The organism is Chryseobacterium sp. WX (assembly GCF_029542485.1).
GTDB lineage: Bacteria > Bacteroidota > Bacteroidia > Flavobacteriales > Weeksellaceae > Chryseobacterium > Chryseobacterium cucumeris.
Map to the genome: position 1 here is coordinate 1326445 of NZ_CP120710.1, position 115343 is coordinate 1441787.

Genomic DNA, 115343 nt, shown 5'->3' on the forward strand with positions numbered 1-115343 from the left:
ACATTCAGGTTACAAAATGTTACAATTTTATATCATTTAATTAAAAAAATCTCAATTATATAAAAAAGACAGTCTGTAAAGGCTGTCTTTTTAGTGTAGATAAATTCCGAAATACCAGGTCCAGACGATCAGAATAATCTGCATGGGAATCCTTTGCGTGTAAAGGTATTTCATTCCCGGACCGGTGTAATCGGCTTTAAAAATATTAATCTTATTCCTGGAAGAATTGATATTGGCTATAAAAACCAGTATATAAAAAATGATCAGTAAAATTGCTGTCATCTCACGAATTGACAGGATCATCAATCCAATTCCTGCTGCAATTTCCAGAACTCCCGTAAAATATACCCAAAACATTCGGGCAGGAATAAAATCAGGAATCATCATCGCCATTCCCTTTTGAAATTTAAAATGAGAGAAACCTGTAAATATGATAAAAACAGCCATTCCCAGGTTTCCTGAAAATATAAAATCCGGCTTCCCCTGAAACAAAAAAGTCCCCAGCAAAGCCAGAATAAAAGTTGCGAAAAGTATTACGAGTAATTTCATTTATAGGTGGTAGATATTAGGTGGCAGGTAGCAGATATTAGTATTCAGGGTAAGAAACCAACTCTAAACCTTAAACATTAAACATTGAATTTCATCAAACTGAACCAAGGCTCACTCCTTCCGCAAGACTTTTCACAACCATTAATCCTTTTGTAAAGCCTGTATTCATATGATCCTGCCATTGTTTTTCTACCTGAACTTCGGCATGAAGTTTTGTTTTTCCTCCAAAGTCTATCAAAAAGTATTTCTCAAAACTTCCGTTCCATTCCATGACTTCTTTACTCTGGGTGTCTTCATTTCCCTCTTTATCCACCATTCCCAGATGTTTGAATACAATTTGGTTAGGTTCATCCATGCTGTCTATGGTTGAAACCATTCCTTCTCCCTGTGCATTCAGGAAATAAGTTTTCCCACCTACCTTCCAGTCTGATTTCATAACAGATCCTGCACCGAAATACTTAGTCCATTCACTATATGTTTCAGGACTCCAGAGGATGTCCCAGACTTTCTGAAGGGGAGCATCAATTACTGTTTCGTATGATAAGGTTTCCATTTGTTTCATTTTTTTTAATTGGTCACTACGAGCAAAGTGAAGCAATCTCAAAGCTCACAGATTTTTCTTTAATTCTAACTCAATTATTTACAGCTGATTTTCTGAAAGATGTTTAACCAGTGACATCGCTTTTGGAAACTTCTCTTCAAAAAATTCTTTAAATTCTGCCGGTGTCTGAATTTCTGTTTTCAGTAAAGTTCCTTCTTCATTTTCTTCAAGAAAGTAAGCTTCTGTAGCCTCTCCCCAATCCTGAGGGACTTCGATGCCTTCATAAATTTCTCCAAGGTGCAAAAATTTTATTTCCTCGTTGGGGATCATTTTTTCCACTCTGCTGTACATTCCGTTGTTTTTCGGATCAAGAAACTTGACAATATTATTTTCTTCAAGTGTTCCTTCATAAAAAGAACCTTCTGTAAATGCTGTTGTCCATTGTCTGTAGGTAATATCACCCCAAAGGACACTCCATACTTTTTCAGGTTCAGCATTGATCTCTATTTCGTATGATAATTTTTCCATATATTTTTTAAGGGATTAGGTGATGGATAATAGGTTGCAGGTGACTGCGTTGGTGGGTGAGTTTGATAGTCAGAGAGTAAGAGTGTTATTGTAACCACTTCTAGCTTCTCATTCTATCCTCCGACAAAATCACCTCCATTGATATGAATAATTTCTCCTGTAATATAACTTGCATCCTTTGAGGCAAGAAAAACATAAGCTGGTGCTACTTCAGAAGGTTGTCCCGCACGTTTCAGCGGAGTGTCTTTTCCAAAGGAGGAAAGGTCATCAAAAGCTTCTTTCACCAATGGAGTCCATATAGGTCCTGGTGCAATTCCGTTTACGAGAATTTCCTTTTCGGCAAGATTATCGGCAAGAGACCGGATAAAGGACAAAACAGCACCTTTTGTTGCCGCATAATCTATTAAGTGATCACTTCCGCGGTACGCTGTAACAGAGGTTGTACAAATGATCCGTCCTCCTTTTGGTATCATAGGAAGAAAATTTCTGGTGAATGAAATCATGGAAATGATATTGGTATCAAACGTTTCCTGAATCTGTTCATCAGAGATTTTTTCCAGACTGCTTTTTGAGGTATGAATTCCTGCATTATTAACAAGAATATCAATATTCTTCCACTCTGTTTTAATCTTGTCTGCGCATTTGGTTCTGAATGCTTTCCGGGTAAGATCTCCTTTGATCGGAAGACACTTCTGCCCTTCTTTTTCCACCAGTCTTTTGGTTTCGTTAGCATCATCGTCACTTTCTTTATAGATAATGGCGACATCTGCTCCTTCCCTGGCAAAATGAACGGCCACCGCCTGTCCTATGCCGCTGTCTCCTCCGGAAATAACCGCTTTTTTACCATGCAGCTTCCGGCTTCCCTGATAATCGTTCCGGATAATTTCCGGAAACACCCCTTCTTTAGGGACTTTTGACTTAGAGTCTGATTTGTTCTGTGTTTTCATATGCAAATCTTTTTCCTAAATCACATCAAACAATACGCCGAAAATATTTAAGAATTATAAGCATCTTCCAGATCCTGAATAATAATTTTCTGCATTTTCATCATCGCCTGAACAACTTTATAGGCTTTTTCCTGGTTAGAATCATTCATCAGCTGGATGAGTCTCTTAGGAACAATCTGCCAGCTTAATCCGTATTTATCTTTCAGCCAGCCGCACATACTTTCTCTGCCGCCATCGGCTGTAAAGGCATTCCAATATCTGTCGGTTTGCTCCTGATCATCAGTCATTACTACTAAAGATATTCCTTCATTGAAGTCAAATGGGTGATCATAGGAATTATCCATACAGAATACGCTGTAATTATCGATTGTAAAATGAGCATGCTGAACATTTTCTGCCGGTTCCGGAATGTTATGTCCTTCGCTCCCTGCTCCGTAGGTCAATATATTTCCGATGCTTGAATTGGGAAAAGTTTTCGTGTAAAGTTCCATTGCTTCTTTGGCTTTTCCGTTATTCTGATGGATAAACATCAAAGTCGGAATTATTTTCTGATCGCTTGCTTTTTCTCCCAGAAACAACTGCCATGTTACGCCATATTTATCCTGAACCCATCCGTATTTCGGGCTCCATGAGTAAGACCCCAGTTCCATCAAAGCTATTCCGCCATCCAGTAACTGATCCCAGTATTTTTGAACTTCGTCTTCTGTTTCACAGATTACCATAAAAGAGATAGAAGCATTTTTTTTGAATTGCGGGCCTCCATTCAGAAGCATAATTCTCTGTCCAAACAAATCAATATTCATGACAACAGGAGTATCTGCAGTGATTTCGCCTCCGAAAACCTTACAATAAAATTCGGCTGACTGCTTGGCGTCTCCATCATACCAGAGACATGGGAAAATATCGTTATTCATAATTTTAATTTTTAAAAGGGTGATGTATTTTTAACTTTCTATACAGCAAAAACAGATCTTATGCCTTTGCTTTTAAACGATACCAATCCGTTTTACTGCAATGACACTGCAAAATTTTTCAGTTGTATATATATTATGCTTCTTTAAAGCAGACCTGATTTTCTTTCATGTAATTCTTCAGTTTCATCATCGCATTTTTACCGAAACCATGCAGCTGCATGATTTCTTTTTCGGAATAATCTGAAAGTTTTTCCAAAGAATTTATTTTTTCTTTTTCTAAGGCTTTTCTAGCAGGTATTGCAATAACTCCGTGAAGGAATTGCTCTGCAGAGTCATAATTAAAAGCATACATAGAGTTTAAACTCTTTGACATGATAACTAGATTGATCATGGCTACAAAAAAATATTGTTAATGATTCTCAACATATTTGTGGAAGTTGTTGAGAATAGCATACCAGCCATCCCGCTGCATTTCCACAGAATTTTGTTTTTCCGGATCGAAAATTTCAATCACTTTCGTTGTATTCTCATCTATCTTATCAAATACAACTTCCACTTTTCGTCCGTCTTCAAGGTGATACCTAATGATCTCATGAGGAATAATCTCATCATATACGCCTTCAAAATCGAATCCGAAGCTTTTGTCTTTTGCTTCCATTCTGTTTTTGAATTTGCCTCCTACTACAAGGTTATTTTCAGAACTAGGACAGTGCCAGGTTTCATGGGCGAAATTCCATTTCGTAATGTGCTTGGGTTCATTGAAATAATTCCAAACCTTCTCCACCGGTGCTAAAATTGTGATGTCTATTTTAATTGGATCCATAGTTCTATATTTTTAAAAGTTTAAATAAAGAGCTGCCCAAAAATGAGCATCTCTTTATTATCATTAGTTAAATATAAGATTATTTTGCAGATTCTTCATTATAGTTCACCATCCAATGAACACCATACTTATCCTGAAAACATCCGAAGTAGTCTCCCCAGAACTGATCTTCAATAGGCATTTCCACGTTTCCGCCATCAGAAAGTTCTTTAAAAATCCTGTCTGCTTCGCTTTTTGAATCAGGGAAAATAGACACATAATTATTATTTCCTACGGTAAGAGTCTGCCCGAATGCCGGTACAATATCGGATGCCATTAACAGGTCTCCACCTACAGGCAAAGCGATGTGCATTACCCTGTTTTTTTCTTCTTCTGACAGGTTTTCGGTACCGGGAGCATTGCCCATTTTATGAATTCCACCAATGAATTCACCACCGAAAACACTTTTGTAAAAATTGAACGCTTCTTCAGCTGTTCCATCAAAATTCAGATACGGATTTAATTTAGCCATGATTTTTAATTTTAAAGTTATTATTATAAAATATTGTTTCTACTGTTGATCCATTAAGGATTAATTAATTTACTATGAATAAAAAAACGCTTAATGGTTTAAAAATTTTTCTACTTCCCTGACGGTAAAGTCTATTAAGTTGGCATCAATACTTCCATCAAAATCCGGCATCATATAAGTACCATGAGTTGCGGGAAGTATCAGTAACCGGGAGCCTTTCACCAACCGCCACATTTCGGCAGTATGTTCCGGCTTCATCACATCCTGATCGCCGCTGATAAATAATGCAGGTGATTTGATCGACCTCAGCACTTCATCATTCCAGTCCTGAAAACTCTGCATCCTTCTACAATCTTTCTCAAAAAGGTTTTCAAGCTTTGAGAAATCAGGATTGAGGCTTAAGAAATTAATTTTAAAAGGTTCCGGCATTGATTCAAAAGTTGCTTCCTGCATTCCTTCAAAAAAGCCGTCTATCATTCCGCTTCTTTTATAAAAAGCAGAGGCAACCACTAATTTCTCAACAATTCCGGGATGACGATGCCCAATCTGCATTACGGTACTTCCTCCATTACTGAATCCCCAGAATGAAGCTTTTTCAATGTTAAGTTCTGCCAAAAGTCCTGCAACATCGTCTGCATCCTGTTCAAATGTTTCCGGAATATCGCGGTGCTCACTTCTGCCATGATTTTGTAAATCGATTCCTATGAGCTGGAATTTATCTTCAAGCCTTGCGATGACTTCTTTAAAATCATAAAGCATTGAAGAGCCACCGCCATGGATTAAAACCACAGGTTTTCCTGATCCGTAGATCTCGTAATATAGTTGGATCCCGTTGACTTTTTTATAGCCTTTTTCTACTGGATTCATTATTAATATTTAAGATTTTCGTCCACATCATATTTCATTCCCGGATAATCCAAAATTCTGCGCATGAGACCTATCTGCCCGCAGAGGTAGTCTTCACGGCCGATGCACATTCCGACAAAATTGAGTTTTGTTTCTTTAATGAAAGGGATGTTCATTCCTATTTCAAATATTTCATCCAGCTCTTCATCGGTTACTTCATGAAGTTTTTGAAAGACTTTAGCTGAAATTGAATGAAAGTTTTCTTTCAGTTCAGCCAGGGTTGGATATTTTAAACTTTCATTCAATGCTTTTCCCTGGAAAAACAAATCATTGTAAGGGTCTTCTCCCTGAAGCCCAAGTACTGAACCTAATCCATAGCGCATGTTGACAAAGTTTCCTGCCATCCATACGATATGATTGGTTTTATTTTCAATTCTTTTCAAGGCGTCTTCTTCCGAAATGCCGTCCAAAACATTCATAAAGCTTTGGGAATGCATTCTGTAAGCCGGAATAACGAGCTCCATTTTTTTTGATTTTGGTGTGTTCATTTTTAATCAGAGATTAGAAGTTAGAAATTAGAGGTTAGTAGGTTGGAGAAACGCAAAGGCGCTAAGAGTTTTATAAACTATGCGTTTTTAAGTCGCAAGGATTTTATCTGCGATAAAATTGTACCTTCTGAAAAGGTAATACTCATATTTCAGCGATGCACCTGTCATTCCGAGCGAAGTAAGGAGTCTAAAAATAGCATGCTATTTTATAGCACCCGGTTTTCCTAAAATTCTGCGGAGATAACCCAGCTGCCCACTGTGATAGATTTCATGAAGGCTTAAGGTTGATATATCTTTAACCATTTCAGGTTTAAAACTCTTAAGTGTGTTGAGCTTTGCTTCCAGTTTATCCTGGGATTGCTTAAGATAGGATTTTAAATCTTCGAAACTAATCAATTTATCTTGATGATCTAAAGCAATTTCACCCCTGTTATAGAAAGAAAATCTTTCACTATCCCAGACAGAATCTTCTCCTAAAATATTCAGTAATGGATTTCTGATGTAAATTAAATGTCCAAGGATCCAGTTCATACAATTGGCTTCACCATTGGGAAAAATCATAGATTCTTCATGGGTAATACCATCGATATTCATCGTAATCACAAAATAGTTACTGGTTACCTGATTTTTTATGATTTCTATATCGTTTGATTGTGTTTCCATATGATATATTTTGTGGTGTTATGGATTATTCTGCAGGGATCTGAGAGACATCACCATGCACTACTTCCCACTGATGGCCGTTGATATCAGCAAAACTGCTTTGATACATCCATCCGTAATCTACAGGCTCACTGTATTTTGACCCTCCATTTTCGATCGCTGTTTTTACCATACCGTCTACTTCTTCCCGGCTGTTGACTCCGATGGCCAGAAGTACCTGTGTTGTATCTCCTTTAGCAAAAGGTCTGTTGGTAAAGGTTTGGAAAAACTCTTCTTTAAGAAACATGGTGTAGATATGATTTTCTTTCATGACTACGCATATTGCTTTCTCATCTGAAAACTGTTCATTGATAGAAAAGCCAAGCTTCGTCCAGAATTCTCTGGTTTTTTGAACGTCTTTTACAGGTAAATTGACGTAAATATCTGTAATATTCATTTTGTAAATTTTAGTGGTGATTGTTATCCAAAATTACCGGGATTCGGTAAGAATGTGCTTGCCATAGGGCAAGATTTATTTTTTTATTTGGATTAATTTATTCAGCAGGCATTTGAGACATATCTGCAAAAGTAATATTCCAGCCATGCCCATCCGGATCCCAGAAGGAGTTCTGATACATCCATCCGTAATCCTGGGGTTCTTCGTGCTGTCGTGCTCCGTTATCTACAGCAGTGTTTACTATTTTATCTACTTCTTCACGGCTGTTCAAACCTACCGCTACAAGAACCTGACTGGTATTTTCTTTGGCAACCGGTTTATTGGTGAAGGTCATAAAATAATCTTCCTGCAGAAACATCACATAGATGGTATCATTCAAAACAACGCAGGTTGCTTTATCATCAGAGAATTGTTCATTGATAGAAAAACCTACCTTAGTCCAGAATTCTTTGGTTTTCTGTACATCTTTTACCGGAAGGTTGACATAAATTTGGTTGACTTTCATTTTTCGTAATTTTAGTGTTAATCTGTAATCCAAAATTACCGAGGTGCAATGAAAATCTACTTGCCATAGGGCAAGATTTAAATTTTCTTAGGATGAGAGACGATTTCCTTACGGATACGGCTCAGAGAAGTATCTGTAACTCCCAGATAGGACGCTATTTGTTTCAAGGGGGCAAATTGTATGACTTTAGATTTTTGCTCCAGCAGATTAAGGTATCTTCTGGTGGCAGAAAGGGTAAACATTTCTACAGATCTTTGTTTGTAGGCAAAAAGCTCCTGAGACATCCACGATCTTCCCCATTCCCTGAGGTTGGGGATTTTATGGAACAACTCCTGGAAGGTATCATAATCCAGCCTCCAGCACTCGCAGTCTGTAATACAAACGATATTCTCCTGAGACGGAACCCGCTGAAACATTGACAAAACCTCAATAATGACTTCATTTTCTACAAAAAAGTGGGTTGTTACTTCATTTCCGTTGAAATCATTCACATAGGAACGCGCCAATCCGCTTTCAAGAATATAATATTCATTGGCTGTTTTTCCTTCCTCAAGAATGAAATCACCTTTCTGGAAAGATGTTTTTTCATGAGCCTGGAATATTTCAGCAAGCTCTTCAGGGAAAAAAAAGGGGAAATCATAGCAGGTTTCTAAAGCTTTATTGGTCATTTGGTGTCAATTTTTTAAGTCTTTAAAAGTAAAATTTTTAATTGAATTCAGAGCAAAAAACATTAAACAAAGCATTGAATATTTTTATCAAAAGGACATACTCTATTGAAATTAAATACATTTCAAAGCTTTTTGTTTTTAAACAGTTATTTGAAACATACTATCTCTGACCACCCCGTCAAAAATTCTTTGAATTTTCGCCACCCCTCCGGAGGATGGGAATGACTATCTCCCGATACAGTCATTGTAAGCTTTTTACAGGAAATATTTTTTCAAAACAGGGAAAGCTGTATTGATTTTGGAGCAGTGGGTTTCTGGGCATCGCCGAATACCGTTTTCCCACCAAAACGCCAGGAATTCTGCCTTTCTTCTTCAATCACCTGCTGAATATCAAAATCCGGAGTGAAATCTTTTTCTGCTTTTGCTATGATCTGATGAAGTTTATTTAAAGAATTCAGCTTATCAGAATTTCCAAGTTTGGATTTTTCAATCCCTTTTCTCAGAATGCTGATACTTTCGTCATACGTATTGATCGGAACAGGGAAAGGATGTCCGTCTTTACCACCATGAGCAAAGGAAAACCTTGCCGGATCTGCAAATCTTGACGGTGCTCCGTGAATCACTTCACTTACCAAAGCCAAAGACTGCATGGTTCTTGGACCTACTCCTTCCAGCATCAGCAGGTCTTCAAAATTCTGTGGCTGCTGTTCTCTGGTAACATACAGAAGGGCTCCGAGACGTTTCAGATCAACATCAGAAGCCCGAACATCATGATGAGCAGGTAGAATCAATCTGGCAAAATCTTTCATCACCTCAGCCGAATCGGTATGGGAAATATTCAGAATTCCTTTTCTGTTATCCGAGGCTTCGGTATCCGTAAGGTTAAGAATTCTCCCTCTTGAAATCCCATTAATTCCTGTGTGGGGCTGTTCTACAAAAGAGGTAATGTTTTCCGAGTGCCAGTGGTAACGTCTTGCTGTTCCGTCAGATTCATGCATCCCCTGCTGAATGACGCTCCAGTTTCCGTTGTCTGAAAGAATGAAATTGTGTAAATACAGCTGGTAACCATCCTGGATGGCCGTATTATCTACTTTTGCAGAAAGCTTGCTGGCTCTTACCAGTTCTGTTCCGTTCAGTCCGGTTTTATCTGCAATTTTAATAAGCTCTGATGGAGTTTCGCGGGAAAACTTCCCTTTTCCGCCACAGATATAAAGCCCCAGCGACTGAGAATTTGGGTTAACAGAACGTTTTAAAGCTCCCATTACGGAAGTGGTAATCCCTGAAGAATGCCAGTCCATTCCCATCACGGCTCCAAAACTCTGAAACCAGAATGGATCTGCCAACCGGCGTAGAACCTCATCTTTACCATAATCCATGAGAATGACTTCAATAATGGAAAGCCCAAGAACAGACATACGCTCATACAGCCATGGCGGTACTTTGCCATAGTGAAGGGGTAAATCTGCAGTTCCTGAACGTTTCATTCCGTTTTTAAAATGTAAAGGTAAGTTTTATTCCTCTACTATTTAATGATCCGGATCATTAATAATGCCCCATTATGGTAAAACATGTGGCCCTGGGAAACTGTTTTATTGGTGAGACAGTATATTGATCAGCTTTTCAAATGGATCTCTGACAAAAAACCTGCGAACTCCCCAGTCCTCATTAGTAAGTTCGTAAGTGACTTCAAAACCGGCCTTTTTCATCTTTTCATACACTTCATCCACATTATCCACTTCAATGGAAAGATCAGGAACTTCCGTATCGTTTCCACCCTGTTCAGCAAAGCTGATCTGAGCTTTGGCTTCTTCCTCATTACCCAATGTTTTAATCCAGCCATGATCCATCAAAACCTCCAGTCCCAGAATATCCTGATAAAACCGGCTGGCTTTGGAAATAGTATTCGTTTTAATATTGACTACGATTCTTTTTACCATGTTCAAATTTTTTAATTAAAAAAGCCTTGCAAAATCATATTCACAAGGCTTTTCTACAAAAATTATTTTATTATTTCAATGCTGCAAGAGCGGCATCGTAATTAGGTTCATTAGCAATTTCCGGAACCTGCTCTGTATAAACTACTTTATTGTTTTCGTCAGTAACGATTACGGCACGGCTCAGTAATCCTTTCATAGGAGAATCTGCGATGGTCACTTCATAATCGTCTCCGAAGCTGCTTCTGAAGTCTGAAAGTGTTTCTACATTATTCAATCCTTCTGCCGCGCAGAATCTTCCTAATGCAAATGGAAGGTCTTTAGAAACATTGATGATCACCGTATTATCAAGTTTTGAAGCTTCCTCATTGAATTTTCTGGAAGAAGCGGCACAGGTAGGGGTATCAATGCTTGGGAAAATATTGAATACTTTTTTCTTTCCGTCAAAATTTTGAAGTGTTTTTACATTTAATCCTGAATCTACCAATGCAAAGTCTTTTACAGTGGTTCCTACTGATGGTAATGCTCCTATTGTGTGTACTTCGTTTCCTTTTAAAGTGATTGTCGTTGACATAATATTTATTTTTTTATTTTTTCAAATGTAATCAAAAAAGAAAGTTTTTCCGGTTTTATTATGGTTAAATTAATCTTAAAGTGAAAATAAAAAACATCTTATTGATAATCAGTTTTATCAGACATAATTACTATATAACTACAGCCTCAAAAAAGCCTGATTTTAAGGACAAAAAGTTCAGCCTCTGAACATTATAAAATTATTTCTAAAATAAATATAACCGGAAGGTGAACATAAATTAAGCAGATATCAATATAAAGAGTCAAAAGCCTCTTTTTTTTTATGGAAATATCTTAAATAAAACAATGATATTTACTAAATTTGTGGGACTTAAAATTTCAAATAAAAAATAACAGTATAATGTCAGAAAAATCAAAAATCTATTACACACTTACTGATGAAGCTCCAATGCTGGCTACTCACTCGTTTTTACCTATCGTAAAAGCTTTTACAAAATCAGCAGATATCGAAATCGCAGTACCGGACATTTCTTTGGCAGGAAGAATTTTAGCCAACTTCCCTGAGTTTTTAAAAGACGACCAAAAGATCGGTGATGCTTTGGCAGAACTTGGAGAATTGGCAACAAAACCTGAAGCCAACATCATTAAGTTACCGAACATTTCTGCTTCTGTACCTCAATTGGATGCAGCGATTGCTGAATTACAAGGTAAAGGTTTCGCAGTTCCAAACTATCCTGCAGAGCCTAAAAATGACGAAGAAAAAGCAATCAAAGCTAAATATGCCAAAGTATTAGGAAGTGCTGTAAACCCAGTATTAAGAGAAGGAAACTCTGACAGACGTGCTCCAAAAGCTGTTAAAAACTATGCAAAAGCAAACCCTCACAGAATGGGTAACTGGGCATCTGACAGCAAAACTGACGTAGCTCACATGAACAATGGTGATTTCTACGGTACAGAAACTTCTACAACGTTAGAAAATGCCACCAAATACAGAATCGTATTCAAAGGAAACGACGGTTCTGAATCTGTATTAAAAGACTTCGCAGGTCTTCAGGCTGGTGAAGTAATTGACTCTTCTGTAATGAACCTTAATGCATTAAGAGCGTTCGTTCAGGAAGCTATCGAGGAAGCTAAGAAAAGAAATGTACTTCTTTCTGCTCACCTTAAAGCAACAATGATGAAAATCTCTGACCCAATCATTTTCGGGGCTATCGTTGAAACTTTCTTCAAAGAAGTATTTACAAAATATGCTGAGACTTTCAAGTCGTTAGATATCAATCCAAATAATGGTCTTGCGGATCTTTTTGAAAAAATCAAAGGAAATGCTCAGGAAGCTGACATTAAAGCTGATATTGAAAAAGCTCTTGCTGAAGGACCTAGAGTGGCAATGGTAAATTCTGACAAAGGAATTACCAACTTCCACGTACCTTCTGACATCATCGTCGATGCCTCTATGGCTGCCCTTGTAAGAGGAGGAGGTAAAATGTGGAACAAAGACGGAAATGAGGAAGATACCGTTTGTATCATTCCAGACCGTTCTTATGCTGGTTTCTATCAATCTGTGATTGATGATATGAAAGCGCACGGAAAATTAGACCCTACCACTATGGGATCTGTTCCAAACGTAGGTTTAATGGCTCAGAAAGCTGAAGAATATGGTTCTCACGATAAAACTTTCCAAGTAGCTGCTGACGGAACTGTAGAAGTTCAGGACGAAGCTGGAAACATTCTTCTTTCTCAGAAGGTAGAAAAAGATGATATCTTCAGAATGTGTCAGACTAAAGATGCTCCTATCCAGGACTGGGTAAAATTAGCTGTAAACAGATCAAGATTATCTGATACTCCTGCTATCTTCTGGTTAGACAAAGGAAGAGCTCACGACCGAGAAATCATCAAAAAAGTAGAGAAATATCTTGCTGATCATGATACAACAGGTCTTGACATCAGAATCCTTGATGTAAAAGATGCTATGACTGAAACGTTGAAAAGAGCAAGAGAAGGTAAAGATACAATCTCAGTTTCCGGAAACGTATTGAGAGATTATTTAACAGACCTTTTCCCAATTCTTGAGCTTGGTACTTCTGCAAAAATGCTTTCTATTGTACCATTGATGAACGGTGGTGGTTTATTTGAAACTGGTGCCGGAGGTTCTGCTCCAAAACACGTTGAGCAGTTCTTAGAAGAAGGATACTTAAGATGGGATTCTCTAGGTGAGTTCTTAGCGCTTCAGGCTTCTTTAGAGCACCTGGCACAAACTCAGGGAAATACGAAATCTCAGGTTCTGGCTGATGCATTGGATGAAGCTAACGCCAAATTCTTAGCGACAGATAAATCTCCTGCAAGAAAAGTAGGTCAGATCGATAACAGAGGTTCTCACTTCTATTTAGCAATGTACTGGGCTGAAGCACTAGCTAACCAGACTGCAGATGCTGAACTGGCAGCTCAGTTTGCTCCGGTTGCTCAGGCAATGCAGGAAAACGAAGAAGTAATCAATGCTGAATTAATTGGTGCTCAGGGTAAACCTCAGAACATTGAAGGATACTACAAAACTGACACATATAAAACGTATGCAGCAATGAGACCTAGTACGGTTTTAAATGAAATCATTGACGGAATTTAATTGTTCGTTTTGATATAAATGAAAGCTCCTTTTTAAGGAGCTTTTTTTTGTAACCACTCCGGAATTTAAAAACTGAACTATTTAAAAACCACCCCGTCAAAAATTCTTTGAATTTTTGACACCCCTCCAGAGGAGGGGAATAGTGAGTACATATATACTCATCAAGATCAACGCATCCCTAATTCTAATTCCTGCAATCTAACATCTGCCACCTTACCTGTCTTCCACAATTACTCTCCTATGCTCCCTGCCCCAGTTGATCATTTCCTGAATAATATTTCCAAAGGTTCGGCAGTATTCTGTAGGTTCGTATTCTATTAAAACAGGAGTTTCCGGGTAAACGGTGCGTTTTAGCAGTTTATTCAGTTCCATATCTTTCAGTTCTTTGGAAAGCATTCTGGTAGTAATTCCGGGAATACTTCGTTCAATTTCCCTGAAACGTCTGTTTCCGTTACAAAGTGAATTGATAACAGGAATACGCCATTTTCCTCCGATAAAATAAAGGGTATCCTGCAAGGCTCTAAGTTCTTCTGTCTGATCTCTTTCCATAGCTGCAAAGTTAAGTGATATCAAGAATGATACTGGTATACTCTGTGATACTGGTTACAAAAGTATACCATTTTGAAATAACTTTGTCAAAAAATTTTACAATGAAAAAATTAACCCATAAACTGGCTATCGTAACAGGAGGAAACAGCGGAATAGGATTCGCTGCAGCCAAAGAACTTATCTCAGAAGGAGCAACCGTAATCATTACCGGAAGACGAAAAGAAGCTGTAGAAAAAGCAGCTCAGGAACTTGGAGCAATCCCGTTCATAGCAGACCAGTCTAATCTTGATGATATTGATCTGTTGAAGAAAGAAGTAGAGAAAAAGTTCGGTAAAGCAGATATTCTGTTTATCAATGCAGGAATTACCGGAACTCTGACTCCTATTGAAAATATGGATGTTGAAAATTTCGATCAGGTGATGAATATTAATTTCAGAGGAGCTTATTTTACATTAAGCAAATTCATACCATTGTTAAATGATGGTGCTTCTGTCATCTTTTTATCTTCTATTGTTGCGTCTACCTATAAACCCAACAGTTCAGCTTATCAGGCAAGCAAAGCCGCGTTGAATTCTATTGCCAAAACGGCAGCAGCAGAATTGGCTCCAAGAAAAATCAGAGTGAATATGATAAGTCCGGGTCCGATAAAAACAGAAATCATGAGTAAAGCAGGCCTGGATGAAGAAACTTTGAAAAATATCCAAAACCATCTCATAGAACAGATTCCAATGAAGAAAATGGGAACCGCTGAAGAGATTGCCAAACTGGTTACCTATTTGTCAGATGATCAGATTTCAGGCTATGTCACCGGAACTGAAATTGTGATAGATGGTGGTATTACTTTATAAACAACAGATTTAATCAAATCCCGGTAATTGTGTTACCGGGATTTTTCTTGTAGATTTTCGGGGTTAAAAATTCCGGATTCACCTTTTGATTTGTCCAGCTCGGACAGTTTTCCGTTTCACAGCATGTACTACCCGCCTACTTTTGATCCAGAAAAATAAAACAATACGCATTATGGATACCGTAAAGAAAAAAAGAAATCCCATTGCCATCGTATTTCTGGCTATTCTAGGAATTTTCGGAGGGTTGCAGTTATTTAGCACACCTTTGGAAGGGAAACCGGTTACAGGAAAAATTGAAGCGCCAAGGGAAGTGATCAGTATTCTTGAAAACTCATGTTTCAGCTGTCATTCCAATCAGCAGAATTTAAGCTGGTATGATAAACTTGCTCCTGTTTCCTGGGCTGTAAACAAAGATATCAAAAGAGCCAGAGAAGTCTTGAACTTCTCAGAATGGGAAAAGTTATCTCCTGCAGAACATCAGGGAAAAATGTACGCTATCCTCAATATGATGCAAAGTGGTAAAATGCCTCTCCATGAGTACACCCTTCTGCATCCCTCAGCCAAGATTACAGCAAAAGATATTGAAACGATCAAAAAATATACCCTTTCATTATCCTCAGTACAACCTTCTATACAAAATAAAACTGTGCCCAATTCACCTTCTGCAGCTAAAACTGACCTAGCTCCAGCTCAATTTCCGGTTTCTCCCAATGGAGTTCAATATACTCCTGATTTTAAAAATTGGAAAGTCATCAGCATGAGTACTCTTTTTGACAATTCCATCCGTGTAATCTATGGAAATGACATCGCTGTAAAAGCGGTAGAAACTGAAGATTTTCATTCTTGGCCGGACGGAAGTATTGTAGTAAAATCTGTGTGGAAGCAACAGGAACTTCCAAATGGGGAAATCAGACCCGGGAAATTTATCAATGCGCAGTTTATGGTCAAAGATTCCAAGCAATATCAAGATACTGAGGGTTGGGGATTTGCGAAATTCTCAGGAGATGATCTCCATCCAACAGGAAAAACGGCTTCCTTCGCCAAAGAATCCTGCATTGCCTGCCACAGACAACTCGCAGAAAAAACAGGATACCTGTTTGATGTTCCCATGAAAGTAAATACCCAAAGACTAATTCAAAATTTACAGAAAAAATGAAAAATACAATCCTGATCTTATTGGTAAGCCTTGTTTCTCTTACCGCCTGCAGCAAAGAAAATAGTGATATGAATAATGGCCTTTCAAGGGTTGTCTTTGACCCGGGACCTCTCAAATTTATCTCTAATTCTTTAAGTCCTAAAAAAGAAACTATGTCTGCCTTATATGGGAACGAAAAAGCACTGGAATCTTTAACAAAAGAAATCCAGACCCCTGAAGCAGGTGCTGTGATGAAACTGGTAACCTGGAAGTATCATGATAATCCTCAATATATCGGAGGAACCATCACCGGAGAATTGATAAGTATTGAAACTGTTCAGGCTGATCATCTTGGAAAGGTTTCCTATGATATAAAAAATAGTCTACCACAAAACAGCTCACCCAATAAAGAAGAAAGAATACAGTATTTTATGAGTTATCGCCCTGTAAACAGGCCTTAATAAAAAACTACAGTTTCACTATTTATCATAATATTTTAAATAAAAAAGGTTAATTTAACCTTTTCAAATCAGCAGATTTCATGCAACAGCAAAAAATAAAAATCTCACAAGCTATTATCTGGATAAGCTCCATTTTCCTGGGTATTTTATCATCCGTACCTCAGTTGGCATCCCATCAATTCGACTGGAAAGAAGCCGTGGTCAACTCAGCTATTACGGCAGCATTTTCGGTGATCATGTGGTACATCAATATTTATATGCTGAACCGCACCACAAAACGCAGACAGCATATCTCGTATTCAAGATTGATGGTAGTACTCGCTTTTGGTATGGTAATTATGTTTGGCCTGGCCTGGATTCAGCAGCTGATTCTCTCCCATATTAATTTTGGTCCGGTGATGCTGATGATCGAGGTAAGAGGAATCCTGATCAATCTGGTGTGCTATATGTTCCTGAGCCTTCTTCAGAATAATTATACAGGACAACAGGTACAGCTTGAACTGGAAAAGGTAAAAAGTGACAATTTAGGAGCTCAATATGAATTGTTAAAACAGCAGATCAACCCTCATTTTCTTTTTAACAGTCTGAACACATTAAAACTGATGGCCGAAACCCGTGATGAAGAAACTGTTGATTTTATTGTAAAATTATCTGATTTTTATCGATTTACACTGGAAAGCAGAAAACTGGACCTCATCAGCGTTCAGGAAGAAATGAAAATAGTAGATTCTTATTTATTCCTTCAGAAAGCCCGTTTTGGAGAAGGAATTAAGTTCACCAACGAACTTGGAAAAGAAACCGCCCAAACCCTTATTCCTCCTTTTACGCTTCAGCTTTTGGTGGAGAACTGTATCAAACATAATATTGTTTCTCAAAGCAAACCTTTACATATTAAAATTTACACTGCTGATGATCATATTGTAATTGAAAATCCTATACAGCGAAAAGTGAATCCTGAAGATTCTTTGGGAGTTGGTCTTGACAATATTAAAATGCGTTACAAACATTTGCTGGAAAAGGATATTATGATTAACTCAGACGAAAAAAAGTTTCAGATAAAATTACCATTAATCCATGAATATAATCATTATTGAAGATGAATTCCGGGCTGCAAAATCCCTGCAGAATTTGATATCAGACTTAAAACCGGACTCAAAAATACTGGGTGTTTATGACAGTATTGAAACAAGTATTGAAGGCTTAAAGGACATTAAACCCGATCTTATTTTTATGGATATCCATCTTTCGGACGGACTTTCCTTTGAAATTTTCAAATCGGTGGAGATCACCTGTCCTGTGGTTTTTTGTACTGCTTTTGATCAATATATGCTGGATGCTTTTAAAAGTAAAGGCGTTGATTATGTTTTAAAACCATTTTCAAAAGAAGATATTGCCGAAGCCCTGCGAAAGGTTGATGAACTGAAAAAATTCTTCCAGAAAAATGATCTTCCGGACCTGGAGTCTCTGATACAGAAAATCAGACAGCCTGCTGCCGCAGGTAAGAGTAGTTTTCTGGTTTTTAAAAATCAGAAATACACCACCATTCCTACCGAAGACATTGCTTATTTTTACATTCATAATGAGATCACCCATCTGGTTACATTCACAAAGGAACAGTTTCCTGTTACCCAGCCTTTGGGACAAGTGGCAGAACAGGTGTCTGACAAGCAGTTTTTCAGAGTTAACAGACAATATCTTGTTAATTTTAAAGCCATTAAGGAGATGGAACATTATTTTCAGCGTAAAATACTGGTAAAACTCACTATTGAAACCCCTGAAAAACTTTTGATTAACAAAGAAAAGACCCATAGTTTTTTTACTTGGCTGGAGGATAGATAAAGCAGTAAGGAAGATGGAGGATGGATGCTGGAAGTACTTGAAGACAAAGTCTTATTTAAATAAATTATAGCCCTGATTGAGATGATCAGGGTTTTCTTTTGCTTTAATTTTTTTAAGATTCATTACTCGTATTTTTACTATCAAAAAATATAACCACCAATTCCTTTTTGCACTCCAAAAACTTCCTTCCTCTCTCTTCCGGCATACAGCCTTTAAATACTTCCCCCTGCAATTTCCGGATTCACCTCTTAATTTGTCCGGTTTACCCTTTTTTGCATTCTTTTGCCTTTGAAGAGTATCTACTTTTGAATCAAATTAAAAGACATGATACTAAAAAACTTAATCACAGTAAGCGCTTTCACCGCATTACTATTTGCTACCTCAGCATTTATCCATCAAAATAAAGAACAAAAGACATCACAATCTCAAGCTTCTGAGAATAACGGATTTGCTGTTTTGGAACTTTTTACTTCAGAAGGCTGCTCAAGCTGTCCTCCTGCTGATGAGCTGATGGGAAAAATTGAAAAAGAATATAAGGATGAACCTGTGTATCTACTCTCCTACCATGTTGATTACTGGAACCGCCTTGGGTGGAAAGACCGATTCAGTAGTTCTGAAAACTCTCAACGACAACAGCAGTACAGCCGAATATTGAATTCACAGGTTTATACTCCACAGCTTGTAGTCAACGGAAAAACAGAATTTGTAGGCTCTGATGAAAACAATATCAAAAATGCCATTCAGAAAGCCTTGTTTGCTTCTAAAAAAACAAATGTAGAATTATCTGCAACCGTTTCTCAGAATGCAGTTAATGTTCAGTATAAAGCCTCTTCCACCGATCCTCAGAATATACTTCTTATTAATTTCATAGAAAAACATTCTTCTACTCAGGTAGGAAAAGGTGAAAATGAGGGACGTCATCTTCATCATTGGCAAATTGTTCATAAGCAAAACCCAATCACTTTGACTAAGCAGCAGGAAGGAAGCACAACATTTAAACTTCCGGAAGGCTTTTCTCCGGAAAACTGGGAAGTCATCGCTTTTATTCAGAATAGGAGAACGGGAGAAATCTCAGGATCAGCAAAAACAGCTTTTAAATAAAATACTGTACAATTTAATTATCACTAAAAATTACAACAATGAAAACAAAAACAACAAAAATCATCTATTGGGCAGGAACTATTTTTATGTCATTATGGTTTGGAGCCAGCGGTTTCTTTGAACTGACAAAGAATCCGGTGGTATGGGATATTACTCAACAGCTAGGTTATCCGCCTCATTTTATTTATATATTGGGTATTTTTAAAATCTCCGGAGTTATAGTTCTTTTGCTTCCCAATAAATTATTGAGACTAAAAGAATGGGTGTTTGCAGGAATGTTCTTTGATATTCTTTTTGCTTTCTTTTCAAAAATTGCGGTCCTGGGTTTTCCGTCTACGGTAGATGCAATTGTTGCCTTTTCTGTGTTAACGGTAACTTACATCATGTTCAGAAAGCTTTATTCTCCTGAATTGGTATTTGGAGAAGCTTAATGATAAAACTCTAATTTTTTCTTATGTTTGAAACAGATCCTTCCGTTGCCTGGGAGGATCTGTTGTTTCAGTGAGGTGATGAATAAGTTTTGGCTGAAGGCGGATAGAGGAATACTGTTTTTGAAAGTGGACTAAAGTCCGCTGCTATTGATTGTATTGCATGTATGATGTATCATCCCGTTTTTGACCACCCCGTCAAAAATTCTTTGAATTTTTGCCACCCCTCCGGAGGAGGGGAATACTGAGCACATATGTATTAATCAATGTCGATATATCACTTATCCCTAATCCTCTTATCCTTTCACCTACAAACTGCTATCTGCTACCTATTAGCTAATTCATAAAACTTTCCGGAAACCATTCAAATGCTGTTGCTTTTTTCTTTGTGTATCCCAAACCCGGCCATGGTAAATGATAAGCAAATGCTCTGATCTTGGTATCTGCCAATTGTTGAAGGAGTTTTTTTCTTGATGCCGTTGCAATATCCAGATCGGTGTCACCGAAATAGCCCCATTCAGGATGTGGAAAAAGAATGACATCAGAATGAATCAAATCTGCGATATAGATCAGCTTTTCATTTTCTGAAGAGATGGTTGTAACCGTTAAACCGGGAGTGTGACCGGGAGCTAACTGGAAACTAAAATAGTCATATAATGGATGATTAAGGTCATAAAATTTCAGTTTAGGCTGAATCGTTTTCAAAATATTCTGAATTGCAGGAATAATCTGATTAAGAAATTCAGGTTGAGTTTTTAGCGCACTGTTGCTGAAGTCTTTGATGGAAGCTTTCATCCAGAAATCATGTTCTATCTTAGAAATAAAAATATCAGCATTGGGGAAAATAAACTGGTTTTGTTTATCCACGACTCCGCCAATGTGATCCGGATGGGCGTGAGAGATGAAGACATCAGTAACATCTTTCGCGGAAAATCCTGCTTTTTGAAGACTTTTTAATAGAAATCCGGTTCTTTCATCAGCAAAAATCCCCATTCCGGTATCGAATAAAATGAGTTTATTTTTTGTTTTAACTAATAGAATATTCATCGCCATATCGATATAATTTTCCGGTCTGAAATTGTTTTTAAGGATTGATTTCAATTCTGTAATATTTCCTCTGGGAGCGAATGAGTTAAGGTTTTCTTCATGAATATATCCGTCTGTTAGTACAAAAACTTCCAGTTCACCCAATTTTAATTTTTTAAAACCGGAAAGGTCATCTCCAGTTTTTTCAACAGTTGTTTTAGACTGTGCCATTAAACCGGAAAAAGGAATCATGCTTAATGTTCCTACCAATAATCCGTTCTTTAATAATTCCCTTCTGTTCATAGCTGAGTGTTTTTCATTTTAAAATTTAAAACAAAAAAAACTGAGCTCCTTCATTACCAGGAACTCAGTTTTTATCTAACATAGTCTTTAATTGTTCACCAGTTTCATTGAACCTTCATTGTATCTTTCTCCCACATTAGGGTATTTTTTCAGGATCGCATCAATGGTATCCAGATCTGATTGAGAAAGCTCAATATTAACAGCGGCAATGTTTTCTTCAAGATATTTGATTCGTTTTGTACCAGGAATCGGGATAATATCATCTCCCTGATTCAACACCCATGCTAAGGCAAGCTGGGTTCCTTTTACTCCTTTGGAAGCTGCCAACTCATTGATTTCGTTAGCCAGTTTGGTATTATTTTCAAGATACTCCTGCTGATAACGCGGTAATGATTTTCTAAAATCGTCATCGCCAAGATTCTGCGCTTCATAAATATTGGTAAAAAGTCCTCTTGCCAATGGGGAATAAGGGACTAAAGAAATCCCAAGCTCTCTGATGGTTGGTAAAATCTCTTTTTCAACATCTTTGGTAAGGATGGAATATTCTGACTGTAAGGCGGCAATAGGGTGAATTTTGTTCGCTTTTCTGATAGATTCTGCAGAAGCTTCAGATAATCCGATATATTTTACTTTTCCTGCTTTCACCAGCTCTGCCATAGCGCCTACTGTTTCTTCTACAGGAACATTGGGATCTATTCTGTGGGCATAATACAGGTCAATGGTATCAATCTTTAATCTTTGAAGACTTAAATCTACTGCCTGTCTGATCCATTCCGGAGAGCCGTCGAAATAAGTTCCCGGAGCACCGCTGTGGCTCGCTTTACCATCTTTAAACCTGAATCCGAATTTGGTTGCAATAAAAATCTTATCTCTGTTTGGCACTAAAACCTTGGAGATCAGTTTTTCATTTTCTCCATTAGCATACATATCTGCTGTATCCCAAAAGTTGACGCCTAAATCCAGCGCTCTGTGCAGGGTATTGATACTTTCCTGCTCGTCTGTAGGACCATAAGCAAAGCTCATTCCCATACATCCTAAACCGATTGCTGATAACTGTTCTTCTGTGTTTCCTAATTTTTTAAATTTCATGATAGGTATGATTTAATTTTACATGACAAAATTAGAACATCCGGAAACCAACCACGATATAGAATTCAAACTAAGAATTATAAAATTCAAACAACATCCATTCTTAAGGCATTGGGAGTAATTCCGGTTTGTTTTTTAAAATAATTGGTGAAATAAGCAGGTTCTTCAAAGCCTAATCCGTAGGCAATCTCGGAAATATTCCAATCCGTATGTTTCAGCAAGGCATTGGCTTCCTGAATAATCCTTGCGGTGATCTGCTGGCTGGTTGTTTTTCCTGTAATCTCTTTTACCGAACGGTTCAAAGAATTCACATGAATGGAAAGACTTTGAGCATAATCATTCGGGGTTTTTAATTTCAAAAAAGCCTCAGGGCTGTCGATAGGAAACTGTCTTTCCAATAGTTCCATAAACAAGGACGCCACTCTTTGGGAAGCATTCTGATAAGGTTCAAAGCTTTCTGCCGGCTGCATTCTCATTGTTTCATGTATCATCAGATGAAGATATGCTCTCAACATATCATACTTGTGGATATAATCTGACTGAATCTCCGTCATCATTTTGATATACATCTCAGAAAGTATCTTCTGCTGCTCTTCATCGACAAAGAAAACAGGTGTTCCTCCAATCTTGAACAGCGGAGAATCCTGAAGGTTTCCCATACGGCTTCCATTGTGGAGAAACTGATCGGTAAAAAGGCAGAACCAACCTTTCTGATCTTCATCATCAGCTTCCCAAGAATAAGGAATAATGGGATTGGAAAACAATAAGGCGGGGCGATCTACTTTGATCCATTTATCAGCATAGTGAAGTTTTCCTTTTCCAATGATGAGTGAAATCTTATAATAATCTCTCCTGCTGTAAGGAGTATGCGGAGAGCAATACTCCCGTGAAAAGACATTGAAGTGCCCCATTTTATTCACCCCAACACATTGAGATGCCAGATTAGGAGCATTCCTTTCATAAAAACCATTCAGTGATTCGTGTGATTCCATAAATCAAAGTTATAAAAATCAAACAAATTAAATCATAAAAATTATAGGATTAAAAAATTAAATGGCTGACAATGCTGCCAGCCATTTAAGAGTGAATATTGAGTTGATAATAATCTAATCCCAATCATCATGTCCGTGACCATGATGTTTATTTTGTTTTTTGTAATATTTTTCCTGATTTTTATAATACTTCTCCTGTTGTTTACGGTATTTTTTATAATCGTTTTTGTTTCTTCCGTAAACAATTACAGGATTCTGTCCTCTGTAGTACTTCTTTTTAAAGATGATATACTTTTCTCTACCCAGAATTCTTTCCAGCTCTGAATAACGGTCGTTTCTCCATCTTCCCGGTTCCACCACATACACTCTATTCCAGGTATCATAATCACGATATCTGTCATTTAACACATAAATCTGATTAGCCTGTGTTGTTGAAAGCACAAGATCAGTAATTACTCTTTGCCAGTTGATATCAGAGATACTCCTTCTGTAATCATTATAATAATCTGACTGGGCATAACTTAAGCTGAATGTCCCAACCAATAATGCTGTTAATATTAACTTTTTCATTTCATTCCACTTTAAAAATAATTACCAAGTGATAGTCAATTAAAGTGCCAATTATTAATTACAAATACTAATATTTGTTAAAAAAAACCACAAACAACTGATTATCTTTGAATTATTTTCTGTATTTTTTATTAAATTCTTAAACATTAATTATTTTAAGGTTATGATTATATCCTAAGAATTATTAAGTAACAACCCTATTACATATTAATAATCAACACATTGCAGATTTATAAAAACACATATTTAAGTTTCGTCTAAAAGCCGTAGAGAATTATATATCGTGTGGCGGGCTAAGCCCATTTCTATTGATCCTGGCATACAGATATTTAATGGTAATATCTTTTATCTTTTATCTTTTATCTTTTATCTTTTATCTTTTATCTTTTATCTTTTATCTTTTATCTTTTATCTTTTATCTTTTATCTTTTATCTTTTATCTTTTATCTTTTATCCACTTATGTTATAAAATTCGTTAAGATTCCCATAAATTATTATTTCATATAGTTTAATTTCGTAATTTTAATGAAGAGAATGTTTTTAAAGAAATTTTCTCAAATTATTTTTGATCAACCAAATCTTACATTGTTATGGAAAATATAAAGTTTCAGGTATCTCAATATCAGGATGAATTGCAGCTACTTATCGATGAGAAAAAGGCAGGTTATATGTCTATAGAGGTTGACGGAAGACTGCTTATTGTATATTATACGAAACTTGACGAAGAGCGTGAGGGAAAAGGATACGCTAAACTATTGCTGGATGAACTTGTACGCTACGCAGAAGAAAAAGATTTGCTTGTAGACCCGGAATGTGATTTTGTAAGACAACAGTTTGAAAATCATCCCGCAAGATATAAAGAAATCTGGCATGCCTGATCAGCTTTCCCACCAGGCTGTAAACTTTTGTTCTGACTGATTCAGATCTACCACCTCTCCGATCATCGGAGTGAGGATGTTCAGTTTTTTTTCTCTTCCAAGAGCCGTTATCTTTTGTAAAGGTTCATTCCACGGATGAAGTGCCAATGCAAATTTGGCAGCATGAACCGGGATAATTCGTTCTGCTTTAAGATCAATAGCAGCCTGAATAACATCTTCCGGCAATGTATGGATATACCTCCATGCCTCTCCATATTGTCCATTCTCAAGAACAGCATAATCGAAAGGGCCATATTGTTCGCCTATTGTTTTAAAATGAGAACCATAGCCACTATCTCCGCCTAAGAAAATTCTTTTTGTAGGTGTTATCAGAACATAGGAACTCCATAGCGTATCATTCTGCCTTACCCTTCTGCCGGAAAAATGTCTGGCAGGAGTAAAGACAATTTTTATATTATTTTCCAGGGCAACTTCTGTTCCCCATTCTTCTTCAATAAGTTTGCTCTCAGGATAGCCCCATCTTTCCAGATGTGCCCCTACTCCTAAAGGAATAATGGCCATTCCTGTTCTTTCTCCGATAGATTTTACAGTTGGGTAATCCAGGTGGTCAAAATGATCATGCGTTATCACAAGATAGTCAATATTCGGAATATCTTCAGGTTTAAAAATATCTGATCCTTTGAAAGCCTTATTAAAGTATTTAAAAGGTGATCCATAAAGACTTAGCACAGGATCTATTAAAAAGGAAACTCCATCTGTCTGCAGATAATAAGATGAATGTCCTAACCAAATCAATACATCCTTATTTTTATCAATATTTTTCAGATTGGTATGAAGAGATGGAATGGCTGTTAAAGGTTTCAACAACGGATCTTTTTTTCCTAAAAAGAAATCGTAGGTTACTTTCCACATCTTGTAGCCTTCAGTAATGGAAGGAGTATGACTGATATTCCTGAACTGTTTCTTTTTATAAAGTTTTGACTGTCTGATACGCTTCAGCCTCTTCCCTTTTGGCACTCCACCAAATGCCTTCATATTGATCACTATAAAAAAAGTTACCGTCAAAACAGCTATACACGTAATAATCCAGTAAATCATCTGTACGAAATAAATATCAAATGTATTGACTTTTGCTTTTAAATGAAAGTTTATTCCATTTTACTCCATTTTTTAACTAAATTTATCATGTATTTTTAAAAATTTATTACTCGTTTAGCTCGGGATTAATTTTAAACTTTCTATTTTAGCACCCTAAAAAACTCAGATACATTGAAAAATTATTCGGTAATATTTCTCCTCGTTATTTTTTCGTCTTGTGCCTCTATAAAAAAACACAACGAACAACGGGCCTCATGTATTCCACCGGAGCAACTTAAAGAAGATGTGGACTTTGCGTATTCAAAACTACAGCAAATGCACCCTCAATTATACTGGTATATTCCCAGGAAGGAACTGGAACGTAAATTTGACAGTCTTAAACAGACCCTCACCGAGCCTCTTACTCCTCTTCAGTTTTATTTCAAACTTCAACCTGTCATTGCAGGAATTCGGGAAGGACATCTCTCATTGAGAATTCCCAGAAAAAAATTTACCAAAAGTGAAATAAAAAGGCTGGAACATCAGAAAGGGATGTTCAGCCGTTTTGAATATTATATTTCAGGAGATCAGATGTATATTATTCAAAACAAAGATTCTATTGAACATATAAAACCGGGAACTGAAATTTTATCCATCAATAATATTCCTGTATCCGATTATATCAAGAAGTACAGAAGTCTGATCAGCAGTGATGGTGATAATACCACTTTCCACCCGTATTTTTTAAAAGATCTGTTCTTTAATTTTTATACTGCCGAAAATGGATTTGACAGCAAAGCTACTCTCGAAACCCTATACCAGGGAGAAAAAAAGACGTATACCTTAACCAGAGAAACAAAATCTGACGCTGATCTTGAAAAGGATAAGGAAATGCAGAAAAAGACCCCGGAAAAGAAACTGAACGACTATGTAGCTTCCAGTAATTCTTATAACAGAAGTTTTAAGTTTCTGGACAAAGACAGTACTATTGCTTATATTAAGGTGAAAAGCTTTTCAAGGGATTATTCGGATGAGTTTTATAAAAAGACTTTTGCCAAGATCAACCTTGCGAAATCTCCTTACCTCATCATAGATGTCCGAAATAATTATGGCGGCTCCTTGTATGAAATCAACAACCTGTATTCTTATTTAGCTGATGAGCCGTTTACGCTGATCAAACCTTCTCAGTTAACTTCAAGAAATGCCCCTCTGCGTACCAATTATTTCAGAAAAAGTACTCCTTTAGAGTATGCTCTTAAAAGTATCGCTTATCCGAGTTTTTTTCTTGCGCAGACTTTCAGTACCTATAAAAAGGATGGAAAAGTATTCTACAAGATGAAAGCTGACAAACCTACAAAACCCAAAAAGGATGCCTTCCATGGAAAAATTTTTGTACTGATTAACGGAGGAAGTTTCTCGGCATCGTCTATTATTACCGCCAAACTTAAAAATGATAAAAGAGCAACGCTTGTGGGAGAAGAAACAGGTGGTGCCAATGACGGAACTGTGGCCGGTTTTTATTCCTACCAAAAGCTTCCCAATTCTGAAATCAGATTTCCCATAGGATTACTTTTAGTACAACCTAATATCAGTTTTTCAGATTCACGGAAAGGTGTTGTTCCTGATGTGACTGTTACTGAAAACATGCAGGATATTATTGATAAAAAAGACCCACAGCTGGATTGGATAAAAAACGAAATTGCCAAAGAAAAAGAACATAAAGGACAGTAATGAATATAGTTTCGGCGGGCTTTCAGCCCGCCGAACTCTTTTTATCTTTTTAATTCTTCTAAAAGATCTTCAATATATTGGATGTATCTTCCATAATAGCGCTGATACCAGAACCTTCCAACAATATAAAGCAAAAATAAGCCTACGGTTACTGTACTAATTAACACTACTGCAATCTTCAGTTCACTCAAAGGTTTTGGCCACGGGATAAACTCCAGGACAATCAGGATTTCACATACCAGAAATGGGGCAAAACTGATATAGTATGAGAGGTAATACTGTTTGTTAAGATTGAGCTGCATCACGAGATCTTTCAAAGAATCATAAGTTTTAGGTGCAGGATTACTGATTTCATTATACAGTTTAAAAAACTTGCTGAAAAAGAAAACAGTAACAATAAGCATGGAGGCAATCAATACGGTTATGTACAACTGAAGTTTAAATGGTCTGCACACAGAGCACACCAGAAAAGCAAAGACAAAGATTCCTATCATCCACCAGAATTCAACACGCATATTTTTACGTATTTTTTCAAGGGGAAGATTCAGTTTATTTCTCTGTTCTATGGTTATTTCGGGAGTTTCCTCCACAATATCTTCGTTCCAGGTATTTTTCAATTCATCGATATTCATTGGATTACTGATTTTAATGTTGGTTGGTTTTTATTTGGCTTAAGATATCTTTAAGTTTATTTTTGGCCCGGTTCATTTTCACTCTTGCATTGCCCTCTGAAATCCCCATTTGTTCGGCAATCTGCTTTCCTGAAAAATCTTCCAGATAATAGAATATAAAAGCCTTGTCAATAGAATTAAGCTGATGGATAGCTTTATACATTTCAGTCAGGCGCTCTTCTTTACGATCATCATAATCTTCCTGGATAATGAGTTGGTTAGAAAAATCTTCATGAGAAATAAAGCTTCTTCTCTTTTCTTTTTTAAGGAAAATAATAGCGGTATTCAAAGCGATTCTGTACAGCCATGTAGAAAATTCACTTTCACCTCTGAAACCGGGAAATGCTTTCCAGAGCTGATAGGTAATCTCCTGAAAAAGATCATCACGATCGTCCTTATCAGTCATATACATCTTAGCAATCTTAAACAGGATTCCTTTATGCTGTTCAATTTTACTGATAAACTCTTGTTCTAATGAGGTCATAGCTTGTTACTCTATAGAGTTAGTTTTCGTTTAAAAAAATTGTTACAGATTTTTACAAAAGAAATAAAAAAACCTGACAGAAAATACCGCCAGGTCTCATTGTGTGTTTTTTAAGTTTTTTTACTATTTCCTCAGAATAGTATGAGTCGAAATAATTTTTTCTGATCTGGTCAGTTAGTAGAAAAAAAGTAAAAATGTTACATAAAAAAACAATAAGCTGATATTTTTGATATCAGCTTATTTATTTTAAGTATTCAATTCTTTTATTATTTAAAATCTAAGAAATCATCTTTTTCAAGATAATGGTTCAGAGCTGTGATAAGCTGAGAAGAGCTAATATCAGCACGCTGTCTTAAAGCAAGATCTACCACATCCTGAATATTTTCATCAGAACACATATAATGAAGTTTGTTATGAAAAACAAAATCAGGTAAGATTTCATTATCATGCTCACCAATATCCAAAGGATCTCCGATAAAAACTTTCATTTCGGGTTTAAACTCATCTGTTGAAGAATAGACTGCATAATTATATTCCGGGTCAAAGGATGCTTGCCTATCCTGTTTGCTCTTTACCAGTTCCAGAAATTCTTCTATAGAATACACCTGATTTTTAAAATCATCCATGTGACATTTTTTTACAACTCAATTTTCTAAAGATAGAAATTTTACAGAATACAGCGTAATTTCTAATTCAGTTTATTTAAAGCCCTCTGCAATGATCCGATATCCAGAAAATCAAGTTTTGCCCCTACTATGATAATGATCAAAAGAACAATTGTCAGAAATAAAATAATAAAAAAATACATAGATACAAACCATATGACGGTATTCAGGATGTTTCCTTTAATTCCCATTTTATTCATGAAAAATTTCTGTGAACGTTCAAACCATGTTTTTTTCTTTTCACGTTTTGGTCTTACTTCAATTCCATTCAGTTCATCTACCCAACGCACTACATCATCAATGTATCTTCCGTACATATAATAGATCCAGTATCTGATAATAAAAGCAATCAACAAAAGGGTAATCAGAAGACTGATCCCGAAAATAGCCAGGTTATATTCCCTGTCAAAATGAAAACTGATCTGGATCAGAGACAAAAGAAATCCAAGCGGGATATAAGAAATATAATATGAGATATAAATTTCTTTCGAGATGAGAAGCTGCGTTTTGAGCGTAAACAGATCATAATTTGTATTGGTACTGTTTTTTCTAAGCAGCTTATACAATTTCAGGAAGCGGGAATAAAAATAAACAATAATAGCAACGGTCAGGATCGTGACAAATACTGAAATCGTTTTAATATTAGAATCCTTAGAGGCGAAAGGAAAACCTGTTAACAGCAAAGGCAGTGTTACAATCATCAGCCAGAATTCAGTTTCCATATTCACTTTCAGCATCTGCAGCGGAGAATGTATTTCCTTCTGTTTTTCCAGAGAAATTTCAGGGGATTCCTGCCCTGTATCTTTATTCCAAAGTTCTTTAAAATTTTCTAAATCCATAGTGTTATTTTTAATAGGAATCTGTTCCCTGTCTGGTAATGATCTCTTTCAGCTTTTCTTTTGCTCTCTTCAGCTTTACCCGTGTATTCACTTCAGTAATTCCCAGCTGTACAGCAATCTCTTTTCCGGAAAAACCCTCTAAAAAAAAGAATATAAGGGCTTTATCAATGGGGCTTAGCTGATGGATAGCTTCATACATCCGCTTCATATTCATATCATCCGTATCATTATAAGGTTCCTGCCGGGCATTCAGCCCATCGACATTCTGATTCTGTATAAAACTACGTTTTTTTTCACTTCGCAGAAAAACAATTGCTGTGTTGAGTGCAGTTCTGTACAGCCATGTGGAGAAATCACTCCTCTTTTGAAAATCACCATATGATTTCCAGGCCTGGTAAATGATCTCCTGATAGAGGTCATTCTGGTCGTCCTTATTATCCATATACATTTTAGAGATCTTGAAAACAACACCTTTGTGCTTTTCAATTTTCTCTAAAAATTCTTTTTCGGGTGAAGACATGATTTACACACTGATCCTTAGATGATATTTCTAAAAAATACCATCTTATTATAACACAAAACTCTAATTTCCGGCATTAAGTTAAAAAAATCCTCAACAAACCAAGATGTTTATTGAGGATTTTTATTTTATGTTAAATACTGTTTCAGTCAGAATCAGAAAATATAATCTGTACTTAAAAAGTTAGAATCATGTTCTCTGACAATAGTATTCAGCAGCTCTTTGTTGGAATCTGTCAGTTTTGCCGCCACCAGAGACCGGATGGAGAATGAACGGAGTGCATCAAAAACAGAAAGTGTTCCTTCTGCACTGTCTTTTCTTCCTGTAAATGGAAAAACATCGGGGCCTCTTTGTGCCTGACAGTTGATATTGACACGGCTTACAAGATTTACAAAAGGATCAATCAGTCTTGCTACTTCATGAGGATCTTCACTGAAAATACTTACCTGCATTCCGTGGGAGGCATTCACCTGATATTCTATAGGCTCTTCTATATCTTCGAAGGGAACAACAGGAATCACAGGACCAAACTGTTCTTCATGATAAAGTTTCATCTCACTGTTTACAGGATATACAACTGCCGGGAAAACAAAAGATTCATCTGTATAGCCTCCATCTTTATTCAGTACAGCAGCTCCTTTCTGTAAAGCATCATCAATACATTCTTTCAGATAAGCCGGTTTATTGACCTCCGGAAGTGGAGTTACTTTCACCTCTTTTTCCCATGGCAGCCCAGCCTTCAAAGCAGAGACAGCAGCACTTAATTTTTCTGTAAACTCCAATGCCACTTCTTTCTGAACAAATATCAGTTTCAATGCTGTACAACGCTGCCCGTTGAAAGAAAGTGCTCCTAAAATACACTCACTTACTGCTACATCAAGATTCGCATTTTTAGTAACGATGGCTGCATTTTTAGCATCCAGACTCAGGATGGCTCTTAAACGGTTTACTTTCGGGTGTAATTTTTTTAATCCGTTCGCCACTTTACTGGAACCGATAAAAGCCAGAACGTTTACTTTCCCGCTTTCCATAATGGGAGTGATAATTTCTGAGCCTTTTCCATATAATGTATTCACCGTTCCTTTCGGGAAGGCTTCTTTGAAAGCGTTCAATAAAGGATAATGAGCAAGGACGCCATGTTTTGGAAGTTTAAACAGGATGGTATTTCCCATGATCAAAGCCGGAATCAATGTGGTAAAAATTTCATTGAGAGGATAATTGAAAGGTCCCATACTCAACACTACGCCAAGCGGAGCCCTTCTGATTTGTGCAATGGTTCCTTCTGCCTGTTGAAAGCGGGAAGATTCCCTGTCAAGATCTTTTAATGCATCAATGGTTTGGTTGATATAATCTACCGTACGGTCAAACTCTTTGGTAGAATCGGCCAGTGTCTTCCCGATTTCCCACATCAGTAGTCTGATAACCAGATCTCTCTGCTGGATCATCAGATATACGAATTTCTGCATGCATTTGATACGTCCTTCCACAGACATGGTAGGCCATTCACCAAGACCGTTATCATAGGCTTTTACACAAGCTTCGAGAACTTCCATCGCCTCGTTCGGACCAATATTCGGAATACTTCCCAGAAGTTTTCTTTCCAATCCGTTTTCTGTGGGGATGCATACCGGGGAATAAATTTCCGTGACATCTCCTTTCCACTCTACCAGTTCTCCATTTAAAAGATAAGCTCTCTGATGGATAACCGGAACTTTATATTCTTCCGGAATTTCGTTTTCTCCTTTAAAAATGTTGTGATGAAATGATGCTGTATTTTCTGAACTCATAAATCTTTCTATTTTTTTATGTGATAAGATTGAAATTGTTTCAAAAGTCAGACTATCTGACTTTTGTCATTCTGACGAAGGAAGAATCTTAATGATAATCTACTATATGAGATTCTTCATTACATTTTATTTCATTCAGAATGACACCTTTGAAACAACCCTGTTTAATAATATAAAGGTAAAAGTAAATTGTGTTGAAAAAAATAATCTGACAATAGATTCGATCTATTTGAATTAAAATTAATCTTAGCTCCTGAAAAAAGAATAATTTAGCTTAAAAATAAATTTCATGTTTTCAAAATTAGTTTGCGGCACACTGCTATTCTTCTCTGCGGTGGGCTTTGCTCAAAAATCTAAAGCGATCAATACAGTTTTAATGGGCGGGAAAGAAGTTCATACTTATGCCAAATTGCCGGCACTGAATAAACCGGCTCCTAAATTTACCCTTACCGATGTGAATATGAATGACCAGACCCTGGATTCCTTCAAAGGAAGATACGTTATTCTGAATATCTTTCCGAGTGTAGACACTGGTGTTTGTTCTGCTTCTGTACATCATTTCAATGAAGAGGCAGGAAACCTTCCCAATACCGTAGTCCTTTGTATTTCCAAAGATCTGCCGTTTGCCCAGAAAAGATTCTGTGGCGCGGAAGGCATCAAAAACGTAATCATGCTTTCCGATTTCCGTTCAGACTTTGGCTGGAACTATGGGGTGGAACTGGTAGATTCTCCAATGAAAGGGCTTCTGAGCAGAGCGGTTGTGGTAATAGATCCTTCAGGTAATATTATCTATGAAGAACAAGTGCCGGATATTGCTCAGGAACCGAACTATGAGGCGGCTATTGCGGTTGTGAAATAATAAATGGCTTAAAAAATAAAACTCAGCGAATTGCTGAGTTTTTTTTATGTTATAATTGTTTTGTTGGAAAAACGCTAAGGCGCAAAATGACATTAAAAACTTTCTGTTGTAAGGCGCAAGGATTTTATCGGAGATAAAATTTCACACCACCACTGTCATTGCGAACCGCAGGTGAAGCAATCTCAATATTCTCCCGCAGATTAGGCGGATTAAGCAGATAAATATGAAAAAGATCTGTGAGATCTGTGGGAAAATAAAGAGTCTTAATTTGTTTTATATTTTTTTCTTTTTGTAGTAATTACGATTACCCCATCTTTGGCTTTTTCGCCATACTTTACTACAGCAGAAGTTCCTTTCAGAACATTCATTGTTTTTATCAGATTAGGATCCAGTGCATTTATTGCCTCAAAATCACTTATTTTCCCATCTACAATATACATAGGTTTATAGACTGCTCCGCTTGAAGGAGCTCCACCAATACGTATATTGCTATTATCTTTAGGTGCCTTCCCAATTACTCCTGATAATTTGGATACAATTTCTTTATTTTCCTTTTCTTTGTCTTCTAATAAAGCACTGGCAGGCATTACTGCAACAGAACCAAGCAATTTTCTGTCGCTCCGAGTACTGAAAACAATCTCCTGTTCATCTTCAGTTTTTAAGGCATCACAGGTTTTATTTTGCTGTGCATTAGCACTTACAATCCCTCCTGTTGTCAGCATAAAGCCCACGGCAAACTTTACAAAAAGAGAATTAATATAAGAATAATGCAAATCCCTGTTGAGCTGTGATGGATTAAAAGCTCCACAGATTTCCTGCGAAGCATCAGCAAAAACATCTATAATCTCATCATCCGATGCTCTTCTGAAATCTCGCACGGTTTTGGAACAGACCGCACAAAATCTTCCTTTTTCATCTGTTGTCATGGCATTCCAATTTTCATGACAAGGTTTGGGTATGGTTATTTTCATAGGATTCTTTTCTTATAAAGATGCATTAGTGAAAGAATAGGTTGGAATTGCTATTAATTTTTTGGAAAATAATACCGTACCACTTGCTGAAAATATCAGATTCTCTTTCATCTTACAAAACACATCAAGATAAAAACTTTATGCCCTTGCGGTTCTCCAACAAAAAAACCAAAACTTATTTCTGTGGAGTTTCACCACTCTCTTTCTTCTCTGATGTAGAGTTTTTAGCAGCTTTCACCAACTCATTGGTATCACTGTACAGCAATTCCCAGCCCGATACTTCTTTCATCACCGTGAGCAGATTAAGATAAGTTTTCAATGTTTTTTCCAGATCTTTACGGATAGCACTCGCACTCGTCATTTGACGAAGATCGGCATTAGCTCCCGCCTGCTCTGCAAACATGATCTCAAAAGCATCCTGCTTAGCTTTCATCTCTGCAAAGGCTGCATCCAGAGAAAGAAGTGTAATCTTCTGTTTGTTTTCTGTAGTTTCTAATGCTTCTATAAGCTTCTTCATCTGAGCGGTTTGTGAAGAGTAACTGAGCCTGTCCAGGTTCAGCCCAAAAGTTTTGAATACTCTGTAGAGATCCTCTGCCAGCTGATAGTTGGCCGCAGAAGGTAGTTTACGATAGCCGTTCAGGAAAGATTTCAGATTGGCATAGGCGGTATCTCTTTCGTGATCGGCAGTAGCTACGTCTTTCCCTTTTCCGCTGTAGACCTGCTTTGTATAGACCTTGTCGTATTCTGTATAGGAAGACGCCAAAGCGCCTACAAGAGGATGATTATTAATAACAGGGTATTTTCCGGATTGGACATTAGAAAGAATTCTCTGAGCTAAAGTCGCAAGATCTTTAGTACTCAGCTGTGTGAGGGCAATTTTCATTTTTTTGTGTTTTTGGTTTTAAAAAATTAATAATCAAATATAGAAAAAAGTTGTTTTGTTACAAACATACCTGCAACAAACCTCCCGAGGTCTTGGGAGTTTTCCCCCAACTTGCAGGAGATTTTCCAAGTTCTTGGGAAGTTTCAAACAGACTTGTTTTTAATAAATGTAGGACTTGGGAGGAGTGTTTTGCTGTTGTTTTAGAGTTTTGGAGGGGGTTGGGGAGGTTACAAATGGGGATGTTTTGGAGCTCGGTGTTTTTGGTTACGGAAAACCGTAGATATATTTTATGTTAGATTTCTATATTTGAAGAAATACAATAATATATATGAAACTATATTCATTAAAAATTTCAGGATATAAAAGACTTAAAGAAGTAAATGTAACTTTTGGAGATGCAACATTTCTTATTGGACAAAATAATTGTGGTAAAAGTTCAATTATAAAAGCAATAGATATCTTATTAACTGCAAAAAAACAATTAACAACAGCTGATTTTCATTCAATAATAGATGATGAGACTAATGAAGTAAAAGTTGATACAAATATAATTACACTTGAAGCTGAATTTAGAAATCTTCCTGATGAAGCAAAAACATGGAGAGGATTTAAAGGCAGAATTTTTAGTTATGAGAAATCAGAAGATTCTGAGGAAACAGGCTTATCTGTTATCTATAAAAAAACATATGAATTAGGTAAAGATGTCATTATTGAATTTAAATCAAAAGTTAGAAAGATAAAGGATATTTATTCTGATTGTAAAAAGCCTCAAGATTACATTGATAATGGTCTGTCCCAGGAAGCTATTGAAGAATATTTCCCTGATTTACAATCCAATATCGGAAAAGGTAAAGCTGCATTAGAAAAATTAGACTTAATTGATGAGATTTGGGATATTGCTGAAGAAGAAACTTGGTTTCAAAATCCAGGTGGAATTCCTGGAAATGTACTTAAGATGTTACCAAGGTTTTTATTAATTCCTGTTGATGTTGGATTACATGAAATTCAAGGTTCTGGCAACGGAGTTCTTAGTACTACACTTGGAGAACTATTTCAAACTGTTAGAGAAAATTCTGAACATTTTAAAAACGCTCAAGTTCACCTAAATAATCTCGCAAAGGAATTGGATCCACAAGATGACGAATCTGAATTTGGAAAAATGATGAATGAATTAAACATCGTCTTATCAACCGTTTTTCCAGATTCTAAATTATATGCCACTACAAGTTTAAGTGATCCATCAAGTCTCAAACCTGTCTTCAATGTTGAAATGTCAAGTAATATAAAAACTTCTGTTGATAATCAAGGTACTGGAATGATAAGAGCAGCTGTTTTTGGTATGTTAAGATATAGACAATCATGGTTATCAAAAAAAGAAGATGATCATGCTCGTTCACTAATAGTCTGTTTTGAAGAACCTGAAACATATTTGCATCCAAGCGCTGCAAACCAAATGAGAGAAGCAATTTACGAATTAAGTTCTAATACCTCACAAATAATCGCATCAACACACTCACCATATATCATTGATTTATCACGTAAACCGAAGCAAATATTGAATAGACTTTATAATTGTGGTAACCATGTTGAATGCAATACTTTTAATGTTACTGAAAAATTTAAAGAACTTCAAACAGCTGATAAAACTTATGTAAAAATGATAATGAAAGTTGATAACTACGTATCAAGAATATTCTTTACTAAAAATGTAATAATTGTTGAGGGGGATACAGAAGATATCTTAATACGCGAAACGTTAAAACTTTTAGATAAAGCTAAATACTTTAAAATTTTATCTGACTTTGAAATTATTAAAGCTCGCGGAAAAGCCGCTATAATTGGCTTAATAAAATATTTAACTTCAATGGGAATAAAACCAATAGTAGTACATGATTTAGACTTAGCAGAACCAAATGCAGCAAAATATAATCAACCAATTGCAGACGCTCTAAATGGAAATGGAAGAATTGTTGTAATGGCAAATAGTGTTGAAGAAGAATTAGGCTATGAAGCTAATTCTGAAAAGCCATACAAAGCGTATAAAAAAACGTTGGAATGGGATAATAATTGGGATAATTTACCACTTAATTGGAAAACAAAGATGTCAGAAATTTTTGGTGAATACATCTAAATAAGTCTATCATTTTATTTTCAAATTATAAACTCAAATTCAGATATGGAGGGGTGAAATCCTAATAATATCATCAATAGCGTCGGGCTTTAGCCCGATATAAAAAAGAAAAATACAAAAGGCTTTAGCCAAAACTTAATTTTAAATTTCGGCTAAAGCCAATTCATATTATGCATAAAGAAAACGGACTTCCTTCAACTATGCTCAGGATAATAGCCCGTTCCTATTGATATTGAGATTCTTCATTCCATTGCATTTCACTCAGAATGACAGTTTTCCTTACAAATATTAGTTAAGATTCTACCAGCATTGCACCATCTTTTAAAATCAAATACTCCTGTCCTACTTCCTCAGAAATGTTTTTTAAATCCTGATCATCAAAAACCTGAGGGATATAGCATTTCTCATGGGCAAACAATCCGTAATGGATAGGCACCAGCTTTTTAGCATGCAGAAGATGAGCTGCAGCAAAGGCTTCTTTCAAATTTAGGGAAGCGGGAACAGGGCTATATTCTAATCCAATGATCTCAAAATTGACTACTACTCCGTTTACGGGTAAGAAAGCGTAATCGATATTGGGGTTTTCTTTTCCAAGCTTCCAGAACTGGTTGTGCCAGATGGTATCTCCTCCGTGAAAGATTTTAGTATCACCATCATCTACAATCCACGAAGACTGTATTTCTCCCACACCATCCATCGCAAATACCGGTTTGAAGGTGATATTGTTTTCTGTGAAGGTTTCATCAAGATCAAGAACGATCATTTCAACATCAGGTACAAGTTTTCTTACAATAGGCTCCAGTCCTGCGTAGATGATCAGTTTTCCGTCTTTCTTTAAGCATTTCCGGATCACTCCTTTATCAAAATGATCAAGGTGCATATGCGTAAACAGGATATAATCTGCCTGTACATGGTCTGAAAATTCTATGAGATTTTCTACAGCATCTCCCAAAACGGGTTTGTAATAAGAGAAATCTTCTACAGCATCTATTAAGATGGTTTTGTTATGTGAAGTGAGTTTTACACCTGCCCAGTTTAATTTTTGTATTTCCATATTCTTTTTTCAGCAAAGGAAGAAACTTACGGAAGGCCAGTCAATAAACAAAAGATAATAAATGAGGGCGTTTTTAAGGTTGGAAGATGGAGGATGGAAGTTGATTCTTTCTCTACAGTTTCTATTGCCTTTTCTTTGAATTAACAGTAAGGATTTTATAAACGTTCTATGTTAAAAAAACTCAGCAATATGATATAGTCTTAGTAACTTCTTTTATTATCTTCAAATTTCCAGCATCTTACAAAATTCTTTTTCTGATTCTGCTTAAAGAGATAGGTGTAATCCCGATATAAGAAGCCAGGTATTTCAGAGGAATATTTTGAATATAATGGGGTTTGTTCTTCAACAGATATTCATAAAGATCCTGTGGAGTGTTTTTCAGCAGGAGCATTTCCCTTTTCATTGCAGCGTTGAGCTTTCTGCTCAGATAATAGTTCTGTACGAAACGGCAGTGCGGATTGACAGCAAACAGTTTTTTCACCTCATCCAGGGTGATTTCCCAGGCCAGTCCTTTGTTGATGGACTCATAAACGGCATCAGAGCTTTTTTCTTCCACAGTAAAAATATCGCCGGGAAAGTAGAATTCTGCACAGATCTCGGTATCGATATCTGAGGTACTGTTGATGTAGTATTTACGGACAAGCCCATCTTCTACAAGATAGGCTTTGTTGTCAGTAAATATATTTTTCTTTGAAAATTCAACCTCAGCAAACTTCTCCCATACAGGATCACTATCCTCTACGTTCAGGTGTGAAAACAATTTTTTGTTGATGGTTGCCAATGTTGAATTTTTATATTACAATAAGTTTTCGTCTACAAGGTTCGGAAGTGTTACTTTTAAGTTTGGTTCTGCTTCCATCGCTCTTTTAATGGCAAAAACAGCGCCTTCATTTCTTGCCCAGCTTCTTCTTGAGATTCCGTTGTTTACATCCCAGAAAAGCATGGATTTTAATCTTCTGTCGGCATCATCACTTCCGTCAAGGAGCATTCCGAAACCTCCGTTGATCACTTCTCCCCAGCCTACTCCACCACCATTGTGAATGGAAACCCAGGTAGCTCCACGGAAACTGTCCCCAATCACGTTGTGAATGGCCATATCTGCTGTAAATCTTGATCCGTCATAGATATTGGAAGTCTCTCTGTAAGGAGAATCTGTTCCTGAAACATCATGATGATCTCTACCCAATACAACGGGTCCTATTTCCCCATTTTTAATGGCTTTGTTGAAAGCTTCAGCAATTTTCATTCTTCCTTCTGCGTCTGCATAAAGGATTCTTGCCTGAGAACCTACTACCAGTTTATTTTCCTGCGCTCCCTTGATCCATTGGATATTGTCTTTCATCTGCTGCTGGATTTCTTCAGGAGAGTTCTTAACCATTTCCTCTAATACTGCACAGGCAATATCATCTGTCTTCTGAAGATCTTCCGGATTTCCACTGGAACATACCCAACGGAACGGCCCAAAACCATAATCAAAACACATAGGTCCCATGATATCCTGTACATAACTCGGATATTTGAATTCTCTTCCTAATGTCGGATTTTCTGCCATTACATCAGCTCCGGCTCTGGAAGCTTCCAACAAAAAGGCATTTCCGTAATCAAAGAAATAAGTTCCTTTTTCTGTATGTTTATTGATGGCCGCAGCGTGTCTTCTCAACGTTTCCTGAACTTTTTCTTTGAACAACTCAGGGTTTTCAGCCATCATGGTATTGGATTCTTCAAAACTTTGTCCTACAGGATAATAACCACCCGCCCATGGATTGTGAAGGGAAGTCTGATCTGATCCGATATCGATTCTTAAATCTTCCTGATCAAATTTCTCCCAAACCTCTACAATATTTCCAAGGTAAGCCAAAGACACTGTTTCTTTGTTCGCCTGTGCTTCTCTTACTCTTTTTACCAATGCATCAAGATCTTCATGAATCTCATTTACCCATTTCTGATCGTGACGGATTTTCGTGATCTTAGGATTCACTTCTGCACATACAGTAACGCAACCAGCAATGTTCCCTGCTTTGGGCTGAGCTCCACTCATTCCTCCTAATCCTGAAGTAACGAAAAGTCCTCCTTTTGGTTCTTTCTTGATTTTTCTGAAAGCATTTAACACGGTAATCGTCGTTCCGTGAACAATCCCCTGAGGGCCAATATACATATAACTTCCTGCCGTCATTTGCCCATACTGAGTAACACCTAATGCATTGAATTTCTCCCAATCATCCGGTTTGGAATAGTTCGGGATCATCATACCATTCGTTACAACCACTCTTGGTGCATCTTTGTGAGATGGGAATAATCCCATCGGATGTCCTGAATACATCACCAGAGTTTGTTCATTACTCATTTCAGACAGATATTTCATGGTCAGCAGATACTGTGCCCAGTTGGAGAAAACTGCTCCGTTTCCACCATACGTAATCAGTTCGTGTGGATGCTGTGCTACTGCATAATCCAGGTTATTCTGAATCATCAGCATGATCGCTTTCGCCTGCTCAGATTTTCCGGGATAGTCTGTGATAGGCCTTGCCTTCATTTCATAATCCGGACGGAAACGGTACATATAAATCCTTCCGTAATCTTCAATTTCCTGCTTGAATTCAGGAATCAGTTCTGCATGAAACTTAGGTTCGAAATAACGTAAAGCATTCTTCAATGCCAGTTTTTTCTCTTCTTCCCCTAAAATTTCTTTACGCTTCGGAGCATGGTTGATATTGGTCTCGTATGGTTTGGGTTGCGGCAGCTGATTAGGAATCCCCTGCTGTATCTGTTCTTGAAATGTCATATTGCTATTTAAAGGTCTATGTTTTTAAACAATGTTTGAAGTTTTAAAGATATTCAAAATAGGAAATATAGGCAAGAGGGAAGTAAAGAATGGTTTAAGGTTTAAGGTTTAAGGTTTAAGCAAAATTATGAAAACTGTAAATCGACTATCATTTAATATTAAATACTATATTTGAATAAACACACCTCAATTCCCCTCCTTTGGAGGGGTGGATTTCAAAGTTAACAACTTTGGAAGACGGGGTGGTCAAAAACACAACAATGAAAGAAATTCTTACCGTCATCAACGGAATTCCTATCCGCAGGAATTTCGTTGAGAACCTGCCCTACAATCCCTATTTAAAAGCATTATTAAAAGAAAAACGTAAAGCCCGGATTTTGGGAGAAGTGATCTTCTGGAAAAAAGTCCGTGCAAAAAAATTCTATACCATTGATTTTGACAGACAAAGGATTATCGGAAATTATATCGTTGATTTTTATGTAAAAACGCTTGGCCTCATTATAGAAATAGACGGTTCAAGCCATGATGAAAAACAGATTTATGACGGGATAAGAGAAGAATATCTTGAATCTTTGGGGTTGTTGGTTTTCAGGATTAGTGATTTTGATGTGAGGAATAATCTGAGTCTGGTGATGAAGGAGTTGGAGGATTTTATTGTGCTGCATTACGGAACCACCCCGTCTTCAAAAATTTAAAGAATTTTCGAATCCACCCCTCCGAGGGAGGGGAATTGCCCTTACCCATATTAGTCGTTATTCAGCATAAAAAAACCTTACTGAAATTCAATAAGGCTGGTTTTTGTATCGTTAAAATTTAAGTTAAAACATCATCGTTTTCTTCTTCATGGTCATCTTCATTATCACTGAGACTCCAGTAGTTGTTTTCTTCATCTTCCTCTCCTATTTCTTCCATTTCATCATCATCCTCAGCTCCAGGGATATCTAAGCCTTTATCAATTTTATCTTCATCAAAGTCTTCATCCAGAATAGGATTTCCGTCGCCATCGAGCGAAATATGTTTTTCTCTCTTAAATATATCTTCATTAGGGCTATAATCCATCTGTTCTAACCTCTTGTTTTGCTCATTAATATTTTTCTCTGGTGCCATAGTATTTAAGATTTTAGGTTTATATCATCAGAACAAAAATAATTCCAAGTTATGATGATTGATGAGAATAAACGTCAGGATTTGCACAATTCGGCATTTTTTCATTTTTTGAAAAAGCGATAATATTTCCTGCAGCCAGTTTGGCCATTCCATTTCGGGCTTCTAAAGTCGCAGAACCGATATGCGGCAGAATACAGACACTTGAAAGTCCCAGAATAGGATCATCTGCAGACATTGGTTCCGGATTGGTAACATCCAGACCTGCTCCCCAGATTTTTTTGTCAACGAGTGCCTGATACAGATCTTTTTGATTGTGAAAACCTCCTCTGGCTGTATTGATGAAAATCGAGTCTGGCTTCATTTGTTCAAATATTGAATAATTAAACAATTCTTTCTGTTCAGGGGTAAAATTAGCATGTACACTCAATACATCTGAGTTTCTGATCAATTCTTCAAAAGAAACATAAGCTGCCCCCAGCTCTTTTTCTGCTTCTTCATTCTCATGACGGTTGTGGTAAATGATGTTCATACCAAAAGCCTTTTTTGATTTCTCAGCCATTTCATACCCGATTCGGCCCAATCCAAAAATCCCCAGTGTTTTTCCATATAATTCCTGGCCCAGGGCGTGTAGAGGATCAAATGTTCCCCAGTTATCATCTTTTACTTTCTGAAAATTATAGCTTGCTCTTCTGGCAACAGACTGCATCAGTAAAAAAGCAACATCTGAAGTAGCTCTGCTCAAAACATCAGGAGTATTCCCTATCGGAATATTTCTTTGCGTAGCTTCTTTAATGTCAACGTGATCAAATCCTACAGAATATAAGGCAATGGCTTTGACATTCGGGCAGGCATCAAAAAAATTCTTATCATATTTGAAATCTCCGCCCACACTGAGTATGGTGTCAGTGTTTTTACAGTAATGAATCCATTCTTCGTAAGAAAGGGTTTCCTTTTCCGGAAATATAAGTTCCAGACCGGCCTCATTCAGCATTTCAATTCCTGTTTCGGGAATTCTTTTATTGATAAAAACTTTCATTGTACTGTTGTTTAATGATTTTAAATAAAAAAACCTCACTCTCAAAAAGTAAGGTTATTGAACTTTAATATTAAAAAAATTATTTCTTTTCATCTGAATGTTTAATTCAAAATCTATGTATATTCTGTGATCGTGATTGTATACTGAGGGTTTTAATTCCATCAATTTTCATTCCGAAACGGAGTTAAAAGATTTTAAATTTTGATTAAATCCAAATGATTTTTTTTGAAAAAACGAATAAAAGTGAGCTTCTACTGATAAGATGTTTCTCACAAAGAACTGGTGTTTGAGACCACTAAGTCTACCAAATCTATTCTACTGATTTGTATTTCCAAGCATCGGAACAAATTTATAAGCTCCAAATTCTTCTTTTTCAAATTCTGTTGGACCTATTTTTGTAAATCGGTATAAAACCTGCTCATCCGTTGGACCTAATGGAATCACCATTATTCCTCCGACATTCAGTTGTTTTAAAAGCTCTGTGGGTAATGTAGAAGCGCCACATGTAACGATAATTTTATCAAAAGGAGCAAAAGTAGGAAGTCCTGCAAAACCATCCCCAAAGCTTTGGAATTTTGGAAACAGATGAAGTTCCCTGAGTTTCTTTTTGGAAAAATCAAACAGGTCTTTCTGTCTTTCCACCGTATAGACATGAGCTTTCATCGCCATTAACACTGCGGTCTGGTATCCGCATCCTGTTCCAATTTCCAACACTTTTTCACCCGGTTTTACCTTCAGTAATTCAGACTGTTCCGCTACCGTGGAAGGATGGGAAATGGTCTGATGAGCCAGAATAGGAAATGCTCTGTCTTCATAGGCAAAATCTTCAAAAATACTTTCGATAAAAAGGTGTCTCGGAACTTCACTCATCGCCGAAAGTACATTTTCATCCGAAATACCAATTCTGTTTCGAAGGTAATCTACTAAAATCTTTCTTTTTCCTTTATGTACAAACGAATCCTGCATTTGACAAAAGTAAGAAATTAGAAATTAGATTTCAGAAATTGAAGCAAAGAATTATCCACAAAAATAAAGCAATCATTTTTTGATTGCTTGGTTTTTATTTCTTAATTCCACTTTATCGGATAAGGTCCGTAAAAATCACTAAAAGTATTATCAGCACATCTTTTTCTCACAAAAAAGTTATAATTCACTGTTTTACTTAATCCTACATAAATAGCTTTTTGACCTGCAAACACCAAATCTCCACTTGCGGGAGGAGCAGAACTTGTTGTCAAAACCGTTTCATATGCAGAAACCCCATCATTTTCCCAGGATACTGTAGCATCAAAAATAGAAGAATTCGCAGAAGAGGTTGTTTTTGAATAGGTTGCATACTCTGGCTTTACACAGGTAGTTGTAGTGCCAGCCAATACGGTAACAGGTCCTGCCCAATGGCTGCGCCCATTAGCTGTTCCACAATTTTTTCTCACATAAAGGTCATATTTATTATCTTTATAGAGAGGAAGATTATAAAAATACTTGTTGGTGACCACTGTAGTTCCCTTTCCCAAAGTGAACCCCTGCTCCCCATACTGTATTTCAAAATATCCTTCTCCCTGGCTGATAAAGCTCCAGGAAAGCTTGTTATTTCCTTTTTCAAATATCAGATTTGTTGGTGTTCCGCATTGAGCCTGCGGATCATATGGACTATCTCCTATACATCCTGCAGTACATAATCCAGAAATGATTACAATCGAAATTATTCTCTTCATAGCTATTTTTCTGACCGTGAATTTAGTATAATTTCTTTAATGAATGAAGACGTTCATTCCTGACTATCACCAAGTGAAAAGTCATGTATTTTATAAATGTACATTCACTATCTTTACAAAAATTTAATACAGCTATGTTAAAAGCAGGTTTGGTAGGTGCCGGACACTTGGGAAAAATACATTTAAAACTTCTTAATCAGTCAGATAGATATGAATTTGTAGGTTTCCATGATAAAGATATTGAAAACGGGAAGAAATTAGAAGCCGAATTCGGATATAAATATTTTGAAAATTTTGATGAATTGCTTGAGCAGATTGACATGCTTGATATTGTCACTCCAACTGTTTATCATTATGATTATGCTTTAAAAGCTATTAAAAAAGGTCTTCATTTCTTTATTGAAAAGCCGGTAACCCAAACTCTTGAGCAGGCAGAAGAAATTCTTCGTTTGTGCCAGGAAAAAGGAATCAAAGCACAGGTAGGACACGTTGAGAGATACAACCCAGCGTTTATTGCTACCAAGGAATATATCAGTACTCCGATGTTTATTGAAATCCACAGGCTGGCAGAGTTTAATCCCCGTGGTACAGATGTTTCTGTGGTATTGGATCTTATGATTCACGATCTTGATATCTTATTAAGCATTGCGAAATCCAAAGTGAAAAATATCCACGCAAGTGGTGTTTGTGTAGTCAGCAAAACTCCGGATATTGCCAACGCAAGAATAGAGTTCGAGAACGGATGTGTGGCCAACCTTACGACTTCCAGAATTTCTATGAAGGCAATGAGAAAGAGCAGATTCTTCCAGAAAGATGCTTATATTTCCGTTGACTTCCTTGAGAAAAAGGCTGAAGTGATCAGAATGAAAGATGCTCCTGAAAACCCTACTCCATTTGATATGATCATTGAAAATGCAGAGGGAGAAAAGAACCAGATTCTGTTTGAATATCCGAATATCCAGCCTAACAATGCTATTCTGGACGAATTAAATTCTTTCGCTGATGCGATTACTGGCGACAAAAATGTAGAAGTTTCTCTTGAAGATGGAACTGAAGCATTGAAAGTGGCTTTAGAGATTATGAAACTGATCAGTTAACATGAAAATAAAGTCTGCACTATTTTTGGCAGCAATCACAATGCTATCTTGTCATCAGAAAAAAAATGGTTACGAGATAGATTGTGATGATCAAAAAAAGCAGGCACAAAATGATTTCAATTATAAAAATTATATCTGGACCAATTTCTCTGGCTTAGGCTATGATTATCTGGGTGAAAAGGAATTTATAGAGCTTCTGAATCAGAATCATATAAAAACACAGCAAATTCCCATATCTTGTGTAAGGTTTCCGAATGATCAGTATGAAAACTGCCGGGAAATCGAGATGAACAGACTTATTTTAAAAAGATTCGGAAAGAAATTTATAGACTCATTGCGCTTTACCGCAAAGCAACTGTTTATAAAAAATCATCCCGATGAAATATTTTCATATGAAGAATGTGATGATATTTCGCGCTATCCTAACTCTACCGCAGACAATCAGTTTGAAAAACTACAAACTGATTATCTAAAAAAATTTCCTACTCCCCAAGGATATAAATCAAAAAAGGAAAAGTTTTATTCCTACACTTCAGCTTCTTTTATTATTACTAAAAACGGAAAAATTAAGGATTTATCAGTAAAAAGTGAATTTCAAAACAAAAAAAACAATATATTTGAAAAACAATTCAATAAACAATTGAAAGATTTTGTTTTACACACGCAATGGATTCCTGGCAGAATAAATGGTCTGAATGTAGATTCTTACTATGATGCCACCATTCATTATGACTAATTTCTAAAAAATTCCTATTATTTAAATCATTGAAACTACTATGAAAAGAGCCATTCTATTATCCGCACTTTTATTGTCTCAATTTGGGACATCACAATTACTGAAGACTTCAGGACAAAAAATCGTTAATGATAAAGGTGAAAATATTCAATTGAAAGGCCTTGGGCTCGGCGGTTGGATGCTACAGGAAGGATATATGCTGAAAACTGCTGATTTTGCAGGCCCTCAGTATAAGATTAAGGAGAAAATTGCAGAATTGATTGGTGAAGACGGAATGAATGAGTTCTACAAAGCTTACCTGAAAAATGGAATCACAAAGCAGGATATCGACTTTTTAGCCAAAGCAGGATTCAATTCTATAAGGTTGCCGATGCATTACAACCTTTACACCCTTCCTATTGAAAAAGAACCTGCAAAAGGAAAAGATACATGGCTGGATGAAGGTTTTAGAATGACTGACGACCTTCTTCAATGGTGCACCGATAATAAAATATACCTTATTCTGGATCTTCATGCTGCACCGGGAGGTCAGGGAAATGATGCGAACATCTCTGATAATGACAAATCCAAGCCTTCACTTTGGGCTAATGAAGAAAACCAGAGAAAAACGATTGCGCTTTGGAAAAAACTAGCTGAGCGGTATAAAGATAATCCATGGATTGGAGGGTATGACCTGATTAACGAACCCAATATCAATTTCACCGGGAAAAACCCGAATGGCACAGATGAAATGTCTAACGCTCCACTTTGGAAGCTTCAGAAAGACATCACTGCAGCTATTAGAGAAGTTGATAAAAAACATATTATTTTTATTGAAGGAAACGGATGGGGAAACAATTATAACGGGCTTCCTGCGATCTGGGATAATAATATGGCCTTCAGTTTTCATAAATACTGGAATTACAATGATGATCAAACCATTCAATTCGCGCTGGATCTCAGAGAGAAACACAATATGCCAATATGGCTTGGGGAAACTGGTGAGAATTCCAATGTATGGTTTACCGAGCTGATTCAGCTTTTGGGCAAGCATAATATAGGATACGCCTTCTGGCCGATGAAAAAGATTGATAATATCGCGGGAATTACCAATGTAAAAATCACGCCTGAATATGAAAAGCTGTTGGATTACTGGAAAAACGGAGGTGAAAAGCCTTCTAAAGAATATGCCAAAAAAGCTTTACTACAGATTGCCGACAATTATAAACTGAACAATACGGAAATTAAAAGAGATGTAATTGATGCGATGTTCAGACAGATTACAGATGCTTCTACAAAACCTTTCAGAAATCACCAGGCTCCGGGAAGAATATTTGCTTCAGAATATGATTTGGGAAGAATGGGGGCTGCGTATCTGGATAAGGATTTTATTAATCTCTGGGTAAGTGATCCGGCTAAAAGATCGGAATGGAACTCCGGACAGCAGATGAGAAATGACGGGGTAGATATATATAAATGTAATGATAAAGTTACCAATCAGTATTATGTAGGAAAAACAGAAACCGGAGAATGGCTTCAGTACACAGTTCAGTCCAAAGGAGACAAAAGTTATTCGATGGATATCAGATATTCTGCGGCCAACGATTCTAAAATAAGAATTGAAACGGCTTCAGGAAAAGTTTTAGCTACAGTATCATTGGCATCGACAGGTGGAAATGAAAACTGGAAAACGGTATCAGCAAAAAACATCAGCCTTCAGAAAGGGGAAAACAAGATCAGAATTGTCTTTGAAAATGATGGTGTTAATCTGAATTATTTTGAATTAAAATAGTAATAATTGTCTTAAATTGCAGCTCTCTTCCGGTCTTCAGAAGAGGGCTTTTTTAATGATCATATTATGAAAAAAACAGCATTCTTTTTTCTTCTGATTTCAGCATTTACCTTTGCCCAGACTTCTTTATTAGAACAGAAAATAAACTCAATCCTTAAGAACAAAAAAGCTACTGTGGCCGTTTCTGTCCTAGGTTTTGAAAATGGTTTTACATACAATAAAAACGCAGACAAAAAGCTGCCAATGCAAAGTGTATTCAAGTTTCACATTGCCGCAACGGTTCTGAATGCCATAGACCAGGGAAAGCTTTCTCTGGATCAGAAAATCAAACTGGATCAGTCAAATTTACTAGAGAATACGTGGTCGCCGCTTCGTGATCAATATGCAGGAAAAGATGTTGAAGTTCCGTTAAGTGAAGTGATTGAATATACCGTTGCCAAAAGTGATAATAACGGCTGTGATATTCTTCTCAGATTATTGGGAGGAACTCAGACTGTTCAAAAATTCATGGATTCCAAAGGAGTAAAAGGTTTTCAGATCAAATATAATGAAGAGGATATGCATAAAGACTGGAATGTTCAATATGAAAATTACAGCACGACAAAATCAGCAGTCGATGTCCTTAAAAAATTCTATGACGGGAAAATACTTTCCAAAAAATCTACAGATTATCTGATGAAAGTACTATGGTCTACTTCCACAGGATTGAATAAAATGGTGGAACAACTTCCCAAAAACACTCCCGTGGCAAGAAAAACGGGAGCTTCCGGGAAAAATAAAGCAGGTTTGACAGGTGCGGAAAATGAAATAGGAATCATTACTTTACCGAATGGAAAACATTATGCATTAGCCGTATTTGTCAGTAATTCAACGGAAACGGATGCAGTCAACTGCAGGATGATTTCAGATATTTCCAGGGAGGTTTGGGAATATTTTAATAAGTAAAATTTTAAGCTTATTTTTAAAGCGATTTAACATGAAAAAAATAATAATACCAACGGCTCTGTTTGCTTTCACGCTCTTTTACGCACAGAAGAATCAGAATTATTTAGAGATCAGCTACGGAAGTGTATGCTGTGGCCCTGCCTCTGATAAGCCTGTGATGAGCTTTCTGAAAGAATTTAAGAACAAAAGCCAGATCAAAAGCCTGGAAGTCCTGATCCAAAAAGGGATGGGAAGAGAAGGCGAATATACATTGTATGTTGGCACCGATTTTCTTACAAAGAATCAGAAAAAACGATTGATAAGAGGTTTAACGGCTACTGTTTCCAATCAGAATAACAGTAAAAAAAGCCAGAGTGTAGGAAATGTTACCTTTGACTCTACAGCTGTTGTCACACAATCGGATCTTACAGACGCAAAAAATTTAACTATCTATAAAAAATAAAGGAAAAATGATTAAAAACATTGTAGTTATCGGAGCGGGAACCATGGGGAATGGTATTGCACATACTTTCGCACAAAGCGGTTTTAAAGTAAATCTTGTAGATGTATCCCAGGAAGCTTTGGACAGAGGTTTAAAAACCATTACTACGAATCTTGACAGAATCATTGCAAAAGGAAACCTTACAGAGGAGCAAAAAGCTGAAACTTTAGGTAACATCACTACTTTTACAGCATTGAATGATGCTGCAGGTTCTGCAGATCTTATTGTAGAGGCAGCTACAGAAAACCTGGATCTTAAATTAAAGATCTTTGGTCAGATGGATGAACTGGCTCCTGCCAACTGTATCCTTGCAACTAATACTTCTTCTATTTCTATCACAAAAATTGCTGCGGCTACCAAAAGAGCTGATAAAGTAATCGGAATGCACTTTATGAATCCGGTTCCTATCATGAAACTGGTAGAAATTATCAAGGGATACTCTACTTCCAAAGAGACTTTTGATGCCATTTATGAAATGAGTAAAACTTTGGGTAAAGTTCCTGTAGAGGTAAATGATTATCCAGGTTTTGTGGCCAACAGAATTCTAATGCCAATGATCAATGAGTCTATCGAAACCCTTTATAACGGAGTGGCTGGTGTAGAAGAAATTGATACGGTAATGAAACTGGGAATGGCTCATCCAATGGGTCCGCTTCAGCTGGCAGACTTTATTGGTCTTGATGTATGCCTTGCTATTCTGAACGTTATGTATGACGGTTTCAAAAATCCTAAGTACGCTCCGAACCCACTGCTTGTGAATATGGTGACAGCCGGAAAACTGGGTGTAAAATCAGGAGAAGGGTTCTACGATTATTCTGAAAGCAAAAAAGCTGAAAAAGTTTCAAAAATGTTTTTGAAGTCATCTTAAATCAATAATTTTAATTATCTTTGAGAAAGTTAAAACATTAAAAAAATGAAATTACCAAAGTTTTTATTAGCAGATAATTCGGAATTTCCAGAGGATCTATTCGTGGTTCATACAGAATATCCAAGATTTATCTTAAACGTTGAGGAAGAAGAAGTTGAGTGGTTAGATGATCTTGAAGGTGATGATGAAGAAACGATGGCAGACGAGGCTACTAAAGTAGTAGAAGCAGCATTCAAATGGTGCGATGAAGAGTTGGCTAAGTACGACGAAGAAGAGGAAGATTAATAACACTCTAAACATAAAAAAGGAACTCAATTGAGTTCCTTTTGTTTTTTTATTCTGATTTAGTGAATTTTAATAGCAAAAGATTGTCTTTGTACAATTCTAAAGTATTTCCGGAAACCACATATTTGTTAGCTTTTCCCATCATATCCATAAAGTTCTGCTCTACTCCGATGTTGCTGCACATCATTTTCGTAGATCCCATCTGTCCCGCTGCAAAACTTCCTGTAGACGGATCTATTGTAGCTGTTCCGAAATAGTTGTTACATCCTGCATTTCCAGTGATCTTTTCTCCTTCAATATTTAATGTCGGAACTTTACCTTTTACCGTTTCAGCCAGTGTCCATTTTGTGCTGGCAAGAGCAGGCTGAGCTTTTCCTACTTTAGATGCAGACGGGCTTGTCATGGATCCACATGAAGCCAATACTGCCGCTGTACATATACTTAAAAAAAGATTTTTCATTTTTTTCTTTTTGAATTAACCCAAATTTACGGAAATTATATTATTTAAACGGGTTGCCGTGAATTTTATTATTCTTTAACATTTGATATTTTGAATATTTTTCAGAATTATTTTTATGCTCTTGATGATCAAAAAAGGATTGAAAACCTTAATACATAAGAACTTCATGTGCACTAAAGTTGTAACATTGCCTTTATCATTCCGGAGAAATCTCTATTACAATTAGCTTATAAAGAGTTCTGAGACTCCTACGGAGTGACAAAGGCTGTGGATAGAGTGTTTTTATACAAAATTTCCATTTTAAACACGAATAACACTAATATTTTCACTAATATCACTAATGCAATTCAATAGGAACGGGCTTTAGCCCGTTTTTCTATTCACAAAAATTCATTTGGCTTTAGCCCAAGCCTAACAACAACGCAATAAAACAAAAAAACGGACTTAAACAAGTCCGTTTCTATTATGTTGAAATATGTATTTTCAATGATTAAGATCTCAACTCAGCGTTGAATTCTTTCTGGAAAGCTTTGATCAGAGAATCCATTACCTCTGTAATCTCTTTTTCTTCCAGTGTTTTTTCTTCGTTTAACAGTTCGAAGCTCATTGCATAAGACTTCTTACCTTCAGGAAGATTTTTACCTTCATACACATCGAACAGATTAATGTTTTTAATGAATGGAGATTTGTTCTTCTTAGCCGTCTGATATAGATCCTGATAGTTTACCGTTTTATCAATCAATAAAGCTAAGTCTCTTCTGATTTTGTTGAACTTCGGAATATCTTTGAATTTCAATTCATTTTTAGAACGCAATTCCTGAGCTAATTCCAATTCAATTTCTGCATAGAAACATTCCTGATCAATATCAAAGTCTTTCAATAAAGCAGGCGCTACTTTTCCGATTCTTACCAATGCTTTACCATCCGCTTCATATACCAATGCATCAGAGAATCTGTCATCAGTTAGAGCTACTTCTTTGTAATCTAAAGCCAATCTTTCCAATAAAACTTTTACATACGCTTTAAGGTTATAGAAGCTTACCGCAGATTTTGGCTGAAGCCAGTTTTCTGCAACATCTCTTCCGGAAACAAGTAATGCCAGTTGTTTTCTTTCTTCGTATTTATCTTTTTTGTGATAAATTTTTCCTAATTCGAAGAACTTGATATCCTGATTTTTTCTGTTGATGTTATATACTGTATTCTGAAGAAGTCCTTCCAATAAAGACTTTCTCATGAATGCCAGATCACCGCTTAAAGGGTTCAATAGTTTTACAGCATCTGTTTCGTCTTTTACAGAAGTTAAAGAGTTGTTCATTACTTCATTGAAACCAAGGCCTTGTAAAGTTCTTGCCCAGCTGTTTTCCAGTTCGTCCTGATCGTTAGCGCTTAGCTTAACAGGAGTAAACGAAATCTTCTGTGGAGCATCAATTTTATTGTATCCATAGATTCTTAAAATCTCTTCAATCACGTCAATTTCTCTTGTTACATCTGCTCTGTACGCAGGAACGGAGATTTCGAAACCGTTTGGAATTTCATTTAAAACCTGAATTTCCAATGCTTTTAAGATTTCCTTTACTTTTTCTCTGTGGATTTTTGTTCCTAAAATTTGCTCAATTTTAGAGAATCTAAGGATCACATAATTGTCCTCTATTTTCTTAGGATATTCTTCCAATAAGTCTCCTACCAATTTACCTTCAGCAATTTCCTGAATCATTTTAATAGCGTGAGTAATGGCTGTTCTGGTAAGATTCGGGTCTACTCCTCTCTCAAATCTGAAAGAAGCATCTGTATTCAAACTATGCGCTTTTGCTCCTTTTCTCACTGCAATCGGGTTGAAGTAAGCACTTTCAAGGAATATTGTTTTTGTAGTATCAGATACTCCTGAGTTTTCACCACCGAATACTCCGGCAATACACATCGGCTTATCTTTACCGTCTTTGATCATGATTTCAGAACCATTTAATGTTCTTTCAACACCATCTAAAGTCGTGAATTTCGTTCCCGGTTTTACTACACCTACTTTCACTTTTTTATCTGCAATTTTATCTGCATCAAACGCGTGAAGCGGCTGTCCGTATCCATGAAGAATATAGTTGGTAATATCTACAACGTTATTAATCGGGCTTAATCCGATCGCTCTTAGTCTGTCTTTCAACCAGGACGGTGATTCTGCTACCTTTACGTCTTCAATCACAGCACCGATATATCTTGGACACAATTCTGCATCTTCAATTTCCAGTTTGAAATCATGAGTTCCTTCGCTATTCAAAACTTCAGAAGCTACTTTATTAAATTGTGACTTCAATTGGTTCGTAGAAAGATAAGCGTGTAAATCTCTTGCAACACCATAGTGAGACATGGCATCTGTTCTGTTCGGTGTTAAACCGATTTCAAAAACCTCATCATTGGTCAACTCAAAATAGTCTGCAAAGTTTTTCCCTACTTCATATTTTGTTTCATCCAGCACCATAATTCCTCCATGATCTTCGCTAAGGCCTAGTTCGTCTTCTGCACAGATCATTCCCTGAGAAACCTCTCCTCTGATTTTTGCTTCTTTAATTTCAAAAAAGTTTCCGGTCTTGTCATAGATTTTTGTTCCAACAACGGCTACAGGAACAGTCTGTCCTGCTTCAACATTCGGAGCTCCGCAAACAATGTTCAACACTTTTCCGTTTCCTACCTCTACTGTTGTCTTCTTCAGTTTGTCAGCATTAGGATGTTTTTCGCAGGTAAGTACTTTACCTACAACAATTCCTTCCAGGCTGCCTCTTACACTTTCAAATTTATCTATCCCTTCAACCTCAAGACCTATATCTGTAAGGAATTCACCGATTCTTTCAGTTTTTGATTCCGTTTTTACAAAGTCCTTCAGCCAGTTGTTTGATATTTTCATTTGTTAATCTATCTACTTATTTAATTCGTCAGATGTGTCCTATGGTTTCATCTGCTCTATTTTGAAACTTTTATTTGAAATCCCACCATTTTCATGGATGATTTTTCGAGCTACAAATGTCGTGTTTTTTTGAGAAATAGAGAAATTTAGAAGCGATTTTAAGATAATAAATTTTCGTTAATCTTTGTGCTGCTGATTCATGAAACTATTGGTCCAATGGTCTCACCAGCTTCTTCAGGCTATCAGAAAATAATACCAACCCTCCGGCCATCATGATAATATCCTTCAATACGAGACGTCCTGCTCCTGACAGATAGGGAAAACCATACTGGGGAGTTGCATAATCTCCCCCCAGATTCGGTACATATACTTCAGGAGTGGTGACCAGAAATGACAGGGTAACCAATGACATTAAAAATGTTAAAGCACCTCCAATTGTTCCAATTTTAGGAAACCAAATCCCCAGTAATACCATAACTCCTATTACAACGATCATTGTCCCTAAACCGTGGGAAAAGGCATATGTTCCGTTTTCCTGATGCCAGTTAATATTTTTCTGAACCACTTTTCCTTCAGGATTTTTATACAAAGTGTATTCTGCAACCCGTTTTTTATCTTCCTTAATAACTTTATGGTCTGCATTTTTGTAGAAAAAACTCATCAAAGGGCTGTTGGCAACGAAAGGAACAATTCCATCTGCTTCATAATGAAAGGCTTTCAAGCCTCCAATCCAAGCCATAACGATGAAAATTGAGATTCTAAGAAAATTGAAAAAGTACGTATCCCATTGTAATAATTGGTGATAAAGTCTGCTGTTTTTCATGTGATTTATTTTTTACCAAAGGTATTCACATGCACAGAGCGCCAACATAGACATTTCGGGACATTACATGGACATTTTTGCCACCACAGAAATTCCTACTTTTTCTCTGTAATTTTTAGGTGAGCAGCCAACGGATTTTTTAAAGTACCTGCTGAAATAAAATTCATCAGCAAATCCTAACTCTGAAGCAATTTCCTTGACAGACCGATAGGTTAAATGAAGCAGTTTCTTAGATTCAAGAATGATTCTCTCATTGATAAGCTGTGTGGGTGTTTTGGCAAATTCTTTTTTTACCGCTTTGCTTAATGTACTATTGGTAATGTTCAGTTTATCGCTGTAAAATGACAGTTCTTTTTCTGTTTTAAAATATGTTTCCAGCAGTTTCTGAAATTCTGCAGCATTTTTATTGGGAAGCTTTTCATTAGAAATTATGCTGTTTTCAATACTGCTTTTCTGTTTGCTTCCGATAGCAAGAATGAGCTGAATATAGGTCTTGATAATGGATTCAGAAAACGGATGCTTTTCACTTTCTTCTTTTTTGATATGATTAAAAAGCTCAAGAATATAATTGAAGTTTTCTTCTGACAGCTCAACCCCGGGATTCAGATAAATATTATTGAAAAGAAGCCCGTTGCAGGCCACTTCTTCTTTATGATATTCTATACAGTAATAATCTCCATGAAAGAAAAGCACATGGATGTTTTCCTCCGATTCAGAAACCAATTTCATCTTCTGATAAGGGGAAAGAAACAAAATATTGTGTCCGCCGTAAGAATAATTAATATCATCCACAGAGAAAACACCCGAACCTTTCCATAGAAACACGCTGTAATTTTCAGTTGTGAACTCTGCAGAAAAATCTGAGGTTTGGTAAGACTGTATTTTTATTTCCATGATGAGTTGATTTAAACACTAATGACGCTAATGATTCGCAAATAACACTATTTAATATTCTTTTAAATACGTCTTTCTCTTATTATACTTTTGCCTTGAAGCAAAAGTATACAAAAGTTCAAGACGGGAATCATCCGCTAAAAATTTGAATGTACTCCTAAAATTTCCAAACTCGCATGGATCATCTGGTTCTTCTTCGGTTCAATAGTATATCCCATGCTCAGACAATGGAAATTTTTTGGCGGATTACATTTAAATTTTCTTAACGCTCCTGATTCCTAAGTCGATTAGACCCTATTTACAACTATAAGTCAGAGACCAGACTACAAAAAAAAGCCGGAAAATTCCGGCTTTTTATTTGTATACTAAATCAATATTACAATCCGATTACCGGCATTGATAACATTAAGATATTTTCATTTTCTTCAAGACCATCAAGAGGTTCAATGATTCCTGGTCTGTTTGGCTGAGACATTTTCATGGTAATATCATCAGATCCTAAAATCGTAAGCATTTCAGTTAAGAATTTGGAACTGAATCCGATATTGATATCTTCTCCGTTGTAGTCGCAAGGAATCTGCATGTCTGCTTTGTTAGCATATTCAGTATCTTCTGCATGAAGGTGAAGAATATTTCCGGAAAGCTTGAATCTTACCTGGTTGGTAGATTTGTTAGACATGATAGACGCTCTTTTGATTGCTCCCAGCAACAGGTTTCTGTTGATGGTCAATACATTTGGATTTTCTTTTGGAATTACCGCTGTATAGTTCGGATATTTACCATCAATCAGTCTACAGATCCAGATATGCTTACCAAAAGTAAATTTAGCCATATTCTCATTGAAGTCGATGGTAACGTCTTCATTGGAACTTGCCAGGATATTTTTGAAAATGTTAAGAGGCTTTTTAGGCATGATAAACTCCATCGGCTCAGCATTCATCAGGTCTGCTCTTTTGTACACCACCAATCTGTGGGAGTCTGTAGAAACGAAATTGGTTTCATTTTCTCCAAACTGGAAAAGCACTCCTGTCATTACCGGACGAAGAGAGTCGTTACTTGTAGCAAATAGTGTGTTTGTCAACGCTTCAGACAAAACTCCTGCCGGCATTGTTACACTTTGGGAAGCGTCGAATTCCGGTAATTCAGGATAGTCATCAGCATTGTCTAATGCTACTGCGAAATTATCTTTTTCATCTAAAATCTCAAGCTGGCTTCCGGTACCTTCGGCATTGTCTTTTACAACAAATGTCAGAGGCTGTTCACCATATGTCTTGATAAAATCCTGAAAAATTTTAGCAGGAACAGCAAATTTACCTGTATCATCAGACTTTACTTCCAGGGAAGTAACAAGAGTTGTCTCGCCGTCAGATGCTGTAATGGTAACATTATTTCCGTCTAATTCAAAAAGATAGTTTTCTAAAATCGGTCTCGATTGAGAGCTTGATATTACGCCACTTACAGTTTGCAAAGCCTTCTGCAGTTCACCACTTGAAATAATAAATTTCATAGATTTATAAAATAAGTTTCTACAAATATAATAAATACATACAACAAAGAAAAGAATAATATGGAGGAGTTTTTAACAAAGATCCTTAATTTGTTTTGAGCCTTGACATTATGCATATATTTCTTCGAAGAATCATTTTTTATCAAAATACAAAGGCTATCTTTGTCTGAAAAGTTCAGAATTATGGAAAAACCTCCTATTCATAAAAGTTTTCTCAATGCTTTCCGGGGTGTTTTTATGATGATTAAAACAGAAAGAAATTTCCAGATTGAACTCATCGCATTTTTTGTCAATCTCTTCCTTATTTTTTATTTCAACCTGAGCAGCACAGACACCGCTTTGGTTCTTATTGCCTCATTCGCTGTTTTAAGTGCTGAAATTTTTAATACCGCTATTGAAAAGATCTGTGATATCATTCAACCTGATTTCGACAAAAGAATTGGCTTTATTAAGGACATTGCTGCCGGAGCTGTATTGTTGACAGCTATTGCAGCGGTGATTGTCGGAGTCTTGGTGTATGGGAAATATATTTTCAGTTAAAATTGGGGAATTGTTGACAAATATTGTTTGACCACCCCGTCAAAAATTCTTTGAATTTTTGACACCCCTCCGAAGGAGGGGAATATCACGTCTTCAGTTCAAAGGTTGTGAAGGCAGGTTTTTTCACTTTTTGTTATTTTACAGCGATGTAAATATCTACTTCGGCATCTGAAGGATTTTGTGCTTTTTCTCCATACACTTCAAAATCGGCGGTAAATGTTCTGTTCAAACCCATTTCCCAGATTTTTATCCATTCGTTGATAACCAACCCTTTTGAAAGGTCTCCTTTTGGGACAAATTTCAGATATTCTCCACCATCAAAAGAATAGCCAACCATTCCTTCCGGGATGTTATCAAGGTTTTCGACTTTACATCCGAGAACCGTTGTATAAGGTTTTGTATGGTCTTTTTCGTAATCTGTATAGATGGAATAAATGGTATTGTCTATTTTATTTGGAATTGAATTGACAATATTCTCGCTGATCATTTTCTCCCATAATACCGGAATATCTTTTCCTGCCTGTCCATTTTCATTGGTTGTTCTTACAGAGATCCCGATCACCTTAAAAGGTTCTATTTTTACGTTATTCATTTATTGATTTTTTGTTAGCACAAAGATAAAAACAGGTTGTGACAAGGGTATGTCAGCAGTTTTTTTAAGTTTGGGCTGAAGCCAGTGAATTTATTTTTATAGGATAAGTGGGCTAAAGCCCACTTCTATTGAATATTAAATTGGTCATATTAGCGAAATCTTCGAGAGAACATTCAAGCTTAGATTTCTTGCTTTGCCCGGAATGACAAAGAGACCGTTGGAATTTCATAGGAGATAGTGAGATTGCTTCGCGTTGCTTGCAATGACTATTTCCCGACATAGATAAACCCTTCTTTTCCAGATTTAAAAACGGTTTTGATTCTTTTGTAATCATCCACTTCGTATTCATCTGCCTGAAGAATTTCTTCTTCTGTCACCTCAAAAAGTACTCCTTCTACCTGATCATTATCATTCCCTGAAAATTCAAGTACAGGATGGTATTTCTGACCGCTTTTCCGAAGTACTTCAGGATCTGTAATTTCAAGCATACTTAATCTATAGCCTGATAAGATATCTTTTTCACCTTGTAAAATTCTTCCAAAAGTTTCAAGCTGTACCTGCTCTTTCTGCAGGGTTCCATAAGAAAATAAATTAGGCATTACAGATACTTTTCAATGATTGGAATTGCGATTTCGGCCATCATTCCATAGCCTTTTTCATTAGGATGCACACCGTCTGCAGAAAGCAGAATTTCTTTATCATCCAGGAAAGCAGAATAAAAATCTATATATCCCAATGAGTCTTCTGCTGCAATATTTTTCAAAATTTGATTGTAAACAACCACATCTTCATTGATTCTTTTCTTCCCGGAGCTGACTACTACTCCATCTATTTTTTGAGAGAAAGGAAGAATGCTTACAAGATAAATGGTATTCGAAAACTGCCTGGCATGTGCGACAGCTTCTTTGATATTGGTTTTAAATTTTTCAGGATCTACAATTTGTACTCCATCTTTTACCGCAAGATCATTGGCTCCATAGCTTAGAAAAACGATATTTCCATCAGCAGAATTTCTTGCAGCCAATTCATGAGGAATTCTTTTGAGCAATCCTTCTGTGGTTTCTCCTCCTATTCCGAGATTGAACAGGATCAGTTCATCTCCATTTCCTTCATGAAATTTCTGCAGGGCATATCTTTTCAGAATATCTACCCAGCCGCCAAAAACTCCGTCATATTCTCCGTAGGTAATGCTGTCACCGAAGAACAGCCCGTACATAATTTTCTTCATTGAACTTTATTGTTTCCTGTTTTGTTGAAGTAAAAGTATTAAGAAAAAATCGTTTAAGGGAAATAATTCTCCTCAATTTTGTGTGATTTTTAACGCAAAAGACGCTCATGGTTTAACTTTTTATGTTTTCGTTCGCAAGGGCGTTTCACTTAGCTATAGACCAATTTGTACCCTGGTTGAATAAACTTATTTGAACCATTAAGATTTTTGAAGGAATAAAGAATTATTAAGGCAACAGCTAAAGCTATTATGAAGCAGAATTTCCTATTCATCGGCGATGAATCTTAACTTTTCTTACAATCTTTATTCTTAATAGTTAAATTTTTGACGCAAAGGTTTTATTGTGAGTATGTTTATCCAAGGAAGCAAAGAATGAATCAACAAGTTGATTGGATGAAGCTGATATAACAAAATTACTTATTACTCATTACATCATTCTAATGTCAGCGTAATATTCGTATGTGATTCTATAATTTCCACCAGTATTTCAAAAAGCGTCTGCCCTTTCCCTTCAGTCAATTCATTTAATTTCTGTTGAATGAGTTCTGTGTTGAAAGGTTTTCCCTGTCTGATCTTGTTTTCATAGAATTCACGGGTAGCCTTAAAGCCTAAGTCTTCTTTTGACTTTTCTGCTTCTTTCCAGATGATTTCAATTTTTTCTTTGCCTTCAATCACTCCGAAACCTCCGTAGAGAATATCATCAAAGCCATCTAGTGTTCCTACTTTCCAATCTGTATCCTTCATGAGAACGTTGGAAGCTTCTTCGTAGAAACCTCCTAAAGACGAAAAATGACCGCCATGGATGACGATCATTTTTCTTGTATTATTATTTGAAGTATTCAACACCGTTTTTGAATATGTTGTGATAATTCGCGGTTGGTATATTCTTCATGAGACCGTCTGCAAAACGCTCCGGATGGCCCATTCTTCCATAGATCTTTCCACATGGGCTGGTAATTCCTTCAATTCCGAATAATGAATTATTAGGGTTGAATGGCATTCCGTGGGCAATGTTTCCATCAAGATCAATGTACTGAGTTGCAATCTGCCCGTTTTTATACAATTTCTTAATCTCTTCTTCTGAAGCCATGAAACGTCCTTCTCCGTGGGAAATCGGAATAGTGAAAGTTTGTCCTTTCATTCCTTTTAACCAAGGGCTTTCGTCATTCACTACTTGTACTGTAACCATCTGAGAGATATGTCTTCTGATAGCATTATGAGCTAATGTTGGAGAGTTTTCATCCAGATCTTTGATTCTTCCGTAAGGTAACAATCCTGATTTCACCAATGCCTGGAATCCGTTACAGATCCCGATAATCATTCCATCTCTGTCTAATAATTCGTGTACTGCATTTTTCATTTTTTCGTTTTTCAGAACGTTAACGATGAATTTTGCAGAACCATCCGGTTCATCACCCGCAGAGAAACCTCCTGAGAATGCCAGAATCTGAGATGTTCTGATCTCTTCTACCCATGCATCAATGCTTTCATCCAATAACTGGTGATTGATATTGATTAAAGGCAAGCTGCTAACTACGGCACCTTCTTTCTGGAATGCATTCAGCGTGTCGTACTCACAGTTGGTTCCCGGGAATACCGGAGCAAAAACTTTAGGCTGCGCAATCCCGTGTTTTTTGATGATGATATTTCTTGGATGGATTGAGTTTGATTTTTCATCAATTTCAACCGTAATCTTTTCTTTTTCTACTGTCGGGAAAAGGTTCTCGAAAGTATTGGTATTAGCAGCTACAAGATCTGTGATGTTTGATTCAATACCATTGATTTTTACAGCACCTGAGTCTTTTACTTCTCCGATCAATTGAAGAGCTGCTGAGCTTAATTCTTCTTTAGCTTCAATGATTAAGCTACCGATATTTTTAGCTAATAAAACAGCTTCATCAGCATTGATTTCAGCTCCTAATCTGTTACCGAAGCTCATTTTTGCTAAAGCTACTGCCAAACCTCCTTCTTTTACTGTTTTCACAGAAACAATTTTTCCTGCTTTGATGTTTTCAAAAATGAATTCAAAAACTTCTTTTAAAGCATTATAGTTTGGTAGTCCGTTTTCCTGAGCAATATGATTGAAGAAATATAATTTGTTTCCTGCGTTTTTCAATTCAGGAGAAATGATATTTTCTTTGTCTCCGTTAGCACATGCAAAAGAAATCAGGGTTGGCGGAACATTCAGATCCTGATACGTTCCGCTCATGGAATCTTTTCCTCCGATCGCTGCAAGACCTAAATTGATCTGTGCATCGTAAGCTCCTAAAAGTGAAGCCAAAGGTTTACCCCATTTTTCAGGGTTCTGTCCCAATTTTTCAAAATATTCCTGGAAGCTTAGTCGGATGTTTTTATAATCGCCTCCCATCGCTACAATCTTCGCTACACTCTCTACTACGGCGTAAGATGATCCTAACAGGGAGTTTTGTTTTGAGATTTCAGCATCGAATCCCCAGCTTGCCAGAGAAACGGTTTTTATATCTTTTGCTCCTAAGATCGGCAGTGTCTGTACACTTCCTTCCATCGGGGTCTGCTGGTATTTTCCACCTAAAGGCATTGCTACTGTAGTGGCTCCAATTGAAGAGTCGAACATTTCAAGCAGTCCTTTCTGGGAAGCTACATTTTTATCTTTTAAGATGTTCAGGAAGTTTTCTGCTGTGAAAGCTTTTGTTTCTTCTTTTACTTCTTCAAGGTGAGTGATTTTCACTTCCTGAGATTTTGAACATCCGTTGGTATCTAAGAAAGCTCTTGAAAGGTCTACAATTTTATCTCCTTTCCAGAACATCTGCATTCTTCCTGAATCTGTCACTTTTGCTACTTCTACCGCAACAATGTTTTCAGCTTCACAGAATTTAATGAATTTTTCTTTATCCTGAGGATCAACTACCACTGCCATTCTTTCCTGAGATTCGGAAATAGCCAGCTCGGTTCCGTTTAATCCTTCGTATTTTAATGGTAATACGTCAAGATTTACTTCTAAAGAGTCTGCAATTTCACCAATTGCCACAGAAACTCCTCCCGCTCCGAAGTCGTTTGATTTTTTGATCAGCTTTGTTACCTCAGGATTTCTGAATAATCTCTGAATTTTACGCTCTTCTACAGCATTTCCTTTCTGAACTTCAGAACTCATCGTGTGGATAGAAGTCTCGTCCTGCTCTTTCGAACTTCCGCTTGCTCCTCCTACTCCGTCACGACCTGTTGCTCCTCCTAAGATAATGATTGAATCACCGTTTTCAGGCTTCTCACGTCTTACCCAATCTACAGGAACAGCTCCGGTAACGAAACCAACTTCCATTCTTTTAGCTTTATAGCCTTCGTCATAGATTTCAGAAACCATGGTAGTGGCAAGACCAATCTGGTTACCATATGAAGAATATCCGTTAGCAGCCTGCTTTGTAATGATTTTCTGAGGAAGTTTTCCTGGTAATGTCTTGTCAACAGATTCCAAGACATCTGCAGCACCCGTTAATCTCATGGCCTGGAAAACAAAAGATCTTCCGGATAACGGGTCTCTGATTGCCCCTCCTAAACAAGTAGAAGCACCTCCGAAAGGTTCAATTTCCGTAGGGTGATTGTGCGTTTCGTTTTTGAATAATAAATACCAAGGTTCTTTTTTACCGTCATATTCTGCTTCGATCTGAATGGTACATGCATTGATCTCATCAGAAATAACAAGGTTATCAAGATTCCCTGTTTTATGGAAATATTTACCGCATACTGTTGCCAAGTCCATTAAGGAAATTGGCTTCAGCTCACGGCCTAAGAATTTTCTTTTCTCGATATAATCATTGAAAATAGTTTCCAATGTGTGTTTGAACTGACCTTCAAACTGAATATCTGACAATTCTGTTTCGAATGTCGTGTGACGACAGTGGTCACTCCAATAGGTGTCTAATACTTTTAATTCTGTTTCCGTAGGATTTCTTTCTTCAGTTTTGAAGTATTCCTGAATGAATTTCAGGTCATCCAATCCTAATGCAAAGCCATGGCTGTTATAGAAGTTCTCAAGTTCTGCATCATTGAAATTGATGAAGTTTTCGTGGATGATTACTTTTGATGGGATTTCCTCTGCAGGAATATCCAGAATAGATAAGTCCTTTTCCTGAGATTCTACCTTGTTGATCAGAAGGTCTTTGATTTTAACCAAATCCGCTTCAGAAACTCCTTCAAATTCGATCAGCTTACCACTTCTTACTTTTGATTTTTCATTTTCAGTCAGCAAAGCGATACACTGCTGTGCAGAATCTGCTCTCTGATCATACTGTCCCGGCAAAAATTCCATTCCGAAATGAATAGCCTTTGCAGGGTTTTCTGTGTGTAAAATATCAGTAACAGGGTCTACGAAAGTGTTGTTTACCACTTTTTCAAATTCTCCGTCGTTCAGGTTGAAAATATCATATACATTGTATACTTTCACACTTTGAACTGCCGGGACAACCGCTTTTACTTCATCAAAAATTTTTGGACTTTCAACATCGAAAATTCCTCTTTTTTCTACGAAAATTCTTTTGTTATTAGACATTAGATGTCAGATTTTTAATATTAGATTTATTTTTTATTTTCAAATTTATTTCTTGCTATCTCTATTGAACGATGCAATTTTTCAAGCAAAACTTTTTCTGAAGGTAAGATAAGTAAATATTCTGCTACTTTTATATTATCCCCTTCCAGATTCATGAGTTCTATATGTTCGGAATTTTTCCCGGAACAAAGGATTAAACCAATGGGAGGGTTTTCACCTTCTACTTTTTCATATTTATTAAGGTATGAGAGATAAAGCTCCATCTGCCCTTTATGGCTGGCTTCAAATTCACCTAATTTCAGTTCGATAACGACTAAAGATTTTAGTTTCCTATGATAGAAAAGCAAATCTAGGTAGTAGTCTCTATTATCTATTGTGATTCTTTTTTGTCTTGAAAGAAATGCAAAATCACTTCCCAACTCAGAAATGAATTTTTGAAGTTCCACGATAATGGCTTCTTCTAAATCTTTTTCAGAAAATGTATCTTTCAATTCCAAAAAATCAAGAAAATAGGGATCTTTAAAAACCAAATCAGGGTTTAAAATATTATTTTCAGACCATTTTTTCAGTTCTTTATCTATTATTTCCTCAGGCTTTTTGCTTATTGCTGTTCGTTCAAAAAGCAGAGAATTGATTTTCTCTCTTAAGACTCTGACACTCCAATTTTCAATTTTACAAACTTCAAGATAAAAGTTTCTTTTAGTATCTTGTGAAATAGGAATGAGAAGCAGAAAGTGAGTCCATGATAATTGTCGCATCGCTGATGCGACAATATTAAAATCACTAAAAACAGACGCAAACTGCATCATTTTTCGGATATTTTTTTCAGAAAATGAATTTCCAAATTCTAACGTAAGTTGTTGAGAGATTTGTACAATAACTTCTTTACCATACTCTGCTCTCTTATTATCTAAAACATCTTCATTTATTCTTTTTCCTATCTCCCAGTACAAAACCACCATTGCCGAGTTTACCTGAGCAGCGACCTGACTTCTTGTCTTGTCTACCAGCTCCTTAAGATCGGTCATTAATTGTTGATGATTTTGATTCTGTAACATTATTAAAAATTAGATGTCAGATTTTTAATATTAGATTTATTTTTCTTTTTACTTTTACTGAGTTAAAGTTTCTTTCTTTAAACCCATCTATATTGGAAATTTTTGAAAGAGATTTTCCCTCCAATCATTATTCTGTACAAATTTAAAGGAATAAGTCATATGTTCTTCAAATTTGAACTGCCGAATTTCCAATTTTATATTATTTATTGATAAATTTATTCGGATTATCCTTATGTTCTTTCTGAAAGTGCTCAGCATTATTTAATTCTTCTTTCAGCCAGTTTTCAAAAGGAACTTTCATTTCATTAAAATCCTCAATGGCATAAAATGTTTTTCCATCTTCTGAAACCAGGAATTTGAAACGGTACAGCATATCCAAGTCCTTTTTCCTGTAATTATAGGTATTCACCTGATAATAAGGAAAGTTTTCTTTTGGTCTTTCTACGATTTCAAAAAAAAGATTCTTTTCTTTTTCAGACAGTTTACTGTAAAAATTTACATAATAAAGATCTGACAATTTTTTCTTCTGTTTTTCAAAGAACTGAAGGATATTCTTCTCCTTTTCATTATACTGAAACTGATTAGGATAATATTTACCATCTATTTCAACATCCTGATCTGTTGGTTTTGTTAATGGCTGAACTGTTTCTCCTTTGACATTCATTACTCCCCATTTACCACCTACAACAGACCTGTGTTCATCATTTGTTTTTTCCCAGTCACAGCCGTCACAAAATGCAGCATAACCGTAATTGAAGGGGAATGCAAAATCATGCTCAGCTTCAATGACAATTTTTCCATTTCGGTCTGCAAATCCTACTTTACCATTTTTAACCAATCTTCTCAGTCCTTCAGAGAAATAATCTGCTCCATTGTCATAAAGGAAAGGCTGATACAGGAATTTCCCATTTCTGTCATACACATAGCCCCATGCATTTTTCTCCGGTTTTTCGCCTTCTTTACTTCCATCAAAAAGAATGGTTTCTCCTTCTACAGGATCTCCATCTTTTAGGAATGAAAATACTTTGAACTGTGCAGGAACAATTATTTTTCCTGCTTTATCTTTTACTCCTACTAAAGAATCTTTGGATTTGAAATAATGTAAATCTTCTTTAGTCTGAGAAAAAGAAATGATTGGTGTTAATATAATGGTTAGTAGTAGTTTTTTCATATTAGTTGGAGTGGGAAATAAAATATGCAGCCGAAAAGACTGCATATTGTTTTATACTTTAAGATCAGCTTCCAATCCTATTAAGTCTTTGTTTTGGTCTATAATCGGCTGTACCTCGTTCTTGACGAATTCTTCCGTCTGGATCGGCGCGAAACCAATAAAGTTTTTAGGATCTAAAACTTCTTTCAGTTTTGATTTGTCTAGTTTTAAAGAATCATCATTTAAGATTCTTTCGATAAGGTCGTTTTCTTTTCCTTCTTCTTTCACTTTCTTTGAAGCTTCCATAGAGTGAACTCTGATCACCTCGTGGATTTCCTGACGGTCACCACCTGCTTTTACTTCTTCCATGATGATATATTCTGTCGCCATGAAAGGAAGCTCTTCCATAATGTGCTTGTTGATTCTGTTTGGATATACTACAATTCCGTTCAGAATGTTGTTCCAGATCAAAAGAATCGCATCCACGGCTAAAAACGCCTGAGGAATGGTTAATCTCTTGTTGGCAGAGTCATCCAATGTTCTTTCAAACCATTGTGTAGAGGCCACCATTGCAGAACTTGTCGTCAGAGACATTACATATTTTGCCAATGCTCCGATTCTTTCGCTTCTCATTGGATTACGCTTGTAAGCCATCGCCGATGAACCAATCTGGTTTTTCTCGAATGGTTCTTCAATTTCCTTAAGGTTTTGAAGTAGACGTAAATCGTTTGTGAATTTATGCGCAGATTGTGCAATATTTCCTAATAAAGCAACTACTTTCGCATCAATTTTTCTATCGTAAGTCTGTCCGGAAACTCCGAAAACTTTATCGAAGCCAAATCTTTTTGAAAGTTCTTTATCTAGGTGTTTTACTTTTGAATAATCACCGTTGAAAAGCTCAAGGAAACTGGCAGCTGTTCCTGTTGTTCCTTTTACTCCTCTGAAACGAAGGGTTTCAAGGAAGAAATCCAGTTCTTCGATGTCAAGAACCAAACTCTGTAACCAAAGCGTAGCTCTTTTCCCAACTGTTGTCAGCTGAGCCGGCTGGAAGTGTGTAAACCCTAAAGTTGGAAGGTCTTTATACTGAATAGCAAAGTCTGCTAAGTTCTTCATTACGTTAACCAACTTTTTCTTTAAGATTAAAAGTCCGTCACGGATCTGAATTAAGTCTGTATTGTCTCCTACAAAAGCTGAAGTAGCTCCCAGGTGGATAATTCCTTTTGCTGAAGGCGCCACATCCCCATAAGCGTGAACGTGAGCCATTACATCATGACGGAATTTTTTTTCATACTCTGCTGCTTTCTCATAATCGATGTTTTCAGCATTAGCTTTTAACTCAGCGATCTGCTCGTCTGTAATTTCAAGTCCAAGGTCTTTTTCGATTTCAGCAAGAGCTATCCAAAGCTTTCTCCAATTCTGGAATTTGTTATTGTGTGAGAAGTTAAATAACATTTCTTCACTGGAGTAGCGCTCTTCCAATGGATTTTTGTAGGAATTCATTCGTTCTTTTACTTTTTAGATGTACAAAAATACGGTTTTTCAGTGAGAGTTGAAAATCCAGTTTGGATGATTTTCATTCATTATTTTTACTTATACTTTTGCCTTGAAATCGAAGATTCGAAGTAGTCAAACAAAAGTATACAAAAGTTCAAGACGGGAATCATCCGCTAAAAATTTAAATGTACTCCTAAAATTTCCAAACTCGCATGGATCATCCGGTTCCGCTTCGGTTCCGAGCAAGTCCCATGCTCAGACAGTGGAAATTTTTTAATGGATTACATTGAAATTTTCTTGACGCTCCTGATTCCTAGGTCAGATATTAACACAATAATCTACCTTTAGCATTGAATTGTTATCATCATAAAAGCCAGAAAAGTTCCTAAAATGACTATAACTATTCCTAATATGTTCAGTGCTAATATTATAAATTCACTTCTTAAGTTTTTGAAAAATGTTGCAGCTGCAGGAAAGATAAAAACATTTGAAATCATTAACAGGGTAGAAAAATTTAAGCCTCCTTCAAAGAGACGAAAACCATTTCTTATTATGTATATATTTACCAGTAATATTATAACATTCAAAAAAATGATACCAACAGCAAGAATATAATTTGTTCTGGATCGCACGAAAGTTCTGTAATTAAGACTGCAAAATAACATTTTTTTCATTTATACTTTTGTCTTGAAACAAAAGTATACAAAAGTTCAAGACTGGAATCATCCGCTAAAAATTGGAATGTACTCCTAAAATTTCCAAACTCGCATGGATCATTCGGTTCTGCTTCGGTTCTGAACAAGTCCCATGCTCAGACAGTGGAAATTTTTTAACGGATTACATTCAAATTTTCTTAACGCTACTGATTCCTAAGTCAATTGGTGGAGAGCATATAACAAACAGGCTATCCCATTTTTGAGACAGCCTGTTTGTTTTTACTATTTTTAATTTAGTTAATCGATAATAAGTCCGCATGGTGACCCTACCGGAATACATTTTCTTTCCAATGAGCACCAGAAGTATCCTGCAAGACACATTGGGATACCTCCCTGAACTGTTTTCAATTCTCTTTTTGAAAGTTTTCTTAAATTTTTCATAGTAACGTTTTTTTGATTTTTCTCCTACTCTACATGCTTTTCGGATTGCGCTTTAATTTGGTAATACCAATATACAGATTTTTGGAATACAAAAACATAACCTGTTCATTTTATATAATTTACAAAGACAGTTGTTTATTAACTTTTGATGATCATTATATATATCAATAGAGCTTCTTAAGACAAAATAAATCAAAACCTCCGCTGTTGCGGAGGTTTCATTTTATTTGTGGAGGTTTGTTATAGATTTTTAAAATCCTGAAGTCCATAAAAGATCATTTAATTCTACCGTGTCAATAATAAAATCGTCTGGATATTCTTTAAATCCAGGTTGCTTTTTTAATTGCTCAATAACTTTTTCAACTTTTCTCAAATCTGAAAAAACACCTATTATTCTTTCATCATCCAAAAAAGGGTTAATAGTATACACATGGCTAATATTGTAAACAAGTTTTAAATTTTGTATTAAACAAGCTTCTTCACTTATTATATCTATCTCAGGTAAATAATCTCTCCCTATCTCACCTACTTCTGTATTAAATCCTGTCTCCCAATGTATTTTATCTAATTCTTTTTTTTTAATTATAAAACCATCTGGATAATCTTTAAATCCAGAAAACTTAGATACAACATCTATAGTTTTTTCTAATTCTTTTAAATTATCAAAAAAACCTAAAAGTTTACAATCTGTATGTGATTCATCTGTATAGACATGTTCTAAACTATATAAGAAATATTTCATCAAAAATTTATTTTTTAGGTTTAGGTTTTTCAAAGCCTCTATCTCCCCATTTTTTTATTTTGTTAAAGTCGGAACCTGGACCTTTACTCGCTTTTCCTTTATTCCAAACTCCTTTTCCATATTGTTGATCCAATACCCTCTCTGCAAAAGTTTTACCATCTTCATCCACATAAGGAGCTTCTCCTTGTTCTTTCACCCACGAAGGGACATCCTTGGCTGCTTCTTTTCCAGTTTTACCACTAACAGGAACTTTTTTTTCTTTTGGAACATCAACCCCATTCACATCTTTATCCTTATCCGCTGCATCTTCCGCTTTCAGATTCCTCACTCCTGCACCAGGATCTGCAATAGTTGTATAGCCTGTACTTGGTGTGGCAAAGTAATCATATGTCCACCAAACTCCTGCTCCTATCAACATCAACCCACCAATAACATCTCCAGGACCAGGCACAGGAGAATCTGCCTGAGAAACAATGAATGCTGACATTGCCAAACTTCCCGGACCAAAACTTTTATCTGCTGCTTTCCCGGTAAGGGTAATTTCCTGTATTGATGTTTCTGTCTGACCACTTGGAAGTATATTTATCGCAGACACACCACTTGGGCAATTCGGAGGACATTTTCCTTCCTCTCCTTCCATTCCTGTAGGATCATTAAATTGTACCGGATTATTCCAAACATAGCTATAAGCTTCATGAGTATATTGACTTCTAGGATCTACTGTTCCAAACCGCCCTATATCTGGCATATAAAATCTCGCTCCATAATCATACATTCCAGTCTCTTGGAGTTCCTTACTATTATATTTGTACTTATAACTTGGATTTCCTGTTAATACATTATATCCCTCATGCTTCAGTCCAAAAGGATAATAATTACTTTCTTCAATGATCTCTAATCCTGCTCCATTTTTAGCATAGCTTACTCTAACATTTCCAAGGTGGTCAGTATAATTGTACACGTACTTTCCAGTTTCAACATTAAAATATCCTTCTGCTGTTGGGAAAAATTTTAATATCGAATTGGTATACTGGAAGCCATCCAGATAATCGGTTGTTTCTGTTCCAAAAACATTTCTTACTTTCACTCCGTCTGCTCTGTAAATATAATCCGTTACTTTGGAGTTCTGGGTAATCTTTCGTGGTAAATTTAGATAATTATATTGGATGGAGGAAATTCCTTTATCCAATTGAGTAGTCATATTTCCATTGACATCATAAGTAATGGTGCTTCCTGTACTTCCTGATGCTAACGGATATCCGCTGATGGCATTTCCGGTTCCAATTTCTTTAAGGTAAGATAATTTATTACTTTGTTCCCCGTTTTCATAATGGTATTCCAGATTGTCCATTACTTCAGGGGCGGTATATCCCGGAAGCTGTCTTCCTCTTCTCAAAAGCGTTTTTATATTTCCGTTAAGATCGTACGTCAGCTGCTCATGATATTCTCCTCTTTCCAAATTCATGGCATCCCAGAAACGTCCTTCTTTAAGTCGGTTAAGAGCATCGTATTCGTAGGAGTAATTTCTCAGTACCGCATCATTTTGGGTAATCCATGACATCTGGGAAATATTTCCATTATATCTTGCTGAACCTGAAAACTGATTGTTAGGGTTGTTATAACGCAATTCATACGCAAAAAGTTTATTCTGCAGATTGGAAGGATCATTCACTTTGGTCATCCAGCCTCTGATATTGTAGGCGTACTTTATACTTTGCAGTGGGCTGCCAGTGGTATTTCCCACGTTTTTCGTCTGCAGCTGCCCCAGATCATTGTAAAGATTTTCTGCCAGAAGCTCCTGAGCCCCTCCATTTACCTGGCTCCAGTGTCTTACTAATCTTTCCTGATGATCATATTCAAAGGTTTCTTTGATATTTACTTTGGTATCGTTTGCTGATCTTTTGTGTTCAATAAGACTATACTGCGGTACGCCGGAAAATTTCAGGAAGCTTTCAGTCTTCGTGTATCCTCCGAGATGGTTCAAAGAATGCGTTGCGATTGACCTTCCTTTCTTATCATAATAGGTATAAACTTTTGTCCAGCCGTCATTTTCAACATTCTTAGTATAAGAAGCCGTTGGAAGACTTTTTGTACTCACTTCTGAGTTCTGTGTGGTCTGAGGTAATACATCCTGTCCTAAGACTGCACTTACTGCCGGAGCTCCCTGAGGATAGGTATCATAATAATTGACAGTCAAAAGCTTATCAACTGTTGTAGGATAAGACACATTTCCATATTCGATACTGGTTCCATTCAGCGTAAAGCTTCCTCCACGGGTTTCATAAGTATCAGCAGATTGGTTATCAATGGTATTCTGTATGGTATTTCTTGGATTCGTATCTCTTGTAATCCCTGTATACACTACTCTTCCGAAACGGTCATATTTGGTAAACAACCATGACTGGGCAGTTGAAAAATTCGTAATCCCATTTTTGAGCACAGTATCTCTGGAGAGAATAATCTGATCTTTTTTATTGTAAACCATCTGTTCCCAGCCTTTTCCAGGAAGTTTCTTTTCTACCAGTCTTTTTTTGCCATCATATTTATACTGATAACAAAGATGTTCCAATGCTGAAGCGGAAACGGTTGACCCGACAGAAGCTAAAGGCGGTATCACAAATGCCAGCTGGTCATATTCATTATAAACATAATACGTATCTGCATTTTCTGAAGCACTGATAACCTTTCTAACCAACAGTGTTTGCCCCTGACCATTTTTAAATTCTATGGTTTTATTATTGTCTTCATCGGTTACCGTATTTTTATACAGCTGTGCGTCCCCATAGCTTCCGGATAATACAAGCTGAGAAGAAGTAGCTCCATCCACCCATGCGGTAACAGTGGTAAATTTTTTAACTTCACCTGCTGTGTTTGCTTCATATCCAAAAACAACAGGTTTGTTCTGCCAGTCAGTTCCCGGATTTTTTTGGTTTAAAACCCTGTCAAGCGGAGAATCCTCTAATGTTTTGTGAGTAAGAGGATAGGAATCATTAATGCCGTTAGACTGATAGTAGCTGTTAGCACTTCCTTCTACCCCTGTTTGAATATTACCGCTTAATGAAGCCATAGGTACCGGAAGCCAGCTATCAACCTGTCTTCCATAATTGTCATAAGGAATATGGGTTACCAGGTCTTTTCCTGTAGGAGTGGATTTAATACTCACAGTCTGTTTCGGTCTTCCAAGGCCATCAAAAAACTGAACACTCTGTATCTGTTGAAGAGATCCGTCTGAAACAGCAGTAGGGACTAAATACTGTCTGGTATAGACATAATTTTCCGTAGTTGGAAGACTAGACGAATAATTGACTGTAATTGGAGTATAAGTTTCTCCATTGCCAGATGATGATCCTCCGATGTAAGCCCGGAAAGTTCCATTGACAGAACTGAACTTAAACCCCGGAAGCATACGTATACTTTGCGGGTCTGCTACTTCAGTATTGGGAGCAGGAGGAGCGGTTAAAACCACCTGTCCGAAGTTTTGAAGACTCAACAGCAACCCAATGCTTAGATATATTTTCTTATACATTTCTCTATATTAATGGGTTGTATTAGATTTCATCATAAGGAATTGCTCTTTCAATTGCTTAATTTCGGAAACAACGTTTTTAAGATCTGAATTCTCTCCTTCTAATTTTTGTATTTTTTCCTGCTGATCCTTTAACTGTCTTTCCTGTTTAATAGCATAAAGGGTAAGCTCTTCGATTTTCTGTAATAATTTGATCTGAAATTCACCAACGTTTACTCCTTCTTTTTCCATCACTTTGGCAGAAGCAATTTCAGGAAGGTGCTTTTTCTCTTTAATATGTTTGGCTACTTCTTCCAGATTGGGAAGGTCGTAGTTTTCTTCAAATACAAAGTCAGCCGTTGGAGTTAAGGTTACTTTAACTTCTTTTGCTTCTAATTTACCATTTAAACCCATATTACCATAAAAAACAGTTTTTTTATCCGCTGGATAAAAACTAACAATATTATTATTGTAATCTTTTCCTATATAAAAATAATCTATATTGTCTTTAGGTCCTACCGCACCGAATTGTCCCATATTATTTGAAACAGAAGTATCAACAAATCCATATCCTCTGGACCAGTATGTATCATAAGATCTAATTGCTGCACCAGATACAGGTGCATTTTCTGAAATTAAAAACCTATTTTGAATATCTAATGTTGCTTTAGGGGTGCTTGCTCCGATTCCAACATTTCCATTATAAAGGATTGAAAATCTTTCAGCCATGCTTGTTGCACTGGTATTATCATTAAGTAAAATAGAAAATTTCGACCCATATATATTCCCTGTTTCTTCAGTAGCAGTGATTCTTGCCTTAGGAGAGTTAGAGTAACCGGCAAATTCTAATGCTGGATATTTAGGACTGGCAGAGGTACCGCTCCATCCTGCTGTTGAAATTGTTATCTTACCTCCGTTTTGGTTACCCACTTCCAGATTAGCATGAGGATCGGCAACTCCGATTCCTACGTTAGAAGATGTAGGGGTAGAGGTCTGATTGACAATACCTGACGAGGTATATAGCTGTGCAAAAGATAATTGAGCGCCTAAAATTCCTGCAATGATTATTATTTTTTTCATAATTTATGTTTTTTTATTGTTTATAGTTATATTTAAATTCTTTTAATAAGTTGCCTGTCTGGCTGCTTTCTCTGATTTCTTTAAGCCTATTTGCTGAATCATAAATGTACACTTCCCTAATTCCCGACGGAGGCGTGATGCTACGAACGCCAATTAATGGATCATAAGTGTATGTTGTGATCTGATAGTTTGGCAGACTATTTCTAAATGTATTCAGTACAGATAAAAATGAGGTTTCATCATTATTAGCCACAGCAGAGGCATCTGTATTAGAAGCATTAACAATGGAATCTATTAATGACTGCTGGATATCTGTTAATTTGGCTCCTTCAATCTTTGCAATGGGTTGGGTTAGGTTGTAACCCCAGATGATTACTGTGGAAACACCTGATTTTGTAGTGTACTGCTGTAAGTTTCCTTTGTTGTCATATTTATCATAAGTCACTTCAGTAGAAACAGCATTTTGTAAATCAGTAGAAAGTATAGTATATGGTAATACTAAGCCAGAAGTTTTCAGATCTGCTTCTGACTGACTGGCTGGATAAAGTGTAGTAGTTTTTGATAAAGTTTTATTTATTATACCTACTGTTTTACTACTTACAGTCTCCAAAGGAATACCAATCATATTTTTTGAAATCATCAGCTGGTTTCCCTTTTCATGGGCATACTCAAATTGAGTACGTTGGCTTACATCTGAAAAATCTACATTTACAACTGTTGGGTTAGTATGTCTGTAACTGCTGTCGTAAGTATAACTGGTAATTTGGCTAATATCATTATTATCAAAATAATCACTGGTTGTCATCGTTTTCTTTTTTACCCAGGCTGATGATATTTCAAAACGGTCTACAGTAAAGGTGTAATTACGTCCTAAACAAGTTCCATTAGCATCATGTACAGCACAAGCCATAGACTTTACTCCTATATAATAAGGTCTTATTGTAAGACTCGGGAACCCTGCACTGTAATCATTTGAAAGATTATTGAAATGCTTATCAAATTCGTAGGTATATGAATCTTTTTTTACAAGTTTATGCTGAGAATTATAATATTTTCTATCTGTTAATATACCACGGGCAAACTGATTATTAGCATAGGTAAAAATTGGACTTCTTGCATTCTTAGGATTGGTATGAGACAGATTCATATATTCATCTGTTATTTCATAGCTTTCTGTACTATTATTTACATTCCTATTTCTTGTAATGACCTTATCATAAATCGTCGGTTTTCCGTTAATGGTACTAATATTAAAGTTTCCGGAATTACTAATAACCATTTGCTCACAGGTATACCCAAACTCCTGATCCTCTGCTACCTCCTGAATATAGGAATATTCAATATCATCTGCCATATATCTTCCTGTAGACTTATTGTTTTCATCCCTGTAAATAAACTCTGTTTCGTGAGTCAATTGATCTGCATCATTTTTTGTTATTTTTTGGACCCTTATTCCTCCAACAGATTTATTATACTGTTTAACTTCTGAAATTTTTTCATACCATTGTGCATTCAGAGTAGCATAGTGACTGCTACTAACATTTCCCACCTTTCTGATTCTGATTTTATAGGAGGGTTTTATATTTTCAACAAATTCATATTCTTTGTTGATAAGAAATGTTCTGAGAACAGTATTGGTATTATCCAACAGTTCCCCTACAAAATGTGGTCCTTCCGGCAAAGAACCTATCGGGCCTTCATCAGGGTTAGCTGTACTTTGAAAAGTAATTCTGAAATCTACTGTATTTCCATTTGTATTCACGTTAAATATGCCACCTAATGGTTCAAGGTTTGATATAAGAAAATCTTTTTTCCCTATTTGTGTTTCAGTACCTTCAAAATAAAAATCGTCCAGTTCATACTGCAGTCCCATTTTTCCACCCGTAGGATATTGTATTTCTTTTAAGCTTCCAGAAACAGCATAATTAATATCAGGATTTTTATCATCTCCAAATCCATAAATTTTATCCCCATATGCAACAAAAGGAATTCCGTGATTAGCCAATTTGCCATTATAAAAACCAACGAAATCTGTTTGATCTGATAATCTATTAGGTAATGGATTATTCTCATAATATTGGAGTTTATATTTTGAATTATCTTTTAGGTTTACCACTTCTTTTAACTTCAGCCTTTTCATCAGGTAGGGGATTTCAGAATCATAACCAGGAGCCAATGGAGAATCTGTACTTGTAAAATAATCTGTTACCAGACTATAATCTGATATCAATGCCTGCTGAGGATTTCTGACTTCTATTTTATTTAAAGAAAGTCCGTTATTAATATCCTCACGATTACCATAAATAAATTTCACTTGATTTCCTTCAAATTCAATGCTCTGCAATACACTTTCGGAAAGCACATTTGTCTTTGTGACAAACTCTTCATAGGTTGTACCGTTCTGGTATACACAAGCCCTTGGAATTTTAAGCCCTTTGTAAAAGTTATTCAAATAACTATAGCTACTTGCCTGATAATTAAATTTTATTTCTTTTCCTGTTGGTAAAAGAATTCTTGTAATGATAAAATCTGTATTACTGAAGTCATTAGGAGTAGGAGTACCGCCACCTACAGTTTGTGTTTGATTTCCTACTTTGAAGAAATACTTTACACCCTGATCATCAGTGAAAACAAATGAATCTTCTATTTTTACAGTACTATAGGGAATCTGAATAATTTTTCCTGAACTATCATAATAAAATTCTCCAGCTACGTTTCCCAAAGAGAAGGAATAAATATCAGGCTGAGTATCAAGTGTTGAAAACTCTTCTTTGATACTTTTTGCTAAATCGTAATCGTTAATATTGCTCTGAACAGGATTGAAACTATCCGGATTTATATACTGGATTTTACCTTTATCTTCACGCCCTAAAACCTGTTTGGAAAGCGATATTCCACCTACTGATAGAGACCAGCCAAGACCTACCTTTGAAGCTATTTCTTTAACTTTTACTCCTGATGCATGATATTTCAAAGAAATCGGAAGGGTAAAATCTCCTACTTTTATGGTATATATTGGGATATCAATTCCAACAGTCCCAGTATGTGTAGATGTCGGAATATCTGTGTGTTTTGATAGCTGGCTGGCATCAGGTGACTTTATTGTTAAATTATACTTACTTTCCTTTGCATCTACAGATTGTGAGTAGCCAAGAGCATATCCACAGATAATAAGAGAAGCTGCAATTATCTTTTTCATCTTTTTTATTTCTTAATCAATTTAGCATTCGCCGTTTTATTGGTATCAGTTTTTATAGTGATCAAATAAGCTCCCTGCACCAAAGCCTGGGTATTGATCTTAGTTACTTTATTCTTGGTTTTTATACTTTGAAGCTGTCTTCCACTCATATCATACAACAGAATATTAGCATCTTTAAAATCAAAACCAATTTCTACATACCCGTAATCTGATACTGGATTTGGATAGATCTTGATATCATATTTTTCAATCAGCTGGTCAACCTGTTTATCTCCCAGCTTCACTATTTTCCAGTTTTCTTTACCCAGCTCTTCTGCGCTGGTTCCGGCCAGAATAATAGAACCGTCTCTGTTCAGCTTTAAATCGGAAAGTCTTTCTTCCTTCTTTCGTGATTCTCCTTTCACATGCTTTCTCCACTGTTCATTTCCGTCTTGGTCAAGATAGAGCATCCAGAAGGTTTCGTCATTGGTTTCTACTCTTCCTTCTGCCTGAGTGTAACCTCCCAATAAAATTCCTTTGGAAGATTTGTCATCTGCTGAATGAAGAACGCTCATTCCCATCAGGATATCACGGTTCTTGAAATTGAAGGATTTTTGCCACTGCTCATCGCCTCTTTCATTTAAAGAAATCAGCCAAAGGTCTGTTCCTTCTTCCAGACCTACCGTTTTATTACCTGATCTTTCTGATCTGGATTCTCCGCCAATAATAAAACCATTTGAAGTTAATGCCAGCGTTCTGATATGATCATCTCCTTTACCTCCAAAGTTCTTTTCCCATTCTACTTTTCCGTTTTTGTCCAGCTTGACAATCCAGTAGTCGCCTTCACCGAAATTGTCGCTCTGCTTTGAGGTTGCAGATAACAGGTTATAGGTTGCAGGTTTATCAGTCGAAGTATTAGTGTTGATCTTTGATTGCTGATTATTCGTTTTAACAGATGAACTTCTCGAATAAATTCCTAATAAAGCTCCTCCATCTCTCGTTGGAATCATCTTTTCTACTTCGTCTAAACCTTTTCCACCTAAAATCAATTGTGATAATTCTTTTCCGTCTTTGTCTAATCGGGTAATTAAAACATCTTTGGAACCATAGCCTTTTGATGAGTTTTGGACATTTCCGGCAACAAAAAATCCTAAATCTGTCGTTTGAATCACAGCTCTGGCTTCTTCATCGGAAGAACTTCCTAAAGTTTTCTGCCATAGCTCATCTCCAAATTCATTGATTCTGATCAGCCATATATCTGAACCGCCTTTTGAATCCTCTTTTTTATCCAATCCTTTTCCGGAATAAGATGTTCCGGCTAGTAAAAAACCTCCATCCTGAGTAGTAACTGTTGCAGATAAATAGTCATGGTTTTGTCCTGAGAAATATTTCTCCCAGACTTCTTGACCCTGCTGATTGAGTTTTACCAAATGAAAATCGTAACCATAGTTTTGCTTTTGGCTGCTGGCTGCTTGCGGTTGGCTTTTAGACTGTATAGAGCTTCCTGTAATTAGATACTGCTGATCAATGGTTGTAGTGACCTGGCTTAGAAAATCTTGGGTAGAAGATTGGATGTCTTTCTGCCACAACACTTCCTGGGCAGATACACCCAGGGCTGTGCATAAAGTAAATGCACCGAAATAGAATTTTTTCATCCTATGTTTTTTTGAGTTAGTAATTAGTTTCTTAAAACTTCGCGAATTTAACACTTTTTAAGATATGGAAATGATTTTTGTGTGGTATCCTGTAAATCATACTATTTTTAATTAGATTCTCTCTATTTATACCAGTTTTTATTTTATTATGGTGTAAAAATATCTACCCACAACGTCAAAATATGTCGTATTAAATCGAATTAATTTTAATTATTGACATAAAAAAACCACTCTTTCGAGTGGTTTGTTATTTCTGGTTTTATTTTACTGATAAATGACTTCATCATTCTTCTTGATCTGGTAACTCTTTTTATAGGGAGTTAAAACATAGCTGTCTTTCACATGAGTGCCGCTTTTCCAGATTTTTGCTTTTCCCTGCTTATCCAAAATAATGCTTTTTGCAGCTCCATCCGGAATGAATACTTCGGCTTTAGTCATGCTTTTATTAAAAATAACTGCCGTCATTGAAGTATAGCTTTTGTCTGAATTTACTTCTTTGAGTTTTATTTTCTGATTGAAAGTCTGTATACAATTATTTCGTAATTGGGAATAGGTATATCCCGCAGAGCCAATACAACCGTGAACATCTCTGTCACCTCCGAGAACAGGAGTACTTTTTTGCGCAAAAACGAATGATCCAAGGAACATGGTACTGAGTAAAATTATTTTTTTCATAGGTAAAATATTTGTTTTTTTGACTGGTTACAATATCCCAGAAATGTGATATTAATTAATTTCTCTAAGGTACAAAAAAACCACTCTTTCGAGCGGTTTTTTTTAACCGGATCTTACTGATAGATCACGATATTATCCTTTTTAAGCTGATATCCGTGCTTTTTGTGAGGAACCAATACATAACCATCCTTTTTCCATGCTTTGGCTTTACCTCCTGCTCTGGTAAGGATAATGCTTCTTTCACCGGCATCTTTTACAAAAACCTCAGCTTGTTTCATGTCTTTACTGAAAATAACTGCAGCTATTGAAGTATAGCTGTCTTTCGGAGCTACTTCTGTTAACTTGATTTTCTGCTCAAACGTTCTTATACAGTCTTTCTTAATTTGAGAATAAGTATATCCTGCAGAACCAATACATCCGTGTGCATCTTTGTCTCCACCTTTTATTGTTCCTTTTTGTGCAAACAGTAAAGAACCCAGGAACATTGTGCTTAATAAAATTGTTTTTTTCATGTCGATTTGTATACTAATAATTACCCGAGGTATTATTAAAAATCGTGCCAAAAAAAACATCATAACACAATCCGGTGAATTACTTTTCCGGATATTACTTAGTCCAGTTAATCTTTGAATGCTGAACATTGTCAGAACTGGTTCCGATCATAATATCAAATTCTCCTGATTCCCAGTCATATTTCAGATCTCCGTTATAGAATTTCAGGCTTTCAGTAGTAATATCGAAAGTTACTTTTTTAGATTCTCCTTTTTTCAAAAATATTTTCTGGAAACCTTTCAGTTCTTTTACCGGTCTTGTAATACTTCCCACCATATCTCTGATATACAATTGAACAACCTCAGCTCCGTCATAATTTCCCGTATTCGTTACAGTAACGGATGCCTGAACGGTCTGATTTCCTTTTGCAGTCGTAGTGGAAACTGCCATATCAGAATAATTGAATTTCGTATAGCTCAATCCATATCCGAAAGCATATAAAGGCGTATTACATTCGTCCATATAGTTTGAACGGAATCTTTCATAAGTACATTTGTCTACTTTATCCTGACTCAGCGGGCGACCTGTATTTTTAGCATTATAATAGATTGGCACTTGTCCAAGGCTTCTTGGGAAAGTCATTGGAAGTTTTCCCGACGGGTTTACTTTTCCGAAAAGAACATCTGCAATGGCATTTCCTGCTTCAGATCCTGCAAACCATGCATTCAATATAGAATCCGGAGTATCTTTTACATTGGTTAAAGCTAAAGGACGTCCTGTGAAAAGAACCATTGCAATTGGTTTTCCCGTCTTCTTTAACTCGTTTAGCAGATCAACCTGAGACTGAGGAATGGTAATTTCTGTTCTTGAAGAAGATTCTCCGCTCATTTCAGCAGATTCTCCGATAGCCAGAACAATCACATCTGCTTTGTTGGCTACCTCTACAGCTTCTTTTAACAATTCTTCTTTCGAGCGGTTGTCTCTGTCTGTTTTTTTACCATGAGCTGCATAGATTTCTTCTAATTTGGCATCGTAATCTATATTGGCTCCTTTTGCTGATAAAAACTTAACTTCTTTTCCATAGTTTGACTGTAATCCCTGCATCAAAGAAACTGAAGCAGCATGTTTTGTCGCAACACTCCATGTTCCGGCCATATTCATTGAGTTATTCACCAATGGGCCGATTACAGCCACTGTTCCTGATTTCTTTAAAGGCAATACCTGATTGTCATTTTTCAATAACACCATGGATTGAGCAGCTGTATTTCTTGCTATATTACGGTTTTCCATATTATAGACTTCTTTTGCCGCTAACTTCGCATCTCCATGTTTGTATGGATTATCAAATAAACCAAGATCATATTTTGCTTCAAGAATTCTCCTTGCTGCCATATCAATTTCAGCTTGCGTAACTTTTCCTTCCTGAAGGGATTTTTTTAATGTTGTTAAAAAACCTTCTCCCACCATATCCATATCAACCCCAGCTTTTAAAGCCAAAGCAGATACCTGCTGAAGATCTCCCATACCGTGGTCTACCATTTCATTGATACCGGTATAGTCTGTTACTACGAAGCCTTTGAACTTCCATAAATTTCTTAATACTTCAGTCTGAAGCCATCTGTTACCTGTCGCAGGTACTCCGTCCACTTCATTGAAAGAGGCCATTACAGAAGCCACACCAGCATCCACTGCTGCTTTATAAGGAGGAAAATACTCATTAAACATTCTTACATGGCTCATGTCAACCGTATTGTAATCTCTTCCGGATTCACCTGCCCCATATAAAGCAAAATGTTTTACGCATGCTAAAATATTGGTTCCATTCGCAAGGTCTTTCCCCTGATAGCCATACACCATATTTTTAGAAATTTCACTTCCCAAATAAGGATCTTCTCCTGAACCCTCTGATACCCTTCCCCATCTTGGTTCACGGGAAATATCTACCATGGGAGAGAATGTCCAGTTGATCCCGTCGGAAGCAGCTTCTCTCGCAGCTACTTTTGCAGACTGCTGGATAAGGTTCATGTCCCATGAAGCGGCTAACCCTAAAGGAATCGGGAAAGTAGTTTCATAGCCATGAATAACATCCATTCCGAAAATCATAGGAATCTTCAGACGGCTTTTTTCTACTGCCACTTTCTGAACTGCCTTGATCTTATCTGCTCCTTTTATATTGAATAATCCGCCGACTAATCCCTGCTCTACTTTCTTTCCGATATCAGAGCTCTGTGCCTGTCCTGTAGTGAAATCTCCGGAAGTCGGAAGGTTCATCTGCCCAATTTTTTCATCCAATGTCATTTTAGATAAAAGATTGTCTACAAAAGCTTTCTTCTTAGCCTGATACTGAGCTGTCTGGTAAGACTGAACGGGCTTCGTTACCATTTCCTGTGCGGAAAATACAGGTGCCAATGCTAAAGTGGCGATTACAATTAACTTTTTCATAAATCTATCTTCTTAAATTATTGTTTTATATTTTTTGCTTTAATTTGATGGGATTATTTTTCAATCATTGGTGTCCTGGATTACTTTTCTTTCTTTTTGGACAGCATCCATTCATACAAAGCGGGATTTGAGTATGCCGAATCCCATGAGTTATGATTATCATTCGGGAAGATAACCAATTCTGCTGAAGGGTTTACAGGATGCAGCTTCTGATAAAAATTAAAAGCATTCGCAGGTAGTACAATATCGTCCATTCCGCCATGGAAAATTTTCATGTTCAGATCTTTAAACCGATGAATATTAGCGGTCATGACCTGATCTGTAGGGGCACACACTGAAGCCACTGCAGCAAACATTTCCGGATGCTCCATGGCCAGCTTTAAGGTTCCCCATCCTCCCATAGAAAGTCCTGTAAGATAAATACGGGAAGCATCAATTTTATATTTCTTCTGAATTTCCTTGATCAGATGATATACGGTAACCGTATCCCACCAAGTTCCTTCCGGGCATTGAGGCGCCAGAACCGCTACAGGTTCTTTGATCAGATTTTTATAGGTAAATGGACTGTGAGCCTTTACCAGGTCAAGATTAGTTCCCCGTTCTCCTGAACCATGAAGGAAAACTATTAATGGTACAGTTCCTTTAACATTTTGTGGGTAATCCAGAATGTAAGACATTTTCTCCTGTCTTTTAATTTCTTTATTGAGTTCCGCTTTTATCTCCTGTGCACTCATTGGTAATGAAAACGGCAGTAATAAAAGAGGAATATGTTTCAGTTTTAGTTTCATATTGTTATTTAGGTTTTGGTTAAAGCCAGCAGATTTGGATTTTTTTTATTTAAGGAACCCTTCGACTAAGCTCGGGACAATGGCCGTTCCTTTTGAATTATTTTATTCCATATTTAGCTGACCGGAAGCTTAGTTTTTTTAATCCCTGCTGAATTTCCGGGGCATTCATAAATAACTTCCACAGGAATCCTGATCTGTAATTTTCAATCATGGGTGCTATCGTTCCCTGATCTATCGCCAGATATCTTGGGGTAAACCAATTATTATAATTAATGGAGGTCGCATCATAAGGTCCTGCAGATCCTATGAATTCAGGTTTTTGGGTATACATGAATCTCAGGAAAGCCATTGATTCTTTTGGTGTATAGGGAAAACTACTCAAGGCAGCTGTAGGAGTAATCACTCCATTATCATTGCCAGGCATGTGAGCGGTGTATCCAGTGCTTCCATCTTCATTTCTTGTATATCCGGCTGTAAGCCCCCAATAGTTGGGACCATACCCTTTCCATTGTTTTGGATTTTCGACACAATATTGATAGTCGATAAGGGTTTGATTTTTATTGACGTCAAAGTAATTTTTGACAAGTTTATCGGATAATCCAGTCGGATCAAGCCCGATATATGAATATTGTGCCCAGAAAAGCGGGCCGCCGTATTCTTCGGCATAGTTGTGTTTTACATACAGAGGTAGTCCGTATTTTGTTTTATCTGTAAGATAAGTTCCGTTTCTGGTCCAGCCTTTATAATAGGTTTCTGCATCAATGGAATAAGTAGGTGAAGAGGCTGCTAAAATATAAGTGATCAGGCATTCATTATATCCTTCAAGAGGAAAATTCATTTCCCATTGGTAATCCGGTGACCAGTGCCAGTATAAAACTTTCTCACCTCCTTTGGTATACCAGTTCCATTGGATTCCTTTCCACAGTTCATCACATTTTGCTGCCAGTTTTTTTTCTTCTGCATTTCCGTTTTTAAAGTATTCACGGACCATCAGTATTCCTGAGGTAAGGAAAGCGGTTTCCACAAGGTCACCACCATTATCTTTTTTCCCGAAAGGCACTGTTTTTCCGGTTTCCCCATTGATCCAATGTGACCATGCTCCTTTATGGCGGTCTGCTTTAGCCAAGAAATCCATAATATGACTAAGCCTTTTCACCGCTTCTTTTCTTGGAACAAATCCTCTTTCTACTCCTACCAGAATAGTTGCCAACCCAAATCCTGAGCCTCCTGTTGTGATCACGTGCTTATCATTATCCGGATAGATATCATCTTCATGGTAACGTTCTCTTCCCAGCATTGAGTTAGGTTCTGCATAGTCCCAGAAGTATTTTAAAGCATCTTTCTGCACTCTGTCCATCAGTTGTTCATCCGTGATATTGCTTTTTACTGCTTCAGTTTTTCCAGCTTCCTGTTTGGCAACGGGCGCATTTTTACAGGAATACACAAAGAATAATGAAGTAATAGCTATTGATAATACGTTCCTTTTCATGAGCTCTCTTTTTTAGGGTTTCTTACTAAAAGAAGAGGAGAACTTTCATTCTCCTCTAAAGTTTTTATTGATTAAATTTAATAGCCGGGGTTTTGTGCTGACAATCCACCTGCTTCCATTATAAAGTCTTGTGGAAGTGGGAATAGTTCATGTTTTCCAACGATGAATTTTTTACCACCATCAGCCGCCATGGCTGCCTGGGCTTGTCCGGTTCTTACAAGATCAAACCATCTGTCATGTTCGAAAGCAAGCTCTAATCTTCTTTGTTTCCAGATATCCAATCTTACGTCTGCCTGAGAAGAAGCAGGAGTGTTTCCGATGTTAGCTCTGTTTCTTACCTGATTCAGGAAAGGAATAGCTGCAGATGTTTGTCCGAGCTCATTCATTGCTTCAGCTCTGATTAATAGTACTTCGGCATATCTCAGATAACGAATGTTTACGTCTGTTGAAGCCTGATCTCTATAATTGGAAGAATAAGCTTTATAATTATAGAATTTATTTTCTGTATTTGGACCTACATAATATCCATCATATAAAGTCATATCTCTATGGATAATCGTAGCATCTCTTCTGGAATCTGTTGCAGAGTAGGCGTCATATAATCCTTGGGTAGGCGTTGCAAATCCCCAGCCCCAGCCTGTAGTACCTCTGGCTCCCTGAACCTGGCTGTACTGCTGGATTGCTCTTCCTGCTGTTCCTCCACTACCATTAATTTCGAAGATAGATTCAGCATTATTTTCTCCGGAAACTTTATAAATATCCTGGAAATTAGTTGTCAATGAATAACCTGTCACCAAATTAGTCTCATCTACTGCCAACTGCCATTTCTTCTGATATAAATACACCTTAGCTAAAAGTGCATGGGCAGCACCTTTTGTAGCTCTTTGTCCCCCCGTTCCAGAAGGCAAAACTGCTGCTGCATCTTTAAGGTCTTTTTCTATAAATGCATAAATCTCTTCTTTGCTTTTTCTAGTTAGTGTCATTTGCTTGTCGGCTTCAACTCCTGTAACGGGAACATGATCTACTAACGGAACACCTCCAAAAGATCTAACTAAAGTAAAGTACATAAATGCTCTCAAAAACTTTGCCTCTCCCGCTAATCTCTCACGTAATTGCGGGTCTACTTTATCCAACTGAGGAAGATATTTCAACGCCTGATTACATCTATTAATACCTTGATAATTAGAAGCAAACAATTCTTTAAATGACGGTGTTGATGCTGTAAATGTCAAAGCATCTAAAATATCTTTATCTGAACCTGAATCACTTGCACTTGAACCTTTATCCGCATCATCAGAGACAATTGATGTAACCCCGATCCATGCAAATGTACTCATATTCCAGTCTAAAAACTTAGCATAAATAGCTGTAACTAAACTATTGGCTCCTGCATCATTATTGTATATTTCACCCAATGCGCTTTCAGGAATTGCTTCCGTAGGTGACACGTCGATAAAGTCATTACTACAACTTTGGTTAACAGCTCCTAAAATCAAAAATGCCGCTGCTATGATATATTTTTTGTTCATTTTTTTAAAAATTTAGGTTAACACCAAATACAAAAGATCTTAATGTAGGGTAAGCATCTAATTCTACCCCCGCACGTTTGTAAGGATCTCCTTCTGCAGTAGGATCCGCAGGATTATATCCTGATAATTCTGAGGAATATCCTGAGTATTTCTGGAAAACAAAAGGATTAATTGCACTTACATAAAGCTTAATTGATTTCATATAATCCGTTACATTTTTAAATGTATATCCTACTGAAATATTATTGATTCTGAAATAATCTCCGCTTTCCAAATAGAATGTAGATGCAATTGGAATATTTGCAGGATTTACAGGATTTGCTGCATTAGTGTTTGTAGGAGTCCAAAAATCATTCGCTACAGAAGCTTCGACATTTTCTCCACCATTCCTTTGTGCTTTTTTACCGTTATACACTTTGAATCCGAAAGCTCCATAACCACTTAGGGCAAAATCCCAATTTTTATAGGACATTGAAACATTAACACCTAATGTTGACTTTGGTATGTAAGAGTCAAAGAATCTTCTGTCTCCAGGATCTGCACTTCCTGTAATTCCGTTACCATTCAAGTCTTTAAACTTCAGGTTACCATTTGCATCATAACCATCAGCTTCCCATAAATAGAAACTTCCTAATGCATAACCAACTGCATTAGCGTTAAAAAGTTTTGTATCTTGTCCGTTTCCAAGATTTCCTCCAACAATTTGAGAAACAGGCTTAGAAAGATTAATGCTGGCAAGTTTGTTCTTATTGTAAGAATAATTGGCACCAATTGAATAGGTAAAATCCTCGCCTACTTTATCAGCCCAGTTTAGGCTTACCTCAGCACCTTTATTAACAACACTTCCCATATGAGAATAATTCAAATCAGAAATTCCAGTTGCCATATATGGAACAACTCCCAAAATAAGATTTTTGGTTTTTCTGTTATAAATATCAAACGTACCTGTCAATCTTTTATTCAGGATTCCAAAATCTAATCCTAAAGAGGATTCTTCTGTAACTTCCCATCCTAAGTCCGGATCGTAACCTTTATTAACAGTAACTCCATTGCTTACTGGTGAACTTCCAAACGCATAATTATAAGTTGCTCCCATTGAAAGTGGTAGATAATTCAAAGGAACATTCTGGTTTCCGATTTTACCCCATCCACCTCTAAGCTTCAAAAGGTCAAAGAAACCATCTTTCATGAAGTTTTCTTCGGAAATAATCCAACCTGCACCAAATGATGGGAATGTACCCCACTTATTACCAGCAGCAAACTGAGAAGAACCGTCTCTTCTGATCGTTCCACTTAATAAGTAACGATTCATAAATTTATATTGGAATCTTCCGAAATAGGAAATTGTAGTATTTCTGTTTCCTTTTATTGATTCAAGAGCTTTTGTATCACTATCACTATACAGGTTACCATAGTAATCAACTCCGCTAAGATTCCAGTAATCTTTTGCAATAGGAACATCTTTCCTGTTAATAATTAAAGTCTCAAGCCCATTCTTTACTGAAGCTTCTGTACCTACAACAACTTCAATATCATGGTTTTCAATTTTCTTTGTATAGGTTAAATAATTATTAAGTAACCAGTTGAAATAGTTCTGACTTTTATTGGTTAACCTTGTTAATGGTGACGTAGCTGAGTATTGGTTTTCCGTTCTCATAGGATCACTATCTAACCAGAAAGATTTTGAATTTACGAAATTATAGTATTTATAGTTACCATATTCTCCACTAAATTGAGAGGTAAATTTTAAATCTTTGTAGATATCTATATCCAATTTTAATCCACCTTGTAATAAGAAATTTCTACCTCTTTGATTGTCATAAGCAAGCTGCATCACCGGGTTGCCTACGTTATTAAATCGTCCTCCTTCATAATCGATATTCCCGTTGGTCTTATTATAAATAGGCTGACCATATTTTCCATTCGGATAATATACAGGGACTAATGGTGATTGTTTATAAGCATTTGTAAAAGCACCATACGATTTAGGAGTATCATTAGTAAATGTTGCACTTAAAGTCTGCGCCAATCTGATTCCTTTGGTAATTCTGAACTCGTTATTGGTTCTTACTGTAGTCCTGTTATAATTTGTTCCTTTAAGGATAGACTGCTCATCATAATTACTTAAACTTAAAAAGTACTTTGCAGCTTCTGAAGATCCTGAAATTGATAAGTTATGCTGGTTGTAAATTCCCGTTCTTGTAATTTCTTTAAACCAATCTGTATTATAGGGTTGATTAGGATTCAAATAATTACTTGCTTTACCAGCATTATTATAATTTGCAAATTCAGACCCGTTAGCCATTTTAATGGTTTTTAAAGGAGTTCTAAATCCAACTAATCCATCATAGGAAACGCTTAATTTTCCTCTACCTGACTTTGTCGTAATGATAATTACTCCATTAGCAGCTCTGTTACCATAGATAGCCAATGCTGCAGCATCTTTCAATACATCATAAGTCAGAATATCATTAGAGTTAATATTGTTGATGTTATCAGTAAACATCCCATCAACTACATATAAAGGTGTTCTTCCCCCCAGTACTGTACCAAGTCCTCTGATCATCACTGTCGGAGTAGATCCTGGTGCATCGGAAGCTATTACCTGTACCCCGGCTGCTTTACCCTGAATGGCTTGTGATGCATTCAACACTTTAGTTTTAGTTACTTCTTCCGCACTGATAGAACTAATAGAAGTAGTGTTGTCTACTTTTTTACGGCTACCATATCCAATCATAACGACTTCGTCGATTTTCTGGACTTTAGCAGAATCCTGCGTAACCTGTGCATTCACATTCATCCCGAAGTATAGAACGGCAATGAGACCTGAATACTTTAAATTACTTTGTTTCATATAGTTTCAATTTTATTCAAATAAATTCAAATTTGTACCTGTCTCTAAATAGTGGAGTTATTTAAAATCTCAAAAAAAGACATTAGCCAAAAATATAAAAAATATCCAACACTGTTAAACTATCTTAAATATTTAAAAATTTCCACCTTTTATTAAATGAAAAACACTAAAAAATTAAATTTTATAATCCTTTATTTAAAATCAAGATACTTTATTCATCATATCTCTAAATGAAATTTTATTTTTTTTGACACAATATTCACCAAAACATGTACTCAATTTAATATTTTGTTAAATACAGAATAGTAATTACCTTTGGTGCAGTTTTTGACAAAAGCATCTTAGAAATACATAATAAAAGATCAATGAAAAAATATATCATTGCAGCCGCTCTTCTGATCGGGACCGGTGCTGTTATTAGCACCAGTGTACAATCCTGCACTTCACTGGCCACATCAGACATGGGGCTTTCTATTATAAAAAGAATTCTGCTCAATGGTATTGATAAAGGAATGGGTATCTACGGGAATAAAGAAGCGTTCCTGCAGAATAATATGGTTGATAAAGCTCTTCCCAAAGAATTGAGAGATATCAATTCTACGCTGGAGAAAATTGCACCCTCACTGGTCGCCAAAGAAAGAGATTATATAGCACAGGCTGCAGCTTATACCGTGAACACCTCGAAACCCATTTTGCAGGATGCAGTCAACAGTCTTAATGCTCAGGATGTAACGCGAATTATGCAGGGAACAACCGCTACACAGATTCTGAAGGAAAAAACATCCCAACAGCTTATTGCTGCCATTGCTCCTAAAGTAGATGAAAAACTGAATGAATATGGGATTGTAAAAACCATCAATACAGCGTTATCAGGAAGTAATTTTCTGGGCAGCCTTTTAGGGGGAAATAACAACACTGTCAATTCAGGAGGACTGAGTAAACTTGCTTCTGAACAGCTGGTAAATGGATTATTCAACATCATCGAAGATTATGAACACCAGAACTCCAAGTCTCTGCTGGGACCATTTGGAAAATAGGAAATTTTTCGTTATATTTATATTATATTAACAATTGCAGATGGATATATTACAAGGAAATCAACACGCAAGCCCTGAAGACTTTTATCAGTCTTTGAGGGAGAAACTGGAGGATCATCATGATTTTCCGGAGGACTATTTATTTAAATTTATTATTCCTACAGATCAGGCAAAACTTACTGAAATTTACAGAGTTTTTGATGGTATTAAATTTACACTGGGAAACCGCGAAAGCAAAAATGGAAAATACACAGCCTGCAATATCAATGCATTTGTTCTGGATGCCAATCAGGTAGTGAATATTTATAAAGAAGTAGCAAAAATAGAAGGCGTTATTCTATTATAAAAACAAAGGCCGTTTCATCATGTTGAAGCGGTTTTTTTATTATTAATACATAAAAACAGAATATGATGAATATCCAACTGATCCTGTTTAATATCATTGTAGCAACCTCTGCTACAAACTGTATGCACAAAAATAACAGCGAAAATAATACCCAAAATATCTCTTCTGCAGTTCAGCAACAAAAGATTCAACAGATCCGGTTAACAGAAAGGACAAGAGGATTCAGCAGAGATATTGTTTTCACTCCTTCCTCAAAAGAATCCAATATTAACGAAGAAATCACTACTACTAAAATATCTCCCGCAGAATGGCAGATGGTTTCCAGATTAGCTCAAACTATTGATTTATCGAAGATATCAGATCTTAAAGCTCCTACAGAGGGCAGGCATTCTGACAGGGCAATGATAGCATCCATTATCATTACCGCTGGCGGAAAAGAGTATACTTCCTCAGAATTTGATTCCGGACGTCCTCCAAAAGAACTGGAAGCTTTATATAAGGCGATAAATGGCCCGGTTACTACAAAAACCCCATAACATAAAAGATCCGCCCTTTAACAGATCGGATCTTTTTTATTTATTAAGTTTCATCTATTTTTCAATAAAGAACTTTACATTTTCAATAGGTCTTCCCAGCATTGCTACTGAACCTTTTACCAGAATGGGTCTTTGTATTAAAGATGGGTTTTCGGAAAGAATCTTTATCCATTCCTCTTCTGAATAGTTTTTATCTGCATAGTTCTCAACGTAAAGCTTATCGGTTTTACGGATAATATGAAAAACACTCTGATTCAGTTTCTTCAGCACCGTTCTTATTTCAAGAGGACTTAATGGATCATCAACTATATCAATGATCTCAAAAGGCACTCCGTTTTCGTCAAGATACTCCAGTACAGCATTTGACTTTGAACAGTTTGCGTTATGTAAAACTTTAACTACCATGATACATTATTCAAAAATTAAACTTGATCTTAACAAATTTAAAAAGATTTACCCTGAGTTTGTCTTAATGTTCTGATAAAAATATGTTAAAACAATCCGTGCAGTTCTGCTTCAATCTTCTCCAGAATAAACCCGAAATCTTCAGGTTTTTCGACGAAATCAAGATCATCCACTTCTACAATCAGCAATTTTCCTTCTGTATAGTTGGAGATCCATTTTTCATATTTCTGGTTTAGTTTTGAAAGATATTCAATACTGATGGATGCTTCATACTCACGCCCTCTTTTGTAGATTTTTTTAACCAGGTTAGGAACATCAGATTTCAGATAGATTAAAAGATCCGGAGCAGATACGAAAGACTTCATCAGATCAAATACTGATGAATAATTATTGAAGTCCCTGTCTGAAAGAAGGTTCATATCATTCAGGTTTTCCGCAAAAATATGGGCATCTTCATAGATCGTACGATCCTGAATAATGTTTTTCCCGCTTTCTCTGATCTCTTTTACCTGACGGAATCTGCTCCCCAGGAAATAAACCTGCAGTGCGAAACTCCACTTGCTCATGTCTGAATAAAAATCTTCCAGATAAGGATTATGATCTACATCTTCAAATTGTGCATCCCATCCGTAATGCTTGGAAAGCATCGTTGTCAAAGTTGTTTTACCTGCTCCGATGTTTCCTGTAACTGCAATATGCATAATATTCTTTTTCCTTGTATTTACCGATTAGTTGATAAGTTTTTCGACAGCCTCAGTCTGAACCTGGGAAATATCTTCAATCAATTTCTGTAAAGTATTGTCTGAAGGTTTCTCTGCTGTATTCTCAACTGGTTTTTCTTCCATCTTTTCTACTGGTTTTTCTGTAGATGGCGGAGGAAATTCCGGCTGAGCTTCGAGCTGTTTTTGCTGTTGGGCTTTCTTTACTTTTTCAAGGCTGTAAAGATAGAGTTTGTTCCCTTTGATTGCAAAATAAGAGAGGATGTTTTTATCCACAATTTGTGCTTCCTGATCTTCAAAAATGGTTGTCATCCCTTTTTCAGGGACATATTGTGAAATGAAATTACTGGCAACCACCAGGATCATATCATTCTCTCTTCGAAAACGTTTTCCGTTTTCCAAAGGGGCTTCGAAAAGTTTTTCAAATTTCAGGCTGTAAATCCTGATATGTTTTCTTGTTAAGATATAGACCTTATTTTCATAGACCAGCATATCCATTAAATCTTCAAAACTGATATCAAAAGGATATGAGTTGATGGTGGTATCATTTCTGAAATTATATTGTATCAGACGTTTTGTACTGTCGTCCAAAAGCCACAGCTGCTGCAGATCTTCGGCATAAGCCATTCTGATAAAACCAAATTTCTGTTTAAAATCCAATCTTTGAATCTCATTCATATTCTGGTCTACAAATTTCATTTCCTGGGCATTTTCAGAAAACAAAGGTACATTCAGAGGATTTTGAACGTTCTGAACTTTATAGGGTACAGTAAGCATCATTTTTCCGATCTGTTTTCCTAAAGAATCGTATTTGGTAAAACTGAAATCTTTGTTTTTATAGATATAGAGATTTCCGTAGTCATCGGCAAGCATATCTTTAGCTTCCTTTAGTTTCAATGTATCCAAAGGAAGAATATTCTGCGCTGAAGCTATACAGAAAAGAAAAAAAAATAGTATGTTTAAAAACTTCACTCTGTTTTTTTAATGGGGTCAATTTACTGAAAAATAACTTCACTCAAAAGATGGTTTTATTTCAATAGAATCTTCATTGAGGTGAATCAAAATTGAGACCATCTTCTTGATGAAAAAACTGCTCTACAATAGATATAATTAGTTTATTGAAAAGCGGCTTCATAAATTTTCTCCCAGTTTTTACCTGTCACGAGCATATTATCCCCTTTAAAAGCAATTCCGTTTAAGACATGCTCGCTGTCTCCCTCATCATTTTCCTTTGTCAATTGTGTAAAATCAAGTTTACCTATGACTTCTCCGTTTGCAGGATTAATTTTTAGAATGACAGGTTGATGCCAAACATTAGCATAGATAAATCCCTTGTGATATTCAAGCTCGTTGAGCTGATTATAAACGGTAGAATAACCGCCAACTGCAATTGTTTTCACTACTTTTGAAGGATTATTAACATCCAGAAAATAAAGATTCTTTGAACCATCCGTAGCGATCAGGTTTTTCCCATCATAGGTCAGTCCCCAACCTTCTCCAATTACACCAGGCAATGGAAATTCGGATAATTTTTTCAAAGTATTTTTATCATAAATAAAACCGATTTTATTCTGATAGGTCAGTTGATACACCTTATCTTCTACAATCGTACAACCTTCAGAGAAAATATCAGCGGGCTGCTTAGCCATAATTTTGGGAACTGAAGATCCTAGAGTATATTTTATAAGCTGAGAAGATCCCTTCATTCCATCACTTTCATACACTGTATTTCCTTCTACCACAAAACCTTCAATAAAGTTTTTGGGATCATGAGGATAATCGGCAACTATTTTATAGGGAATATTCTGCTCAGGAGTTTTAGTAAATACATTAATCGTAGCATCCTGGTTTAAAGTTTCACCGCGATTAGTTTTAATCACAAAGACTACTTTATTATCACCCAATGTAAAAAATTGAGGATTAATTCTTAAGTCTTTTGTTTCTTTATCCCCAAAGCTGATGGTTATACTTTCCGTATTTTCAGTCACTTCTTTGGGAAGATCAAGTTTATCACCGAAATGATAGCCTTTTTCTTCTTTTGAGTTATTGTAATCCGCCAGAGAATCCAGCATTTTTTCCTTGTTGCTGCAAGAGACAAGGAATAAAGCGGCTGCCAAAGCAATATGGATATTTCGCTTCATGAAGGTATTAATCATTTTCCAAAAGTACTAAAATTTAATCCTCAAAACGAAAATAACGCTCCCAAGGGAACGCTATTTTTATTTTTTATCAATAGAATCAGATTATTTGATCTGAACTTCGTAAATCTTTGGCCAGTTCTTTCCTGTTACCAGCATATTATCTCCTTTGAAGGCAATTCCGTTCAGTACATCATCACTTCCTTTGGTATTCTGTTTTGCAATTTCTGTAAAATCAAAAGTTCCCACTACTTCTCCATTTGTTGGATTAATCTTTAAAATGATCGGCTTCTGCCATACATTGGCATAGATAAATCCATTGTGGTATTCCAGCTCGTTCAACTGATCATATGCCTGAGAACTTCCTGCAACAGCAATATATTTGATCAGTTTTGAAGGATCATTTACATCAAGGAAATATAACAGCTTACTTCCATCAGAAGCAATCAGGCTTTTCCCGTCATATGTTAATCCCCAACCTTCACCCAATACATTAGGATAAGCAAATTCTGAAAGCAGCTTTAATGAACTTTTATCATAAACATATCCTTTTTTGCTTTGCCATGTCAATTGATATACTTTGTCTCCTACGATGGTACTTCCTTCAGAAAAGTCTTCCTGAGCCTGTTTTGTAGAAGCCAGCGGAGTGGTTGTTCCCAGCGTATATTTTAAAATCTGTGAAGATCCGTTCTGCCCGTCACTTTCATAAATGGTATTTCCTTCAATCTGGAAACCCTGTACAAAGTTTTTAGGATTGTGAGGATATTCCGCTACAATCTGATAAGGAATATTTTTTTCAGGATTTTTTGCAAATACATTGATGGTAGCATCCTGATTTAGCACTTCACCTCCTTTTGTTTTAATATTGAATGTAACAGCATTGTCTCCTAAGGTGAAAAATTTAGGATCAATTGTTAAATCTGTTGTTTCTTTATCTCCAAAGCTGATTGTTACGCTTTCTGCATTTTCCGTTACCTCTTTCGGAAGCTCAAGCTTATCTCCGAAATGGTATCCCTTCGCCTCCATTGAAGTATTATAAGTGTTTAATGTATTAAGAATTTCTTTATCCTTATTACAAGACGCCAATAATAAAATCGCTGCGAAACCCGCTATTATACTTTTTTTCATTGAATTTCTAAATATTTCTCCAAAAATAGCAAATTTTATTCCGTATTGCCAATATTATCTGCGGGTTCACCAAATTGTAATATGTATCCATTGTTGTCATATATTGCAAACTCTCTCATTCCCCACTCAAAAGTTTCGATTTCATAGCAGACTTTGGCTTTTGTTTTAAGGTCTTCCCAAAGATCATCCACCTGATTTACATTGAAGTAAAATGATCCTGAAAACCCGATGGAAAGATTGTTTTCATGTTCATTAGGCTGGGAGAGCATAATGTATATATCATTTTTACGAAGAGAAGCCCATTGCCAGTCGTCATTTCTACCCATCAGGGTAAATCCGAGAACATTCATATAAAATGTAATTGTTTCATCCAGATTTTCTGTCCAGAAAACAGGGCGAAGTGCGGTAAACTGTGTCATGATTCCTGCAATTTAAAGGTATTTTTATGGATTTTCATATTCAGAGAAACCCATGTTTCCTGATCAATCCTGGCTTCGCTTTTAACATATGGATCAAAAGCAAAACCTACTTTTTTGTAACATTCTATAGCTCCGGTATTCCAGTCGTACACGTTCAGCTCTGCTGTTTCTTTATCAAAATGATTAAACCCATATTTCAAAAGCTCTTGCATAACCTTCTTTCCATAGCCTTTTCCTCTGTTATTTTCATCCCAGATCAGAATTCTTCCCAGCAGGAATGTCTTCTCTTTTAGAAATATCTGGGCATGCCCGATTGTATTTCCGGTCTGATCTGTAATTTTAAAAAGAGTTCTGTTTTCATCAGATAAGTCCTTTTCCAGCTGTTCTTCTGTGAGAGGGAAACGGTATACGGGCCCGGCAAACTGAAGAAGCATCCTTTCGTCTTTTATCTTTGAAATCATTTGTGGAGCATCTTCTATCGTAAAAGGATGTAATGTGATCATGATCTATTTTTCTAAATATTCTTTTAAACTCTGTCCCAAAATCGTGTTCCAGCCTTCTGTAAAGTTTTCTCTTGAAAAGCCTTCTCCTAACTCTTTAAAGTTTTCAATATCTTCATGGGTTAGCTTTACCACAGTTTGTCCGCCCTCAGGCAACAATTCCCAGGTTACGATGGTCTTCAGGGCTGAAAAATCAGGATAGGACCATGTGTGCTTTAATTTTTCATTGGGTATTACTTCTAAAATCAGTGCGTGGTGATGGTATTTATTCTCACCTCCCGGTTCATAGAAGTTGAATTCCTTACCTGTTTCCAAAACAAAATCCTGGATATCAAAATACCAGGATTTCATTTCATTTTTATCGGTTAATGCTTTCCAGACTTTTTCAGCCGGAGCATTTGTGGTGTACTGAACAGTGATGGGTGTACTCATATTATAGGTTTAATATGTTTAAATGTACACATTTTACCTATAATCTTTAACCACAAAAGTCACAAAGTTTTATCTACTAAATTATTAAGTTTAAATTTCTACTCATGAGAAGTACACGTAAGCCTTCAAAATTTCAGAATTTTCCTTTTGTGAACTTTTTATTGCTGCAAGTTCATTTTAACTTTTATCCTTTTGTGACTTTTGTGGCTTATTTTGTAATTATCCATGTGAAAAACCTGTGATTTTGGCTTCGTCAAAATCCAGCTGCATTTCAATGGTTCTCATCACGTGATCATCAAATATCTTTTCTCTTTTCATTCTGTGCAATTCATTCCTCTGCGCCTGAATGATCTGTCGGAGGACATCTTTATTTTCATTGATAGCGGTTACATAATCTCCTGTGGAAGCCATACACTGTGCTTTATCCGCCATCAGCATCATTTCATTTTCCAACTTGTGCTTTTGATGACGAACCAGACTGTTGGTTACAGCTAGTTCAGAAAAGTCATTATCAAGTTTGTGCAAAGCTGTTTCCTTCAGTTTGCGCATAAGGATTACTTCCTGTTTTTCTTCCGGTAATTCACTTCCTGCATCCTGAATATTTAATAATTTCAAGATGGGAGCCAACAATAAACCTTGCCCTACCAAGGTAATCAATATGATCACAAAAGTGACAAATAAAATAATATTCCTGTGCGGAAACGCTTCTCCGTTTGGTAAAAAAGCAGGAATTGACAAGGCTGCAGCCAGTGAAACCACTCCTCTCATTGCTGCAAAACTGATGATAAACGGCTCTCTCCAATCCGGTTTGGGAACTTTTAATCTTAATTCTTTAGAGCAGACTCTTGGGAAATACATTAATGCGTAACTATACAAAATTCTTGTTCCGATAATCGCTCCACCAATCACTACACTGTAGAAAATACCTTCTGAAATGGTATATTCTTTCATTCCTTCCACTACAATCGGAAGTTCCAGACCAATCAGGATAAAGATGATGGTATTCATCAGAAATATCAAAACACTCCAAACATTTCCGGACTGTATTCTGGAGGTATGACTTAAATAGCAATGTGAATTATAGGACATCAGCAGACCTCCGGCAACCACTGCCAATACTCCAGAAAAATGAAAATGTTCTGCTCCCACATACATAATGTAAGGAACGATAAGGGTAATAATGGTATCGATATTGGAATTGGTCGGGATAACTTTTAATAAAGCTCCAAACAGAAACCCAACCGCCACTCCTACCGCAATTCCACCGATGGCCATGGTAAAGAAATCCTGAACGGCATCTCTCCAGATAAACTGTCCTGAAATAACGGCGGCCAGAGCAAATTTAAATACAATTAAACTGGAGGCATCATTGATCAAACTCTCGCCTTCCAGAATATTGGTGATCTTTTTAGGTATTTTCATATGCTTCAATACCGAAGTAGCTGCAACAGCATCCGGCGGAGAATTTACTCCTCCCAGCAAGAAGCCCATAGCTACAGTAAGCCCTGGAATAATGGAAGATGAAAGATAAGCAACGACTATGGATGTTAAAAACACCAGTCCGAAGGCCATCGAAAAAATCTGTTTTCTCCATTTATGAAAATCCTGCCATGAAGTAAACCATGCGGCCTCAAACAAAATAGGCGGAAGGAAAATCAGAAAGACAAGATCAGGTTCTATTTCAATACGCGGCATGCCCGGCACAAAGCTTATCAGCAATCCTGCAATAACAAGGAAAATAGGATAAGCAACTTTTAATTTCTGGCCGATCATTACCAATATCATCACAGACAGCAGTACTGCAATGGATATTATAACATAGCTGTGAATCATTTTTAAGTAAGTTTTTTTTAAGTTTAAGTGTTATTTTTATGGGATATCAAATATTTATTATTACCCAAACCTTATAGGTTTTAGATATATTTGAAGTCTGTCATTAATCTATATCTAAGATCATAAAAGGTTAATCTAAAGCACAATATTATTCTTCGGAGCAATGGCAGGCGGAAGATCAGATTCATCCAGCATATCTCTCATATCAATTTCAATGGTACGGCTGATCTGAGTGATAGGAACATCATTGGGACTTCCTTCAAAAGGATTTACCGAAGCCTCCCCCACGCTGTCCAAGGTATGGAAGCACCATGTTACCAGTAAAGAAAATGGAATATTGAACCACAATGTCCAGCCTTCTACCATGGTTCCTTCACCTAATTTATCGAACTCTTTCAATAATCCGAAAGGCACAAAAACAATGAATAAAAGCAAAAGATACGTGGTGATGGAAGAGAAATTTCTTGGATAGGGAAAATTTTTAATTCTTTCTGCCTTTCCCTGATTATCGGTAAACTTCACCAATTGCTGGTTGATCTGTGTCCATTGAAAATCATTGATTTCTCCTTTTTCATACGCTTCGGACAAATCCTTACTTTGCATTGCCATCAATTGAGTCGCTCTGTTCTTTTTGCTCAAAATATACTGAAGTTCAGATTCTGAAAGGTATTTCTTCAATTCTTCATCCAGTGTGGCCAGTCTCTCGGGAATGTCATATTTTTTAGCATATTCATCAAACTGATCTGTTCCCATATTTTCCCATGCTCTCGGTTCACGGAGCTGAAATCTCAATGCAGTAAGCCATGCATAATGCCGAAGAAACATTTCTTTTACTTTACCGGGATCTTTTGAGAACAATGCATCTCTCAGAATATATCCAAAGCTGCGGCTGTCATTAATAATCGCTCCGTAAATCTGTCTTGCTTCCCAAAGTCTGCTATAGCTGGCATTGTTTTTAAATCCAACGATAAAGGCAACCGCTGTTCCCATAATGGCAATTGGCTGCCAGGGAACAGAAAGAAACTTCCAGCCTAAAAAGTACAGGACTGTAGGAATGGCTGATAGTACAACCAAAGCGTAAATACTTCTTCTGGTCCAGATAATGAACTCGCGGGCTCCGAATCTTTTTCCTGAATGCATAAGTGTTTATTTTATAATGTTTATGATGATCTATTTTCAGATAATGGTTTTCCTCACAGCATTCAGTAACAGTTTTATTAGTTCTTAGTGAATGGGATATTATTATAAAAACCAATCTGAATCTGTCCCCGGTTTCTGTTCTCTTGAATCTGGTTCATATACCCTGCTTCAATCCTCATATTTTTGTTGATGACATATCCTAAAGCTCCATACACTCTGTTCCTGTCGAAAACCGGACTATCGAAGTGCAGAAAAATTTCGTTGTATACTGATGCGTAAAGGGTTTTCGGCAGCATCTCTTTTTGAGTAATCGGAATATTGACTCCCAGCATATAACGGAATCTCATTCTGAAATCATCTTCCAGAAAGCGTTCTTCCAAACGATAACGGTGCTGAATATAGAAACGTCCGAATTTCTGCTTAGTAATATACTGCTGGAAGATTCGGTGTTCAATATTTTCTTTTTTTTCACCGTTTACGTAAGGCTGGCTGAGAATGAAACCGTATCCTAATAAAACATTGTTATTGTTCTCTGTAAGATCATACCCGATTCCTGTACGGATCAGTAACTGTTCCAGGTCTCCAACGGCGTCGAAATTACGGTACTGAATTTCATTGTGCCAGTTCAGTTTCTTGCTGATCTTATTATTTCCAAAATACATATACCATGCTCCAAGATCATTTTTTTGAGCAAATGTCAAAATGGATCCCAAACCTAATACAGTGAATGCCAACTTCGTAAAAACCTTTCTCATGTTTGTCAATTACTATTATCTATCGTTTTTAACAAAATTAATATTTTAAATCAATAATAGCAAACAATATTTTATAAGTTAATGGAAAGAAGTACGGATGCAATGGTCTGCATCCGTTTTTTTGTAAAAGATTATCCTGGAACCTGTTCGGTCAGAACATCACTTTCATTCTGGTCAAAATAAGTACAGGTCATCGCCTGTAGATCCATCGTCCAACCTTTGATTCCGTTTTCGGCACAGTCTTTACAGAAAGTCATATAATCTGTTCCTCCCTGTTGATGAAGTTTCAGTCTTATTTTAAAATTTTCAAGATTTAAAGTATCCGAAATAGCAAGAGGCTCATACTTTTTTCCTGTATGAACAGATTGATTTTCGTGATTGAAGTATTCTGTGTTTCCATCCTGAACGTACGCCTTATAGTGAGAAACCCCCAACGTTTTTATATTCTGAATATATTTAGGAAAATCGGCTCCGCTTTTTACTTTCTGGTGCTCTGCTTTGATGTTTTCAATTGTAAATTTCATTCTTTTGTATTTTCTGTTTTAACTATAAATTATTGTTTTTCATAAACAATCCATTGTGTTCTGTTTATCAAAACAAAAGCTAATTTAATCAGAAAATATAAATTTCAATTAATTTTTAATGAAAACAGCTGTATGACTATTTATTCGAACCTATCTTTTAAATAGTTCATATCTGCAATTTTACTTTCTATGGCATATACCACTAAGCCTGCAGTATTTTTGGCTCCTGTTTTAAGCAGAAGGCTGTTTCGATGACCTTCAACGGTTCTGGAGCTTATAAAAAGCTGATCCGCAATCTCAGAAGTGTTGTACTGTTTGCAGATGAGTTCCAATACCTCTTTTTCTCTTTTGGAAATATGATTGGCATCAAAAATACTGGAAACCTTTTTCTTAGGTTCTGTAAGGTTTTGATGTAAGGCTTCCATTACCTCGTTATTATAAAAGAAACCTTTGCTGTGTACTTCCCGGATTGCCGTGAGCAATTCTGCAGGGCTTGAGTTTTTTTTAAGAAAGGAGCAGGCCCCGGACTGTATCATATTGACAATAAATGCTTTCGTGTTATAGCTCGTTAAGGCAATAATTTTAATCTGGGGATATTTGATATGGATTTGTTTGGTTGCCTCTACTCCGTTAATTTCAGGCATATTGAGATCCATCAGGATTATATCGGGCAGTTCTTCCAGGGTTACAAGCTCATCCAGCAGCTCTTTCCCATTGCTGAAATCACTTACCAGTTCAATATCTTTTTCTCTCTGTATCAACAATGAAATTCCCTGACGAAAGAGCGCTTCATCGTCTACAATTATGACACGAATTATATCCTTTTCCATTTTATAACGATTTAAAATGTAAATTCTACGGTAATTCCTTTATTGTTTTCACTTTCAATTTTCAGTGTTCCATTGATCAGTTCTACACGGCTTCTGATATTTCTTAAGCCTAATCCTTCTTTCAAAGTATTTTCATTCAGATTAAATCCTTTACCATCATCTTTATAGAGACAGGTATTTTTTCCGTCTTTCCCAAAAAATTCTATATCAATATGCGTACTTTCTCCGTGTTTTATGGAATTGTTAATGAGCTCCTGAAGTATTCTAAAGATATGTAAATTTTTTTCTTCTTCTGCTTTTGCAAAGTATAAACTGTTGGAATAAGTAACCTGCAGGGTTTTGGACAGGTTAATTTCTGAGCACAATGCATCTATTGCAGCATGGAGTCCAAATTTTTCTAAAATCGGAGGAAGGAGATCATGCGAGATCTGCCTGGCACTTTCTGCTGTTTTGTTGACCAGATGTATAATTTTATTTTTCAGATCGTTGTATTCTTCTCTTGTCAGATTATCAAAATCCAGGAGATGGATATTTAAAGAAACCACACTGAGTTTTGAGCTGATATCGTCATGCAGATCCTGAGCAATGCGCAGCCTTTCTTTTTCCTGAGCACTGATGATAGCATGGGTAAGATCTTTCTCATATCTCACCTCCAGTTCTTTTTTCTGAATAAGGTTTCTTGTTATCTTCTTATTCGAAAAATAATAAAATATGATCAGGGTGACGGCCAGTAAGGTAAATGCCAGAAAGGTATAAACGATAGTGGAAATAATTGTATTCTCATTCATTTTGTAAAATCATAACAGTAATTACACATTTTTTTTGCGGGAAGACAGATAATCTATCAGAATAAAAATCTGATACACAATAAACATAACAACATTGAAAACCCAGATCTCTTTATGCAGTTTTCTATTCATCACCGTATAGAGGTTTCCGGACAAAAATATGACAGTACTGCTTATCAGATAAAGTAAAAGTCCCAGGCTTATATAATTGTATTTCTTTTGGGTATCCAGTATATTATATAAATGAAATAATGCCAGAATTATGATTGAATAAGATGTGACAAAAATTTCAAAAAGATTAAAAACATAATACTTTTCGGGGTATATGATATACTGTATAACAAGAACTACGGGAATGATAATTAAAAGTGTACGTGCTGTTTTTTTCTGGTATTTTTCCGTTACAATTTCATGGAAGAATAACCCCAGTAACAAAAACTGACCTATCAGATAATAATGTGAGAAAAACAGATTATTGATCTTCTGTGAGTTCAATACATAGAAAACAATTTCACATAGTAATATCCAGGCCAGATAGCTGATGAAGTATGTATAGGCTTTTCCTCCTCCGGAAAAGCCTATACAGTATACTGCCAGATTAATCAGCAGAATGCCTTTTCCTATTAACGACAATATTTCAATCCAGTGATCCAATGATCTCCAGTTTTCAGATTACAGGTTCCACCATTTTGCAGCAGAACATACGCTTGGACAAGGTGTGGTCATATCATAGACATAATCTCCATTGTCATAGTTTACAATATCATTGTTATCTGCATCTACTCCTACCAGAAGAAATTTAAATTCGCCTTCATCGGTAATGGCATTATAACCCCGATATCTCGCAAATCCTTTGTCGTCAATAAAAATATCATGAACATCCTTTGCCGGAATAAGATGAGCCCGGATAGATGTTCCATCGATAATTTTTGTATTCTGCCAATTGCTGATCCATTTTTTAGCATCATCTAATGAGACTGCATGTTTAGGTAATTCCATAGTTTTTCTCGTTTTAAATTATATAATAGGTTTAGAATAAGTTACTTCAGCTACACATTACAAGTTATGAAAAAAACTAACCATACTGTGAAATACATTCATTTTAATTAACATAATATTCTTTTTTCAAAATTATAATAATAAAAACCAACGAAATTGCGTATTTCTACCTGTTTTTCAATTCGGTTTTTAATACGCTGTTGTCACTTTGTATTTCTCGGTTACTTTGTGGTATCCTTTACAGAAAAAAACTCATGAGCACATCAACAGTACGGGAAGCTTATGATCTTCTTTAAACATTAAAAAATCTGTATCATGAAAAAAATTATCTTTTTTGGAATCTTTGCTTTCTTAAGCAATATTACAATGACCAGTGCACAGACAACTACTGTGACTTTTGAAACTTCATCTGGCGGCAGCACAAGCTTTACCAGCAACGGATATACTTTCAATATCGTATCACAGGCCGGAACTTTCAGAATTCAGGGCAATTATCCAAACACCGGCTGGAACGGAACAGCTAATGATAATGTCTATATCGACAATACAGGAACAACCAATATCAGCTCTCCCTCTTTCAGTGTTAAAAGCAATTCTGCATTCACGGTGTCAAAGTTTTGGGTATTTTTAAGCAATACTGCTTTAAACCAGTCTACCTCATCAGGAACACTTATTATTACGGGAAAATTAGGGGGAGTTACAAAGTTCACCACCACAAAAACATCCGGATTTAACACTACATTTAATGCAACTACGGGAACGACAGGCATCAACAACGGATTTACCCTGATTGATCTTTCCACCCTAAATAATCAGAATAACAGTAATACTACCATTGATGAAATCCAGCTGCAATCCACCGGAGGATATGTCTATATGTGCCTTGATGCATTTACATGGACAAAAATTTCCACACTGGGAACTTCAGAAAATTCACTCAAAGGCAAAGAGAATATTTATCCGAATCCAACTACCGGTATCTTCTATATGGATGATCTAAGGAAAAACGAAAAAGTTTCATTATACGACCAGTCTGGAAAACTGATGAAATCTGCAGCAGCTGAAAAAGATAAAAATCAGTTTGATATAAGTGAACTCCCTGAAGGAATTTACCTCATCACAACAGCATCAGGAAGCTACAAAATCATTAAAAAGAAATAAAGCAATTCCTTATAAATTACTTACAGCCAATCATTAAAAAAACCGACAGCTATCTGTCGGTTTTTGAATATTTTGAACTCCAATATGAATCTTATGGGTGCTGCTGCATTTTAGCTGGATCGTCATAATTTACCATCCAGTTGATTCCGAATTTATCGCTGAACATTCCGAAATAAGCTCCCCAGAAGGTATCAGCCATTGACATTGTTACCTGTCCGCCTGCAGAAAGACCACTGAATAATTTGTCTGCTTCTTCTTTAGATTCTGCGTTCACAGAAATAGAGAAGTTGTTTCCTGCCTTGAAGTTGGAAGACCACTCTCCTCCTGTATCGCTTCCCATCAAAATCGTTTCTTTAGAGATCGGAAGAGAGACGTGCATGATTTTGTTTTTATCTTCTTCAGGTGTTTCTTTTCCTTCCATTGGCGGCATCTCTCCAAATGTTCCGATGTAAGGATATTCTCCCCCGAAAACAGATTTATAAAAATCGAATGCTTCTCTGCAGTTTCCGTTGAATGTCAGGTAAACGTTTACTGTTGCCATAATTGTTTTGTTTTTTTAAGTTGAGTTTGTTTTATTGAGGTTTTTCAGATAAGGTTTTTAATCTTGAAAGCCCTTTCTGATAATCTTTTCCAAGAGCATCCTCCATATTCATAAACAGCTTCATCAAGGTAAACGGATAAGGAATCTCAGAAGTAAATCCCCATGTTGCCTTGCTACCGTTTCCTTCCGGAACTACTGTTACGTAAGCATTTGCTTCGCTTTCATAAGGGGTAAGAAATCTGATTGCCGTATCTATTCTTTTACCAGCTTCATCTACTTTTTCCAATTCCTGGCAGCCTTTTCCTGCCTGTTTATTTTTACTGTCCCAGCAAACTTTTTCTCCGTGCTGCCCGGTTGTTCCCGTCCACTCTTTTTTCATACCCGGATCAAGATCATTCCATGGACTCCATTGATCCATTGCTTTAAGGGTATTGGTATTCTGCCATACTTTTTCCACAGGTGCATTAATCGAAATCGATTTTTCATATTGACAGTCACCAGGAATAAAAGCAGCCCAAATCAGCAAAATGATTAGTAATGTGGCTAATAGTAAAAAAATACGTTTAAATGTTCTCATCATCAATGTGTTTTTAATTATTATCTGTGTTGATCTATAAGAATCATATTTCCATCCGGATCTTTCAGATAGATATGTTCCGGCCCGGAGGTGGTTTCATCGGCTTCTCTACCGATTTCTACTCCGTTTTCTTTTAATCTTTTCTGAATTTCACGCACATCATCAAAAGATTCCAGATTCTGTGCATTTTCGTCCCATCCCGGATTGAAGGTAAGCATATTTCCATCAAACATTGCCTGAAAAAGGCCTATCAGTGTAGAACCGTTTTTCATGATCAGATAGTTTTGTGCTTCTGTTCCTGCCATAGTTGTAAACCCAAGCTTCTCATAAAAGTCTTTTGATTTCTGAAGATCTTTTACGCTTAAGCTAATTGAAAATGCGCCTAGTTTCATAATGTTTGTAAGTTTTTAAAGTAAGCCCCGAGGTCTGGGGTATTGTTAAGTCGAAGATAATGAGGTTGTTTTACTGATTTTTAAGATGGGTCTTAAATTCAATGGTTCCGTCATAACTTTTCCAATCGCCTGTAAGTTCGATGTGCTGCTCTTCAATTTTCTCTGTCTTTCTGTTCCATTTGAAATTGTAGACAAACTTCCCTTTGAAAAGTCCGGAATGTTTTCCTTTATTCTCTTCAGCCAGCTCATATTCTCCGTATACTGTTCCCTGTTTTTTGGAATCTTTATATTTTGAAATGGTAATTTTCCCTTCAAATTTTGCATAACTGGTATCCACAAGAGAATATCCTGAAACGAAATATTCCTGATCATTCTTTTTATTCTGTTCAGAAATATTGATCTTCAGTTTCAGTTCCTGGCCTTTATTTCCAATGGTTCCTATATAAGGTTTACTATTGTTCAGCCATGTATTTGAGATATCCGGCATCTGTCCTAATACAAAATTAGCCGTCAGAATGAGGAGTAATAAAATTTTTTTCATAATGTGTGTTTTAAACGCCAAATTGTGCAAGATGGTGATTCAGATGTTTGGCAAACATATTATTCCACTCCTGGGAATTCAGTTTTCCGAAAGAAAAAGATTCTTTACCATCGAAAGCGTCCGCTCCTAGCTGCTGCGTTTTTTGAATGAACCCTATCAGCCTTGTTTTTTCTTCATGAAAATTCTTTCTGGTGGTAATCAAAAACTGTGGAGCGGTAGGTGAATCTCTTGGATATGCTTTTTCTCCCACTACTTTAGGTTTTACAAAAGTTTTTAATATAAATTTTGCAATCGCTCCCGGTTTTTTGTGTTTTTCCGGTTCATAGATCATTTCATAGGTAATACAGCAGTGTGCCAGCATTTGGTCTACTGTCATTTTCCCCCACAAACCGTGAGTATCTTCTACCAATTTGTTGATCCTATCTATATAGTTTTGAGCATCTTTTGCATCAAATACATTTTCCATATAATTTCTATTTTACTATGGACAAATATATCAGTTTTTTTGTTTGATTTTATTGTTGAATGAAAAAATTGAGGGGTGCTTGTTATGAGATACTAGTTACGGGGTACGGGATTCGAGTTCGAAAGTTTTTCGGCTATTTTTTCGGTTATTTTTTACGTATTTTTCCCTGCTCTTTAATTTGTCGGGTATAGATACTGATCATCTGCCAGCCTATATACTACAAAAGTAACCAGCAAACCAGCATCATATCAACCTCTAACTTAAAAATCAGCAACAAATTAACCAAAAACTACTCTATCTCTTCCCGAGAAGTATCCTCAATTGTAATTTCCTGTGGTGCAGATTTTTTGAAAATAAACCATAGTTTGATCTTTAAAGCAATCCAGCCGATAACAGCATATATTACTAAAAGGATACTTAGATGTTTCAGATACGGGAAGGTAAGTTCTACCGAACCCTTTTGAATCAATAAGATCTTGAAAGCCTGTAAAAAGGGAGTTAACGGAATAATATTCGCGATAAACTGTACAAAAGCAGGCATTGCATTCAAAGGCCATGTAAAACCACTGATAATAAAGGCCGGTGAAGCGATAACCATAAGAATCTGTGTCGCCTTCAAGGCATCCGGAATCAGAATACTGATGAATACTCCCAAAAATGAAGCCGATCCCACAAATACCGCTGTGAGGAGAATAAAATTGAGTATTCCTTCCGGCATCGGAACATGGAAAATCATGTGCATAAAGTAATAAATACCTACAATAAGAACAGAAAACACCCAGATCGGAATGACTTTAATCAACATGGTCGGGAAGGCCCATTTTTTCATTTTCAAATATTCTTTCACAAAAGATCCTCTTTCGAATTCTGCAGCAAAACTCACTGCCATTGCTAATAAAATAACCTGCTGTAACACTACTGCCAGCATTGCAGGCCACATAAAGATCAGATAGTTTCCGGTTGTATTGAAAAGGGTTATATAATTGGCTTTGAAAGGTTCGTATTGTGTTGCAGCTTTTACAGCGGGCATTCCTGCTTTCTGAAGAGCTTTGATGGAAACTCCAGCAGAAAATGTTCCTATGGTCAGCTGAAGCGCTTTCGATGCGAAATTTGCTGTTAAAACGTTCCCTGTATTGATATAAACATTCAGTTCCGGATATTTTTTCTGCAGCATATCTCCTTCAAATCTTGAGGGAATAATTACTACCGCAGCAGCCTCATGCCGGATCACCTCATCTTTAATACTGAGAGGTTCCTGCAGATATCTGATAATTTTGATGCTTTTATTATCATCCAGCATTTCCGTCAGTTGGTTGGATAACGGTGTATTGTCTCTATCTACAACCAAAACAGGAGTATTTTCAACTTTTCCGCTTTTGTAGACAAACCCCAGCAAGGTGGCATAGAAAACCGGTGCCAAAAAGAACACCGTCCTTAAGGTAGAATTGCCGATAAAAAGTTTGAACTCTCGTTTTAAAAGACGGAAAAATTCTTTCATCTGTATATTTTTATAAGTGGAAGAACGAAATGAAATTTTACAGAAGCTTCATCTGTCCTTTTCAATTTATTTCAGGATTACATTGGCATTGACTAAAATATTTTTAGCCTTATTCATGTCTTTGGGTTTTACTTTGATCTCATAGATCGCATCCTGCAACTGATAATCCGGGTAAGCCGTGGTGATATCTGCATACTTTGTCAGCTGTTTGATATACACGATAGTTCCTGTCAGGTTTTCTTTGTTATAGACTACCTGCATGGTAACCTCCTGCCCTTTTTTGTACTTTGAAATAGCACTTTCAGGAATGGTAAATCTGAAATACGTACTCTCCGGAATATATCCGTTGAACAGAGCAAAACCAGCAGTTGCCAATTCACCCGTATTTAAGCTGATGGTCTCAATTTCCATATCATTGGTGGCAATGATATATCTTTCGGAATAGGCTACATTTGCTTCCTGTAAAGCGCCTTTAGCCTGTGATGCCTGTCCGGCCGCCATTTCTACTTTTTCGAAACGGGTTCCTCTTTTCACATCATCCAGTTCTGCCACTACAGCATCATATTGTGCCTTTGCGCCCTGTAATTTTGCGTAGATTTCGTCATGGGCCTGTGGAGACATTAAACTATCGCGGAACATATTATTGGCTCTTCTGTATGATTTCTGAGCAAATTCATATTGTTCCTTCAATCCCTTATATTTGGCCTGAAGCTGTCTCATCTGATCGGCTGTCGCTCCGTTTTTTGCCATCTGTTCCTGAGCCGTAGCCGCACTTACTGCTCCTTGCGCCTGTGCAATTTTTGCAGAAACTTCCGGTACATCAAGCTGAGCCAGAGTATCTCCTTTTTTCACAGTCTGACCTTCAGAAACATATATTTTCAGAATCCTTCCGGTAACTTTAGGGGCAAAAGAGATCACATCCTTTTTGGTCTTTCCTTCCGGATCTTTGATTTTCTCGTTTTTTTTGTCACAGCTCCCCAATAAAAACAGAGCAGCGAAGAGTATAGATATATTTTTATGCATCATTTAAATTTTTAAGGGATTAAATAAAATTTGGTGATATCCAGTTCCTGGGTAGATCTCATCAGTTCTATTCCCGCTCTTCTCTGGTTGAAAATGGCATTCTGATATTCGAGTTCCGCAACTTCAAGATCATTTTCGGCATCAATAAGCTGTGAAGATTTGCTCATTCCGTATCTGAATTCTTTTTCTGCCTGTACGAGTGCATTTTTAGCCAGCTCTTTTTCTTTGGCTTTCAGGGTAATCTGCGCAGAAGCGATATCATAATTGGTTTGATTATTGGCAAGATTCAATGTCAGCTTTTTCAAAGCATCTTCTTTCTGATTTTGCAATACTTCTTTTCCGACTTTGGCAGTTTCTTCAGCATGTTTTCCTTCTTTACCATCAAAGATTTCCCATTTAAAACCAACCCCTGCAGTAATCAATGGAAATACATTGATATTATTGGGTCTCCAATCCAGCTTTTTCCCTTCATATCCAAGAATTGGCACAGCAGGGATTACATTTTCCGAAGATTTTATTCTGTTCCCGTACAATCCGATATAATAGGCGGAAGCCATCAGCTGTACTTTAGGAATCATCCACGTTCTTTCTGCTTTTATTTTATAGTCTGCCGCACTGATTCCATGTTCCAGAGCTCTAATTTCAGCTCTCTGCTCAATTCCTTTTTCTGCAGCCAGCAATTCTACAGGAGATAATACAGGATCAATCATTCTGAGCCTTTCTCTTTGAATCCCTGTCAAAATATAAAGCTGGGTAAGAAGAAGTTCTTTTTTCCCTTCATATTCTACCATTTTAGCATCCAGAGTAGCCTGGGCGAGTTCAATTTTTTTATGGTCATAAGGCGTTATCAAACCATAGCCAAGCGCTTTATCAGCTGTTTTTCGGTTGATATCCAATCTTTTTTTACTTTCATCCAGAACCTTTTTAGACTGATGAATCAATGCTAACTGATCATAGGCTTTGGAAATGGTGGCAATCACCTCATCTTTTGTTTTTTCCAGAAGGATATCTTCAGACTTTTTCTTTTCTTCCACCGCTTTTTTCATGTACTTCACCTTTCCTCCTGAATACAGCAGCATTTTGGCATCTGCCTTGGCAATACCTGAAAATCCGGATACATTGAAATTATTGTTGAAAGTCCCTTCGGGAATATTGATAAAGGGAGCGAGATTGAATTCCGGGGACGTCAGTCTTGCTGTTCCGTTAAGATAACCGGCCTGACCGCTCAATTCCAGGGTTGGAAGAAAGATATCCTTCAGTTTGTGCTCGTCAAGATCGGTAAGCTTATTTTGGGTAATCTGCATTTTAAGGTTCGAGTCCCGAACCATAGCACTATCCAGAAGTTCTTTAAAATCCGGCGCAGACTGTGCCCAGCCAAAAGCGGGGAAAGCAAAAAAACTAAACGTAAAAATCAATAAATTGTTTTTCATGGTTTATGTTTATAACAAATATAATGCAAAAAAAGATAAAATACTTAAAGATAATTCAACAAGGTAGTGAATTTAAAGTAAGTTTAAAATATGTTTAAGTTTAAAACCTTATAAAATAAAGTTTTGTCGGAGTCGTTTAAATGTTAATTAAATACTAGAAAACCTGAAAAAAATTTTAACTCTACTTTTTCTGCATTATTTTTACGACACTTTTTTCAGGAAACAAAGGAAGAAAAGAACATTCTCTGGAAAAAATCATTCTGAATTTGGAATTTGGATTCCTTCACAATGACAAACTGGATGGATAGGCTTGTATAATAAATTTCTTAATCTATAAAATCTGTGAAAAACAATATTTAATAGGAACGGGCTTTAGCCCGTTTAATAAAAAACAAAACTTCAATAGCTTTGAATTCGTTCGCAAGGGAGTTTCACTTAGAGCAAAGACATGACGAATTATTTTACCCTGAAAAAAACGAAAACTCCCCACATCGCTGTGAGGAGTTTTCTGTATCATTATAATAAGCTGATTTATTTTTGAACTGCTTTTTTCATGGCAGCATCAGGGCGTAAAATTCTGTAACGAACTTCAATGTCTTTCGGTACGTAGAATACCAATGGAAGTTTACTGTTATACCTTACAATTTCAGGTTTTAAAGTCACAAACTTTTTAGTCTGTTTTTTATCCAGGCAGCCCATCAGTGTTCCTGCCGTTTCCCCTTTAGATTCTACTTCATAATAGTTGTATCCCCATCCCTGAAGGTCCTGAGTTTTCATTTCTCCCATTAAGAAATAGTTATTACAGTCTAACATCTTTTCAGCACCTACAAAAAGCTCAACTTTTAAATCGTTTTCATTTTTTGCTACGGGAAGCTGAATATATACTTGCTTATAACCTTCTTTTGCTTTTGGGAACATTTCAATCTGTAGTTTTTCAAACTTTTCTGCTTTCTTTTGTGCGAAAGCATTTACTCCAACCATTAATACTAATCCTGTGATTAAAGTTTTAGAAAATTTCATCTTTTAATAATTTTTTTAATTGCTACTATCTTAATTCCAAAAACCATTCCAAATTAAACAATTGTTTGGTTTTCGATTTAATTCTATTTTTATTAAAAATCTAGAAATAAAAAACTGTAGTAAAAAAAAATTACTACAGTCTTCTATGTTCATCAGTTACTCTGAAATTGTTACATTACTTCCTTTTGTATGGGCATTCATCTGCGGTGCGTAATAATTCTGCATCGTTGTAATTCCGTTGGAGAATTTTCCGGATGCATTGGCTACTACATCATATTCAAATACATATTTTCCTTTCGGCATATACTGAATATAGAAATTGGTAGAAGCATCTTTGGTCGACTGATAGTAGCCCAGATTATTTTTCCATTGATATCCGGATAATACATCTACAGGCTCAAATCCTGCTGCACGCATATCTTTAATATGAATAAACTCCATCGCTCTGTCTGTATTCAGAATCATCCTTACAGTTACCTTATCACCTACTTTCAACGGGGTTTCAGAAGAAATTTTCTGAAGCTCTTCTCCGTTTACCGTTTTCACTTTTTTATAAAGCTCTTTCGTTACAGAAATATAATTTTCAGAAGATTTAATTTTATCAAGATCCTCATAATACTGCCAGAACAATCCTCCCTGCACAATTCCGGGACCAGGTTTTGTAACCGTTACGGTGGCTAAATTTTTATCTATAGCTTCCGGTTTCACGGTTGATTTTACATAACCAGTTGCCTGTGTCTGAGGAGCCAGTTCTTTTCCACCCCAAACAATCGTTGCTTTATCACTTTCTGTACCCGTCCATGATTTTCCTGAATTCAAAATGGTAAAGATCACCTCAGCTGTTCCTCTTGAGCTTCCCCATGAGTTGACTTCTTTTTGGGTTACCAGCCAGATCTTCATATCTTCAATAAAAGATTGATCATTAGCTTTCAATTTGTTGAAGGCTTCCAGTGCTCCGGCATGGTTAACTACTTTGGAACCAAACCATCCCCAGTCATTCAGGTTTTGTTTCCAGTAGACCCCTTGTGTTTTGGTATCTGTGGAAGTTTCTTTAAGGTAAGTCATTAACTTATCTGACACCTCTTTCAGACCATAATCGTTCATCAATAATGCCGCGCGGTGAAGCCCGAAGAATGTAAAGTCGTTGATCTTAGCTGTCTTTGCTTTTTGCTTTACCAGCATTTTCAGGGTAGCTCCTTTTCCTTTTAAAGGATATTGCTGCTCCCAATAGTTTCTGGTATCAAGATAATCGATCGCCCAGTTGTTCCAGACATTGTCTTTTTTCACATCATAATATTTGGCCACTTCATTGTCTACATACTGAATCAATTTTGCTACAAGAACTTTCTGATCAGCACTTTGATAGTCTTTCACGTTATCTTTTAACCAGGAATTGATTTTTCCTAAGTTTTTAAGGATATACAATGACGTTCCGTAAGAACTTGGATAGCCGGGATACCATGAGAATCCACCGTCAGGATTTTGTAGTTTTTTGAAATCATCCCAATCCTGATTAATGGAGTTTTTCATCGTGTTGACATCAAACAGCAATGCCAGCTTTTGCATCTGCTCGCCTTCATTTTTGCTTTCCAATACCCAAGGAGTTTCTTCAAGCAGCAACTGTTTCAACTCCTGATTTTTTTCCAGATTTGATTGTAATAGTCCTTTGTTCTGATATTCTTCAAAAACTGTTTTCATTTTCGGATTGGCTTTGAAAATTTCTGAAGCCAAAACATCTGCAAACCATTTGTTAAAGATTACGTCTGCAGAGTTATTCTGATCATTTTTCAGACCTGGAAGGGCAAACATGATCTCCCAGATCGGATTGGTTGTCAGTTCCAACGTATTGGAAACATTGGAAGCCGTTGTGGATGTATTATTTTTAAGATTATCTAATACAAATGTTTTGGTTTCGCCTTCTTTCACAAAAACCGGAACAGCATCCGTCACAAGCATTCTGTTAGGCAATACAGCAATAACTTGCTGCTCACCGTCAGAATACCGACCTGCTTTAGCCACCACTTTGAAAATAACAGAAGAAACATCATCCGGAACCTTTAATTTCCATGTTAACGCACTGCTTCCGTTTTCATTAAGATTGAAGTTTTGTACTCCGGAAGTGATTCCAAACTTCGAAGAAATATTTTCATTGGTAAAGGCATCCAGAATCTGTAATTCGGCAGAACCATTCAATTTT

The 115343-nt window shown here is 36.5% G+C and carries 115 protein-coding genes (1 of these 115 running past the window's edge); 25 read left to right on the forward strand and 90 right to left on the reverse strand.

The features are described 5' to 3' along the window. Positions 1-90: 90 nt before the first annotated feature. The 17 genes from PZ898_RS05990 to tpx (PZ898_RS06070) form a co-directional block, all read right to left on the reverse strand. A complete protein-coding gene (locus PZ898_RS05990; protein ID WP_062675260.1) occupies positions 91-549 on the reverse strand; it encodes a hypothetical protein in 459 nt (152 codons plus the stop codon). A 94-nt stretch (positions 550-643) separates the two neighbouring features. Next, positions 644-1102: an SRPBCC domain-containing protein gene (locus PZ898_RS05995; protein WP_062675261.1), complete on the reverse strand. Its 459-nt coding sequence runs from the start codon at positions 1100-1102 to the stop codon at positions 644-646. 87 nt (positions 1103-1189) lie between these two features. Further along, positions 1190-1618: a hypothetical protein gene (locus PZ898_RS06000; protein ID WP_062675262.1), complete on the reverse strand. Its 429-nt coding sequence runs from the start codon at positions 1616-1618 to the stop codon at positions 1190-1192. A 113-nt stretch (positions 1619-1731) separates the two neighbouring features. Then, positions 1732-2565, reverse strand: coding sequence for an SDR family oxidoreductase (locus tag PZ898_RS06005; RefSeq protein WP_277695030.1), 834 nt, complete (start codon positions 2563-2565; stop codon positions 1732-1734). A 47-nt stretch (positions 2566-2612) separates the two neighbouring features. Continuing rightward, positions 2613-3479 (reverse strand): VOC family protein, encoded by an 867-nt coding sequence (locus tag PZ898_RS06010; RefSeq protein ID WP_120231584.1) that lies wholly within the window; start codon positions 3477-3479, stop codon positions 2613-2615. Between the two features lie 133 nt (positions 3480-3612). After that, positions 3613-3852: a hypothetical protein gene (locus PZ898_RS06015; protein ID WP_228432187.1), complete on the reverse strand. Its 240-nt coding sequence runs from the start codon at positions 3850-3852 to the stop codon at positions 3613-3615. Between the two features lie 36 nt (positions 3853-3888). Then, on the reverse strand, positions 3889-4302 hold the full coding sequence (locus PZ898_RS06020; RefSeq protein ID WP_062675265.1) for an SRPBCC family protein: 414 nt from the start codon (positions 4300-4302) through the stop codon (positions 3889-3891). A 79-nt stretch (positions 4303-4381) separates the two neighbouring features. Continuing rightward, positions 4382-4813 carry a VOC family protein gene (locus PZ898_RS06025; RefSeq protein ID WP_277695031.1) on the reverse strand — a complete coding sequence of 144 codons (432 nt, stop codon included), beginning with the start codon at positions 4811-4813 and terminating at the stop codon, positions 4382-4384. Between the two features lie 90 nt (positions 4814-4903). Next, on the reverse strand, positions 4904-5680 hold the full coding sequence (locus PZ898_RS06030; RefSeq protein WP_277695032.1) for an alpha/beta hydrolase: 777 nt from the start codon (positions 5678-5680) through the stop codon (positions 4904-4906). A 2-nt stretch (positions 5681-5682) separates the two neighbouring features. Continuing rightward, positions 5683-6207 carry a DinB family protein gene (locus PZ898_RS06035; RefSeq protein ID WP_216444382.1) on the reverse strand — a complete coding sequence of 175 codons (525 nt, stop codon included), beginning with the start codon at positions 6205-6207 and terminating at the stop codon, positions 5683-5685. A 201-nt stretch (positions 6208-6408) separates the two neighbouring features. Further along, positions 6409-6870: a hypothetical protein gene (locus PZ898_RS06040; RefSeq protein WP_277695033.1), complete on the reverse strand. Its 462-nt coding sequence runs from the start codon at positions 6868-6870 to the stop codon at positions 6409-6411. A 25-nt stretch (positions 6871-6895) separates the two neighbouring features. Further along, complete coding sequence (locus PZ898_RS06045; RefSeq protein WP_227942550.1) at positions 6896-7306, reverse strand: VOC family protein; 411 nt, start codon at positions 7304-7306, stop codon at positions 6896-6898. A gap of 97 nt (positions 7307-7403) precedes the next feature. Continuing rightward, a complete protein-coding gene (locus tag PZ898_RS06050) occupies positions 7404-7811 on the reverse strand; it encodes a VOC family protein (protein WP_120231590.1) in 408 nt (135 codons plus the stop codon). A 77-nt stretch (positions 7812-7888) separates the two neighbouring features. Then, a complete protein-coding gene (locus PZ898_RS06055) occupies positions 7889-8479 on the reverse strand; it encodes a Crp/Fnr family transcriptional regulator (RefSeq protein ID WP_079242156.1) in 591 nt (196 codons plus the stop codon). A gap of 272 nt (positions 8480-8751) precedes the next feature. Beyond that, complete coding sequence (locus PZ898_RS06060; protein WP_277695034.1) at positions 8752-9963, reverse strand: DUF763 domain-containing protein; 1212 nt, start codon at positions 9961-9963, stop codon at positions 8752-8754. 105 nt (positions 9964-10068) lie between these two features. Next, positions 10069-10416: a VOC family protein gene (locus PZ898_RS06065; protein ID WP_277695035.1), complete on the reverse strand. Its 348-nt coding sequence runs from the start codon at positions 10414-10416 to the stop codon at positions 10069-10071. A 70-nt stretch (positions 10417-10486) separates the two neighbouring features. After that, complete coding sequence (gene tpx / locus PZ898_RS06070) at positions 10487-10987, reverse strand: thiol peroxidase (protein WP_062675275.1); 501 nt, start codon at positions 10985-10987, stop codon at positions 10487-10489. A 360-nt stretch (positions 10988-11347) separates the two neighbouring features. Here tpx (PZ898_RS06070) and PZ898_RS06075 point away from each other — a divergent pair, with 360 nt between their 5' ends. Beyond that, complete coding sequence (locus PZ898_RS06075; RefSeq protein WP_062675276.1) at positions 11348-13567, forward strand: NADP-dependent isocitrate dehydrogenase; 2220 nt, start codon at positions 11348-11350, stop codon at positions 13565-13567. 213 nt (positions 13568-13780) lie between these two features. On the opposite strand, the gene PZ898_RS06080 is transcribed toward PZ898_RS06075, so the two are convergent. Then, the gene (locus PZ898_RS06080) at positions 13781-14116 is read right to left on the reverse strand and encodes a helix-turn-helix domain-containing protein (protein ID WP_047377604.1); all 336 of its coding nucleotides are present in this window, start codon (positions 14114-14116) and stop codon (positions 13781-13783) included. Positions 14117-14217: 101 nt separating this feature from the next. On the opposite strand from PZ898_RS06080, the gene PZ898_RS06085 reads away from it, so the two are divergent. The 7 genes from PZ898_RS06085 to PZ898_RS06115 all read left to right on the forward strand — a co-directional run bounded on the left by PZ898_RS06085 (position 14218) and on the right by PZ898_RS06115 (position 19931). Continuing rightward, positions 14218-14964 carry an SDR family oxidoreductase gene (locus tag PZ898_RS06085; RefSeq protein ID WP_228432193.1) on the forward strand — a complete coding sequence of 249 codons (747 nt, stop codon included), beginning with the start codon at positions 14218-14220 and terminating at the stop codon, positions 14962-14964. Between the two features lie 172 nt (positions 14965-15136). Further along, entirely contained in the window at positions 15137-16120 is a 984-nt protein-coding gene (locus PZ898_RS06090; protein WP_277695037.1) for a heme-binding domain-containing protein, read from the forward strand. Beyond that, positions 16117-16560, forward strand: coding sequence for a hypothetical protein (locus PZ898_RS06095; RefSeq protein ID WP_277695038.1), 444 nt, complete (start codon positions 16117-16119; stop codon positions 16558-16560). The genes PZ898_RS06090 and PZ898_RS06095 overlap by 4 nt, the downstream gene beginning before the upstream one ends. An 80-nt stretch (positions 16561-16640) precedes the next feature. Then, positions 16641-17654: a histidine kinase gene (locus tag PZ898_RS06100; protein WP_120231597.1), complete on the forward strand. Its 1014-nt coding sequence runs from the start codon at positions 16641-16643 to the stop codon at positions 17652-17654. After that, positions 17635-18399, forward strand: coding sequence for a LytTR family DNA-binding domain-containing protein (locus tag PZ898_RS06105; RefSeq protein ID WP_277695039.1), 765 nt, complete (start codon positions 17635-17637; stop codon positions 18397-18399). Before PZ898_RS06100 ends, PZ898_RS06105 begins: the two co-directional genes overlap by 20 nt. A gap of 324 nt (positions 18400-18723) precedes the next feature. Then, the gene (locus tag PZ898_RS06110; protein ID WP_277695040.1) at positions 18724-19500 is read left to right on the forward strand and encodes a DUF1223 domain-containing protein; all 777 of its coding nucleotides are present in this window, start codon (positions 18724-18726) and stop codon (positions 19498-19500) included. Between the two features lie 38 nt (positions 19501-19538). Continuing rightward, positions 19539-19931, forward strand: a complete 393-nt coding sequence (locus tag PZ898_RS06115) for a DoxX family protein (protein ID WP_277695041.1) — start codon at positions 19539-19541, stop codon at positions 19929-19931. A 333-nt stretch (positions 19932-20264) separates the two neighbouring features. On the opposite strand, the gene PZ898_RS06120 is transcribed toward PZ898_RS06115, so the two are convergent. From PZ898_RS06120 to PZ898_RS06135, 4 genes are all read right to left on the reverse strand, one after another. After that, positions 20265-21257 carry an MBL fold metallo-hydrolase gene (locus PZ898_RS06120; RefSeq protein WP_123277734.1) on the reverse strand — a complete coding sequence of 331 codons (993 nt, stop codon included), beginning with the start codon at positions 21255-21257 and terminating at the stop codon, positions 20265-20267. Between the two features lie 87 nt (positions 21258-21344). Further along, a complete protein-coding gene (locus PZ898_RS06125; protein ID WP_120231600.1) occupies positions 21345-22346 on the reverse strand; it encodes an aldo/keto reductase in 1002 nt (333 codons plus the stop codon). Between the two features lie 86 nt (positions 22347-22432). Beyond that, positions 22433-23338: a helix-turn-helix transcriptional regulator gene (locus PZ898_RS06130; protein WP_120231601.1), complete on the reverse strand. Its 906-nt coding sequence runs from the start codon at positions 23336-23338 to the stop codon at positions 22433-22435. 114 nt (positions 23339-23452) lie between these two features. Continuing rightward, positions 23453-23908: a hypothetical protein gene (locus PZ898_RS06135; RefSeq protein WP_120231602.1), complete on the reverse strand. Its 456-nt coding sequence runs from the start codon at positions 23906-23908 to the stop codon at positions 23453-23455. A gap of 590 nt (positions 23909-24498) precedes the next feature. Between PZ898_RS06135 and PZ898_RS06140 the strand changes: the two genes are divergently transcribed. Then, positions 24499-24786, forward strand: coding sequence for an N-acetyltransferase (locus PZ898_RS06140; RefSeq protein WP_062675288.1), 288 nt, complete (start codon positions 24499-24501; stop codon positions 24784-24786). Here the strand turns inward: PZ898_RS06140 and PZ898_RS06145 are convergent, their stop codons facing one another. Next, positions 24787-25821, reverse strand: a complete 1035-nt coding sequence (locus tag PZ898_RS06145; protein ID WP_277695042.1) for an MBL fold metallo-hydrolase — start codon at positions 25819-25821, stop codon at positions 24787-24789. A gap of 378 nt (positions 25822-26199) precedes the next feature. On the opposite strand from PZ898_RS06145, the gene PZ898_RS06150 reads away from it, so the two are divergent. Continuing rightward, positions 26200-27594, forward strand: a complete 1395-nt coding sequence (locus PZ898_RS06150) for a S41 family peptidase (protein ID WP_228436707.1) — start codon at positions 26200-26202, stop codon at positions 27592-27594. 41 nt (positions 27595-27635) lie between these two features. On the opposite strand, the gene PZ898_RS06155 is transcribed toward PZ898_RS06150, so the two are convergent. The 6 genes from PZ898_RS06155 to PZ898_RS06180 all read right to left on the reverse strand — a co-directional run bounded on the left by PZ898_RS06155 (position 27636) and on the right by PZ898_RS06180 (position 32560). Then, positions 27636-28226 carry a hypothetical protein gene (locus PZ898_RS06155; RefSeq protein ID WP_277695043.1) on the reverse strand — a complete coding sequence of 197 codons (591 nt, stop codon included), beginning with the start codon at positions 28224-28226 and terminating at the stop codon, positions 27636-27638. 13 nt (positions 28227-28239) lie between these two features. Beyond that, positions 28240-28749, reverse strand: a complete 510-nt coding sequence (locus tag PZ898_RS06160) for an RNA polymerase sigma factor (protein ID WP_277695044.1) — start codon at positions 28747-28749, stop codon at positions 28240-28242. A gap of 266 nt (positions 28750-29015) precedes the next feature. Continuing rightward, the gene (locus tag PZ898_RS06165; protein WP_062675293.1) at positions 29016-29375 is read right to left on the reverse strand and encodes a hypothetical protein; all 360 of its coding nucleotides are present in this window, start codon (positions 29373-29375) and stop codon (positions 29016-29018) included. A gap of 62 nt (positions 29376-29437) precedes the next feature. Further along, a complete protein-coding gene (locus PZ898_RS06170; RefSeq protein ID WP_277695045.1) occupies positions 29438-30253 on the reverse strand; it encodes a hypothetical protein in 816 nt (271 codons plus the stop codon). Positions 30254-30263: 10 nt separating this feature from the next. Next, on the reverse strand, positions 30264-30773 hold the full coding sequence (locus tag PZ898_RS06175; RefSeq protein ID WP_062675295.1) for a sigma-70 family RNA polymerase sigma factor: 510 nt from the start codon (positions 30771-30773) through the stop codon (positions 30264-30266). 155 nt (positions 30774-30928) lie between these two features. Next, complete coding sequence (locus PZ898_RS06180; protein ID WP_277695046.1) at positions 30929-32560, reverse strand: NADP-dependent glyceraldehyde-3-phosphate dehydrogenase; 1632 nt, start codon at positions 32558-32560, stop codon at positions 30929-30931. Between the two features lie 289 nt (positions 32561-32849). On the opposite strand from PZ898_RS06180, the gene tpx (PZ898_RS06185) reads away from it, so the two are divergent. Next, positions 32850-33419 (forward strand): thiol peroxidase, encoded by a 570-nt coding sequence (gene tpx, locus PZ898_RS06185; RefSeq protein ID WP_277695047.1) that lies wholly within the window; start codon positions 32850-32852, stop codon positions 33417-33419. Positions 33420-33682: 263 nt separating this feature from the next. Here tpx (PZ898_RS06185) and PZ898_RS06190 read toward each other — a convergent pair whose 3' ends face one another. Together PZ898_RS06190 and PZ898_RS06195 are read right to left on the reverse strand one after the other, a co-directional pair. After that, positions 33683-34390 carry a TonB-dependent receptor plug domain-containing protein gene (locus PZ898_RS06190; protein WP_277695048.1) on the reverse strand — a complete coding sequence of 236 codons (708 nt, stop codon included), beginning with the start codon at positions 34388-34390 and terminating at the stop codon, positions 33683-33685. Between the two features lie 175 nt (positions 34391-34565). Continuing rightward, positions 34566-35273, reverse strand: coding sequence for a DUF6261 family protein (locus tag PZ898_RS06195; RefSeq protein WP_277695049.1), 708 nt, complete (start codon positions 35271-35273; stop codon positions 34566-34568). 328 nt (positions 35274-35601) lie between these two features. On the opposite strand from PZ898_RS06195, the gene PZ898_RS06200 reads away from it, so the two are divergent. Next, complete coding sequence (locus PZ898_RS06200) at positions 35602-37404, forward strand: AAA family ATPase (RefSeq protein WP_277695050.1); 1803 nt, start codon at positions 35602-35604, stop codon at positions 37402-37404. Between the two features lie 292 nt (positions 37405-37696). On the opposite strand, the gene PZ898_RS06205 is transcribed toward PZ898_RS06200, so the two are convergent. The 3 genes from PZ898_RS06205 to PZ898_RS06215 all read right to left on the reverse strand — a co-directional run bounded on the left by PZ898_RS06205 (position 37697) and on the right by PZ898_RS06215 (position 41240). Beyond that, positions 37697-38458, reverse strand: coding sequence for an MBL fold metallo-hydrolase (locus PZ898_RS06205; RefSeq protein WP_277695051.1), 762 nt, complete (start codon positions 38456-38458; stop codon positions 37697-37699). Between the two features lie 238 nt (positions 38459-38696). Next, positions 38697-39239, reverse strand: coding sequence for a Crp/Fnr family transcriptional regulator (locus PZ898_RS06210; RefSeq protein WP_120231613.1), 543 nt, complete (start codon positions 39237-39239; stop codon positions 38697-38699). 15 nt (positions 39240-39254) lie between these two features. Then, positions 39255-41240 carry a urocanate hydratase gene (locus tag PZ898_RS06215; RefSeq protein WP_277695052.1) on the reverse strand — a complete coding sequence of 662 codons (1986 nt, stop codon included), beginning with the start codon at positions 41238-41240 and terminating at the stop codon, positions 39255-39257. A gap of 260 nt (positions 41241-41500) precedes the next feature. On the opposite strand from PZ898_RS06215, the gene PZ898_RS06220 reads away from it, so the two are divergent. Continuing rightward, positions 41501-41935, forward strand: a complete 435-nt coding sequence (locus PZ898_RS06220) for an endonuclease domain-containing protein (RefSeq protein WP_277695053.1) — start codon at positions 41501-41503, stop codon at positions 41933-41935. Positions 41936-42053: 118 nt separating this feature from the next. Here PZ898_RS06220 and PZ898_RS06225 read toward each other — a convergent pair whose 3' ends face one another. The 4 genes from PZ898_RS06225 to PZ898_RS06240 form a co-directional block, all read right to left on the reverse strand. After that, a complete protein-coding gene (locus tag PZ898_RS06225) occupies positions 42054-42347 on the reverse strand; it encodes a hypothetical protein (RefSeq protein ID WP_062671877.1) in 294 nt (97 codons plus the stop codon). Between the two features lie 49 nt (positions 42348-42396). Continuing rightward, entirely contained in the window at positions 42397-43383 is a 987-nt protein-coding gene (locus tag PZ898_RS06230) for a D-glycerate dehydrogenase (RefSeq protein WP_277695054.1), read from the reverse strand. Between the two features lie 315 nt (positions 43384-43698). Further along, positions 43699-44349 carry a protein-L-isoaspartate(D-aspartate) O-methyltransferase gene (locus PZ898_RS06235; RefSeq protein ID WP_277695055.1) on the reverse strand — a complete coding sequence of 217 codons (651 nt, stop codon included), beginning with the start codon at positions 44347-44349 and terminating at the stop codon, positions 43699-43701. Between the two features lie 101 nt (positions 44350-44450). Further along, complete coding sequence (locus PZ898_RS06240) at positions 44451-45098, reverse strand: hypothetical protein (protein WP_123277748.1); 648 nt, start codon at positions 45096-45098, stop codon at positions 44451-44453. 134 nt (positions 45099-45232) lie between these two features. Between PZ898_RS06240 and PZ898_RS06245 the strand changes: the two genes are divergently transcribed. The 7 genes from PZ898_RS06245 (at position 45233) to PZ898_RS06275 (ending at position 51281) form a co-directional block, all read left to right on the forward strand. Beyond that, positions 45233-46195, forward strand: coding sequence for a Gfo/Idh/MocA family oxidoreductase (locus tag PZ898_RS06245; protein ID WP_062671869.1), 963 nt, complete (start codon positions 45233-45235; stop codon positions 46193-46195). Between the two features lies 1 nt (position 46196). Beyond that, the gene (locus PZ898_RS06250) at positions 46197-46931 is read left to right on the forward strand and encodes a hypothetical protein (RefSeq protein ID WP_277695056.1); all 735 of its coding nucleotides are present in this window, start codon (positions 46197-46199) and stop codon (positions 46929-46931) included. A 40-nt stretch (positions 46932-46971) separates the two neighbouring features. Next, positions 46972-48702, forward strand: coding sequence for a cellulase family glycosylhydrolase (locus tag PZ898_RS06255; protein ID WP_062671865.1), 1731 nt, complete (start codon positions 46972-46974; stop codon positions 48700-48702). A 66-nt stretch (positions 48703-48768) separates the two neighbouring features. Beyond that, positions 48769-49647 (forward strand): CGA/CIA family class A beta-lactamase, encoded by an 879-nt coding sequence (gene bla-A, locus PZ898_RS06260; protein WP_277695057.1) that lies wholly within the window; start codon positions 48769-48771, stop codon positions 49645-49647. Positions 49648-49678: 31 nt separating this feature from the next. After that, positions 49679-50089: a hypothetical protein gene (locus PZ898_RS06265; protein WP_277695058.1), complete on the forward strand. Its 411-nt coding sequence runs from the start codon at positions 49679-49681 to the stop codon at positions 50087-50089. Positions 50090-50099: 10 nt separating this feature from the next. Continuing rightward, complete coding sequence (locus PZ898_RS06270; protein WP_170872097.1) at positions 50100-50996, forward strand: 3-hydroxybutyryl-CoA dehydrogenase; 897 nt, start codon at positions 50100-50102, stop codon at positions 50994-50996. Positions 50997-51041: 45 nt separating this feature from the next. Then, positions 51042-51281, forward strand: a complete 240-nt coding sequence (locus PZ898_RS06275) for a hypothetical protein (RefSeq protein ID WP_002977986.1) — start codon at positions 51042-51044, stop codon at positions 51279-51281. Positions 51282-51330: 49 nt separating this feature from the next. Here the strand turns inward: PZ898_RS06275 and PZ898_RS06280 are convergent, their stop codons facing one another. From PZ898_RS06280 to dnaN, 5 genes are all read right to left on the reverse strand, one after another. Continuing rightward, positions 51331-51741: an META domain-containing protein gene (locus PZ898_RS06280; RefSeq protein ID WP_062671854.1), complete on the reverse strand. Its 411-nt coding sequence runs from the start codon at positions 51739-51741 to the stop codon at positions 51331-51333. Between the two features lie 490 nt (positions 51742-52231). Then, a complete protein-coding gene (pheT, locus tag PZ898_RS06285) occupies positions 52232-54634 on the reverse strand; it encodes a phenylalanine--tRNA ligase subunit beta (protein WP_277695059.1) in 2403 nt (800 codons plus the stop codon). 205 nt (positions 54635-54839) lie between these two features. Then, positions 54840-55457, reverse strand: coding sequence for a DUF417 family protein (locus PZ898_RS06290; RefSeq protein WP_277695060.1), 618 nt, complete (start codon positions 55455-55457; stop codon positions 54840-54842). A 63-nt stretch (positions 55458-55520) separates the two neighbouring features. Next, positions 55521-56351 carry a helix-turn-helix domain-containing protein gene (locus PZ898_RS06295; protein ID WP_277695061.1) on the reverse strand — a complete coding sequence of 277 codons (831 nt, stop codon included), beginning with the start codon at positions 56349-56351 and terminating at the stop codon, positions 55521-55523. Positions 56352-56727: 376 nt separating this feature from the next. Continuing rightward, complete coding sequence (gene dnaN / locus PZ898_RS06300; protein ID WP_034699704.1) at positions 56728-57858, reverse strand: DNA polymerase III subunit beta; 1131 nt, start codon at positions 57856-57858, stop codon at positions 56728-56730. A gap of 183 nt (positions 57859-58041) precedes the next feature. On the opposite strand from dnaN, the gene PZ898_RS06305 reads away from it, so the two are divergent. Beyond that, positions 58042-58398, forward strand: a complete 357-nt coding sequence (locus PZ898_RS06305; RefSeq protein WP_277695062.1) for a diacylglycerol kinase family protein — start codon at positions 58042-58044, stop codon at positions 58396-58398. A gap of 133 nt (positions 58399-58531) precedes the next feature. Here the strand turns inward: PZ898_RS06305 and PZ898_RS06310 are convergent, their stop codons facing one another. The 21 genes from PZ898_RS06310 to PZ898_RS06410 all read right to left on the reverse strand — a co-directional run bounded on the left by PZ898_RS06310 (position 58532) and on the right by PZ898_RS06410 (position 89968). Further along, positions 58532-58990: a GyrI-like domain-containing protein gene (locus PZ898_RS06310; RefSeq protein ID WP_277695063.1), complete on the reverse strand. Its 459-nt coding sequence runs from the start codon at positions 58988-58990 to the stop codon at positions 58532-58534. Between the two features lie 266 nt (positions 58991-59256). Then, a complete protein-coding gene (locus tag PZ898_RS06315) occupies positions 59257-59589 on the reverse strand; it encodes a gamma-glutamylcyclotransferase family protein (protein ID WP_120231629.1) in 333 nt (110 codons plus the stop codon). Continuing rightward, positions 59589-60218, reverse strand: coding sequence for a GDSL-type esterase/lipase family protein (locus tag PZ898_RS06320; protein ID WP_082798730.1), 630 nt, complete (start codon positions 60216-60218; stop codon positions 59589-59591). Before PZ898_RS06320 ends, PZ898_RS06315 begins: the two co-directional genes overlap by 1 nt. 432 nt (positions 60219-60650) lie before the next feature. Next, positions 60651-61064 (reverse strand): hypothetical protein, encoded by a 414-nt coding sequence (locus tag PZ898_RS06325; protein WP_062671903.1) that lies wholly within the window; start codon positions 61062-61064, stop codon positions 60651-60653. After that, the gene (locus PZ898_RS06330; RefSeq protein ID WP_277695064.1) at positions 61045-64740 is read right to left on the reverse strand and encodes a phosphoribosylformylglycinamidine synthase; all 3696 of its coding nucleotides are present in this window, start codon (positions 64738-64740) and stop codon (positions 61045-61047) included. The genes PZ898_RS06325 and PZ898_RS06330 overlap by 20 nt, the downstream gene beginning before the upstream one ends. A gap of 26 nt (positions 64741-64766) precedes the next feature. Next, positions 64767-65768: a PDDEXK nuclease domain-containing protein gene (locus tag PZ898_RS06335; protein WP_277695065.1), complete on the reverse strand. Its 1002-nt coding sequence runs from the start codon at positions 65766-65768 to the stop codon at positions 64767-64769. A gap of 229 nt (positions 65769-65997) precedes the next feature. Continuing rightward, positions 65998-66969: a WG repeat-containing protein gene (locus PZ898_RS06340; RefSeq protein WP_277695066.1), complete on the reverse strand. Its 972-nt coding sequence runs from the start codon at positions 66967-66969 to the stop codon at positions 65998-66000. 51 nt (positions 66970-67020) lie between these two features. Continuing rightward, entirely contained in the window at positions 67021-68448 is a 1428-nt protein-coding gene (gene purB, locus PZ898_RS06345) for an adenylosuccinate lyase (protein WP_202839428.1), read from the reverse strand. Positions 68449-69395: 947 nt separating this feature from the next. Then, positions 69396-69539, reverse strand: a complete 144-nt coding sequence (locus PZ898_RS06350) for a hypothetical protein (protein ID WP_156121528.1) — start codon at positions 69537-69539, stop codon at positions 69396-69398. A gap of 250 nt (positions 69540-69789) precedes the next feature. Continuing rightward, the gene (locus PZ898_RS06355) at positions 69790-70281 is read right to left on the reverse strand and encodes a hypothetical protein (protein WP_202839426.1); all 492 of its coding nucleotides are present in this window, start codon (positions 70279-70281) and stop codon (positions 69790-69792) included. A gap of 7 nt (positions 70282-70288) precedes the next feature. Continuing rightward, entirely contained in the window at positions 70289-73807 is a 3519-nt protein-coding gene (locus tag PZ898_RS06360) for a DUF6443 domain-containing protein (protein WP_277695067.1), read from the reverse strand. A gap of 9 nt (positions 73808-73816) precedes the next feature. Then, positions 73817-74866 (reverse strand): hypothetical protein, encoded by a 1050-nt coding sequence (locus PZ898_RS06365; RefSeq protein WP_277695068.1) that lies wholly within the window; start codon positions 74864-74866, stop codon positions 73817-73819. A 13-nt stretch (positions 74867-74879) separates the two neighbouring features. Continuing rightward, entirely contained in the window at positions 74880-78065 is a 3186-nt protein-coding gene (locus PZ898_RS06370; RefSeq protein ID WP_277695069.1) for a hypothetical protein, read from the reverse strand. Between the two features lie 5 nt (positions 78066-78070). Next, complete coding sequence (locus PZ898_RS06375; protein WP_277695070.1) at positions 78071-79699, reverse strand: T9SS type A sorting domain-containing protein; 1629 nt, start codon at positions 79697-79699, stop codon at positions 78071-78073. Between the two features lie 264 nt (positions 79700-79963). Next, positions 79964-80374, reverse strand: coding sequence for a hypothetical protein (locus PZ898_RS06380; RefSeq protein WP_123277764.1), 411 nt, complete (start codon positions 80372-80374; stop codon positions 79964-79966). A 113-nt stretch (positions 80375-80487) separates the two neighbouring features. Next, complete coding sequence (locus PZ898_RS06385) at positions 80488-80886, reverse strand: hypothetical protein (protein WP_123277765.1); 399 nt, start codon at positions 80884-80886, stop codon at positions 80488-80490. 94 nt (positions 80887-80980) lie between these two features. Further along, positions 80981-83308 (reverse strand): beta-glucosidase BglX, encoded by a 2328-nt coding sequence (bglX, locus tag PZ898_RS06390; protein ID WP_277695071.1) that lies wholly within the window; start codon positions 83306-83308, stop codon positions 80981-80983. 80 nt (positions 83309-83388) lie between these two features. After that, entirely contained in the window at positions 83389-84096 is a 708-nt protein-coding gene (locus tag PZ898_RS06395) for a prolyl oligopeptidase family serine peptidase (RefSeq protein ID WP_062671815.1), read from the reverse strand. A 97-nt stretch (positions 84097-84193) separates the two neighbouring features. Further along, the gene (locus PZ898_RS06400; RefSeq protein WP_062671813.1) at positions 84194-85585 is read right to left on the reverse strand and encodes a glucoamylase family protein; all 1392 of its coding nucleotides are present in this window, start codon (positions 85583-85585) and stop codon (positions 84194-84196) included. Positions 85586-85662: 77 nt separating this feature from the next. Beyond that, a complete protein-coding gene (locus tag PZ898_RS06405) occupies positions 85663-87114 on the reverse strand; it encodes a RagB/SusD family nutrient uptake outer membrane protein (RefSeq protein WP_216444343.1) in 1452 nt (483 codons plus the stop codon). Between the two features lie 4 nt (positions 87115-87118). After that, complete coding sequence (locus PZ898_RS06410) at positions 87119-89968, reverse strand: SusC/RagA family TonB-linked outer membrane protein (protein ID WP_062671806.1); 2850 nt, start codon at positions 89966-89968, stop codon at positions 87119-87121. Between the two features lie 365 nt (positions 89969-90333). Here PZ898_RS06410 and PZ898_RS06415 point away from each other — a divergent pair, with 365 nt between their 5' ends. The 3 genes from PZ898_RS06415 (at position 90334) to PZ898_RS06425 (ending at position 91887) form a co-directional block, all read left to right on the forward strand. Then, positions 90334-91005 (forward strand): DUF4197 family protein, encoded by a 672-nt coding sequence (locus PZ898_RS06415; RefSeq protein WP_277695072.1) that lies wholly within the window; start codon positions 90334-90336, stop codon positions 91003-91005. A gap of 40 nt (positions 91006-91045) precedes the next feature. Continuing rightward, the gene (locus PZ898_RS06420) at positions 91046-91351 is read left to right on the forward strand and encodes a DUF493 family protein (protein ID WP_047433612.1); all 306 of its coding nucleotides are present in this window, start codon (positions 91046-91048) and stop codon (positions 91349-91351) included. Positions 91352-91413: 62 nt separating this feature from the next. Next, the gene (locus PZ898_RS06425) at positions 91414-91887 is read left to right on the forward strand and encodes a hypothetical protein (RefSeq protein WP_120231642.1); all 474 of its coding nucleotides are present in this window, start codon (positions 91414-91416) and stop codon (positions 91885-91887) included. A gap of 54 nt (positions 91888-91941) precedes the next feature. Here the strand turns inward: PZ898_RS06425 and PZ898_RS06430 are convergent, their stop codons facing one another. From PZ898_RS06430 to PZ898_RS06505, 16 genes are all read right to left on the reverse strand, one after another. Further along, positions 91942-92292, reverse strand: coding sequence for an ArsC/Spx/MgsR family protein (locus tag PZ898_RS06430; protein WP_277695073.1), 351 nt, complete (start codon positions 92290-92292; stop codon positions 91942-91944). 86 nt (positions 92293-92378) lie between these two features. Next, positions 92379-92993 (reverse strand): deoxynucleoside kinase, encoded by a 615-nt coding sequence (locus tag PZ898_RS06435; protein WP_002977952.1) that lies wholly within the window; start codon positions 92991-92993, stop codon positions 92379-92381. Positions 92994-93020: 27 nt separating this feature from the next. Continuing rightward, positions 93021-93983 (reverse strand): hypothetical protein, encoded by a 963-nt coding sequence (locus PZ898_RS06440; RefSeq protein WP_277695074.1) that lies wholly within the window; start codon positions 93981-93983, stop codon positions 93021-93023. 143 nt (positions 93984-94126) lie between these two features. After that, positions 94127-95152 carry a glutaminyl-peptide cyclotransferase gene (locus PZ898_RS06445; protein WP_277695075.1) on the reverse strand — a complete coding sequence of 342 codons (1026 nt, stop codon included), beginning with the start codon at positions 95150-95152 and terminating at the stop codon, positions 94127-94129. A 102-nt stretch (positions 95153-95254) separates the two neighbouring features. Then, a complete protein-coding gene (locus tag PZ898_RS06450; RefSeq protein ID WP_277695076.1) occupies positions 95255-96277 on the reverse strand; it encodes a glutaminyl-peptide cyclotransferase in 1023 nt (340 codons plus the stop codon). A 35-nt stretch (positions 96278-96312) separates the two neighbouring features. Further along, entirely contained in the window at positions 96313-96696 is a 384-nt protein-coding gene (locus PZ898_RS06455; RefSeq protein ID WP_062671784.1) for a VOC family protein, read from the reverse strand. After that, positions 96693-97199: a GNAT family protein gene (locus tag PZ898_RS06460; protein ID WP_277695077.1), complete on the reverse strand. Its 507-nt coding sequence runs from the start codon at positions 97197-97199 to the stop codon at positions 96693-96695. Before PZ898_RS06460 ends, PZ898_RS06455 begins: the two co-directional genes overlap by 4 nt. 3 nt (positions 97200-97202) lie before the next feature. Continuing rightward, a complete protein-coding gene (locus PZ898_RS06465) occupies positions 97203-97628 on the reverse strand; it encodes an SRPBCC domain-containing protein (protein WP_277695078.1) in 426 nt (141 codons plus the stop codon). A gap of 219 nt (positions 97629-97847) precedes the next feature. After that, positions 97848-99461, reverse strand: coding sequence for a Na+/H+ antiporter (locus PZ898_RS06470; protein WP_062671779.1), 1614 nt, complete (start codon positions 99459-99461; stop codon positions 97848-97850). A 135-nt stretch (positions 99462-99596) separates the two neighbouring features. Next, positions 99597-100601 carry a bestrophin family ion channel gene (locus tag PZ898_RS06475; RefSeq protein WP_062671777.1) on the reverse strand — a complete coding sequence of 335 codons (1005 nt, stop codon included), beginning with the start codon at positions 100599-100601 and terminating at the stop codon, positions 99597-99599. A gap of 77 nt (positions 100602-100678) precedes the next feature. Beyond that, positions 100679-101356 carry a DUF2490 domain-containing protein gene (locus tag PZ898_RS06480; protein WP_277695079.1) on the reverse strand — a complete coding sequence of 226 codons (678 nt, stop codon included), beginning with the start codon at positions 101354-101356 and terminating at the stop codon, positions 100679-100681. Between the two features lie 131 nt (positions 101357-101487). After that, positions 101488-101880, reverse strand: a complete 393-nt coding sequence (locus tag PZ898_RS06485) for a DUF1398 family protein (protein ID WP_277695080.1) — start codon at positions 101878-101880, stop codon at positions 101488-101490. 140 nt (positions 101881-102020) lie between these two features. Further along, entirely contained in the window at positions 102021-102710 is a 690-nt protein-coding gene (locus PZ898_RS06490; RefSeq protein WP_202839383.1) for a response regulator transcription factor, read from the reverse strand. An 11-nt stretch (positions 102711-102721) separates the two neighbouring features. Beyond that, positions 102722-103498 (reverse strand): ATP-binding protein, encoded by a 777-nt coding sequence (locus PZ898_RS06495; protein WP_120231652.1) that lies wholly within the window; start codon positions 103496-103498, stop codon positions 102722-102724. A 21-nt stretch (positions 103499-103519) separates the two neighbouring features. Then, positions 103520-104152, reverse strand: coding sequence for a hypothetical protein (locus tag PZ898_RS06500; RefSeq protein WP_062671767.1), 633 nt, complete (start codon positions 104150-104152; stop codon positions 103520-103522). Positions 104153-104170: 18 nt separating this feature from the next. Further along, on the reverse strand, positions 104171-104497 hold the full coding sequence (locus PZ898_RS06505; protein WP_062671765.1) for a hypothetical protein: 327 nt from the start codon (positions 104495-104497) through the stop codon (positions 104171-104173). A gap of 315 nt (positions 104498-104812) precedes the next feature. Between PZ898_RS06505 and PZ898_RS06510 the strand changes: the two genes are divergently transcribed. Then, positions 104813-105658: a T9SS type A sorting domain-containing protein gene (locus PZ898_RS06510; RefSeq protein ID WP_277695081.1), complete on the forward strand. Its 846-nt coding sequence runs from the start codon at positions 104813-104815 to the stop codon at positions 105656-105658. Between the two features lie 91 nt (positions 105659-105749). Here PZ898_RS06510 and PZ898_RS06515 read toward each other — a convergent pair whose 3' ends face one another. The 10 genes from PZ898_RS06515 to PZ898_RS06560 form a co-directional block, all read right to left on the reverse strand. Continuing rightward, positions 105750-106199, reverse strand: coding sequence for a VOC family protein (locus PZ898_RS06515; protein ID WP_277695082.1), 450 nt, complete (start codon positions 106197-106199; stop codon positions 105750-105752). A gap of 31 nt (positions 106200-106230) precedes the next feature. Beyond that, complete coding sequence (locus PZ898_RS06520; protein WP_277695083.1) at positions 106231-106779, reverse strand: SRPBCC family protein; 549 nt, start codon at positions 106777-106779, stop codon at positions 106231-106233. Between the two features lie 17 nt (positions 106780-106796). Continuing rightward, entirely contained in the window at positions 106797-107168 is a 372-nt protein-coding gene (locus PZ898_RS06525; RefSeq protein WP_120231655.1) for a VOC family protein, read from the reverse strand. A gap of 70 nt (positions 107169-107238) precedes the next feature. Beyond that, positions 107239-107709, reverse strand: a complete 471-nt coding sequence (locus PZ898_RS06530) for a hypothetical protein (RefSeq protein ID WP_120231656.1) — start codon at positions 107707-107709, stop codon at positions 107239-107241. Positions 107710-107719: 10 nt separating this feature from the next. Further along, entirely contained in the window at positions 107720-108175 is a 456-nt protein-coding gene (locus PZ898_RS06535) for a DUF1569 domain-containing protein (RefSeq protein ID WP_062671753.1), read from the reverse strand. A gap of 289 nt (positions 108176-108464) precedes the next feature. Then, positions 108465-109673 carry an ABC transporter permease gene (locus PZ898_RS06540; protein WP_277695084.1) on the reverse strand — a complete coding sequence of 403 codons (1209 nt, stop codon included), beginning with the start codon at positions 109671-109673 and terminating at the stop codon, positions 108465-108467. 66 nt (positions 109674-109739) lie between these two features. Next, complete coding sequence (locus tag PZ898_RS06545; protein ID WP_062671750.1) at positions 109740-110696, reverse strand: biotin/lipoyl-binding protein; 957 nt, start codon at positions 110694-110696, stop codon at positions 109740-109742. An 11-nt stretch (positions 110697-110707) separates the two neighbouring features. Continuing rightward, entirely contained in the window at positions 110708-112126 is a 1419-nt protein-coding gene (locus PZ898_RS06550; protein ID WP_120231659.1) for a TolC family protein, read from the reverse strand. A gap of 531 nt (positions 112127-112657) precedes the next feature. Further along, a complete protein-coding gene (gene eco / locus PZ898_RS06555) occupies positions 112658-113146 on the reverse strand; it encodes a serine protease inhibitor ecotin (RefSeq protein WP_277695085.1) in 489 nt (162 codons plus the stop codon). A 156-nt stretch (positions 113147-113302) separates the two neighbouring features. Continuing rightward, positions 113303-115343, reverse strand: the final stretch of a protein-coding gene (locus PZ898_RS06560; protein ID WP_277695086.1) for an alpha-2-macroglobulin family protein. Its footprint extends 3902 nt past the window's final position; only the last 2041 of its 5943 coding nucleotides appear in the window; its start codon lies beyond the right edge, outside the window — the gene reads right to left on this strand; the stop codon is at positions 113303-113305.

Excerpts from the sequence above, each read along its gene's own strand:
- PZ898_RS05990 (WP_062675260.1), bottom strand. The coding sequence starts at position 549 with ATGAAATTACTCGTAATACTTTTCGCAACTTTTATTCTGGCTTTGCTG.
- PZ898_RS05995 (WP_062675261.1), bottom strand. The coding sequence starts at position 1,102 with ATGGAAACCTTATCATACGAAACAGTAATTGATGCTCCCCTTCAGAAA.
- PZ898_RS06000 (WP_062675262.1), bottom strand. The coding sequence starts at position 1,618 with ATGGAAAAATTATCATACGAAATAGAGATCAATGCTGAACCTGAAAAA.
- PZ898_RS06005 (WP_277695030.1), bottom strand. The coding sequence starts at position 2,565 with ATGAAAACACAGAACAAATCAGACTCTAAGTCAAAAGTCCCTAAAGAA.
- PZ898_RS06010 (WP_120231584.1), bottom strand. The coding sequence starts at position 3,479 with ATGAATAACGATATTTTCCCATGTCTCTGGTATGATGGAGACGCCAAG.
- PZ898_RS06015 (WP_228432187.1), bottom strand. The coding sequence starts at position 3,852 with ATGTCAAAGAGTTTAAACTCTATGTATGCTTTTAATTATGACTCTGCA.
- PZ898_RS06020 (WP_062675265.1), bottom strand. The coding sequence starts at position 4,302 with ATGGATCCAATTAAAATAGACATCACAATTTTAGCACCGGTGGAGAAG.
- PZ898_RS06025 (WP_277695031.1), bottom strand. The coding sequence starts at position 4,813 with ATGGCTAAATTAAATCCGTATCTGAATTTTGATGGAACAGCTGAAGAA.
- PZ898_RS06030 (WP_277695032.1), bottom strand. The coding sequence starts at position 5,680 with ATGAATCCAGTAGAAAAAGGCTATAAAAAAGTCAACGGGATCCAACTA.
- PZ898_RS06035 (WP_216444382.1), bottom strand. The coding sequence starts at position 6,207 with ATGAACACACCAAAATCAAAAAAAATGGAGCTCGTTATTCCGGCTTAC.
- PZ898_RS06040 (WP_277695033.1), bottom strand. The coding sequence starts at position 6,870 with ATGGAAACACAATCAAACGATATAGAAATCATAAAAAATCAGGTAACC.
- PZ898_RS06045 (WP_227942550.1), bottom strand. The coding sequence starts at position 7,306 with ATGAATATTACAGATATTTACGTCAATTTACCTGTAAAAGACGTTCAA.
- PZ898_RS06050 (WP_120231590.1), bottom strand. The coding sequence starts at position 7,811 with ATGAAAGTCAACCAAATTTATGTCAACCTTCCGGTAAAAGATGTACAG.
- PZ898_RS06055 (WP_079242156.1), bottom strand. The coding sequence starts at position 8,479 with ATGACCAATAAAGCTTTAGAAACCTGCTATGATTTCCCCTTTTTTTTC.
- PZ898_RS06060 (WP_277695034.1), bottom strand. The coding sequence starts at position 9,963 with ATGAAACGTTCAGGAACTGCAGATTTACCCCTTCACTATGGCAAAGTA.
- PZ898_RS06065 (WP_277695035.1), bottom strand. The coding sequence starts at position 10,416 with ATGGTAAAAAGAATCGTAGTCAATATTAAAACGAATACTATTTCCAAA.
- tpx (WP_062675275.1), bottom strand. The coding sequence starts at position 10,987 with ATGTCAACGACAATCACTTTAAAAGGAAACGAAGTACACACAATAGGA.
- PZ898_RS06075 (WP_062675276.1), top strand. The coding sequence starts at position 11,348 with ATGTCAGAAAAATCAAAAATCTATTACACACTTACTGATGAAGCTCCA.
- PZ898_RS06080 (WP_047377604.1), bottom strand. The coding sequence starts at position 14,116 with ATGGAAAGAGATCAGACAGAAGAACTTAGAGCCTTGCAGGATACCCTT.
- PZ898_RS06085 (WP_228432193.1), top strand. The coding sequence starts at position 14,218 with ATGAAAAAATTAACCCATAAACTGGCTATCGTAACAGGAGGAAACAGC.
- PZ898_RS06090 (WP_277695037.1), top strand. The coding sequence starts at position 15,137 with ATGGATACCGTAAAGAAAAAAAGAAATCCCATTGCCATCGTATTTCTG.
- PZ898_RS06095 (WP_277695038.1), top strand. The coding sequence starts at position 16,117 with ATGAAAAATACAATCCTGATCTTATTGGTAAGCCTTGTTTCTCTTACC.
- PZ898_RS06100 (WP_120231597.1), top strand. The coding sequence starts at position 16,641 with ATGCAACAGCAAAAAATAAAAATCTCACAAGCTATTATCTGGATAAGC.
- PZ898_RS06105 (WP_277695039.1), top strand. The coding sequence starts at position 17,635 with ATGAATATAATCATTATTGAAGATGAATTCCGGGCTGCAAAATCCCTG.
- PZ898_RS06110 (WP_277695040.1), top strand. The coding sequence starts at position 18,724 with ATGATACTAAAAAACTTAATCACAGTAAGCGCTTTCACCGCATTACTA.
- PZ898_RS06115 (WP_277695041.1), top strand. The coding sequence starts at position 19,539 with ATGAAAACAAAAACAACAAAAATCATCTATTGGGCAGGAACTATTTTT.
- PZ898_RS06120 (WP_123277734.1), bottom strand. The coding sequence starts at position 21,257 with ATGAACAGAAGGGAATTATTAAAGAACGGATTATTGGTAGGAACATTA.
- PZ898_RS06125 (WP_120231600.1), bottom strand. The coding sequence starts at position 22,346 with ATGAAATTTAAAAAATTAGGAAACACAGAAGAACAGTTATCAGCAATC.
- PZ898_RS06130 (WP_120231601.1), bottom strand. The coding sequence starts at position 23,338 with ATGGAATCACACGAATCACTGAATGGTTTTTATGAAAGGAATGCTCCT.
- PZ898_RS06135 (WP_120231602.1), bottom strand. The coding sequence starts at position 23,908 with ATGAAAAAGTTAATATTAACAGCATTATTGGTTGGGACATTCAGCTTA.
- PZ898_RS06140 (WP_062675288.1), top strand. The coding sequence starts at position 24,499 with ATGGAAAATATAAAGTTTCAGGTATCTCAATATCAGGATGAATTGCAG.
- PZ898_RS06145 (WP_277695042.1), bottom strand. The coding sequence starts at position 25,821 with ATGAAGGCATTTGGTGGAGTGCCAAAAGGGAAGAGGCTGAAGCGTATC.
- PZ898_RS06150 (WP_228436707.1), top strand. The coding sequence starts at position 26,200 with ATGCACCCTCAATTATACTGGTATATTCCCAGGAAGGAACTGGAACGT.
- PZ898_RS06155 (WP_277695043.1), bottom strand. The coding sequence starts at position 28,226 with ATGAATATCGATGAATTGAAAAATACCTGGAACGAAGATATTGTGGAG.
- PZ898_RS06160 (WP_277695044.1), bottom strand. The coding sequence starts at position 28,749 with ATGACCTCATTAGAACAAGAGTTTATCAGTAAAATTGAACAGCATAAA.
- PZ898_RS06165 (WP_062675293.1), bottom strand. The coding sequence starts at position 29,375 with ATGGATGATTTTAAAAATCAGGTGTATTCTATAGAAGAATTTCTGGAA.
- PZ898_RS06170 (WP_277695045.1), bottom strand. The coding sequence starts at position 30,253 with ATGGATTTAGAAAATTTTAAAGAACTTTGGAATAAAGATACAGGGCAG.
- PZ898_RS06175 (WP_062675295.1), bottom strand. The coding sequence starts at position 30,773 with ATGTCTTCACCCGAAAAAGAATTTTTAGAGAAAATTGAAAAGCACAAA.
- PZ898_RS06180 (WP_277695046.1), bottom strand. The coding sequence starts at position 32,560 with ATGAGTTCAGAAAATACAGCATCATTTCATCACAACATTTTTAAAGGA.
- tpx (WP_277695047.1), top strand. The coding sequence starts at position 32,850 with ATGTTTTCAAAATTAGTTTGCGGCACACTGCTATTCTTCTCTGCGGTG.
- PZ898_RS06190 (WP_277695048.1), bottom strand. The coding sequence starts at position 34,390 with ATGAAAATAACCATACCCAAACCTTGTCATGAAAATTGGAATGCCATG.
- PZ898_RS06195 (WP_277695049.1), bottom strand. The coding sequence starts at position 35,273 with ATGAAAATTGCCCTCACACAGCTGAGTACTAAAGATCTTGCGACTTTA.
- PZ898_RS06200 (WP_277695050.1), top strand. The coding sequence starts at position 35,602 with ATGAAACTATATTCATTAAAAATTTCAGGATATAAAAGACTTAAAGAA.
- PZ898_RS06205 (WP_277695051.1), bottom strand. The coding sequence starts at position 38,458 with ATGGAAATACAAAAATTAAACTGGGCAGGTGTAAAACTCACTTCACAT.
- PZ898_RS06215 (WP_277695052.1), bottom strand. The coding sequence starts at position 41,240 with ATGACATTTCAAGAACAGATACAGCAGGGGATTCCTAATCAGCTGCCG.
- PZ898_RS06220 (WP_277695053.1), top strand. The coding sequence starts at position 41,501 with ATGAAAGAAATTCTTACCGTCATCAACGGAATTCCTATCCGCAGGAAT.
- PZ898_RS06225 (WP_062671877.1), bottom strand. The coding sequence starts at position 42,347 with ATGGCACCAGAGAAAAATATTAATGAGCAAAACAAGAGGTTAGAACAG.
- PZ898_RS06230 (WP_277695054.1), bottom strand. The coding sequence starts at position 43,383 with ATGAAAGTTTTTATCAATAAAAGAATTCCCGAAACAGGAATTGAAATG.
- PZ898_RS06235 (WP_277695055.1), bottom strand. The coding sequence starts at position 44,349 with ATGCAGGATTCGTTTGTACATAAAGGAAAAAGAAAGATTTTAGTAGAT.
- PZ898_RS06240 (WP_123277748.1), bottom strand. The coding sequence starts at position 45,098 with ATGAAGAGAATAATTTCGATTGTAATCATTTCTGGATTATGTACTGCA.
- PZ898_RS06245 (WP_062671869.1), top strand. The coding sequence starts at position 45,233 with ATGTTAAAAGCAGGTTTGGTAGGTGCCGGACACTTGGGAAAAATACAT.
- PZ898_RS06250 (WP_277695056.1), top strand. The coding sequence starts at position 46,197 with ATGAAAATAAAGTCTGCACTATTTTTGGCAGCAATCACAATGCTATCT.
- PZ898_RS06255 (WP_062671865.1), top strand. The coding sequence starts at position 46,972 with ATGAAAAGAGCCATTCTATTATCCGCACTTTTATTGTCTCAATTTGGG.
- bla-A (WP_277695057.1), top strand. The coding sequence starts at position 48,769 with ATGAAAAAAACAGCATTCTTTTTTCTTCTGATTTCAGCATTTACCTTT.
- PZ898_RS06265 (WP_277695058.1), top strand. The coding sequence starts at position 49,679 with ATGAAAAAAATAATAATACCAACGGCTCTGTTTGCTTTCACGCTCTTT.
- PZ898_RS06275 (WP_002977986.1), top strand. The coding sequence starts at position 51,042 with ATGAAATTACCAAAGTTTTTATTAGCAGATAATTCGGAATTTCCAGAG.
- PZ898_RS06280 (WP_062671854.1), bottom strand. The coding sequence starts at position 51,741 with ATGAAAAATCTTTTTTTAAGTATATGTACAGCGGCAGTATTGGCTTCA.
- pheT (WP_277695059.1), bottom strand. The coding sequence starts at position 54,634 with ATGAAAATATCAAACAACTGGCTGAAGGACTTTGTAAAAACGGAATCA.
- PZ898_RS06290 (WP_277695060.1), bottom strand. The coding sequence starts at position 55,457 with ATGAAAAACAGCAGACTTTATCACCAATTATTACAATGGGATACGTAC.
- PZ898_RS06295 (WP_277695061.1), bottom strand. The coding sequence starts at position 56,351 with ATGGAAATAAAAATACAGTCTTACCAAACCTCAGATTTTTCTGCAGAG.
- dnaN (WP_034699704.1), bottom strand. The coding sequence starts at position 57,858 with ATGAAATTTATTATTTCAAGTGGTGAACTGCAGAAGGCTTTGCAAACT.
- PZ898_RS06305 (WP_277695062.1), top strand. The coding sequence starts at position 58,042 with ATGGAAAAACCTCCTATTCATAAAAGTTTTCTCAATGCTTTCCGGGGT.
- PZ898_RS06310 (WP_277695063.1), bottom strand. The coding sequence starts at position 58,990 with ATGAATAACGTAAAAATAGAACCTTTTAAGGTGATCGGGATCTCTGTA.
- PZ898_RS06315 (WP_120231629.1), bottom strand. The coding sequence starts at position 59,589 with ATGCCTAATTTATTTTCTTATGGAACCCTGCAGAAAGAGCAGGTACAG.
- PZ898_RS06320 (WP_082798730.1), bottom strand. The coding sequence starts at position 60,218 with ATGAAGAAAATTATGTACGGGCTGTTCTTCGGTGACAGCATTACCTAC.
- PZ898_RS06330 (WP_277695064.1), bottom strand. The coding sequence starts at position 64,740 with ATGTCTAATAACAAAAGAATTTTCGTAGAAAAAAGAGGAATTTTCGAT.
- PZ898_RS06335 (WP_277695065.1), bottom strand. The coding sequence starts at position 65,768 with ATGACCGATCTTAAGGAGCTGGTAGACAAGACAAGAAGTCAGGTCGCT.
- PZ898_RS06340 (WP_277695066.1), bottom strand. The coding sequence starts at position 66,969 with ATGAAAAAACTACTACTAACCATTATATTAACACCAATCATTTCTTTT.
- purB (WP_202839428.1), bottom strand. The coding sequence starts at position 68,448 with ATGAATTCCTACAAAAATCCATTGGAAGAGCGCTACTCCAGTGAAGAA.
- PZ898_RS06350 (WP_156121528.1), bottom strand. The coding sequence starts at position 69,539 with ATGAAAAATTTAAGAAAACTTTCAAAAAGAGAATTGAAAACAGTTCAG.
- PZ898_RS06355 (WP_202839426.1), bottom strand. The coding sequence starts at position 70,281 with ATGAAATATTTCTTATATAGTTTAGAACATGTCTATACAGATGAATCA.
- PZ898_RS06360 (WP_277695067.1), bottom strand. The coding sequence starts at position 73,807 with ATGTATAAGAAAATATATCTAAGCATTGGGTTGCTGTTGAGTCTTCAA.
- PZ898_RS06365 (WP_277695068.1), bottom strand. The coding sequence starts at position 74,866 with ATGAAAAAAATAATAATCATTGCAGGAATTTTAGGCGCTCAATTATCT.
- PZ898_RS06370 (WP_277695069.1), bottom strand. The coding sequence starts at position 78,065 with ATGAAAAAGATAATTGCAGCTTCTCTTATTATCTGTGGATATGCTCTT.
- PZ898_RS06375 (WP_277695070.1), bottom strand. The coding sequence starts at position 79,699 with ATGAAAAAATTCTATTTCGGTGCATTTACTTTATGCACAGCCCTGGGT.
- PZ898_RS06380 (WP_123277764.1), bottom strand. The coding sequence starts at position 80,374 with ATGAAAAAAATAATTTTACTCAGTACCATGTTCCTTGGATCATTCGTT.
- PZ898_RS06385 (WP_123277765.1), bottom strand. The coding sequence starts at position 80,886 with ATGAAAAAAACAATTTTATTAAGCACAATGTTCCTGGGTTCTTTACTG.
- bglX (WP_277695071.1), bottom strand. The coding sequence starts at position 83,308 with ATGAAAAAGTTAATTGTAATCGCCACTTTAGCATTGGCACCTGTATTT.
- PZ898_RS06395 (WP_062671815.1), bottom strand. The coding sequence starts at position 84,096 with ATGAAACTAAAACTGAAACATATTCCTCTTTTATTACTGCCGTTTTCA.
- PZ898_RS06400 (WP_062671813.1), bottom strand. The coding sequence starts at position 85,585 with ATGAAAAGGAACGTATTATCAATAGCTATTACTTCATTATTCTTTGTG.
- PZ898_RS06405 (WP_216444343.1), bottom strand. The coding sequence starts at position 87,114 with ATGAACAAAAAATATATCATAGCAGCGGCATTTTTGATTTTAGGAGCT.
- PZ898_RS06410 (WP_062671806.1), bottom strand. The coding sequence starts at position 89,968 with ATGAAACAAAGTAATTTAAAGTATTCAGGTCTCATTGCCGTTCTATAC.
- PZ898_RS06415 (WP_277695072.1), top strand. The coding sequence starts at position 90,334 with ATGAAAAAATATATCATTGCAGCCGCTCTTCTGATCGGGACCGGTGCT.
- PZ898_RS06420 (WP_047433612.1), top strand. The coding sequence starts at position 91,046 with ATGGATATATTACAAGGAAATCAACACGCAAGCCCTGAAGACTTTTAT.
- PZ898_RS06425 (WP_120231642.1), top strand. The coding sequence starts at position 91,414 with ATGATGAATATCCAACTGATCCTGTTTAATATCATTGTAGCAACCTCT.
- PZ898_RS06430 (WP_277695073.1), bottom strand. The coding sequence starts at position 92,292 with ATGGTAGTTAAAGTTTTACATAACGCAAACTGTTCAAAGTCAAATGCT.
- PZ898_RS06435 (WP_002977952.1), bottom strand. The coding sequence starts at position 92,993 with ATGCATATTGCAGTTACAGGAAACATCGGAGCAGGTAAAACAACTTTG.
- PZ898_RS06445 (WP_277695075.1), bottom strand. The coding sequence starts at position 95,152 with ATGAAGCGAAATATCCATATTGCTTTGGCAGCCGCTTTATTCCTTGTC.
- PZ898_RS06450 (WP_277695076.1), bottom strand. The coding sequence starts at position 96,277 with ATGAAAAAAAGTATAATAGCGGGTTTCGCAGCGATTTTATTATTGGCG.
- PZ898_RS06455 (WP_062671784.1), bottom strand. The coding sequence starts at position 96,696 with ATGACACAGTTTACCGCACTTCGCCCTGTTTTCTGGACAGAAAATCTG.
- PZ898_RS06460 (WP_277695077.1), bottom strand. The coding sequence starts at position 97,199 with ATGATCACATTACATCCTTTTACGATAGAAGATGCTCCACAAATGATT.
- PZ898_RS06465 (WP_277695078.1), bottom strand. The coding sequence starts at position 97,628 with ATGAGTACACCCATCACTGTTCAGTACACCACAAATGCTCCGGCTGAA.
- PZ898_RS06470 (WP_062671779.1), bottom strand. The coding sequence starts at position 99,461 with ATGATTCACAGCTATGTTATAATATCCATTGCAGTACTGCTGTCTGTG.
- PZ898_RS06475 (WP_062671777.1), bottom strand. The coding sequence starts at position 100,601 with ATGCATTCAGGAAAAAGATTCGGAGCCCGCGAGTTCATTATCTGGACC.
- PZ898_RS06480 (WP_277695079.1), bottom strand. The coding sequence starts at position 101,356 with ATGAGAAAGGTTTTTACGAAGTTGGCATTCACTGTATTAGGTTTGGGA.
- PZ898_RS06485 (WP_277695080.1), bottom strand. The coding sequence starts at position 101,880 with ATGAAATTTACAATTGAAAACATCAAAGCAGAGCACCAGAAAGTAAAA.
- PZ898_RS06490 (WP_202839383.1), bottom strand. The coding sequence starts at position 102,710 with ATGGAAAAGGATATAATTCGTGTCATAATTGTAGACGATGAAGCGCTC.
- PZ898_RS06495 (WP_120231652.1), bottom strand. The coding sequence starts at position 103,498 with ATGAATGAGAATACAATTATTTCCACTATCGTTTATACCTTTCTGGCA.
- PZ898_RS06505 (WP_062671765.1), bottom strand. The coding sequence starts at position 104,497 with ATGGAATTACCTAAACATGCAGTCTCATTAGATGATGCTAAAAAATGG.
- PZ898_RS06510 (WP_277695081.1), top strand. The coding sequence starts at position 104,813 with ATGAAAAAAATTATCTTTTTTGGAATCTTTGCTTTCTTAAGCAATATT.
- PZ898_RS06515 (WP_277695082.1), bottom strand. The coding sequence starts at position 106,199 with ATGGCAACAGTAAACGTTTACCTGACATTCAACGGAAACTGCAGAGAA.
- PZ898_RS06520 (WP_277695083.1), bottom strand. The coding sequence starts at position 106,779 with ATGATGAGAACATTTAAACGTATTTTTTTACTATTAGCCACATTACTA.
- PZ898_RS06525 (WP_120231655.1), bottom strand. The coding sequence starts at position 107,168 with ATGAAACTAGGCGCATTTTCAATTAGCTTAAGCGTAAAAGATCTTCAG.
- PZ898_RS06530 (WP_120231656.1), bottom strand. The coding sequence starts at position 107,709 with ATGAAAAAAATTTTATTACTCCTCATTCTGACGGCTAATTTTGTATTA.
- PZ898_RS06535 (WP_062671753.1), bottom strand. The coding sequence starts at position 108,175 with ATGGAAAATGTATTTGATGCAAAAGATGCTCAAAACTATATAGATAGG.
- PZ898_RS06540 (WP_277695084.1), bottom strand. The coding sequence starts at position 109,673 with ATGAAAGAATTTTTCCGTCTTTTAAAACGAGAGTTCAAACTTTTTATC.
- PZ898_RS06545 (WP_062671750.1), bottom strand. The coding sequence starts at position 110,696 with ATGCATAAAAATATATCTATACTCTTCGCTGCTCTGTTTTTATTGGGG.
- PZ898_RS06550 (WP_120231659.1), bottom strand. The coding sequence starts at position 112,126 with ATGAAAAACAATTTATTGATTTTTACGTTTAGTTTTTTTGCTTTCCCC.
- eco (WP_277695085.1), bottom strand. The coding sequence starts at position 113,146 with ATGAAATTTTCTAAAACTTTAATCACAGGATTAGTATTAATGGTTGGA.